At 68.6% G+C, this 113,126-nt stretch carries 110 protein-coding genes (2 of these 110 running past the window's edge); 43 read left to right on the top strand and 67 right to left on the bottom strand.

The genetic code is table 11. The features are described 5' to 3' along the window. Nucleotides 1-76, bottom strand: the 5' end (the start) of a protein-coding gene (locus tag Q9R27_RS14150) for a sigma-70 family RNA polymerase sigma factor (protein ID WP_311253039.1). Its footprint begins 554 nt before the window's first position; only the first 76 of its 630 coding nucleotides appear in the window; it begins with the start codon at nt 74-76; its stop codon lies off the left edge, out of view. A gap of 227 nt (nt 77-303) precedes the next feature. On the opposite strand from Q9R27_RS14150, the gene Q9R27_RS14145 reads away from it, so the two are divergent. The 3 genes from Q9R27_RS14145 (at nt 304) to Q9R27_RS14135 (ending at nt 2,566) form a co-directional block, all read left to right on the top strand. Continuing rightward, nucleotides 304-729: a hypothetical protein gene (locus tag Q9R27_RS14145; protein WP_311253038.1), complete on the top strand. Its 426-nt coding sequence runs from the start codon at nt 304-306 to the stop codon at nt 727-729. 65 nt (nt 730-794) lie between these two features. Further along, on the top strand, nt 795-1,379 hold the full coding sequence (folE, locus tag Q9R27_RS14140; RefSeq protein WP_397219772.1) for a GTP cyclohydrolase I FolE: 585 nt from the start codon (nt 795-797) through the stop codon (nt 1,377-1,379). Further along, nucleotides 1,376-2,566 (top strand): FAD-dependent oxidoreductase, encoded by a 1,191-nt coding sequence (locus tag Q9R27_RS14135; protein WP_311253036.1) that lies wholly within the window; start codon nt 1,376-1,378, stop codon nt 2,564-2,566. Before folE ends, Q9R27_RS14135 begins: the two co-directional genes overlap by 4 nt. Nucleotides 2,567-2,581: 15 nt before the next feature. Here Q9R27_RS14135 and Q9R27_RS14130 read toward each other — a convergent pair whose 3' ends face one another. Together Q9R27_RS14130 and Q9R27_RS14125 are read right to left on the bottom strand one after the other, a co-directional pair. Further along, complete coding sequence (locus Q9R27_RS14130) at nt 2,582-3,016, bottom strand: SRPBCC family protein (protein ID WP_311253035.1); 435 nt, start codon at nt 3,014-3,016, stop codon at nt 2,582-2,584. Continuing rightward, nucleotides 3,013-3,897 carry a phosphoribosylaminoimidazolesuccinocarboxamide synthase gene (locus Q9R27_RS14125; protein ID WP_311253034.1) on the bottom strand — a complete coding sequence of 295 codons (885 nt, stop codon included), beginning with the start codon at nt 3,895-3,897 and terminating at the stop codon, nt 3,013-3,015. Before Q9R27_RS14125 ends, Q9R27_RS14130 begins: the two co-directional genes overlap by 4 nt. Before the next feature lie 61 nt (nt 3,898-3,958). On the opposite strand from Q9R27_RS14125, the gene Q9R27_RS14120 reads away from it, so the two are divergent. The 9 genes from Q9R27_RS14120 (at nt 3,959) to Q9R27_RS14080 (ending at nt 11,280) form a co-directional block, all read left to right on the top strand. Continuing rightward, complete coding sequence (locus tag Q9R27_RS14120) at nt 3,959-4,267, top strand: antibiotic biosynthesis monooxygenase (protein WP_311253033.1); 309 nt, start codon at nt 3,959-3,961, stop codon at nt 4,265-4,267. A 144-nt stretch (nt 4,268-4,411) separates the two neighbouring features. Beyond that, nucleotides 4,412-5,038 carry a hypothetical protein gene (locus Q9R27_RS14115; RefSeq protein ID WP_311253032.1) on the top strand — a complete coding sequence of 209 codons (627 nt, stop codon included), beginning with the start codon at nt 4,412-4,414 and terminating at the stop codon, nt 5,036-5,038. 54 nt (nt 5,039-5,092) lie between these two features. After that, nucleotides 5,093-5,668 carry a class F sortase gene (locus Q9R27_RS14110; protein WP_311253031.1) on the top strand — a complete coding sequence of 192 codons (576 nt, stop codon included), beginning with the start codon at nt 5,093-5,095 and terminating at the stop codon, nt 5,666-5,668. Nucleotides 5,669-5,736: 68 nt separating this feature from the next. After that, nucleotides 5,737-6,288 carry a hypothetical protein gene (locus Q9R27_RS14105; RefSeq protein ID WP_311253030.1) on the top strand — a complete coding sequence of 184 codons (552 nt, stop codon included), beginning with the start codon at nt 5,737-5,739 and terminating at the stop codon, nt 6,286-6,288. 131 nt (nt 6,289-6,419) lie between these two features. Continuing rightward, nucleotides 6,420-6,911, top strand: coding sequence for a hypothetical protein (locus Q9R27_RS14100; RefSeq protein ID WP_311253029.1), 492 nt, complete (start codon nt 6,420-6,422; stop codon nt 6,909-6,911). 10 nt (nt 6,912-6,921) lie between these two features. Further along, the gene (locus Q9R27_RS14095; RefSeq protein WP_311253028.1) at nt 6,922-7,602 is read left to right on the top strand and encodes a hypothetical protein; all 681 of its coding nucleotides are present in this window, start codon (nt 6,922-6,924) and stop codon (nt 7,600-7,602) included. After that, nucleotides 7,602-8,573 (top strand): PrsW family glutamic-type intramembrane protease, encoded by a 972-nt coding sequence (locus tag Q9R27_RS14090; RefSeq protein ID WP_311253027.1) that lies wholly within the window; start codon nt 7,602-7,604, stop codon nt 8,571-8,573. The genes Q9R27_RS14095 and Q9R27_RS14090 overlap by 1 nt, the downstream gene beginning before the upstream one ends. 5 nt (nt 8,574-8,578) lie before the next feature. Beyond that, complete coding sequence (locus tag Q9R27_RS14085) at nt 8,579-10,699, top strand: VWD domain-containing protein (RefSeq protein WP_311253026.1); 2,121 nt, start codon at nt 8,579-8,581, stop codon at nt 10,697-10,699. 38 nt (nt 10,700-10,737) lie between these two features. Next, nucleotides 10,738-11,280: a hypothetical protein gene (locus Q9R27_RS14080; RefSeq protein WP_311253025.1), complete on the top strand. Its 543-nt coding sequence runs from the start codon at nt 10,738-10,740 to the stop codon at nt 11,278-11,280. 45 nt (nt 11,281-11,325) lie between these two features. Here the strand turns inward: Q9R27_RS14080 and Q9R27_RS14075 are convergent, their stop codons facing one another. The 8 genes from Q9R27_RS14075 to Q9R27_RS14040 all read right to left on the bottom strand — a co-directional run bounded on the left by Q9R27_RS14075 (nt 11,326) and on the right by Q9R27_RS14040 (nt 21,350). Then, nucleotides 11,326-13,905 carry a LuxR C-terminal-related transcriptional regulator gene (locus tag Q9R27_RS14075; protein ID WP_311253024.1) on the bottom strand — a complete coding sequence of 860 codons (2,580 nt, stop codon included), beginning with the start codon at nt 13,903-13,905 and terminating at the stop codon, nt 11,326-11,328. 139 nt (nt 13,906-14,044) lie between these two features. Next, nucleotides 14,045-15,805: a BCCT family transporter gene (locus Q9R27_RS14070; protein ID WP_311253023.1), complete on the bottom strand. Its 1,761-nt coding sequence runs from the start codon at nt 15,803-15,805 to the stop codon at nt 14,045-14,047. An 84-nt stretch (nt 15,806-15,889) separates the two neighbouring features. Then, nucleotides 15,890-16,312 (bottom strand): hypothetical protein, encoded by a 423-nt coding sequence (locus Q9R27_RS14065; RefSeq protein WP_311253022.1) that lies wholly within the window; start codon nt 16,310-16,312, stop codon nt 15,890-15,892. A gap of 5 nt (nt 16,313-16,317) precedes the next feature. Continuing rightward, nucleotides 16,318-17,736 carry an adenylosuccinate lyase gene (gene purB / locus Q9R27_RS14060; protein ID WP_311253021.1) on the bottom strand — a complete coding sequence of 473 codons (1,419 nt, stop codon included), beginning with the start codon at nt 17,734-17,736 and terminating at the stop codon, nt 16,318-16,320. Nucleotides 17,737-17,790: 54 nt separating this feature from the next. Continuing rightward, entirely contained in the window at nt 17,791-18,360 is a 570-nt protein-coding gene (locus tag Q9R27_RS14055) for a Uma2 family endonuclease (RefSeq protein ID WP_311253020.1), read from the bottom strand. Nucleotides 18,361-18,493: 133 nt separating this feature from the next. After that, nucleotides 18,494-19,042, bottom strand: coding sequence for a Uma2 family endonuclease (locus tag Q9R27_RS14050; RefSeq protein WP_311253019.1), 549 nt, complete (start codon nt 19,040-19,042; stop codon nt 18,494-18,496). Nucleotides 19,043-19,161: 119 nt separating this feature from the next. After that, nucleotides 19,162-20,430, bottom strand: coding sequence for a phosphoribosylamine--glycine ligase (purD, locus tag Q9R27_RS14045; protein WP_311253018.1), 1,269 nt, complete (start codon nt 20,428-20,430; stop codon nt 19,162-19,164). A 62-nt stretch (nt 20,431-20,492) separates the two neighbouring features. Then, complete coding sequence (locus Q9R27_RS14040) at nt 20,493-21,350, bottom strand: iron chelate uptake ABC transporter family permease subunit (protein ID WP_311253017.1); 858 nt, start codon at nt 21,348-21,350, stop codon at nt 20,493-20,495. Nucleotides 21,351-21,442: 92 nt separating this feature from the next. On the opposite strand from Q9R27_RS14040, the gene Q9R27_RS14035 reads away from it, so the two are divergent. Next, nucleotides 21,443-23,518, top strand: a complete 2,076-nt coding sequence (locus Q9R27_RS14035) for a serine/threonine-protein kinase (RefSeq protein ID WP_311253016.1) — start codon at nt 21,443-21,445, stop codon at nt 23,516-23,518. A 9-nt stretch (nt 23,519-23,527) separates the two neighbouring features. Here the strand turns inward: Q9R27_RS14035 and Q9R27_RS14030 are convergent, their stop codons facing one another. Next, nucleotides 23,528-24,820 (bottom strand): adenylosuccinate synthase, encoded by a 1,293-nt coding sequence (locus Q9R27_RS14030; protein WP_311253015.1) that lies wholly within the window; start codon nt 24,818-24,820, stop codon nt 23,528-23,530. Between the two features lie 145 nt (nt 24,821-24,965). Here Q9R27_RS14030 and Q9R27_RS14025 point away from each other — a divergent pair, with 145 nt between their 5' ends. Further along, entirely contained in the window at nt 24,966-25,874 is a 909-nt protein-coding gene (locus Q9R27_RS14025) for a diacylglycerol kinase family protein (protein WP_311253014.1), read from the top strand. A 21-nt stretch (nt 25,875-25,895) separates the two neighbouring features. Here the strand turns inward: Q9R27_RS14025 and Q9R27_RS14020 are convergent, their stop codons facing one another. After that, nucleotides 25,896-26,786: a diacylglycerol kinase family protein gene (locus tag Q9R27_RS14020; protein WP_311253013.1), complete on the bottom strand. Its 891-nt coding sequence runs from the start codon at nt 26,784-26,786 to the stop codon at nt 25,896-25,898. Continuing rightward, nucleotides 26,783-28,354 carry an FAD-binding oxidoreductase gene (locus Q9R27_RS14015; protein WP_311253012.1) on the bottom strand — a complete coding sequence of 524 codons (1,572 nt, stop codon included), beginning with the start codon at nt 28,352-28,354 and terminating at the stop codon, nt 26,783-26,785. Before Q9R27_RS14015 ends, Q9R27_RS14020 begins: the two co-directional genes overlap by 4 nt. Before the next feature lie 17 nt (nt 28,355-28,371). Here Q9R27_RS14015 and Q9R27_RS14010 point away from each other — a divergent pair, with 17 nt between their 5' ends. The 4 genes from Q9R27_RS14010 (at nt 28,372) to Q9R27_RS13995 (ending at nt 33,703) form a co-directional block, all read left to right on the top strand. Continuing rightward, entirely contained in the window at nt 28,372-28,944 is a 573-nt protein-coding gene (locus Q9R27_RS14010) for a TetR/AcrR family transcriptional regulator (protein ID WP_311253011.1), read from the top strand. Continuing rightward, nucleotides 28,941-30,470: a glycerol-3-phosphate dehydrogenase/oxidase gene (locus Q9R27_RS14005; protein ID WP_311253010.1), complete on the top strand. Its 1,530-nt coding sequence runs from the start codon at nt 28,941-28,943 to the stop codon at nt 30,468-30,470. Before Q9R27_RS14010 ends, Q9R27_RS14005 begins: the two co-directional genes overlap by 4 nt. 143 nt (nt 30,471-30,613) lie before the next feature. Further along, nucleotides 30,614-31,198, top strand: coding sequence for a hypothetical protein (locus Q9R27_RS14000; RefSeq protein WP_311253009.1), 585 nt, complete (start codon nt 30,614-30,616; stop codon nt 31,196-31,198). 357 nt (nt 31,199-31,555) lie between these two features. After that, entirely contained in the window at nt 31,556-33,703 is a 2,148-nt protein-coding gene (locus tag Q9R27_RS13995) for a LuxR C-terminal-related transcriptional regulator (RefSeq protein WP_311253008.1), read from the top strand. On the opposite strand, the gene Q9R27_RS18770 is transcribed toward Q9R27_RS13995, so the two are convergent. The 23 genes from Q9R27_RS18770 to Q9R27_RS13885 all read right to left on the bottom strand — a co-directional run bounded on the left by Q9R27_RS18770 (nt 33,669) and on the right by Q9R27_RS13885 (nt 55,285). Further along, complete coding sequence (locus Q9R27_RS18770; protein WP_397219757.1) at nt 33,669-34,271, bottom strand: NUDIX domain-containing protein; 603 nt, start codon at nt 34,269-34,271, stop codon at nt 33,669-33,671. The two genes, Q9R27_RS13995 and Q9R27_RS18770, sit on opposite strands and share 35 nt — an antisense overlap. A gap of 7 nt (nt 34,272-34,278) precedes the next feature. Then, on the bottom strand, nt 34,279-35,790 hold the full coding sequence (locus tag Q9R27_RS13990) for a GMC family oxidoreductase N-terminal domain-containing protein (protein WP_311253007.1): 1,512 nt from the start codon (nt 35,788-35,790) through the stop codon (nt 34,279-34,281). 8 nt (nt 35,791-35,798) lie between these two features. Further along, a complete protein-coding gene (locus tag Q9R27_RS13985) occupies nt 35,799-37,286 on the bottom strand; it encodes an aldehyde dehydrogenase family protein (protein WP_311253006.1) in 1,488 nt (495 codons plus the stop codon). A gap of 84 nt (nt 37,287-37,370) precedes the next feature. Beyond that, entirely contained in the window at nt 37,371-38,450 is a 1,080-nt protein-coding gene (locus tag Q9R27_RS13980; protein ID WP_311253005.1) for an LLM class flavin-dependent oxidoreductase, read from the bottom strand. 217 nt (nt 38,451-38,667) lie between these two features. Further along, nucleotides 38,668-38,838 carry a hypothetical protein gene (locus Q9R27_RS13975; protein ID WP_311253004.1) on the bottom strand — a complete coding sequence of 57 codons (171 nt, stop codon included), beginning with the start codon at nt 38,836-38,838 and terminating at the stop codon, nt 38,668-38,670. 246 nt (nt 38,839-39,084) lie between these two features. Further along, nucleotides 39,085-39,708 carry a TetR/AcrR family transcriptional regulator gene (locus tag Q9R27_RS13970; protein ID WP_311253003.1) on the bottom strand — a complete coding sequence of 208 codons (624 nt, stop codon included), beginning with the start codon at nt 39,706-39,708 and terminating at the stop codon, nt 39,085-39,087. A 122-nt stretch (nt 39,709-39,830) separates the two neighbouring features. Beyond that, a complete protein-coding gene (locus Q9R27_RS13965; RefSeq protein WP_311253002.1) occupies nt 39,831-40,328 on the bottom strand; it encodes an NAD(P)H-dependent oxidoreductase in 498 nt (165 codons plus the stop codon). A gap of 10 nt (nt 40,329-40,338) precedes the next feature. Next, nucleotides 40,339-40,797 (bottom strand): MaoC/PaaZ C-terminal domain-containing protein, encoded by a 459-nt coding sequence (locus tag Q9R27_RS13960; RefSeq protein WP_311253001.1) that lies wholly within the window; start codon nt 40,795-40,797, stop codon nt 40,339-40,341. Further along, nucleotides 40,797-41,807, bottom strand: coding sequence for an acyl-CoA dehydrogenase family protein (locus tag Q9R27_RS13955; protein ID WP_311253000.1), 1,011 nt, complete (start codon nt 41,805-41,807; stop codon nt 40,797-40,799). Before Q9R27_RS13955 ends, Q9R27_RS13960 begins: the two co-directional genes overlap by 1 nt. Before the next feature lie 35 nt (nt 41,808-41,842). After that, nucleotides 41,843-42,994, bottom strand: coding sequence for an acyl-CoA dehydrogenase family protein (locus Q9R27_RS13950; RefSeq protein ID WP_311252999.1), 1,152 nt, complete (start codon nt 42,992-42,994; stop codon nt 41,843-41,845). A gap of 2 nt (nt 42,995-42,996) precedes the next feature. After that, nucleotides 42,997-44,064, bottom strand: coding sequence for an ABC transporter permease (locus Q9R27_RS13945; RefSeq protein WP_311252998.1), 1,068 nt, complete (start codon nt 44,062-44,064; stop codon nt 42,997-42,999). Next, nucleotides 44,061-45,614, bottom strand: a complete 1,554-nt coding sequence (locus Q9R27_RS13940) for a sugar ABC transporter ATP-binding protein (protein ID WP_311252997.1) — start codon at nt 45,612-45,614, stop codon at nt 44,061-44,063. The genes Q9R27_RS13945 and Q9R27_RS13940 overlap by 4 nt, the downstream gene beginning before the upstream one ends. 32 nt (nt 45,615-45,646) lie before the next feature. Further along, nucleotides 45,647-46,654 carry a hypothetical protein gene (locus tag Q9R27_RS13935; RefSeq protein ID WP_311252996.1) on the bottom strand — a complete coding sequence of 336 codons (1,008 nt, stop codon included), beginning with the start codon at nt 46,652-46,654 and terminating at the stop codon, nt 45,647-45,649. A gap of 230 nt (nt 46,655-46,884) precedes the next feature. Beyond that, complete coding sequence (locus tag Q9R27_RS13930; RefSeq protein WP_311252995.1) at nt 46,885-47,214, bottom strand: carboxymuconolactone decarboxylase family protein; 330 nt, start codon at nt 47,212-47,214, stop codon at nt 46,885-46,887. Further along, nucleotides 47,211-48,362 (bottom strand): thiolase family protein, encoded by a 1,152-nt coding sequence (locus Q9R27_RS13925; RefSeq protein WP_311252994.1) that lies wholly within the window; start codon nt 48,360-48,362, stop codon nt 47,211-47,213. The genes Q9R27_RS13930 and Q9R27_RS13925 overlap by 4 nt, the downstream gene beginning before the upstream one ends. A gap of 43 nt (nt 48,363-48,405) precedes the next feature. Next, nucleotides 48,406-49,107 carry an SDR family oxidoreductase gene (locus tag Q9R27_RS13920; RefSeq protein ID WP_311252993.1) on the bottom strand — a complete coding sequence of 234 codons (702 nt, stop codon included), beginning with the start codon at nt 49,105-49,107 and terminating at the stop codon, nt 48,406-48,408. Further along, on the bottom strand, nt 49,104-49,550 hold the full coding sequence (locus Q9R27_RS13915; RefSeq protein WP_311252992.1) for a hypothetical protein: 447 nt from the start codon (nt 49,548-49,550) through the stop codon (nt 49,104-49,106). The genes Q9R27_RS13920 and Q9R27_RS13915 overlap by 4 nt, the downstream gene beginning before the upstream one ends. Before the next feature lie 47 nt (nt 49,551-49,597). Next, a complete protein-coding gene (locus tag Q9R27_RS13910; protein ID WP_311252991.1) occupies nt 49,598-51,064 on the bottom strand; it encodes an aldehyde dehydrogenase family protein in 1,467 nt (488 codons plus the stop codon). A 47-nt stretch (nt 51,065-51,111) separates the two neighbouring features. Next, nucleotides 51,112-52,221, bottom strand: coding sequence for an LLM class flavin-dependent oxidoreductase (locus Q9R27_RS13905; protein ID WP_311252990.1), 1,110 nt, complete (start codon nt 52,219-52,221; stop codon nt 51,112-51,114). Nucleotides 52,222-52,365: 144 nt separating this feature from the next. After that, nucleotides 52,366-52,761, bottom strand: a complete 396-nt coding sequence (locus Q9R27_RS13900; protein WP_311252989.1) for a RidA family protein — start codon at nt 52,759-52,761, stop codon at nt 52,366-52,368. A 33-nt stretch (nt 52,762-52,794) separates the two neighbouring features. Then, complete coding sequence (locus Q9R27_RS13895) at nt 52,795-53,643, bottom strand: amidohydrolase family protein (protein ID WP_311252988.1); 849 nt, start codon at nt 53,641-53,643, stop codon at nt 52,795-52,797. Between the two features lie 3 nt (nt 53,644-53,646). Beyond that, nucleotides 53,647-54,039 (bottom strand): RidA family protein, encoded by a 393-nt coding sequence (locus Q9R27_RS13890; protein ID WP_311252987.1) that lies wholly within the window; start codon nt 54,037-54,039, stop codon nt 53,647-53,649. Between the two features lie 55 nt (nt 54,040-54,094). After that, nucleotides 54,095-55,285, bottom strand: a complete 1,191-nt coding sequence (locus Q9R27_RS13885) for an LLM class flavin-dependent oxidoreductase (protein ID WP_311252986.1) — start codon at nt 55,283-55,285, stop codon at nt 54,095-54,097. 238 nt (nt 55,286-55,523) lie between these two features. Between Q9R27_RS13885 and Q9R27_RS13880 the strand changes: the two genes are divergently transcribed. After that, entirely contained in the window at nt 55,524-56,672 is a 1,149-nt protein-coding gene (locus tag Q9R27_RS13880) for a flavin reductase (protein ID WP_311252985.1), read from the top strand. A gap of 60 nt (nt 56,673-56,732) precedes the next feature. Here the strand turns inward: Q9R27_RS13880 and Q9R27_RS13875 are convergent, their stop codons facing one another. Together Q9R27_RS13875 and Q9R27_RS13870 are read right to left on the bottom strand one after the other, a co-directional pair. Beyond that, on the bottom strand, nt 56,733-57,512 hold the full coding sequence (locus Q9R27_RS13875; RefSeq protein ID WP_311252984.1) for an enoyl-CoA hydratase-related protein: 780 nt from the start codon (nt 57,510-57,512) through the stop codon (nt 56,733-56,735). A gap of 403 nt (nt 57,513-57,915) precedes the next feature. Then, nucleotides 57,916-58,287 (bottom strand): VOC family protein, encoded by a 372-nt coding sequence (locus Q9R27_RS13870; RefSeq protein ID WP_311252983.1) that lies wholly within the window; start codon nt 58,285-58,287, stop codon nt 57,916-57,918. 296 nt (nt 58,288-58,583) lie between these two features. Between Q9R27_RS13870 and Q9R27_RS13865 the strand changes: the two genes are divergently transcribed. The 3 genes from Q9R27_RS13865 to Q9R27_RS13855 are packed head-to-tail and all read left to right on the top strand — an operon-like array spanning nt 58,584 to nt 60,805. Next, entirely contained in the window at nt 58,584-59,585 is a 1,002-nt protein-coding gene (locus Q9R27_RS13865; protein WP_311252982.1) for a sigma-70 family RNA polymerase sigma factor, read from the top strand. Nucleotides 59,586-59,591: 6 nt separating this feature from the next. Then, a complete protein-coding gene (locus Q9R27_RS13860; RefSeq protein ID WP_311252981.1) occupies nt 59,592-60,164 on the top strand; it encodes a TIGR03086 family metal-binding protein in 573 nt (190 codons plus the stop codon). A 14-nt stretch (nt 60,165-60,178) separates the two neighbouring features. Continuing rightward, complete coding sequence (locus Q9R27_RS13855; RefSeq protein ID WP_311252980.1) at nt 60,179-60,805, top strand: PaaI family thioesterase; 627 nt, start codon at nt 60,179-60,181, stop codon at nt 60,803-60,805. A 7-nt stretch (nt 60,806-60,812) separates the two neighbouring features. Here the strand turns inward: Q9R27_RS13855 and Q9R27_RS13850 are convergent, their stop codons facing one another. Both Q9R27_RS13850 and Q9R27_RS13845 read right to left on the bottom strand, forming a co-directional pair. Next, entirely contained in the window at nt 60,813-62,147 is a 1,335-nt protein-coding gene (locus Q9R27_RS13850; RefSeq protein ID WP_311252979.1) for an MFS transporter, read from the bottom strand. Nucleotides 62,148-62,173: 26 nt separating this feature from the next. Then, complete coding sequence (locus Q9R27_RS13845) at nt 62,174-62,374, bottom strand: hypothetical protein (protein ID WP_311252978.1); 201 nt, start codon at nt 62,372-62,374, stop codon at nt 62,174-62,176. Nucleotides 62,375-62,378: 4 nt separating this feature from the next. Between Q9R27_RS13845 and Q9R27_RS13840 the strand changes: the two genes are divergently transcribed. The 4 genes from Q9R27_RS13840 (at nt 62,379) to Q9R27_RS13825 (ending at nt 64,942) form a co-directional block, all read left to right on the top strand. After that, a complete protein-coding gene (locus Q9R27_RS13840; RefSeq protein ID WP_311252977.1) occupies nt 62,379-62,813 on the top strand; it encodes a hypothetical protein in 435 nt (144 codons plus the stop codon). Between the two features lie 81 nt (nt 62,814-62,894). Next, nucleotides 62,895-63,740 carry an SDR family oxidoreductase gene (locus Q9R27_RS13835; protein ID WP_311252976.1) on the top strand — a complete coding sequence of 282 codons (846 nt, stop codon included), beginning with the start codon at nt 62,895-62,897 and terminating at the stop codon, nt 63,738-63,740. A gap of 32 nt (nt 63,741-63,772) precedes the next feature. Next, the gene (locus Q9R27_RS13830) at nt 63,773-64,249 is read left to right on the top strand and encodes a MarR family transcriptional regulator (RefSeq protein WP_311252975.1); all 477 of its coding nucleotides are present in this window, start codon (nt 63,773-63,775) and stop codon (nt 64,247-64,249) included. 60 nt (nt 64,250-64,309) lie between these two features. Continuing rightward, the gene (locus Q9R27_RS13825) at nt 64,310-64,942 is read left to right on the top strand and encodes an FABP family protein (RefSeq protein WP_311252974.1); all 633 of its coding nucleotides are present in this window, start codon (nt 64,310-64,312) and stop codon (nt 64,940-64,942) included. A gap of 78 nt (nt 64,943-65,020) precedes the next feature. Here Q9R27_RS13825 and Q9R27_RS13820 read toward each other — a convergent pair whose 3' ends face one another. From Q9R27_RS13820 to Q9R27_RS13795, 6 genes are all read right to left on the bottom strand, one after another. After that, nucleotides 65,021-65,995 carry a DUF2332 domain-containing protein gene (locus tag Q9R27_RS13820; protein ID WP_311252973.1) on the bottom strand — a complete coding sequence of 325 codons (975 nt, stop codon included), beginning with the start codon at nt 65,993-65,995 and terminating at the stop codon, nt 65,021-65,023. Next, on the bottom strand, nt 65,996-67,435 hold the full coding sequence (gene zwf / locus Q9R27_RS13815) for a glucose-6-phosphate dehydrogenase (protein ID WP_311252972.1): 1,440 nt from the start codon (nt 67,433-67,435) through the stop codon (nt 65,996-65,998). Then, nucleotides 67,428-68,807, bottom strand: coding sequence for an NAD-dependent succinate-semialdehyde dehydrogenase (locus Q9R27_RS13810; protein ID WP_311252971.1), 1,380 nt, complete (start codon nt 68,805-68,807; stop codon nt 67,428-67,430). The genes zwf and Q9R27_RS13810 overlap by 8 nt, the downstream gene beginning before the upstream one ends. A 23-nt stretch (nt 68,808-68,830) precedes the next feature. After that, nucleotides 68,831-69,148, bottom strand: a complete 318-nt coding sequence (locus Q9R27_RS13805) for an AzlD domain-containing protein (RefSeq protein ID WP_311252970.1) — start codon at nt 69,146-69,148, stop codon at nt 68,831-68,833. Continuing rightward, nucleotides 69,145-69,840: an AzlC family ABC transporter permease gene (locus Q9R27_RS13800; RefSeq protein ID WP_311252969.1), complete on the bottom strand. Its 696-nt coding sequence runs from the start codon at nt 69,838-69,840 to the stop codon at nt 69,145-69,147. The genes Q9R27_RS13805 and Q9R27_RS13800 overlap by 4 nt, the downstream gene beginning before the upstream one ends. A gap of 384 nt (nt 69,841-70,224) precedes the next feature. Further along, on the bottom strand, nt 70,225-71,043 hold the full coding sequence (locus Q9R27_RS13795) for an SGNH/GDSL hydrolase family protein (protein ID WP_311252968.1): 819 nt from the start codon (nt 71,041-71,043) through the stop codon (nt 70,225-70,227). Between the two features lie 109 nt (nt 71,044-71,152). Between Q9R27_RS13795 and Q9R27_RS13790 the strand changes: the two genes are divergently transcribed. Further along, the gene (locus Q9R27_RS13790) at nt 71,153-71,503 is read left to right on the top strand and encodes a DCC1-like thiol-disulfide oxidoreductase family protein (protein WP_311252967.1); all 351 of its coding nucleotides are present in this window, start codon (nt 71,153-71,155) and stop codon (nt 71,501-71,503) included. 13 nt (nt 71,504-71,516) lie between these two features. On the opposite strand, the gene Q9R27_RS13785 is transcribed toward Q9R27_RS13790, so the two are convergent. Both Q9R27_RS13785 and Q9R27_RS13780 read right to left on the bottom strand, forming a co-directional pair. Continuing rightward, complete coding sequence (locus tag Q9R27_RS13785) at nt 71,517-71,759, bottom strand: type II toxin-antitoxin system MqsA family antitoxin (RefSeq protein ID WP_311252966.1); 243 nt, start codon at nt 71,757-71,759, stop codon at nt 71,517-71,519. A gap of 1 nt (nt 71,760) precedes the next feature. Next, nucleotides 71,761-72,048, bottom strand: a complete 288-nt coding sequence (locus Q9R27_RS13780) for a hypothetical protein (protein WP_311252965.1) — start codon at nt 72,046-72,048, stop codon at nt 71,761-71,763. A gap of 168 nt (nt 72,049-72,216) precedes the next feature. Between Q9R27_RS13780 and Q9R27_RS13775 the strand changes: the two genes are divergently transcribed. The 3 genes from Q9R27_RS13775 (at nt 72,217) to Q9R27_RS13765 (ending at nt 75,263) form a co-directional block, all read left to right on the top strand. Further along, nucleotides 72,217-73,893 (top strand): FAD-binding dehydrogenase, encoded by a 1,677-nt coding sequence (locus Q9R27_RS13775; RefSeq protein ID WP_311252964.1) that lies wholly within the window; start codon nt 72,217-72,219, stop codon nt 73,891-73,893. Continuing rightward, nucleotides 73,890-74,699: an SDR family NAD(P)-dependent oxidoreductase gene (locus Q9R27_RS13770; protein WP_311252963.1), complete on the top strand. Its 810-nt coding sequence runs from the start codon at nt 73,890-73,892 to the stop codon at nt 74,697-74,699. Before Q9R27_RS13775 ends, Q9R27_RS13770 begins: the two co-directional genes overlap by 4 nt. Nucleotides 74,700-74,765: 66 nt before the next feature. Continuing rightward, a complete protein-coding gene (locus tag Q9R27_RS13765; RefSeq protein WP_311252962.1) occupies nt 74,766-75,263 on the top strand; it encodes a hypothetical protein in 498 nt (165 codons plus the stop codon). Between the two features lie 100 nt (nt 75,264-75,363). On the opposite strand, the gene Q9R27_RS13760 is transcribed toward Q9R27_RS13765, so the two are convergent. The 3 genes from Q9R27_RS13760 to Q9R27_RS13750 form a co-directional block, all read right to left on the bottom strand. Further along, entirely contained in the window at nt 75,364-75,510 is a 147-nt protein-coding gene (locus Q9R27_RS13760) for a hypothetical protein (protein ID WP_311252961.1), read from the bottom strand. 135 nt (nt 75,511-75,645) lie between these two features. Further along, entirely contained in the window at nt 75,646-77,457 is a 1,812-nt protein-coding gene (locus Q9R27_RS13755) for a DEAD/DEAH box helicase (RefSeq protein ID WP_311252960.1), read from the bottom strand. 10 nt (nt 77,458-77,467) lie between these two features. Continuing rightward, nucleotides 77,468-78,352 carry an alpha/beta fold hydrolase gene (locus Q9R27_RS13750; RefSeq protein WP_311252959.1) on the bottom strand — a complete coding sequence of 295 codons (885 nt, stop codon included), beginning with the start codon at nt 78,350-78,352 and terminating at the stop codon, nt 77,468-77,470. Between the two features lie 123 nt (nt 78,353-78,475). On the opposite strand from Q9R27_RS13750, the gene Q9R27_RS13745 reads away from it, so the two are divergent. Genes Q9R27_RS13745 through Q9R27_RS13725 form a run of 5 tightly spaced genes read left to right on the top strand, consistent with a single transcriptional unit; the run spans nt 78,476 to nt 86,132 of the window. Continuing rightward, nucleotides 78,476-79,939, top strand: a complete 1,464-nt coding sequence (locus Q9R27_RS13745; RefSeq protein ID WP_311252958.1) for an aspartate aminotransferase family protein — start codon at nt 78,476-78,478, stop codon at nt 79,937-79,939. Then, nucleotides 79,939-81,255, top strand: a complete 1,317-nt coding sequence (locus Q9R27_RS13740; protein WP_311252957.1) for a SidA/IucD/PvdA family monooxygenase — start codon at nt 79,939-79,941, stop codon at nt 81,253-81,255. The genes Q9R27_RS13745 and Q9R27_RS13740 overlap by 1 nt, the downstream gene beginning before the upstream one ends. Further along, nucleotides 81,252-83,579 (top strand): GNAT family N-acetyltransferase, encoded by a 2,328-nt coding sequence (locus Q9R27_RS13735; RefSeq protein ID WP_311252956.1) that lies wholly within the window; start codon nt 81,252-81,254, stop codon nt 83,577-83,579. The genes Q9R27_RS13740 and Q9R27_RS13735 overlap by 4 nt, the downstream gene beginning before the upstream one ends. Nucleotides 83,580-83,583: 4 nt before the next feature. After that, entirely contained in the window at nt 83,584-85,614 is a 2,031-nt protein-coding gene (locus Q9R27_RS13730) for a penicillin acylase family protein (RefSeq protein WP_311252955.1), read from the top strand. Next, the gene (locus Q9R27_RS13725; protein WP_311252954.1) at nt 85,611-86,132 is read left to right on the top strand and encodes a GNAT family N-acetyltransferase; all 522 of its coding nucleotides are present in this window, start codon (nt 85,611-85,613) and stop codon (nt 86,130-86,132) included. Before Q9R27_RS13730 ends, Q9R27_RS13725 begins: the two co-directional genes overlap by 4 nt. A gap of 130 nt (nt 86,133-86,262) precedes the next feature. Here Q9R27_RS13725 and Q9R27_RS13720 read toward each other — a convergent pair whose 3' ends face one another. Then, nucleotides 86,263-87,237 carry an alpha/beta hydrolase gene (locus tag Q9R27_RS13720; RefSeq protein WP_311252953.1) on the bottom strand — a complete coding sequence of 325 codons (975 nt, stop codon included), beginning with the start codon at nt 87,235-87,237 and terminating at the stop codon, nt 86,263-86,265. A gap of 180 nt (nt 87,238-87,417) precedes the next feature. On the opposite strand from Q9R27_RS13720, the gene Q9R27_RS13715 reads away from it, so the two are divergent. Next, a complete protein-coding gene (locus Q9R27_RS13715; RefSeq protein WP_311252952.1) occupies nt 87,418-88,011 on the top strand; it encodes a hypothetical protein in 594 nt (197 codons plus the stop codon). Nucleotides 88,012-88,104: 93 nt separating this feature from the next. Further along, nucleotides 88,105-88,704 (top strand): YceI family protein, encoded by a 600-nt coding sequence (locus tag Q9R27_RS13710; protein WP_311252951.1) that lies wholly within the window; start codon nt 88,105-88,107, stop codon nt 88,702-88,704. Between the two features lie 93 nt (nt 88,705-88,797). On the opposite strand, the gene Q9R27_RS13705 is transcribed toward Q9R27_RS13710, so the two are convergent. Both Q9R27_RS13705 and Q9R27_RS13700 read right to left on the bottom strand, forming a co-directional pair. Next, nucleotides 88,798-89,289, bottom strand: a complete 492-nt coding sequence (locus Q9R27_RS13705; RefSeq protein ID WP_311252950.1) for a PPOX class F420-dependent oxidoreductase — start codon at nt 89,287-89,289, stop codon at nt 88,798-88,800. 9 nt (nt 89,290-89,298) lie between these two features. Beyond that, a complete protein-coding gene (locus tag Q9R27_RS13700) occupies nt 89,299-90,546 on the bottom strand; it encodes a cytochrome P450 (RefSeq protein WP_311252949.1) in 1,248 nt (415 codons plus the stop codon). 52 nt (nt 90,547-90,598) lie between these two features. On the opposite strand from Q9R27_RS13700, the gene Q9R27_RS13695 reads away from it, so the two are divergent. Next, complete coding sequence (locus Q9R27_RS13695) at nt 90,599-91,201, top strand: maleylpyruvate isomerase N-terminal domain-containing protein (protein ID WP_311252948.1); 603 nt, start codon at nt 90,599-90,601, stop codon at nt 91,199-91,201. On the opposite strand, the gene Q9R27_RS13690 is transcribed toward Q9R27_RS13695, so the two are convergent. The 5 genes from Q9R27_RS13690 to Q9R27_RS13670 all read right to left on the bottom strand — a co-directional run bounded on the left by Q9R27_RS13690 (nt 91,188) and on the right by Q9R27_RS13670 (nt 93,887). Next, complete coding sequence (locus tag Q9R27_RS13690) at nt 91,188-91,571, bottom strand: hypothetical protein (RefSeq protein ID WP_311252947.1); 384 nt, start codon at nt 91,569-91,571, stop codon at nt 91,188-91,190. The two genes, Q9R27_RS13695 and Q9R27_RS13690, sit on opposite strands and share 14 nt — an antisense overlap. Before the next feature lie 22 nt (nt 91,572-91,593). Next, nucleotides 91,594-91,932, bottom strand: coding sequence for a thioredoxin (trxA, locus tag Q9R27_RS13685; RefSeq protein WP_311252946.1), 339 nt, complete (start codon nt 91,930-91,932; stop codon nt 91,594-91,596). Between the two features lie 24 nt (nt 91,933-91,956). Continuing rightward, entirely contained in the window at nt 91,957-92,454 is a 498-nt protein-coding gene (locus Q9R27_RS13680) for a nuclear transport factor 2 family protein (RefSeq protein WP_311252945.1), read from the bottom strand. 75 nt (nt 92,455-92,529) lie between these two features. Then, nucleotides 92,530-93,123 carry a hypothetical protein gene (locus Q9R27_RS13675; RefSeq protein WP_311252944.1) on the bottom strand — a complete coding sequence of 198 codons (594 nt, stop codon included), beginning with the start codon at nt 93,121-93,123 and terminating at the stop codon, nt 92,530-92,532. 170 nt (nt 93,124-93,293) lie between these two features. Then, nucleotides 93,294-93,887, bottom strand: coding sequence for a hypothetical protein (locus tag Q9R27_RS13670; protein ID WP_311252943.1), 594 nt, complete (start codon nt 93,885-93,887; stop codon nt 93,294-93,296). A 150-nt stretch (nt 93,888-94,037) separates the two neighbouring features. On the opposite strand from Q9R27_RS13670, the gene Q9R27_RS13665 reads away from it, so the two are divergent. After that, on the top strand, nt 94,038-94,610 hold the full coding sequence (locus tag Q9R27_RS13665; protein WP_311252942.1) for an NADPH-dependent FMN reductase: 573 nt from the start codon (nt 94,038-94,040) through the stop codon (nt 94,608-94,610). Here Q9R27_RS13665 and Q9R27_RS13660 read toward each other — a convergent pair. The 3 genes from Q9R27_RS13660 to Q9R27_RS13650 are packed head-to-tail and all read right to left on the bottom strand — an operon-like array spanning nt 94,591 to nt 96,660. Next, nucleotides 94,591-95,031, bottom strand: coding sequence for a pyrimidine dimer DNA glycosylase/endonuclease V (locus Q9R27_RS13660; protein ID WP_311252941.1), 441 nt, complete (start codon nt 95,029-95,031; stop codon nt 94,591-94,593). The genes Q9R27_RS13665 and Q9R27_RS13660 overlap by 20 nt on opposite strands. Beyond that, complete coding sequence (locus Q9R27_RS13655) at nt 95,028-96,314, bottom strand: MFS transporter (protein WP_311252940.1); 1,287 nt, start codon at nt 96,312-96,314, stop codon at nt 95,028-95,030. Before Q9R27_RS13655 ends, Q9R27_RS13660 begins: the two co-directional genes overlap by 4 nt. A gap of 16 nt (nt 96,315-96,330) precedes the next feature. After that, entirely contained in the window at nt 96,331-96,660 is a 330-nt protein-coding gene (locus Q9R27_RS13650) for a hypothetical protein (protein ID WP_311252939.1), read from the bottom strand. A 32-nt stretch (nt 96,661-96,692) separates the two neighbouring features. Between Q9R27_RS13650 and Q9R27_RS13645 the strand changes: the two genes are divergently transcribed. After that, nucleotides 96,693-98,216: an SDR family NAD(P)-dependent oxidoreductase gene (locus tag Q9R27_RS13645; protein WP_311252938.1), complete on the top strand. Its 1,524-nt coding sequence runs from the start codon at nt 96,693-96,695 to the stop codon at nt 98,214-98,216. 125 nt (nt 98,217-98,341) lie between these two features. On the opposite strand, the gene Q9R27_RS13640 is transcribed toward Q9R27_RS13645, so the two are convergent. Beyond that, nucleotides 98,342-99,346 (bottom strand): (p)ppGpp synthetase, encoded by a 1,005-nt coding sequence (locus tag Q9R27_RS13640; RefSeq protein ID WP_311252937.1) that lies wholly within the window; start codon nt 99,344-99,346, stop codon nt 98,342-98,344. A 22-nt stretch (nt 99,347-99,368) separates the two neighbouring features. Next, nucleotides 99,369-100,826, bottom strand: a complete 1,458-nt coding sequence (locus Q9R27_RS13635) for an aldehyde dehydrogenase family protein (protein ID WP_311252936.1) — start codon at nt 100,824-100,826, stop codon at nt 99,369-99,371. Nucleotides 100,827-100,979: 153 nt separating this feature from the next. Here Q9R27_RS13635 and Q9R27_RS13630 point away from each other — a divergent pair, with 153 nt between their 5' ends. Together Q9R27_RS13630 and Q9R27_RS13625 are read left to right on the top strand one after the other, a co-directional pair. Further along, on the top strand, nt 100,980-104,024 hold the full coding sequence (locus tag Q9R27_RS13630; protein WP_311252935.1) for a BTAD domain-containing putative transcriptional regulator: 3,045 nt from the start codon (nt 100,980-100,982) through the stop codon (nt 104,022-104,024). Nucleotides 104,025-104,118: 94 nt separating this feature from the next. Beyond that, nucleotides 104,119-110,907, top strand: coding sequence for a PKD domain-containing protein (locus Q9R27_RS13625; RefSeq protein ID WP_311252934.1), 6,789 nt, complete (start codon nt 104,119-104,121; stop codon nt 110,905-110,907). Nucleotides 110,908-110,919: 12 nt separating this feature from the next. Here Q9R27_RS13625 and Q9R27_RS13620 read toward each other — a convergent pair whose 3' ends face one another. After that, a complete protein-coding gene (locus Q9R27_RS13620) occupies nt 110,920-111,708 on the bottom strand; it encodes a putative protein N(5)-glutamine methyltransferase (RefSeq protein WP_311252933.1) in 789 nt (262 codons plus the stop codon). A gap of 40 nt (nt 111,709-111,748) precedes the next feature. Between Q9R27_RS13620 and Q9R27_RS13615 the strand changes: the two genes are divergently transcribed. After that, on the top strand, nt 111,749-112,645 hold the full coding sequence (locus tag Q9R27_RS13615) for a M15 family metallopeptidase (RefSeq protein ID WP_311252932.1): 897 nt from the start codon (nt 111,749-111,751) through the stop codon (nt 112,643-112,645). Here the strand turns inward: Q9R27_RS13615 and Q9R27_RS13610 are convergent. After that, on the bottom strand, nt 112,626-113,126 hold the 3' end of the coding sequence (locus Q9R27_RS13610; RefSeq protein ID WP_311252931.1) for a hypothetical protein. Its footprint extends 567 nt past the window's final position; the window shows 501 of its 1,068 coding nt (coding positions 568-1,068); its start codon lies beyond the right edge, outside the window; its stop codon occupies nt 112,626-112,628. The two genes, Q9R27_RS13615 and Q9R27_RS13610, sit on opposite strands and share 20 nt — an antisense overlap.

Below are 113,126 nucleotides of genomic sequence, written 5' to 3'. Positions count from 1 at the left end.
CAGCGTGGCCGGCCGGCCCCGGGGCGGTGAGTTCGCCGACCCACGCCTCCTGCGAGGCCGGGTCGACGTCGGGCATGACTCGATCCATGACGCTCATCTTGGCATCCCCCGGCTTCCGAGACCCGGATCGTCAGGTCGGACCGTCCGCTGCTGGACCTTCATGCCTGGTTGGTGTCGTCCTCGGCGAGGTTCTTACCGAAATTCCTCACGATCTCGGTAAGACGCGCTCGCTCGACGACACATACGGAGCAAGAGACCCGGCAGTCCAAGTGCCGTGGCCACCCGCATCCGAAAGGACCACCCATGACACACGAGACCTCCACCCCGCCCACGGCGAGTTCACTGGTCGGCACCTCCGGCGCCGATCGGGCCTTCTTCCTGCTCCGCACCGTCTTCGTCGTGGCCCCGATCGCGTTCGGGCTGGACAAGTTCCTCGAGATCCTCACCGAGTGGGACGGCTACCTCGCGCCGTGGATCAACGACATCGTCCCCGGCGACGCCCACCAGGCGATGCTGGTCGTCGGCGTGATCGAGATCGTGGCCGGCATCGCCGTTGCGATCACCCCACGCCATGGGGCACTCGTGGTGGCTGCCTGGCTGGCCGGCATCATCGTCAACCTCGTGTCGATGGGTGAGTTCTACGACGTCGCGCTGCGCGACTTCGGCCTGCTGGTCGGCGCCCTGGCCCTGGCCGCCCTCGCCTTCGACCGGCCCGGACGGGACGCGTGAACAGCCAGCCGGTCAGGTCCGAGCCAGCATCCGACCCCACGGTGCCCCGAATCGGAAAGGGAAGCCTGCGATCGGTGGCGAGCCGGCCACGGACCGACGTCGACGCCCCCGGTGCCGAACGGGCGGCAGCCGGGCTGTTGACGGCGTTGGGCCTGGACCTGACGGACGAGAACCTCGTCGAGACCCCACGCCGGATGGCCCACGCACTGATCGAGATGACCAGCGGCCCCGACTTCGAACTCACCACCTTCCCCAACGACGAGGAGTACGACGAGCTGGTGCTGGTGCGCGACATCGCGATGCAGTCGGTCTGCGAGCATCACATGCTCCCCTTCGTCGGCGTCGCTCACATCGGCTATCTGCCCGGGGCCCGGATCCTCGGCCTGTCGAAGTTCGCCCGCATGGTCGAACTGCACGCGCGTCGCCCCCAGACCCAGGAGCGGTTGACCAAACAGATTGCCGACCATCTCCAGACCGCGCTCGACCCGCTGGGCGTCGGTGTGGTGATCGAGGCCGAGCACACCTGCATGAGCCTGCGCGGCGCCCGCAGTCCCGGAGCCCGGACCAGCACCTCGGCGATGTTCGGCAAGTTGCGCGACGACTCGCGCAGCCGTGCGGAATTCCTCTCTCTCACCAGGAGCCATCCATGAGCACACCAACAGACCCATCCATCGAGACGATCGCGATCGTCGGTGCTGGCCTGGCCGGCGTCCACGCGGCCGAGGAGTTGCGTGCTCGCGGCTATCAGCGACGCCTCCTGCTGATCGGGGCGGAGCCACATCTCCCCTATGACCGGCCGCCCCTGTCGAAGGAGGTGATGCTGGGCAAGAAGACGCTCGATGACACCGAGCTCCACCCGGAGCAGTGGTACGCCGATCGTGAGATCCAGGTGCTCACCGACCACCGGATCACCGCACTGGACCTGGCCGGGCGACGCCTCCGGGCGGGCGAGGAGAGCTTCGACTACGACCGACTCCTGCTGGCATGCGGATCCCGTGCCCGACGGCTGGCCGGGATTAAGGTCCCCGGCGTGGACGTGCGGCACCTGCGCACCCGGGAAGACGCGCTCGGCCTGAAGGAGCGGCTCGGTGGCCGGCTGCTGATCATCGGCGGTGGGTGGATCGGACTCGAACTGGCCGCCGCCGCGCGGACGGCCGGGGGCGAGGTCGTCCTCGTCGAGACCGCCTCGCGACCCCTGGCCGGTGTCCTCGGTCCCCAGGTTGCCGAGGTCTTCGCCGATCTGCACCGCAGCCATGGCGTCGACCTGCGCACCGGAACCACGGTGGAGACGGTGGAACGCGCCGGGGAGCGAGCCGAGGCGCGGTTCTCCGACGGCAGTGAGGTCCTCGTCGACACGGTCGTCGTCGCCATCGGTGCCGAGCCGGAGACCACCGTGGCCGAGGCGGCCGGGTTGCGCTGCTCCGGTGGCATCGACGTCGACGCCGCGTTGCGCACGAGCGACCCGTTCGTCTTCGCCGCCGGCGACGTGGCCAACCACGACCATCTGTCCCTGGGCCGGCTGCGCGTCGAGCACTGGGACAACGCGATCGCGCAGGGCAAACACGTCGCCGGCAGCCTGTTGGGGGAGGTCGATCCCTACACCGCGCAGCCCTACTTCTTCACCGACCAATACGACCTCGGCATGGAGTACGTCGGACACGTGGGCGCGGCCGGTCATGACGCGGTGCACGTGCGCGGCGACCTCGCATCCCGGGTGTTCACGGCGTACTGGACCCGGGGTGACCGCGTGGTGGCCGGCATGCACGCCGGGGACTGGGACGCGATCACCCAGATCCGGGAACTCGTCGGCGGGCCAGCATCCGCACTGCCGGCGTGAAGCCCGCGCCGTCGGTCACCCGCCTGCGGTCAGGCGGGCGGCCCGGCGCAGGTCATCGCGAGCGACCCGCGGCCCCAGCAGCTCCAACAGCCCTCCGGCCGGCCGCCACAGCCCGGCGGCGTACGTCGTGGTGGTCGCGGTGATCGTGGTCCCGCCCGCTGCGGCGCCGAGTCCCGGGGTGAGGTCGAGGACCAGGTCGACGACCAGACCACGCCAACTGCCGCGTTCACTCCACCGCACTCCGGGATCGAAGCAGGTGATCTCCATCGTCGGTGCCGGCCCGGCCCAGGTGTGGTCGATCCAGCGGGTGCCGAGGCCGAGCGGATCCTCGGTCAGCAGGGTGACCCGACGCAGGCTGGACTGCCATGCCGGACGGCGTACCGGGTCGGCGAGGAGTGCGAATGCGGCGGCGGGGTCGACGGGGAAGTCGACGGTGACCGAGAAGGTCACCAGCGCGAGCCAGTGAGCAGTTCGAAGGCCTCGACATAGCGGGACCGGGTCAACTCGACCACCTCGGGCGGCAGCGGCGGCGGCTCGGCCCCCGAGGACCTCACCCAGCCGGAGTCCGGCGAGACCAGCCAGTTGCGCACGATCTGCTTGTCGTAAGAGGGCTGGGTGCGGCCGGGCTGCCACTGGTCGGCAGGCCAGTACCGGGAGGAGTCAGGGGTGAGCACCTCATCCGCGAGCACGATGGTGCCATCACCGCGGCGACCGAACTCGAACTTGGTGTCGGCCAGGATGATGCCGCGTTCGCGGGCGATCTGCTCGGCCTGCGCATAGATGGCCAGGGTGCGCTGACGCAGGTCCGCGGCGTCCTCGGCGCCGATGCTGGAGGCCACCGCGTCGAAGGAGACGTTCTCGTCATGGTCGCCGACCTCGGCCTTGGTTGCCGGGGTGAAGATCGGCTCCGCCAGGCGGCTGCCGTCCTGGAGTCCCGCGGGCAGCGGTACACCGCACACGGCGCCGTTCGCGCGGTAGTCGCTCAACCCCGAGCCGGTCAGGTAGCCACGCGCCACGCACTCCACGGGAAACATGTCCAGCGGTTCACAGATCACCGCCCTGCCGCGAACCTGCTCGGGCACGTCGGTGGAGAGCACGTGGTGCTCCACGCCCAAGGTCTCGAACCACCACAGTGACATCCGGGTCAGGATCTCGCCCTTGTCCGGGATGGTGGTGGACAGGACGAAGTCATAGGCGCTGATCCGGTCACTGGCCACCATCAGCAGGTTGCCGGCGTACTCCCCCTCGTCGAGACGGTAGAGGTCACGGACCTTCCCGGAGTGCAGATGAGTGGTGCCGGCGATGGCGGGCGCGTCCGGGATGTTCAGCATGGCGACGATGCTAGCGCCGAGCCAGAGTTAGGTGGACCTAAGTCTGGGTTAGGCTCGGGGCATGCCCATCGTGAAGATCAACGCCATCACCGTCCCCCAGCAGGCCCACGAAGAGTTGGAGCGCCGCTTCGCAGCACGCGCCGGCACCATTGACGGCGCTGCCGGCTTCCTCGGCTTCCAGTTGCTCCGTCCGGTCGCCGGCGAGGAGCGCTATTTCGTGGTCACCCAGTGGGCGGACGAGGAGTCCTTCGCCGCCTGGCGGGACGGCGACGCCCGGGCCGCCCATGCCGGCGAGCAGCATAAGCCGGTCGCCCAGGGCGCCGACCTGCTCGAGTTCGAGGTTGTGATGGACGTGAAGCCCTCCGCCTGACCTCCTCGTCGGACGCCTGTTCAGCGCCCGGTTGAGTCGGTGACCGGCAGCAGATGAGCAGGGTCACCCGGCCCACATGGGTCCGAGTTCGGGAAAGGGTTTGCCTCGGGGAGCGCTCGGCTCCCTCGACGAGGAGATGAACCAATGACCGAACCCGCCAACCTGCGACGCCTGCCACTGGTGTGGCTGATCGCCGTCGCCGTCCTGGTGACGCTCGCCCTGCTGCCATTGCAACGAGCCGAGGCAGCCGACGGGCCGCCAGAGCTGCAGGACTGCCTGCTCGTCCTGCCCGAACCCGACACCACCGACGCCCTCTATTTCGTGGACGAAGAGGTGTGGCCCGCTGGCGACCACCCGCTGACGGCCGATGACTACCCCGGGCTGGACATCACCTTGGAGACCGAGAACCAGACGATCGGCTCGTGGTACATCGCGGTCCCCCTGGACTGCACCGTGACCATCGAAGTCTTCTGCGAAGGATTCTCGATCACCAACCACCTCGACTGGGAAACCACCGGTTTCACCTACCAGTTCGAGGGTGACGAGGTCAGCGACCAGATCGGTCTCGACACGGACGAGACGAGGACCATCACCGGACCCCCCGGCGGCGGGAACGTCGTGGTCACCGTCACCGAAGCCGAGATGCGAAACAGCGCCACCTTCGAGTTGCCCCTCGCGTCGTGCGACGACGTCGAGGACAACCCAGAGGAGGAGGCCGAGGAGACCGAGAAGCCGACCATCCCAACCGTCGCCCCCCGAGCAGGTCTCTGACCCGGCTCTGCGATGAGACCCCCACGACGACGCGGTGCGTCGGGGAGGGCGCTGGTGACCCTGGTCGCCAGCGCCCTCCTGGTAGCGGGGTGCGGTCACGAGCCGAGTGCGCCCGAGGCGCCTGCCGGTCCGGCGACGCACGCGACAGTGGTCCCACCGACCTCGCCGTCGCCCACCTCGACCCCGGCCCACCGTGACCTCGGGCCGCCAACCCGACTCTCGATCCCACGCATCGACGTGGACACCACGGTGGAGCACCTCGGCCTCGCCGAGGACGGCTCACAGGAGGTGCCCCACAGCCTGGCGACCGTGGGTTGGTGGCGGGAGGGTGCCACGCCCGGCGGCGAGGGCAACGTCGTCCTGGTCGGCCACACCGCGAGTTCGGCCGACGGCGTCTTCGACGACCTCGGGAGGCTTCGCCCCGGTGACCGCTTCACCGTGACAGCAACCGACGGGTCCGCCACCTACGTGGTCACCGAGTCCTACGAAATCCGCAATGAGGAATTCGCCGACCACGCCTCCGAGATCTACCGCATCACCGGCGCACCCGGCGCCGTGCTGATGACCTGCAGCACGTGGAACGGTCACACCTACGAGACCACCACCGTGGTCCATGCACGACGTACCTGATCTGCCCACAACTCGGCCACGTGAGCCCACACCCGTGTCACCCCACCCGCGGAATCGAAAGAGTGATCATGAAGCACACCGTCCTGGCGTTGGTCGCCACCGTCGCCCTGGCCCTTGCCGCACCCGCGTGCACAGCCGACGACGATCCGTCATCGAACCAGCCGGTCGGGCAGGCGAACCCCCAGCCGGCACCACAACCCACCAATGCCGGTGCCGACCAGGCGCCCGGCAGCGAGGACCTGGCACCGACGGGAGAGCCACGCGGCACCGTGACCATCGGTGGGGAATCCCACCAGGTCGCCCTCAGCGACATCCCCGCCGCGACGTGCCAGCTGACACCCGAATTCGTCGTCGTGGTCGACATGGTCTCGCCCGACGGCATCCAGCTCCACACCGGGTACGTCCCGATCGCGGAGATCTGGCAGGCCACGCTGCATGTCAGCGGGCCCCCGACGTGGCTCGCCGGGACCGAGGCCGCAGCTCCGGGGAACGACGTCACGTTCGAACCGGGCGACGGGCGGCTCGTGATCTCCGGGACCTGGGTCGCGGCCGACGGGTCCGGCGCCACCCAGGACGTGCGCGTGGACCTGGCCTGCCCCGGGACTCTGTCCGCTGGTTGAGTCGCCGTACGGCGGAAATGAGCACTCCTCCTCGCCCCGCGGGAGCCGAGATGCCGGGATTGTCGTCACCAGGGCACCCGTATGCCCTGACCACCGCCCCAGCAAGCCGCCACCGGAACGGAACATCCACCATGTCCATCAATGCCTCGTCGTTCACCACCCTGAGCAAGGTCGAGCAGGGTGCCCTCATAGCTGGGGGCCTCTCCCTGATCCTTTCCTTCATCGGCAGCTACATCCGGGTCTCCATCGACGGGGTCGAGATGTTCGGGAACTTCTCGTCAGGGACCAACGCTTGGACCAGTTATGCCACGCTCGGCATGCTGCTGATCCTCGCCGCGACCGCGCTGGTCGTGGTGCGCCTCTTCGCCGCGGCCATCCTGCCGAGCGGCGTCCCGTGGTATCTGATCACCTTGGCCGCCAGCGCCTTGGGCACCTTCCTCATCATCTTGCGAGCACTGACCGCGAGCGACAGTGCCTTCGGGGCCAGCGTCGGTCCCGGATGGTCAGGTTGGGCCCTCTTCATCACCACGATCGCCCTGACCGCCTGCACGGCACTGATGTTCAAGGCATCTGGCGAGAAGCTTCCCGATCTCCCCAAGCCCGACGCGTCTCCGAACGCCTGAGCGAGGGCTGATGAGCACCCTGCTGCAGGAGTTGGCCGACGCCCTGCTCGCCAGCAGCCCGAACTCGCCGGGAGATCCGGGAGGCACTCCTTGGTCGAGCGGCCCCCCGATCGGCACCGGCGGCGGGGGACCCCCGGGATTCGGGGGCGGCGGCAACGGCGGCGATGACGGCCGCGGCGGCGGTGGCGGCGGTGGCGGCGGGGACAACGGCGGTGAGAACGGTGGCGGTGGTGGCGACAACGGCGACGGTGGTGAGGAGGAGAGGCCGGGCCGCAAGAAGAAGAAGCGGGTCACCCTGAAGGACCTCCTCAAGTCGGCCAAGAAGGCAGCCGAGGACATGTATGACATCGGCAGTGAGGCTTGGGACTTCCACACCAAGGACTACGAGGACATGGACCAGAACGAGCGCGATGTCCACGACGCGCTCCACGGGCGGCCCCGCAGCGAGGAGCAGCAGGCCGGTGACGAACTCCTCGAGGAGATGATGGACAAGGCCCTGGACAATTTGGACGACGCCGCGCCTCCCGGAGCCGGCGAGGGAATCAAGTTCATCGCCGACCAGGCCGAGAAGACCCTGCGCGGCGGAGCGGCGGGGGTCGAGGGGGCCAAGCACATCCAGGACCGCTCGAAGAACATCGACGAACGGATTGCCCGCGACACCCAGCAGGAGTCCAGCAAGGACGACGACTGATGGCGCGCTTGCTCGCGAGGATCCCGTGGCGCTTGATCGCCTGGCTCAGCATGCTGGTCTCGCTGGCCCTCTTTGCCTGGACCCTGCCCGGGCTGGCCGACGGCGACTGGTCCCGGATCCGCACGTCGGCGTGGCACAACACCTCGGGCCTGCTGGTGCTGTGGGCACTCTCGGCCCTGGCCCGCAGCCGCACCTTGTTCAACCTGGTCGGCACCTTCCTCGGCGGCTATTTCACCGCGATCTGGATCGCCGTGCTCGGCGGGCGGGCCACCGGCTCCTGGCTGGGCGAGACCGACCTGCTCCAACTGTCCGTCGCGGTGCCGGTGATCGAGGAGTTGGCCAAGCTCGTGCCGCTGCTCATCGTCGTCCTGGCCTGGCGATGGCGGACCGATCGCTCACCCGGCATAGTCGACTTCACCTTGATGGGGATGGCATCGGGAGCCGGCTTCGCCTTCCACGAGGACGGCCTGTGGCAGCGCCTGTCCGGCTCGGGCCTGGACTCCCCACTCGGCTGGCTGTGGCCCTCCATGTACGCCGAGACCGGCACCGTGGCCGGCCACGTGGTGTGGACCGGTCTGGTCGGCTTGGGCGTGGGCATGTGGATGACCCGCGCCGTACGTCGGCTCTCGTGGCTGGCGCCGGTGGTGCTGCTGGCCGTGGTGGTGGCCGACCACGGGATCTGGAACAACGTTGCCGCGCGTGAGGACTGGTCACTGCTGCGCTTGGACGGCTGGCTGGTGCCGGGGCTGCTGCTCTCGGCCCTGCTGGTGGCACTGGTCCGCGAGACCTGGCGCCTGCACCGCCTCACCGACGGCCTGGCCACGGCGATGCTGCTCCGGCTCCCGAGCCGAGCCGTGCGCGGCGGGGTCCTGGTCGGCCCCCGCAAGGCGTGGCAGGCCAACGAACTGCTCCGGGACCTGGCCCTGGAGATCCACGGTCGCCCCGACGCCACCGTGGGGAAGGACCTGTGATGCCGATGTCCCGCACGCACCGTACCCGAGGCCTGCTGGCGCTGGTCGGCATGCTGTTGCTGGTGCCGCTCTTGGTCGCCTGCGAGTCCAACCCGCCCGGCGACCCGTGTGCCTCCGGTGACGGCGACCCCCCACTCTTCGCGACCAACGGCCCCACGTGCGAACCGCAGCCGCCGTGCCCGGACTGCGGCGGAGGATGGGGCGATCCCCACATCGTCACCCACGACGGTGACCGCTACAACCTGATGGCCGTGGGTGAGTTCACCTTGGCCAGCAACGGCGAGACCGAGGTCCAGATCCGCACCGCCCCGATGGGCAGTTCCCGGGTCGCCTCGATGATCGACGCGGCCGCCGTACGACACGGGGACACCACCGTCTCGGTCGAGCGTGGGGATGGCGCCGAACTGGCGGTCCATCTCAACGGACGGGCCCGGACGGTCACCGACACCCTCGGCGAGGGTGACGCAGTGCTGTTCTGGGAGGCCGACGACCGGACCCTCACCATCGCCCTGCCCGACGAGATCTACGTCTTCGTCGACGTCTACGGCACCCATCTGGACGTGTGGGTGCAGATGAGCGGTGAGACCACCGGGCTCCTCGGCGACAACGACGGCGACGACACCAACGACCGCCGGACCCGCCAGGGTGAAGCTTTTCCGACGGATGCCTCGTTCGAGGACTTCTACGGCGTCTTCGCCGAGAGTTGGCGGATCACCAACGAGGATTCCGCGTTCCACTACGGTCCCGGCGAGGACACCGAGACCTACACCGACCGGACCTTCCCCGACCAGCCGATCAGCATGGACATGTTCAGCGCCGAGACTCGAGCCTGGGCCGAGCAGGTGTGCACCGACGCCGGAGTGCAGGACCCCTTCTTCGACGACTGCGTGCTGGACGTCGCCGTCAGCGAGGACGAGGACCTGGCCACCAGCGCGCAGACCGCGCAGGAGATGTGGCTCGGATCCGGGCGCACCGTCCGCAACCGGCTCAGGCCCGACGCGACCGGCCCGACGTCGTTCGAGCCGAGCCGAGCCCTGTGGACCGCCGAGCTCGGCCCGGGCTTCCCCCGGGACGTGGAGATCATCCCGGTTCACGACACCCTGCTGGCAGTGGGCAACAACCGGGTCGTGGCCCTGGACCCGGACGACGGCACGGAACTGTGGCGCCTCGAGGACATCGCACACTCCTGCCGCGTCGCGGCGCTCGGACCCGATGCCTTGGTCATGATCGCGCACCGCGAGAGCGCATGGAGCGTGGACAAGAAGCCCTCCCTGATCGTGGTGGACCGGGCAACCGGCGAGGTGCGCAGCAGCGTCGTGGGGGGCAACCCGACCTATTGCGCACCGATCAGCGTGCACGAGGACACCGTGATCACGCTGAACTACCACGGCGGCAACGCCGGTTGGCGGATGGGCGAGACCGGGCTGGTCGAGGCCTGGCACGAGGACGGCAACCTCCAGCATGCAGGCGTGCTCGCCGATGGGCGCCTCGTGGCCCACGACTACTCCGACGCGCAGGCACAAGAAGTCATCCTGGTCGACCGCACCGGGAAGGTCGGTTCGTTCCCGCTGTCCGCCGGACAGGAAGTCACTCAGCCGATGGTGGCCGACGCAGACCTGGTTGCCGTCCCACTCCGGGTCACCGGCACGGAAGAGCAGGCCGCGATGCTGGGCCTGCGGGTCGCCGACAACACCTTCGAGCAGGTCTGGCAGCTCGACGTCCCGTTGACCGCTCCCAATGACGTCCCCGTGGCATCCGGGTTGTCCTTGCTGACCGTGCGCGCCGGCCTGCTGGTGGCCCACCACAGCCACGCCCTGGTCGGGATCGACATCGCCACCGGCGAGGTGCTCTGGGCACAGGACGGGGGCGCCTTCCACCAGGCCAACCCGCCCTTGATCACCGAGGACCGGATCTATCAGGGCGACATGGGTGGATTCGCCTACACCTATCCGCTGGACGGCAGTGAGCGCGTGCAACTCGGCCCGCTGGGCTTCCTCGGCGCGGAAGCGACGGTGACCAGGTTCGGTCCGGCACTGGGCGAGAACATCCTGCTCCACGTCCGCGCCAGGATCGCGGACGGCCAGACCGACTACGTGGTGCTGGTGCCGCCCGCAACAACACCATGACCACCTGTTCGATCCTTCACCCACATCACGGAGGAACCATGAAGATCACGACACCCGGCACTCTGCTCGCCACCGCGCTGCTGGGCGCGGCCCTGCTCGGCGGCTGCAGCAGCGACGAAACCCCCGACGAGTCGACCGGCGGCAGCCTGACGGATCCGGGCGGATCCGGCGACGGGCAGGCCGCCCGCAACACCGAATCGTCGATGAGGGTCATCGACGCCAGCGGACTCACCCCCAGCAAGAGGATTGCGGTCGAGGAGTTGCAGTGCAAGCGAGAGCCCCAGCCCCTCACCGATGGGGTCGGCACGATGACGCTGCAGGTCAGCGTCAAGGGAACCGCCGACGACGGCAGCACCGTGGTGTTTGCCTTCATCCGATACGGCGAGGACACCGAGGAGCCACGCGACGAGGTCACCCTCACCATCGGGTCCGGCACGGACGACAAGGTCACCTACAGCCTCGGCATGAACGTCGGCACGGTGAATGTCTTCGAGGACGAGGTGATGTCTCCTGGCGTGCCTCTGGCTCACCCGGCCGATCCGACCCAGGGCGTCGCGCTCAGCTTCGCGCTGAACTGCTGAGCACGGGGCTGTTGACCACGGCTGGCCCTTCCGGTGCGGGCAAGGTCACCCCAGCAACGGTGCCAGGTCCTCCCGCCCGTCCACACCCAACTTGGCGTAGGCATGGTGCAGGTGGTTGCCGACCGTGCGCGGGGAGAGGAAGGTCCGCTCGGCGATCTCCCGGTTGCTGAGCCCGTCCGCGCCCAGCACCGCGATCTCGACCTCGCGGACCGAGAGCGGATCCTGGCAGTCCACCACCGGAGCCGACAGCCACCCCGAGCGCAGCGTGTGGGCGGTCGCCCGGGCCGCCGAGCGGCGCGCGCGCAGGCCATCGTCGTCGGCCCGGGCACTGGCAGCCAGGGTGATCGCGGCCAGATAGCGCGCCCCGGAGTCCTCGAAGGAACGGGCCACGTCGAGCACCCGATTCTGGTCACCCGCCACCAAGCCCGCGGCGACCTCCCGGAACCGACCCATCAAGGGGGCGTCCGGACCGGTGCAGACGTCGGCCAGCACGGGAGCGATGTCTCCCGGCGAGCCGTGGAAGAGGGCCTCGAAGACCGCGATCGAACCGAGACTGACATGGTTGGCCGCCACCGCGGCGACCCCTGAGTCGACAGCCAGCTTCGCTGCCGCCACGGGATCCTGCAGGGCCAGCGCAGCGGCCTCCGCCCTTCCCACGATGGCCCGGCTCCGGGCATCGACTCCGCGCTCCTCGACCTCGGTCAGCAGCAACGCGGCTCGCTCCGCGTCACCACGCAGGGCGACCATCAGCGCCGCATGACCCAGCCCGAAGACCAGCGCGTTGTAGGGATCATGGCGACGCAACTGTTGCACTGCTTCCAGGGCAACGTCCGCGGCCCGCGGGTCGGCGGCCTGGAGGAGAGCGTCGGCCGACAGAGCGGCGCACACACCGCGCGGGGAACCGGTCCGCCGCAACTCGGCCAACTCGGTGACCGCGGTGTGCACCGCGCCCTCGGTGTCGGCGGCGAGCATCCGCTCCCCCACCGCGATGGCGCAGACCAGGTCCGGACCCTCGGGCCGCTCACTGCTCACTTCGCCGAACGACCTCTGCACCCGGCGGACCACCTGCTCGAGCCCGTCCGTGCTGCCCAACATCACCTGGGCATAGCAGAGGTTCACCCCTGCCGTGCTTGCGCTGAGCGGGTCCAGGTCATCCTTGGCCAACAACAGCCGCGCGGTCAGCACGGCGTCATCGAACTCACCCCACAAGGTGGCCAGGAAGGCGGCCTCACAGAGCAGCAGGTCGACCAGCACCGGGTCGTTGACCCCAGCAGCAGCATCCGTCAGAACGGTGATGGCCGCCTTGGGATCCTGGCGTTGCCAGGCCTCCAGCGCGGACCGGGTCAGCGCCACCCGACGTACCGCGTCATCGTCCGGAGCCAGCACTGCGGCCTGGGCGAGCCACACCTCCGCCGCTGCGGCGTCGTTGCGCCACCGGGCCACCTCGGCCAGCACGTAGGCGGCGCGCCAGTGCTGACGAGCCGCTGGCGTAGCCAGGCGCACCGCGGAGTCCACGTCGAGCGCCGTCAACGCCTCCCAAGCAGCGCTCGCTGAGACGTGCACCGGCATCGGGGAGCCGTACTCGGTGAACCAAGCGGCGGCCGACATCGCAGCGTGTGGCGAGAGCTGCTCGCGGTCCGCCACCACCCGGCAGAGCTGCCCCAAGATCTCCAGACGCCGGCTGACCGGCATCGCCGCGCGCACCGCACGACCGATCAGGGCGTGCGCGGTGCGGACCGTCCACACACCGTTCATGTTGTCCACCCGAGCCAGGCCACGCTCCTCGAGCTCCGCCAGCACCGAGACCCTTGCCGCGTCGGGATCGACCCGGATCAGGGAGAAGTCGACCGGCTCGGCAACAGCCAGTCGCTCCATCGCGTCGCTCAACTCCCGGGGCAGTCGCCGGACCCGGGAACTGATCACCTCGGTGACCCTGGCCCCGACCGGCAGCTCACCGTCCACGACATAACACTCACCGACCCGGTGGATGGTGCCACTGTCGGCGGCATCGGTCAGCAGTTCACCCAACAACAGAGGAAGGCCACGCACTGCCTCGACCACGGGAACGCCGGCATCGTCCGCCAACGGTGCACCAAGATGCTCTGCCGCCAGGGCCAGGATCTCGTCCCCCGGCATCGGGCCGAGCTCCACGTGTGTCATCGTGTCGGCATGGAGCAGGCGCTCCAGCGTGGGCGGAATCTCGTCGGGCGTGGTGACCGCCAGGGCGACCGAACATTCTCGGGCTCGGATCATCTCCGCGACCAGCGCCAGGCTGGCGTCGTCGAGCAAGTGCGAGTCGTCGATGCAGGCAAGCACCCGGCGATCATCGCCGGCCTCGGCGACGATGGTGCGCAAGACGTGCGCGATCAACAGCGCCTCGGAGTCCGGTGGCTCGGCCGGCAGAAGGGAAGCCAGCGCACCCATCGGGATGTGGCGAGCCGCGTCGTACCCGGAGAGGCTGACCACCCGCCACCCCTGGGTGTCGAGCTGGGCGGCCACCTCGGCCAGGAGTCGAGACTTGCCCACGCCGGACTGTCCGGTGACGGTGACGTGCCCCGGGGCGTCCACCAGTGCGCGCAGCACTGTGCGCACCTCACCCGTGCGCCCCACGAACGGAACCCCCATGGCGCACAGGTTATCGGAGGTTGACCTTGCTGCCAGTGGGAGCGTGCACCCAATCAGGGCGAAGGGGACACCCGCTGGAAATGACCGCGACACGCCGTGCGTACGACGTGTCGCGGTCGAGCGGTGTTGGTTCGGTGGCTCAGTCGTTCTTGTGCTGCGCAAGCACCTTCTCGACATGTAGCTCCACCGGCTCACCGAAGTGCTCATCGAAGTTCTCGGTGAGATCCTCGGTCACTGAAACGCCCACGTCCTTGGCCAGTTCCTCCCGGACCGCCCGCCGACGTGCTCGTTCCATCAGGCGGTGTTCGCCCCGCAGTTCCTTGGCGATTGCCACGCACATCAACAGCATGATCACCGCGAACGGCAAAGCGATGATGATCGCGCCGTACTGCAACGCAGCCAACCCCCCAGCGAGCAGCAGGGCGATGGCTACCGCACCTTCCAACACAGCCCAGAGCACACGGCTCCATGTCGGAGGTTCGGGGTCGCCGCCGGAGGCCAGCATGTCGACCACCAAGGAGCCGGAGTCGGAGGAGGTGATGAAGAAGATCGTGATCAGAACCACCGCAACAATCGCCATCAGCGTAGACATCGGCAGCGTGTCCAGCAGCCCAAAGAGCGATCCTTCCTGCTCCACAGCGGGGTTCCCATCGGCATCCTCGCCGACCAGACCGCCGTCGGAGAACATCTCCTGGAAGATGCCCGAGCCACCTAGGACGGAGAACCAGAAGAAGGTGACCATGGTGGGCACCAGGAGCACGCCCCCCACGAACTGACGGATGGTCCGGCCGCGGGAGATACGGGCGATGAAGACTCCGACGAAGGGCGCCCACGAGACCCACCAACCCCAATAGAAAATGGTCCAACTCGATTGCCAGCCGCTGCCCGTCCGGGCGCCTTCACCCACCATGGCCTCATCCCAAGTGAAGGTGGCGTTGTCGAAGGTCAGTGGGATGACCTGGGCCAGGTAAACCCCGATGTTCTCCAGCCAACCACGCAGCAGGAAGAGTGTTGGACCGAGGAACAGCACCACCACGACGAAGATCGCTGCCAAGCCGAGGTTGAAGTTCGAGAGCCACTTGATGCCCTTGCCGACGCCGCTGACCACGGACAAGGTGGCCAGAGCCGTGATGACCACGATCAGTCCGATCAGGATCGGGTCGGTCACCTCATCGAAGACACCCAGATGGACCAAACCTGCTCCGATCTGCTGCACACCCAGACCAAGTGAAGTCGCCACGCCGGCCACCGTGCCGACGACAGCAACCGTGTCGATGACGTCACCGATCCAGCCCTTCACGCGGTCGCCGAAGATCGGTTCCAGGGCCCACCGGATGGAGACCGGGTTGCCCTTGCGGTGGATGGAGTAGGCCAGCGCCAGGCCGACCACGACATAGATCGCCCAGGCGTGGAAGCCCCAGTGCAGGAAGACCTGGGCCATCGCCTGGTGGGCCAGGTCCGCACCCTCGGCGTCGACGCCGGGCTTGATGTCGGTGAACGTGTAGGTGAGCGGCTCGGCCACCCCCCAGAAGACCAGGCCGATTCCCATTCCGGCCGCGAAGAGCATGCAGAACCAGGCCAGCGTGCTGAACTCGGGTTCCTCGTCGTCCGGGCCCAGACGGATGTCACCGAACCGACTCAATCCCATCCAGAGCGAGAAGATCAGGAAGATTGCGATGGAGAGGACGTAGAACCAGCCGAACTTGTCCACGATGTGCAGCTGGACGTCCCAGAGCTTCTCCGCGGTCAGGTCCGGCTTGAAGATCGCCAACAGCGTGGCCGCCAGCAGAATCCCGAAAGCGGGATAGAAGACTCCTGGATGGATTCCGCCTGGCCCCTTGTTCATGATCCGTGCCGCGTTCGCCTCCGCCTGAGACGACTCCACCGGTTGTTTGCTCACCTTCACTCCTTCAAGATTCGTGACTCGTTGTCAACCGCACGACCTTTTCAGGAATTGATCAACCCTGCAACCGATACACCGGGCTCAGGAGGCGAGAACCGCGGCCAGGACGACCAGCAGCGTCGGGATCCCGATCAGCACCAGCAACAGCAGGGCCAGGGCCCACTTGCCCGGGGCCTTGACCGGTTCGAAGCCGATCGCGCCCTTCACGAAGGTGGCCACCGGCAACGCATAGAAGACGTCCACGGTCTGCCCGGAGGCGACCTGGACCGGCAGCTCCGCCCGGCCGTACTTCCACAGCCATTGGCCGTGTCCGGCCACCAGGTGCGTGCCGGGGATCACCGGGATGGTGGCCTGCCCCTGCACCATCGGCACCGGGTGTCCGTCAAGGGTGATCTGAGGTGGGGTCCAGCTGGTGGAGATCTTGTGCCGGGCGTTGATCCGGACGAAGCCCGGCGGTGGCAGGGGCGGTTGGCCGGGCTGGAGCGGGCCAGGTGGTGGGGGCATGGTCATTAGAGGATCTCTCCCGGGGAATAGGCTGCGGCCTCCGGATGGCGGGCCACCAGCTCCTCTACCCGGCGTACGACGGCTTGAACCTGCGCCACTGCTGCACCGGTGAACGCGATCGGGTCGGCAACCAGCGCATCGATCTGGTCCCGGGTCAGCCCGAGCCTCTCGTCGGCGGCGAGCCGGGCGAACAGGTCGTTCTCGGCCAGACCCTGGCGCATCTCCAGCGCGACACCGACGGCGTTCTCCTTGATCGCCTCGTGGGCGGACTCGCGGCCGACGCCGTTGCGGACCGCGCTCATCAGCACCTTGGTGGTGGCCAGGAACGGCAGGTAGCGGTCGAGTTCGCGCTGGATCACCGCAGGGAAGGCACCGAACTCGTCGAGCACGGTGAGGAAGGTCTGGAAGAGGCCGTCGGCGGCGAAGAACGCATCCGGCAGCGCGACCCGGCGGACCACGGAGCAGGAGACGTCGCCCTCGTTCCACTGGTCGCCGGCCAGCTCGCTGACCATGGAGAGGTGGCCGCGCAGGATCACCGCCAGCCCGTTGACCCGCTCGCACGAACGCGTGTTCATCTTGTGCGGCATCGCCGAGGAGCCGACCTGGCCCTCCTTGAAGCCCTCGGTGACCAGTTCGATCCCGGCCATCAACCGGATCGTGGTGGCCAGGTTGGACGGACCGGAGACCAACTGCACCAGCGCGGAGACGGCGTCGAAGTCGAGCGAGCGCGGATAGACCTGGCCGACGCTGGTCAGCACGTTGTCGAAGCCGAGGTGGGCGGCGACCCGCTGCTCCAAAGCGGCCAGCTTCGACCCGTCGCCGTCGAGCAGGTCGAGCATGTCCTGGGCGGTGCCGACCGGCCCCTTGATCCCGCGCAGCGGATACCGCGCGATCAGCTCCTCGATCCGGGCCATCCCCGTGAGCATCTCGTCGGCGATCGTGGCGAACCGTTTGCCGAGCGTGGTGGCCTGGGCGGCGACGTTGTGCGAGCGTCCGGCCATCACGGTGGTCTCGTGCTCGCCGGCCAGGCGCGCAAGCCGGGCCAGGGTGGCCACCGCGCGGTCCCGGATGAGCCGCAGCGAGGAGAGCACCTGGAGTTGCTCGACGTTCTCGGTCAGGTCACGCGAGGTCATCCCCTTGTGGATGTGCTGATGACCGGCCAGGGCGCAGAACTCCTCGATCCGGGCCTTCACATCGTGCCTGGTGACCCGCTCCCGTCCAGCGATGGAGTCGAGGTCGACCTGGTCGACGACTGCCTCGTAAGCCTCGATGACACCGTCGGGGACGTCGATGCCGAGCTCCTTCTGGGCGCGGAGGACGGCGATCCAGAGTTGGCGCTCGAGCACGATCTTGTGCTCCGGCGACCAGATCTCGGCCAGATCGGCGGCGGCATAGCGGGTGGCAAGAACATTGGGAACGGTCACGGGGGCAAGTTTCTCATCACGGGCCACGCCGGGGCTCCCCAGGTGCGTTCGTCGTCAAGGCATGCGTCGAGGCGGATCAGGCAGGAAGAGGTCCGCCAGGTCGAGTTCGACAACGCCGTGGCCGGCCACCGGGATCTCGCCACTCGGTCGGTCGTCGTCCAGGGCGAGCAGCAGTTCCCAGGATCCATCGACGGCCGCGTGGACCAGCATCTCGCGGTGGTCGGGGTCGACGATCCAGTACTGCCCTGCCCCACCGGCCAGGTAGTCCACCGACTTGCGCACGGTGTCCTCGACCCGGGTGCTGGGGCTGAGCACCTCGGCCACCAGCACCGGTGCGTCGCGGACCCACGTCTCGGTCGGGGGCTCGGCCACCACCATCACGTCCGGACCGCGCAGCCTGTTCCCGGGGAGCCAGAGACCGACCTCAGTGACGACGTACAGCCCGGGCAGGTGGGTCATCAGCACCTGCATCAGACGAGCTGACGCGTGACCGTGGGCGAACCCGACTTGCGGCGTCACGACGACCTCCCCGTCCACCCACTCCGCGCGCGGGCGCTCGGGCAGGGCGAGGTACTCCTCCCACGACATCCGCAACCGCTGCAACGGTGGCTCAGTGACAGGCACGACAACTCCAGAGGGGATCGACACATCGACGCTCCTTCCATGATGGACCCGAGAACAGGCGCACACCAGCATGGAACGGATCACCGACCGCGGCCACCGGTTCTCCACAGGGCACGCTCGGCGAGCGGCGGAGTCAGTCCTCGAGGATCTTCCGCAGGTCGAGCGGCACCGTGCCGTGACCATCCACGACCACCTCGCCGGTTGGGGTGGAGTCGTCGAGCCGCAGCAGCGGCTCCCAGCGTCCCTCGACCAGGTCGAAGACCTCCAGGCTGGACGCTGCCGGGTCCAGCACCCAGTACTGACTGATCCCGGCCTCGGCATACTCCACCGACTTGCGCAACAAGTCTTCGGACCGCGTGCTCGGGGACAAGACCTCCACCACGACCACCGGCACTGACTCCGACAGATAGCCACGCTCACGACTCGGAAAAACGGCCACATCAGGGATCCTGATCCGGTCCCGCGGTAGCCGAAGATTGACCGCTTCATAGACGTGGAGCCCAGCAAGATCCGTTTCCAGGCGATTGGCGAGGCGGCGAGAAACTGCTTGGTGCTCGAAACTGGCGGCCGGCGTCACGACGACCTCCCCGTCCACCCACTCCGCGCGCGGGCGCTCGGGCAGGGCGAGGTACTCCTCCCACGACATCCGCAACCGCTGCAACGGTGGCTCAGTGACAGGCACGACAACTCCAGAGGGGATCGACACATCGACGCTCCTTCCATGATGGACCCGAGAACAGGCGCACACCAGCATGGAACGGATCACCCACCGCGGCCACCGGTTCTCCACAGGCACGGGTCTCACTCCCGCAGGGAGGCCCCCTCGACCACGCCCAGCGGCTCGGCGGCGATGTCGGAACGGCGCTGCATCCCCGGGAACGAGACCAGGTCGGCCGCGGCGTAGGCACGGGCGCGGGCATCGGCCACGTCGGCCCCGGTCGCCCGCAGCGCGAGCACGCGACCCCCGGCGGTGACCAGCTCCCCCTCCCGGGTCGCGGTGCCGGCGTGGATCACGTCCACCCCGTCCAGTTCGGCGGCGGCGCGCAGCCCGCGGATCACGTCGCCCTTCGACGACGACTCCGGATAGCCGGCCGAGGCCAGCACCACGCTGACCGATGCCCCGGCGCGGAACCGGGGCGGGTCCACCTCGCCGAGTCGCCCCTGCGCCGCGGCGTACAGCAGTTCCCCCAGGGGCGCGTCCAGCAACGCGAGCACCGGCTGCACGTCCGGGTCGCCGAAGCGGCAGTTGAACTCGATCACCTTCGGTCCGTCCGCGGTGAGCGCCAGGCCCACGTAGAGGCAACCGACGTACGTCGCCCCACGGCGCGCCATCTCGTCCAGGGTCGGGTTGACCACGGTCTCGATCACGGTGGCGGCCAGGTCCGCGGGCGCCCACGGCAGCGGTGAGTAGGACCCCATCCCGCCGGTGTTCGGCCCGCGGCCGCCGTCGAAGATCCGCTTGAAGTCCTGCGCCGGCTGCAACGGGTACGCCGTACGGCCGTCGCAGAGCGCGAAGAGGGAGACCTCCGGGCCGTCGAGGAACTCCTCGATGACGACCGTGCCGCAGGCCGCGGCGTGGGCGAGGGCCTCGTCACGGTCGGTGGTGACCACGACGCCCTTGCCGGCAGCCAGCGAGTCGTCCTTGACGACGTACGGCGCCCCGAAGAGTTCCAGGGCCGCTGCCACCTCGGCGGTGGTGGTGCAGGTGGCCGAGCGCGCGGTGGGGACCTCGGCGGCCGCCATCACCTCCTTGCTGAACGCCTTGGAACCTTCCAGCCGCGCCGCATCGGCGGACGGGCCGAAGACGGCGATGCCGCGCTCGATGACCGCGTCGGCGACACCGGCGACCAGGGGGGCCTCGGGGCCGACCACGACCAGGTCGATGCCGAGCGAGGCGGCAAGGTCGGCCACGGCTGCCGGGTCCGCAATGTCGACCGGGTGCAGGGTGGCCACCTCGCCGATGCCCGGGTTGCCGGGCGCGGTGTGCAGTTCGGTGACCCCGGGGTCCTGGGCGAGGGCGAGGGCGAGGGCGTGTTCGCGGCCGCCGGTGCCGATCACGAGGGTTTTCACGGGCGCGAGTCTAGGTGCTCCGACATCCGGGGCCGCACCGTGCGCGGCCCCGGATGGTCGGCTCAGAGCCTTTCGGCTGCCGCGGCCAACTGCGGAGCCAGGTCCTCGAGCACCACCTGGATGCTCAGCGTGCTGGCCGCAGCCCAGGCCCCACCGAGGGCGGAGTCCGGGTCGATGACCACTGCGCGGCCGTCCTTCACCACGTCCAGGGAATTCAGCAGGGTGTCCTGCTCCAGCTCTGCGGTGGTGAACCCGATCGGCACGATCACTGCGATGTCGACATCGAAGAGACCGACCTTCTCGAGCGGCACGTTCGCGAAGGAGCCGGCGCTCTCCAGGGCGTCCAGGGCGTCGGCGTTCTTCATGCCCAGGCCGGCGCTGCCCAGGGTCATCGCCCAGATCGAGACGGCTGCCGCGATGGCAAACAGGAGCACGACAACACTTGCCGCCCGCACGTCGACCATCACATCGACCGCGGATCCGACCTTCACGCGGCGGAACCGGGCCGGCCACGGGCGGGTCGTCGTGCTGGCGCCGGCTGGGTGTCGATGCTCATGCTGCGGCCGCCTTCCGCGCCGGGTCAACCAGATCAACACCGGTGCGCCGATGAAGGAGGTGACCAGCCCGACGGGCAACTCGCTGGGGACGATGACCCGACCGACCATGTCGGCGACCACGAACAGCAGTGGGCCGAGCACCAGGCACGTGACGATGATCCACTTCGGATCCGGACCGACGAAGGCACGGGCCACGTGCGGCACCTTCAGGCCCACGAACAGGATGGGACCCACCACCGCCGTGCTCGCGCCACAGATCAACGTGATCGCGATGAAACTCAGGGTGCGGGTCAGCCGCACCCCGGCGCCGAGGGCCACTGCCAGGTCGTCCGCCCAGGGCGGGGCCCCGAAGCTCGGACTCACCAGGCTTGCCTGACCAAATGAACTCTAACCAGTGAGTCCCGGGATTGTCACGCAGGACATCGAGGCGTGGCGGCATCCGGCAAGATGGATCCATGCGCTTCCCCCAGCCCGGCGAACGCTTCGGCCGCTACCAGGTCCAGGACCGGATCGGGATGGGCGGCATGGGAGTGGTCTTCCGCGCCGTCGACACCCACCTGAACCGGGTGGTGGCGCTCAAGGTCGTCTCCGGGCAGCATGCCGGACTGGAGGAGTTCCTGCACCGCTTCGAGCGCGAGGCCGACGTGATGGCCCGCCTGGACTCCCCCCACGTGGTCGCGATCCACGACCACGGCGTGGAGGACGGCCTGCCGTGGATCTCCACGCAGTACGTCGGCGGCGGCGACCTCGGCCATCTGCTCAAGCGCGGCCCACTCCACCTGCACCATGCCGCGATCGTCTGTGCCCAACTGGCCCACGCCCTCGACGACGCACACCGGGCCGGCGTCGTACACCGCGACGTCAAGCCGAGCAACGTGCTGGTCCGCGAGGGCAACGAACCGTGGGTCTACCTGTGCGACTTCGGGATCGCCCACACCGGCGCCGCTGGCCTCACTGCCACCGGCGGGGTCGCCGGGTCGTGGGCCTGGCTAGCGCCAGAACGTACGTCGGGCCACCCGGGCACGCCTGCCTCCGACATCTATTCGCTGGGATGCGTGCTGCACGCGACGCTGACCGGGCGGGCGCCGTTCGTCGGCTCCGACGTGGAGGTCGCGCTGGCCCAGGTGAATTCCCCGGTGCCCCAGTTCCCCGGCACCGACCCGACCACCGAACAGGTCAACGAGATCCTGCGCCGGTCCATGGCCAAGGACCCCGCCGACCGCTACCGCTCAGCCGCCGAGTTCCGGACCGCGCTGCTCGCCCTGACCGGCAGCCAACCGGTCCACTTCCCCGTGGGACCGCACCAGCCACGCCCGGAGGGGGCCAGCACCACGGAGGGCGGCACCACGATCCGCGGTGCCCGCCAGCAGCGTCGTTCACGGCGGATGGTGGTGGGTGCCGCCGCACTCGGCCTGGTGGTGCTCGGTGGCGCCGCGGCCGGCGGGTGGTGGCTGCTGCGTCCCGACGACCCGCAGGACCCAACGGCAGGTGCGCAGCGGGTGGCCGGCGACGTGGACGGGGACGGGTACGGCGACCTGTTCTTCCGCTGGTTCGGCCACGGCGACGAGTCGCTGCCGAGCGTGGACTATCTGGTCCGCTCCACCGGCAACGGCTTCGCCGCGCCCGAGAAGCGCGAGCGCCCCGACGGCCTCTCCGCGGCCGGTGACGTCGACGGGGACGGACTGGTCGACGTGATCGGCTATGACCACCGCTCGACCACGGACCTGCTCACTGTCCAGATCCGGTTCGGCGACACCCGCACCGCCACGGTCGAGTACCCCGAGGCGGGCCGCCGCGAGGAGGCCTACCCGATCCTCGGCGACGTCGACGGCGACGGCCACGACGACATGATCCTGGTCTGGACCGAGGCCGATCCGCCCGAGGGGAAGAGCCGGACCACCGCCGTGATCGAGGTCGCCCGGGGCCACGAGGACGGCTTCGGGGAACTGGAGCCTGCCGGGCAGATCGAGGACTGGGCCGGCTCCCTGCTGGACGAGGTGATGGCCGGCGACCTCGACGGGGACGGCCGCGCCGACCTGGTCCTCAAGCGCCCAGCCGCCAACCAGGAACTCGGTGGCCGGACCAGCCGGCTGACCGCGATCCGCTCCACCGACAACGGGTTCGAGGTCGCCGGGAGCCGCGACGTCATCGAGGACCAGGACTATTCGGCGCAGTACGTGCTGGCCGACGTCGACGGCAACGGATCCGACGAGGTCGTCGCCCACGTCTCCCCTGCCGACGGCCCTGCCCAGGTCCAGGTCTTCGCGTTCGTCGACAGCAAATTCGCCGATCCGGTCGTCTGGTTCACCGACGACGAGGGGGCCACCACCCGGGGGTTGACCGCCACCGACATGGACGGGGACGGACTGGAGGACGTCGTGCTGCTCCGCGACCCTCCCGGCGACGGCACCCTGCCGCTGACCGTGGCCCGCTCGGATGGGAGCGCCTTCAGCCGGGTCACCGAGTCGGGGATCACCTGCGTGGTCGAGGAGTGCAAGGAATCGTGGCACGTGCTCCGGGCCGGAGCATGAGGGCTGACCTCAGCCGTTGACCACGATGGTCTGCTCGCGACCGGGGCCGACACCGACGCCCCAGAACGGTGCCCCGGAGAGTTCCTCGAGCGCCTTGACGTAGTCCTGCGCATTCCTGGGCAGGTCGGCAAAGTCGCGGCAGCCGGAGATGTCGCTCTTCCAGCCGGGGAAGGTCTCATAGATCGGCTTGGCGTGGTGGAACTCGGTCTGCGTCATCGGCATCTCGTCATGGCGCACCCCGTCGATCTCGTAGGCCACGCATACCGGGATCTCGTCCCAGTCACCGAGGATGTCGAGCTTGGTCAGGAAGAACTCGGTCAGCCCGTTGACCCGGGTCGCATAGCGGGCGATCACCGCGTCGTACCAACCGCAGCGACGGGTGCGGCCGGTGGATACACCGATCTCGCCGCCCAGGGTCTGCAGCCGGATGCCGTTGTCGTCGAAGAGCTCGCTGGGGAACGGCCCCGACCCGACCCGGGTGGTGTAGGCCTTGATCACGCCGATCACCCGGTCGATCCGGGTAGGGCCGACACCGGCGCCGGTGCAGACGCCGCCGGCGATCGGGCTGGAGCTGGTCACGAACGGATAGGTGCCGTGGTCCACGTCGAGCATGGTTGCCTGGGCGCCCTCGAAGAGGACGGTCTTGCCGTCGTCCAGCGCCCGGTTGAGCAGCAGCGACGTGTCGGCGACCATCGGCCGCAGCCGGTCGGCGTACTGGAGCAGCTCCTCGAGCACCGCGTCCACCTCGACCGCGCGCCGGTTGTAGGCCTTGGTGAGCAGCTGGTTGCGGGTGTCCAGGGCGCCCTCAATCTTCTGGGCCAGGATCTTCTCGTCGAAGAGGTCGGCGACCCGGATCCCGAGCCGGTTCACCTTGTCGGCGTACGCCGGACCGATGCCGCGCCCGGTGGTGCCGATGTTGTTCTTGCCCAGGAAACGCTCGGTGACCTTGTCGATGGTGGTGTGATAGCTGGCGATCACGTGCGCGTTGGCGCTGACCACGAGGCGGTCCTCGACACCTTCGACGCCGCGCTCGATGAGGCCGTCGAGCTCCCGGAAGAGCGCCTCGGGCGAGACCACGACGCCGTTGGCGATCACGCTGGTCGCGCCGGGGGTGAGGATGCCGCTGGGCAGCAGGTGGGTGGCGTACTTCTCGCCGTTGACCACGATCGTGTGCCCGGCGTTGTGGCCACCGCTGGTGCGGACGACATAGTCGATCGCGGTGTCGCCGGTGGCGAGCAGGTCGGTCGCCTTGCCCTTGCCTTCGTCACCCCACTGGGCTCCGAGAACAACGATTGCGGACATCGGTCACGCTCCATCCATGGGGGCCAAACATGAAAACAGCCCGTCGGCAGCAAGTGCTGCAGCGGGCTCTTGCGACCTCACGCTACCAAAGTCGACCCGATCGGGCCGCTTCGCGGACTTCGGGCCCGGGGTAGGGTCGCCGTTCGTGGAACCCCTACTGGTCATCACCAACGAAAGTGCCGCGAGCGCCGACGAGACGAATCTCGAGGCCGCGCTCGAGGTGCTGCGGGCGTCCACCAGCGTCGAGGTTGCCTCGACCAGCAACCCCGGCGAACTCGACGGCGTGCTGCACCGGGCCGCCTCGCGACGGATCGTCATTGCCGGCGGCGACGGCAGCCTGCATGCGGTGGTCTCCGCGCTGCACCGACGCAATGAACTCGACGGCCGGGTGCTCGGCCTGATCCCCCTCGGCACCGGCAACGACTTCGCCCGCGGCACCGGCATCCCGCTGGAGCCCGACCAGGCCGCCCGGGCCATCGTCGAGGGCACTCCCACCCCGACCGACCTGCTCATCGACGAGGTCGGCGACGTGGTGGTCAACAACGTCCACGTCGGCGCCAGCGCCCAGGCCGGCCGCCTCGGCGCGGGCGTGAAGTCCGTGCTCGGCAAGATCCGGATCGGTCCGATCGGGCTGGGCCGGCTCGGCTATCCGATCGGTGCGGCACTGGCCGCGCTGCGCCCACAGATCCTCCACCTCAAGGTGGAAGTGGACGGTGAGGTCATCAACGACCTGGACCAGCCGGTGCTGATGGTCGCCATCGGGAACTCCTCCGACGTGGGCGGCGGCACCACGCTCAATCCGGAGGCGGACCCCTCCGACGGGAAGATCGACGTGATGGTTTCCCGCGCCACCGGACGGCTCGCCCGGCTCGGGTTCGCCGCCCTGCTCTCCCGGGGGGAGCACGATGCGCACGAGGACGTGGTCACCGCGCGCGGGTCCGTGGTGACCGTCGCCGGGGAGCCGTTCTGGACCAGCGCCGACGGGGAGATCGCCGGCCCGGAGTCACGGCGTACGTGGACGGTCCACCCGGGCGCCTTCCAGTTGCTCCGCTGACCCCTGGCACCCCCGCGGCGTTCAGCGCAGGACCGAGACCGCTCCCGGAAGTACGGCGATCCGCACCGCCCCCGTGCCCAACGGCGCCAGCGGCTCGCCGTCGCTGCCCATCGGCACGTCGGGAGATGCGGCAACCTCGATCTCGCGGCCGCGGAAGACGTGCACCTCGTCGAGTTCGACGTGCTTGCCGTCGTACACCTTGGGGAACGCCTTGATCATGCCCAGCTTGCCGGCGGCCTCGATCACGATCACGTCCAGCTCGCCGTCGTCGACGGCGGCGTCCGGCGCGATCCGCATCCCCTTGCCGTAGTACGCCGAGTTGGCCACCACCACGGTCGCCCCGAGGAAGGTGCGGGTCAGGCCGTCGACGCGCACGGTGTAGCTGGTGGGCCGGAAGGTGGCCAGGGACTTCACCGCGGCGGCCGGATATTGCAGCGTGCGCGGCAGCCAGTGGATCCGGTTGACCAGCTCCGCGGTCTGGGCGTCGACACCGGCATAGACCGAGCCGGCGACCACGTGGACGCTCCCGTCGGTCAGGGTCGCTTCGATCAGGTCTGTCGGCGCCGGCTCGGCGGTGAGCAGCACCCGGGCGATCGCCTCGGGCTCCTCCGGCAGGCCCAGCATCCGGGCGAAGTCGTTGCCGCGACCGGCCGGGACGATGCCGAGGGTGCCGCCGAGGCCGGAGACCTCGCCGGCGATGGAGGAGAGCATCCCGTCGCCGCCAACGGAGACGACCACGTCACCACGCTCCACCGCGGCGCGGACCAGGTCCAGGGTGGCCCGTGGACCGGGTGAATAGGTCACGTCGACGACGGCACCGGCGTCGCGCAGGATCCGTGCCACCGGCACCACGGCGGCCGGGGCCGCCCCGCCGCCGGAGGCCGGGTTGACCAGGAAGGAGAACGACCTCACGGGATCATCACCCCCGGGTTGAGGATGCCGCTCGGGTCGAGGTCGGCCTTGACCGCGCGCAGGATCGAGGCGCCGATCGGGCCGATCTCCTGGCCGAACCACGGCTTGTGGTCGGTGCCGACGGCGTGGTGGTGGGTGATCGTGGCACCCGCGTCGACCATCGCCTGGCTGGCCGCGGCCTTGGCTTCCAGCCACTGTGCCAGCGGGTCCTCGGCCTGCGGGGCGGCGACGGTGAAGTAGAGCGAACACCCGGTCTCGTAGACGTGCGAGATGTGGCAGAGCACCAGGGCCTTCTCGCCCAGCGTGGTGGTCAGCGCCTCGCTGACCCGGGCGTACAGCTCCTCCCGGTCGGCCCAGAAGGTGGCGGTCTCCAGGGTCTCCACCAGCACCCCGACGTCGAGCAGCGAGTCGCGCAGGTACGGCGCATGGAAGCGGCCCTCGGCCCAGGCAGCGCCCCGCTCCTCACCCAGGGCGGTGCCACCGAGGCCGGTGAGCGCCTCGGTGACCAGGCGACGGCGTACGTCGACCTGGGCCGGGGTGCCCTCGTGGCCGACGATCATCAGGCAACCGCCGGAGGATTCGCCGCCGACGTCGGACTGGGAGGCCAGGTTGAGCGCGGTCTCGTTCTCGTCGGAGAGACGGATCACGGTGGGCAGCAGCCCGTCCTGGGCGAGGCGGCGCATCGCCTCGGAGCCGGCCGCGAAGGAGTCCCACTGCCAGGCCTCGTAGACCTTCACCTCCGGCAGTCGCTTGACCCGCACCCGGACCGCGGTGATCACACCGAAGGCGCCCTCGGAGCCGAGGAAGAGCTGGCGCAGGTCAGGCCCGGCGGCGTTGGCCGGCGACGTACCGAGTTCGAGGGTGCCGCACGGGGTGGCCACGGTGAGGCCGACCACCATCGCGTCGAAGCGGCCATAGCCGGCGCTGGACTGGCCCGAGGAGCGGGTCGCCGCGAAGCCGCCGATGGTGGCGTATTCGAAGGACTGCGGGTAATGGCCGAGCATCAGGCCGTGCTCGGCGAGCAGGGCCTCGGCCTCGGGGCCGCGCAGGCCGGGCTCGAGGACGGCAGTCATCGAGACGGTGTCGACCTCGCGCAGCGCCTGCATGCGGCACAGGTCCAGCGAGAGCACGGCGGCGAACCCGTCGCGGGCCGCGGCCAGGCCGCCGGTGACCGCGGTGCCGCCACCGAAGGGGACCACGGCCAGGTGGTGCTCGGCGGCGTAGTCGAGGACGGCCGCGACCTGGTCGTGGTCGGCCGGGCGGAGGACGGCGTCGGGGGCATCGGAGAGGTCGCCCTCGCGCGCACGGAGCAGGTCCGGCGTGGACTTGCCGCGGGTGCGGATGCGGCGTACGTCGTCGGCGACGATGACGTGTTCCTCGCCGAGGAGTGCCGCCAGGGCGGCCAGGTGCTCGGCGGCGAGCCGGGAAGCAGGGAGCTCCACGTCGTCGCGGGCAGGGGTGTCGCGGGCCCCGAAGGCGAAGTCCACCAGCCCCCGGGTCGAGGCGGGCAGGTCGGTGGCCCCGGCCGGGTTGCCCCAGCGCGAGGGATGCATCTCGATACGGCTCATGTGTTACAGTGTGACACATGACGTCAGAACGTCACAAGACCTATCTTGACGCGGCCCGCGAGGCAATCCTCGACGTCGGCTGGAAGCGGACCACGCTCACCGACGTGGCCCGCCGCGCCGGCGTCTCGCGGATGACGATCTATCGCGCCTGGCCCGACATGCAGACCCTGCTCGCCGACCTGATGACCCGCGAATGGTCCGCCATTTTCGCCGCCGTACCGGCCCCTGCCGACGACGAGGTCACCCCCGAGCGGGTCGGCACCGCGATCACTGCCGCGATCACCGCCCTGCGCGCCAACCCGCTCTTCCGGCGGATCCTCGACCTGGACCCGGAACTGCTGCTGCCCTACCTGCTGGACCGTCGCGGCCGCTCCCAGCAGGCCGTCCTCGACCTGCTCACCCCGCGGATCGCGGCCGGCCAGGCGGCCGGGCGGATCCGGGCCGGCTCCCCCGAACTGCTGGCCCGCACCGTGCTCCTGGCCGCCCACGGGATCACCCTGTCGGCGCACACGATGGCCGACGACGACATCGCCGAGCAGGAGCTGGTCGACGAACTCAACCGCCTGATCAGCAAGGGACTCGCACCATGACCGCAACCCGCCGCTCCGGCGACGACGCCCGGATCCGCCACGGCCTTGCCGGCCTGCCCGACGAGGTCGACCTGGTGGTGATCGGCCTCGGCGTGACCGGCGCCGGGGTCGCCCTCGACGCGGCCTCGCGCGGCCTGCGTGTGCTGGCCGTCGACGCCTTCGACCTCGCCTTCGGTACGTCGCGATGGTCGAGCAAGCTGGTCCACGGCGGGCTGCGCTACCTGGCCAAGTTGCAGGTCGGCGTCGCGCACGAGAGCGCCGTGGAGCGGGGCATCCTGATGGAGCGGACCGCGCCCCACCTGACCCGTCCGATGCCAATGCTGCTGCCGCTGATGTCGAGTGTCTCGCGCTCCCAGTCCGCGTTGGCCCGGGCTGGCTTCCTGGCCGGGGACGTGCTGCGGATCGGCGCCGGGACCGACTCCGAGACCCTTCCGCGCCCGCGCCACATCTCCCGCACCGAGGTGCTCGCGATGGCACCCGGGCTGCGTGCGAACGGCCTGCGCGGCGGCCTGCTCTCCTGGGACGGCCAACTGGAGGACGACGCCCGCCTGGTCATCGGCATCGCCCGGACCGCCGTGGCGCACGGGGCCGACGTACGGACCCACCTGCGTGCCACCTCCGCGACCGGATCCGCGGTCGAACTGTGCGACCACCTCACCGGCGAGACCGCCCTGGTCCGCGCCCGCAAGGTGGTCAACGCGACCGGCGTCTGGGCCGGCGGCCTGGTCGACGTGAAGCTGAAGCCCAGCCGCGGCACCCACCTGGTGCTCCGCGCCGAGACGCTCCACGGTCTCCGCACAGCGGTGACCGCCCCGATCCCGAACACGTCGAACCGCTTCGTCCTGGTGTTGCCGCAACCGGACGGCACCATCTATGTCGGCCTCACCGACGAGGAGGTCGAGGGCGAGATCCCCGACGTACCCGAGCCATCCGAGACCGAGATCGGCTTCCTGCTCGACGTGGTCGGCGCCGCCTTCGACCGGCCCCTGCGACGCACGGACGTGGTCGGCGCGTACGCCGGTCTGCGGCCGCTCCTCGACAGCGGCGGCGCCACTGCGGACCTGTCCCGCAAGCATGCCGTGCTCACCTCACCCGACGGCGTGATCACCATCGTCGGCGGCAAGTTGACCACCTATCGCCAGATGGCCGAGGACGCGGTGGACGCCACCGGGCTTGCCGATGGCCTCTGCGTGACCAGGGACCTGCCCCTGCTCGGGGCCGCTCCCCGTGAGGAACTGGCTCGCCTCGAGGAGGACAAACGCCTGGTCCGCCGCTTCGGCACCGAGGCGGCGCTGGTGCTCGAGAACGCCCGCGCGGTCACCGGCCTCTCCGACGACGAGTTGCTGGCGCCGATCGCGGCACACCTGCCGACCACCCTGGCCGAACTCGTCTTCGGCGCGACCCACGAAGGTGCCGTCGACGTCGCCGACCTGCTCGAGCGGCGTACCCGGATCGCCCTGGTCCCGGCCGACGCCGACCTGGCTCGGCCCCTCGCCGACCGGGCGCTGGATTTCGCCGGCCGCTGAGTCCTCGGGCCGTGGTGCTGAACGCTTGATGTCCGGCTGGAGTGTTTTGCTCCGTCGGTGCGTGGGTAGGCAGCCTCAAAACCTTTTCCGTCCCCAGGAGACGCGTCATAAAGAAGAGCGTGATCGCACCACTGCTATTGGTCGTGGCCCTTGTCACCGCGTGCGGCGACGGGGACAGCGACGACTCCGGCCCCAAGACGCCCACCACTCCCGGTGTCTCGATCAGCGGCGGTCCCGAGACCACCGAGCTGGATCCCACGGACCCCGGAGGCGAGGAACTGCCACCGTCCACGGTCGAGGACTGGGTCGGCTTCATCACCGACGCCGGTGGCACCAACGGTGTCGCCTGGGCACTCGACCAGACCACCACGGCCGTCGCCTGCCTCCCGGAGAACGATGCTCCGACCTGTGCGCTGGCCGCCATGTCCGGCCAGTTCTTCGCGCAGCAGGTCTCGAGGTCGTTCTCGGGCGCACTCGGCGAGGGCGACGTCCTCTCCAACACCGACCCGATCGGCGCGCCTCCAGCCGAGATCGCGGACCTGGTCGTCCGGACCCGGGACGCCGGTGCAGCCTACGACCAAGCCGTCAAGGGCGTGACCGGATCGGCCGGCGGCGAGGACTGCACGGACAACGTCGAGGAGCCTTGTGCAGCCGCCCGCGAGGCTGCCGCCACGGCCGGGCAGGAATTCCTCGACATGATGGCCGAATGGGAACCCCGTCTGGGCTGAGGCGAGGGGTGCGGCAGCTGCTCCATCAGGCGTGGATTGCCCGGACCGACCCTGCCGACTCGCGGATTGATCCATGGCGATTGCGCCGAGGAACCCGGGTCCGAGGAACACAATCCGCCAAGTGGCCGCGCCCGACATCGGGGATCATCCCGGACACCTGACACCGACCGCTGGGTGCGAGAGACTGGCCTCGTGGCCACGAAACCATCATCGGGACGCGAGCCCGGCGCGCTTCCGGTCGACTCGACTCCCTTCATCGGGCGTCACCGCGAACTCAAGCACATCCACGCGACCTTGGAGCAGTCGCGCTTGGTCACGCTCATTGGCCCTGGGGGGGTCGGCAAGACAAGACTCGCGGTGCAGGCCGCACGGGAAGCCGATCCGATGCGTTCGGACGGCGTACGACTCGTCCTCCTGGCCGAGATCCGCAACGGAGCCCTGATCGGCCACGCCGTGAACGCGGCCTTGGGCATCATGGAGGGGACTGCCCACTGGCAACTCAGCACCCTGGCCAAGCACATCGGTGAAGCCGACATGCTCCTGGTCCTGGACAACTGTGAGCACGTTGCCGATGAGGCCGGTCAATTGGCGTCCGCCCTGCTGCACCAATGCTCTCGCCTGAGGATCCTGACCACCAGCCGCCAGCCGTTGAACGTCGGGGGCGAGACAGTGCTCAGCGTTCCACCCTTGGCCGGGTCGGATCCTGCAGCACCCAGCGCGCACAACGAAGCGCTGCAGTTCTTTCTCGACAGAGCACGCGCTGCGGTGCCCGGACTCGTCCTGAGCCGTCAGGACGAAGCACTGGCGGCTGAATTGTGTCGGCTCCTCGACGGAATCCCGTTGGCCTTGGAACTGGCAGCCGTGCGACTGCGCTCCCTTCCACTGGATGACCTGGTCCGACGCATGGAGAACCGCTATGCCCTACTGACCCAGGGCAGCCGAACGGCGCCGGCCAGGCACCAGACGCTCCATGCCGCGATCGAGGGAACCGAGGAGTTGTGTACGCCAGCAGAACGGTTGCTGTGGCAACGTCTCTCGGTCTTCTCCGGGGGATTCACCATTGACGCGGCAGAAGCCGTCGCCCACGGGGACGGCGTCGATCTCGACGCGGTGCTCGACCTCGTGGCGGGTCTGGTTGACAAATCCGTCCTGACCATCACGGTGGATCCGGCGGGGGGACGCCACCGTTACCGGATGCTCCAGACCCTGTGCGAGTACGGCGCAGCAGCGCTCTCGGAGAAGGAGGACGCCCAACTCCGTAGGCGACACCTGGAATGGTTCGTGGCCCTGGCGCGGCGGGCCGAAGCTGAATGGTCCCGATCCGACCAGGTGGCATGGCTGCGCCAGTTGAGGGCCGAGCATCCGAACCTTCAGATGGCCCTGGAGACGGCCATGACAATCGATCCGACAGCCGGAATCGAACTGGTCGTCGGCATCGAGAACTACTGGTTGGCGCGGGGTTTCCTGAGCGAAGCCAGAGAATGGCTCGCGCGCTTCATCGCTGCGGCACCGCCACGCACGCCGACGACCGGTCGAGGTTTGCGGCTGGACGCCTGGCTGGCAGTCCTTCAGGGCGATCAGGAGGCGGCCGAGGAACGTCTGGCGCAAGCAGCCGAGTTGGTCGGCCACGTCGCAGACCCGGTCCTCGAAGCCCTACTGATCCAGGCCAAGGGCCTGCTGGCTCTCTTCGGAGGGAACCTGGACGAGGCGCGTGTCCACCTGGCGACTGCCCTGACTCGATTCGAACAACTCGACCACCTCACCGGCCGGGTGCACACCCTGTTCGAGCTCGGCCTCGCCAACGGGTTGGCCGGTGATCACGACGAAGCGTTTGAGTGGCATCGCCGGTGCCGCTCCCTGGCCATTCCGCACGGGGAGTCCTGGTGGCACTCGTTCTCCTTGTGGGCGCTGGGGGTCGAGCACTGGCGTCGCGGCGACCTGGTCGCTGCGACTGCCCTGCAGCAGGACAGCCTCCGACTCAAGCGTGCGCTCGGGGACCACTTGGGCATCGGTGTCTGCCTTGAGGCAATGGCCTGGATCGCCGTCGCCGAGAGCGATGGGCAGCGCGCAGCCCGCCTCCTGGGAGCCGCGGACACCGTGCTGGAACGTGCTGGCATGCCCTTCGCCGGCATTCAACCCATGTGGCAGTACCACGTCGAGGGGGAGAACTCCACACGCCGCCTGCTGACTGCCTCGGCCTTCCGCGACTGCTATGCCGCGGGCGCTCGGCTGAGCATCGAGGAGGCCGTGGACGGCGTCATCGACGAGCGAGGCAGGCAGTCGGCGGTGAGCCACGAGGCTTCACGGCTGACCAGGCGTGAGATGGAGGTGGCCGAACTGATCGCGCGCGGGTGCACGAACCGCGACATCGCCAGCCATCTCGTGCTCTCGGTACGAACCGTCGAAAAGCATGTGGACCACATCCTGCGCAAGCTTGGGGCCGACAACCGGGCACAGGTGGTGCGTTGGGTCACCGAGCAGGAGCAACGGCGGGCCCCGAAGTGAGCAGCGACGCGCACGCCGGTGACGAGCACTCTCCCCGCCCGTCGAGAAGGGTGTGGGCAAGCACCTCGGTGAGCCACGGAACCTTCCCGTCAAACCGATCAAGACGCTTGGGCGACACCCATCGATAGGAGTCGTGTTCCCAGTTCAACGACAATCGGCGCTGCAGGGTGAGGGCGTGGAAAGTGTGCACCAGCCAATGGCCACCGCGCGGATCAGGAAGGGTCAAGGCGGGCCGAGCACACAGATGCTCCAAAGACGCAGCACCCAGGCCAGTCTCCTCGTGGAGCTCTTGGACCGCTTGCTGGAAAGGGCTTCGCCCACGGTCCAGGTGCCCGGTCACACAGTGCCAGCGGCCACGGTCCGAGTCGACCAACTGACTCCGCTTGAACAGGCCCACCTTGTCCCGCCAACTGAGGACGACGGCGACGCATTCCCCACGCCATTCGGCGGTTGGCACAGAATCCTTCCCTCGTCCGGACTCTTGGAGCAGGTGGGTGCGGACGTTTCGCTCTACGCCCGCACCCACCTGGATCGGGGGGTCTTGCCCGGCACACCTCTCCTGGCCCATGATCGACCTAGGCACCCTGCAGGAGGTCGGCTGCCTTCTCGGCGATCATCACGGTGGCAGCGTTGGTGTTGCAGGAGACGATGCGTGGCATCACGGAAGCGTCCACCACCCGCAGGCCCGCCACGCCGTGGACCTTGAGATCAGGGTCGACAACTGCGTCGTCGCCCGTGCCCATCCGGCAGGTCCCCGACAGGTGGAAGAAGCTGCTCACTGCGTCGCCGATGAACTCCTCCAACTCCGCCCGCGGCTTCTGCAAGATGTCAGCGGTCCCCGTTACGACCTCCCAGTCGTCGAATGCACCGCTGCCTGCCATGGCGTGGACTTCTTCAACCCCGGCGATGAGCTGGTCGACGTCCCGCCGTTCGGAGAGATAGCGGGGATCGATGAGTGGCGCGACACCGGGGTCGGCGGACACCAATCGGACACGGCCTCGCGAAGCCGGACGCATGTGGCCCACGCCCACCGCAAACGCGTTCTCGATCGGCGCTTGCCACGGCAGGTGGTAGTCGACCTGGATCTGCACCAGTTGCAGTTCAGGTCCTTCCTGTCCGGGATCGGTGCGCAGGAAGAGGGTTGCCTCCGCGAAGTTGCCCGTCGGTGGTGGAAGAGGCCTCCCGGCCCTGATCCGGATGCCAGCGAGCATGACGTGATCCTGCAGGTTCTGGCCCACGCCGGACAGGTCCACGACCGGTCGGATGCCCAAGGCAGAGAGGTCACCGGCAGGACCCACTCCGGACAACATCAGCAGCCGTGGCGAGTCCACCGCCCCCGCGCACAGGAGCACTTCGGTGCCGGCACGGACGACGTGGCTGACGCCGTTCACCCGGTACTCCACGGCTGTGCAACGTCCATCGACGATTTGCAGCCGTCCGACGTGGGCGCCGGTGAGCACGGTGAGATTCTTCCGCCCCATCGACGGGTGAAGATACGCCGACGCGGTGCTCTGCCGTTTCCCGTCCACGATCAGGAGGTCATGGGTGGCCGCTCCGGTCAACTCGCCGTCGTTCAGGTCGTCGGCGATCGCGTGACCGAGCCGACGGGCTGCTTCCACGTGGGCCACACTCAGCGGATGCGGATCTGCGATGGGTCGTGGCCGCAGTGGTCCGCCGCGACCCCGGAATCGCGGATCACCCTCCGGGACGTCCTCGGAGCGCTTGAAGTAGGGCAACACCCCTTCATAACCCCAGCCGGCCGCGCCCGCAGACTCCCAGGCATCGAAATCGCTGCGGTGCCCACGCAGGTGCGCCATTACATTGATGGATCCCGAGCCGCCCAGCACCTTGCCGCGGTGGGCGGGGAGGGCACGACCGGTCCGTGCCTGGACCGTGCTGGCATATCCCCAGTCGACGTCACTGCCCAACAGCGTCGGCCACGCCGCTGGAGTCTGGATGTCCTCACGGCGATCATCGCCGCCGGCCTCGAGAAGGAGGACGGTGACGTCGGGGTTCTCCGTCAGGCGAGCCGCAAGGACACAACCTGCGGAGCCACCCCCGACAATCACGTAGTCATGGGTGTCCATGGTCGGGCTCAGAGTTGGACCACGACAGTCTTGAGCTCGAGGTATTCGTCCAAATTCTCCTTGCAGGTCTCTCGACCCCAGCCGGACTGCTTGTAGCCGCCGAACGGAAGTGCTGCATCCACCGGCTGGTAGCAATTGACCCACACCTGGCCCGACTCGATCGCAGCCGCCATCCGGTGGACCCGACCCACGTCCTTGGTCCACACACCCGCACCAAGGCCGAAGTCGGTGTCGTTCGCCAATGCGGTGACCTCTTCCTCCGTGTCGAACGGGACGACGGAAAGGACGGGACCGAATATCTCCTCCCGCAGGACACGAGAAGTCGGATCCAGGTCCGTCAGCACCGTCGGCTCGACGAAATAGCCACCCTCGCCCGCGGTGCCACCGCCGGCCACGACGCGACCGTCCTGCCGACCGAGGTCCATGTAGCTGAGCACCTTCTCGCGGTGCTCGGCAGAGATCAGCGGTCCCATCTCACTGGAGTCATCCAGGCCCGGCCCCACCTTGATGCTGTTGGCCCGCGCGGCGATGCCCTCGAGCACCGTCTCGTAGGCGCCGCGCTGGACATAGAGCCGCGAGCCGGCGATGCAGCTCTCCCCGGCGCCACCGAAGATCGCCATCCCGGCCGCGAATACGGCCGATTCGAGGTCCGCGTCGTCGAAGATGATGTGCGGCGACTTGCCGCCGAGCTCGAGGGACACCCGCTTCAGGTTGCCCGTGGCGGCGCGGGCGATCGCCTTCCCCGTGTCGACAGAACCGGTGAAGGTCACCTTGTTCACGTCCGGGTGTTCGACCAGAGCCACCCCGGCTGTCTCGCCCAGACCCGTCACGTAGTTGACGACCCCTTCCGGGATCCCGGCCTCAAGGACGAGTTCCGCGAGCCGGGCGATCGCCAGGGGCGTCTGCTCGGCAGGCTTGATCACCATGGTGTTCCCCGTGGCCAAGGCGGGGGCCAACTTCTTGACAGCCATCATCACGGGCAGGTTCCACGGGATGATGGCGGCCACGACGCCCACGGGTTCACGTCGGGTGTAGGCATGGTACGGGCCACCGAAGTTGTGCGGGAACGACACCGGAATGGTGTCCCCCGTGATCTTGGTCGGCCACCCCGCGTAGTAGTGCAGGATGTCGATCGAGAACGGGAGGTCGATGTACCGGGCCTCCATCATCGGCATGCCCACATCGAGTGACTCCAGCTGTGCCAACTGCTCGGAGTTCTGCTCGACCAGTTCTGCCAGCTTGGTCAGCATCCGGCCACGCTGCATGGGCGTCACCTGGGACCACGGTCCGGTCAGCGCTGCGCGAGCTGCCGCCACGGCTCGATCGACCTCGGCAGGCCCTCCTGCGGACTGGGTGGACAAGACCTGCCCTGTCGAAGGATTGAAGACGTCGAGCGTCTCACCCGAGACAGCGTCTACCCACTCGCCTCCGATCAGCATCTTCTGGGCCAAGGTCACCGGGGCACGCAGGTCCTCCGGCACGTCGATAATGGTCATGGTCACGGTCCTTGTCTGGTGTGGGCTGGGGTGTTGTCGAGGATCGCCAGAGCGGGGCCCGGGTCGGAGCCCGGGCCCCGTCGGTCAGGCGACGGAGGCCTTGGTCTGGTCGAAGTTCTTCATCTTCGGGAAGACTTCTGCGCCCATCCGCTTGATGTCGGGGACGTAGTCGTCCAGGACCAGCATGTAACCGGCGACGTCGAGATCGGCCCACTCGTCGAGTTGCTCGGCGATGCTGGACGGCGAGCCGACGAGGAAGTCGGTCGACATCTGCATGGCACCCTTCTGGTCCATGCTCGCGAGGATCTCCGAGGTGCCGCCCTTCGCGGTGTCCGTCACCGCCCCGGTGTACATGTACTCGATCGCCTCGAGGTCAGCGGTGTCCACGTAGCGCTGAAGCTTCTCCTCCGCCTCGCGGTCGCTGTCGGCGAGGATGACGCCCAAGGCGACGTAGGGCTTTACCACCCGCTTGGCATCTTCCATCGCAGCGTTGAACTTGGTCATGATGTCGTTCAGCGCGTCGATGCCGCCCCAAGCAAGCCGGAAGTTGTAGTCGGCGTACTGAGCACAGAACTTGATCGCGTCATCGGACGCCCCGGCGGCCACGATCGGAACCCGCCCACCTTCGGGGAGGGGGCCCAGCTGCAGGTCGTCGTACTGGAAGTGCTTACCCTGGAAATTCGTCACCCCATCTCGCCAGAGCTCAGTGAGCACCTGTGCGTACTCCGTGGCGTATTCCCAGCGGTACTCGTTGTAGTCGTACCCGGGCCAGACCCCGAGGGACTCCAACTCACCCGGGTGCCATCCGCCAGGGACCAGGTTGAGGCCGAAGCGGCCTTCCGAGATGTCCTGCAGAGTCATCGCCCCCCGGGCTGCGAGGGCCGGGTGGACCAGGAGCAGTTGGACGGAGCCGATGAGCTTCATGAAGGTGGTGTCCTTCGCCAGCGCAGCCATCGTCGTCATGGATTCAAGTGAGCCCTCCCAGAACTGCGTCGAGCCACCGTGGCCACGGAATGAAGACATCGTGAGGGCGAAGGAGAAGCCGTTGTCTTCGCCGGCCTTGACGATGTCACTGAGATGTTTGTGCGTGGGGTCGTACTGCGGCGCGGCCTCGGCCATGATGTAGCCGTTGCGCGAGTTGGGCATGAAGATTCCGAACTCCATTGGGGGTCCTCTCTAAATTTCATACTGACCAGTCGGCACGCTAGGCCGGGTCGACCAGTGTGGTCAAGGTCACGTCATACGTAGAAATGCGTATCTTTGTGGGCTTCCGGGCCCGAGACGCCCGAAAGCCCCCGAAACGAGAGGCCCAAGTCGGCTCGGGACGGTTTGAGAGTCCCGTTCGTGGCAGCCCGGCATTTCCAGGACGGCCCGGTCCAGGTCAGGTGTCCTCACCGGCATCGATGCGCCCCTCACATGGGCCGAACACGTTTTGCCCCGCCAGCACCACGACCAAGGCGCCGACCAGGGCGACGACGATGCCGATCACCTGCTGGCCGACACCGACGGGGGCGGCCAGGGGCGTAGTCGCCCTCCAGGCCGGGATATCCACCTTGGCGCACTCCGCTGGTGAGGATCCCGGTGACCCGAACACCACCACCGGCAGGCCGTGCGGCGCCGGATGCAGGGACGGATCCTCCTCGCAGGCGCCGGGACGTGGCCCCCGCTCGCCGGACGGGGACCAGCGCCCAAGCGCCCAGCAAGAGGTGGAAGAACGCTCCTCCGAAGTCGCGGGTCCCGGCGTTGGGCAGCGGACCGACCGGCCGTGGACAGGGGGTTCCCCGACGGGGATGACGAGTCAGTCTCGGGTGATGAGCCCGCCCACGAGCATCTCGGCGAACATGTCGCCGATCTCGGTCGGGGACATGCTCCCATCCAGGTGCAGCCAGGTGTGCGTCCACGCACCGGTGCCGATGATCCCGAAGGCAACGACCCTCGCCGGACCGATCTTCCGGAACACGCCCTCGGCCATCCCGTGTTCGATCAAGTCGACGAAGTAGCGCTCAAATTCTTCACGCTTGCGCTGGATGTCCCCGAACATGTCGCTGGAGAGAAAGCGCCTCTCCTGCAGGAAGACCGTGATCTCCGCCTTGTAACGACCCATCGGTTCGAGCAAGGCGTCCTTGATCATGTGCCGGAGCCGTTCGTCCGTGGGCACACCGGGCTCGGACATCACCGCGCGGGCTTTGCTGAGTTGATAGTCGATGAACTCATCATGGACCCGTCGTAGCAGGTCGTCCTTGCAGGAGAAGTGGTGATAGAACGCACCCTTGGTCAGGCCAGCACTGTCCACGATGCTCTGCACCGACGTTCCGGCATAGCCCTGCTTCTCGAAGAGTTCAACCCCGGCCTGCAAGAGTGCCTTACGGGCCGCTTGTGGGTCGCGCACTCGCTTCCGTTGCTTGCCCGATACCTCAGCCATGCAGTCCTCCTCCGTCACCGCGGAACACCCGCGGCTCCCGGCGAGCCGACCTTACCAACCGACCAGCCCGGATGTAATTCCGTGTCCCAGCACAACCGCACTGCGCCGCTGCACCCGTCGCGTCACGTCGCCCAAGGTCCCTCCCGCAGCCACGAAGCAACCTGGTCCGACAACTGGTCGAGCTGTGAATCGAGGACATAGAGCCCCCGTGAGGGCACGGACGCACCCAACTCCACCAAGAGCGGACGGAGGTGCACCTCGACTGCCAACGCGTGGTGGGGCGCACCACCCACCATCACCGGGACCGCAACGACCTCCGCAAGGCCGTCGGTCCCGTAGCGGTCGAGGAAGCACTTGAGCATTCCCGTGTAGGAGGCCTTGTACGTGGGGGAGGCCACCACGAGCACGTCCAGCTCCGCCAAGGCATCACGATCGGCATCCACTGCCGCTGCCTCGGGGTCCAACAGGGCCGGACCGTGGTTCGCCAGTTCCACCGGTTCCACGGCGACAGCCCCCAGGGTGTCGGCCAACTGGCGGACCACCTCTCGCGCGACCTGGGTCGTTCGACTGCCGGAGCGGGGGTTCCCGATGACTGCCCCGACCTCACGCGCGTCCTTCATGATCAACACCTCATCCTGTTCGGGTCTCCGGGCGGCTGCGCAGCAAGTTGACCATTTTGCCCTCCTGGACCACCTCGCCACGCTGGTTGCGGACCGACACGTCTTGGACGACGACCCCACGGCCGGGCCGGGAAGTCGGTTGCAGTCCACTCACCACGGTCGTCGTCCGGACCGTGTCGCCGATGAACACCGGTTCGACGAACCGCCACGACCTGATCTCGAGGAAAGCGACCAGGCTCTCACCCAAGAACTCAAGCAAGCTACGCTGCCCCGTCGCCACGGAGAGCACCAAGGCACCGTGAACGAGCCGCTCACCGAACGGGCTCTCCGCAGCGTGGACGGCGTCGACGTGCAAGGGATGGAAGTCGCCCGAGACGCCACAGAATGAGACCACGTCACTCTCGGTCAAGGTTCTTCCCCGGCTCGTGAACTCCATCCCCTCGGCCAAGTCGTCGAACCAGACGGTCATCACACCTTCCGTCCGTCGAGCTGAGCCCGCCAGGCGGCGAGCAGCCCGTCCTTGCGCACCGCAGCGGCAAGGACCGCATTCCATTCTGCTGCGCCGCCGTACTCCGTGCGCCAAGCCAGTGCCGGCAAGGTGAACTTGTGCAGATCGTGTTCTTTGGTGGTGCCGATCGCCCCCAACACTTGGTGAACCTTTCGGGTGACCGGACCCACTGCATGAGCGGTGCACGACTTGGCGACCGCCACATGTCCACGGACGCGACTCAGGTCGCCGTCGGCCTTCGTCGCCTCGTGGACTGCCGCCATCGTCGCGGCCCGGGCGAGCTCGGCCTCCTCTGCTGCCCCGGCGAGCAGCGATTGGACTGCCTGGAAGTCGATCAGGCGGCGGCCGAACTGTTCGCGAAGCCTGGCGTGCGCAACCGCCTCCTGAACAGATCGTTCCAAGGCGCCACAGATCTGGGCGGAGCGAAGCAACGCCCCCCTGAGGCGGAGAGCGTCGGTGACGCTTCCCGGCAGGGCCGTGGAGGTATTGGTCAGGGTAATGTCCTTTGCCCGGTCCCGCGGATGCCCCGCCAGGTTGGCACCGTGCTCCCAAGAGAGTTCCTGGGCAACGTGGACCGAAACCGACGCCATGCCGTCCCGCCCGGGGGCAACCACCAGCACTCGATCGGCATACCTGCCCCACGGCGCTTCCACCACGACGTCCCCACCGTGCATCCGCGTCCAGCCGACGACGACGACCTCGTGCCGGCAGTCGATACCGAGGCGCGCTGCCAACCAACGGCCAAGCACGTCGTGGTCGCCCAGTGGCAACTGGACCCCGTGGCGTGCCGCGGCGCGGTGGAGGGCGAAACAGTCCAGCCACGAGGCACCGCTGCCACCCTCCTCCTCTGGAGTGGTGAAGTGGACGAGGCCCAGATGGTCGAGTTCCCGCCATGCCGAGCGGAACCAGCCGTCGTCCGGGGCCGACTCGCCCTGAGCCGCGACCAAGTCGGTGAAGACCTTGTCGAGCATGTCGGACAGGTCACGGTCCACTGTTGCAAGACCACTCATGTGGCGCCTCCTGCCTGCTGCTTGTCCATCCCCTTGGCCACCAGGCCGCGCAGGATCTCGTTGGTCCCCCCGCGCAAAGTGAACCCTGCACGCCGGGTCAGTCCATCGGCCAGGAGTCTGGCCAACTCCGTGTCCTGGTGCGGCGAGCGCGATGCCCAGTCCGCCAAATCGTCGGCAAGGTCGCCCTCGGTGCGCGTGCCCATCTCCTTGACCATGGTGGCGAGCACCTCTGCCGGCGCTCCGTCCTGGAGCCTGCACGCCACATCGAACGAGAGGTGGTGCAGGGCGACCAGGCGAGAGAAGTGGTGGCCCAGCCCGTCATCCGGCGCGTGGACCACTACCTCCTCCACCTCTGTCAGCCGCTGCAGTGCCGGGAAGACGGACAGGAACCGTTCGGGTCCGCTGCGCTCGAACTTCAACTCCGATGTGACCTGGTGCCAGCCATTGCCGATCTCTCCCAGCACGTCCCCATCGGGGACGAACACGGCATCAAGGGATACCTCGTTGAAGTGGTGCGAGCCGTCCAAGGAGTGGATCGGGCTGACGGTGACCCCGGGGGCGTCCAGTCGGACGAGGAACTGGCTCAGCCCGTCGTGGCGCCCGCCGTCGGATCGCGGTGCGGACCTGGCAAGGACGAAGAAGGCATGGGCCCGGTGGGCCCCGGACGTCCACACCTTGGTCCCGGTGATCTGCCAACCGCCCTCGACACGGGTTGCCCTGGTCCGGACTGATGCCAAGTCCGAGCCGGCATCTGGTTCGGACATTCCGATGGCCCAATAGGACTCGCCTCGGGCGATGGCCGGGAGGAACTCCTCGCGCTGTTCACGCGTCCCGAAACGGACCAGTGCCGGCGCAATCTGCCGATCTGCGATCCAGTGTGCTGCAACCGGTGCGCCCGCGCACAGGAGTTCCTCGGTGACGACGTATCGCTCCAGATAGCTGCGACCATGCCCGCCGTGTTCGCGTGGAATGCTCATCCCCAACCAACCCTTGGCTCCCAAGGCGCGACTGAATTCCTCGTCCCATCCGGCGAGCCAACTGTCGACCTCGGGGCGGAACCGTCCATTCACCCGCTGCTGCTCGATGAACTCACGGACCTCCTCGCGTAGGGCCGTCAGCGCCTCGGGACCCCCCGTTCCTGCCTCCACCGTCACTGGTTCGACTCCCTCGAATTCTTCTTCGGCTTGCGCTCGGCAACCGTGATCGCCACAGCGATGATCAGGATCAGCCCGGTGAAGACCTCCGGTGCCCACGACGGCCCACCGGCCAAGGACAGGCCGAGGGAACCCGTGCCTATCACGAGCACCGCAAGGACGGCCCCCCAAGAGTTGAAGCGGCCATGGCGGAACTGGGTCGCGCCAAGGAAGACTGCGGAGAAGGCCGGGATCAAGTAGTGGGCACCTGCGTCGGGAGCCGCCGCTTGGAGCCGAGCAGCCAGGATCACGCCGGCGAAAGCCGCGATGGCCCCGGTGACCATGAAGGCGATCACCTTCACTCGATTGACCCGTACTCCCATCAGTCGGGCGGCATCACTGTTGTATCCGGTGGCATAGAGATGGCGCCCCGCTGGCGTGTGCTCGAGCACCAGTCCCATCACGACCATGATGCCGATGACGTAGAGGAAGGCCACATTGATCCCGGCAATCTCACCGACCGCGATCAGGCTGAAGTCTCCTGTCATGCGCTCGGTGAGGAATCGATCCCCCGAGATCGCGACCGCCATCGCCGCGACGATGGCACCCGTGCCCAACGTCGCGATGAGCGACTCGAGACGAAGCCAGACCACGGCGATCGCGTTGGCCAGACCGACAACCAGGCCCGACAGCACGGCAACCAGGGCACACAGCGCAGGTGGCAGGCTCGTGTTCGCGAGCATGTATCCCGCCACCACTCCCCCGAGGCTCATCGTCGATCCGATCGAAAGGTCGAACTGGCGAGCTGCGAGCACGACGACCAGGCTGAGCGTGGCCAACGCCGTCACCGAGTACTCATTGATGATCGACGTGACCGTCGCGCTGGACAGCCACAGGTCGGGGATCCAGATGGCGAACAACACCACCATGGCGATCCAGACATAGACGGCCCCGATCGTGCCGAAGCCCAGGAACCGCAACGGATTCTTCCGACCGACGCCGGAGTCCGGAACCGATGCGTCCGCACCGGGCACGGTCGGCATCAGTTCGTCCTGCTCGGAGGGGGGCGAGGCGATGTCACTCATTGCATTGCACCAATCTTGTCCGAAGATGTCGTGGCGGGGCGTGGCTTGCGCGCCATGGCCGCCAACAGTCCCGCCTCGGTGAGGTCCGTTCCGGCCAGCTCCCCGACGGCACTCCCGTCGACCAGCACGACGACGCGGTCGGCGATGGCGACGAGGTCGTCCAGGTCGGATGAACACACGATGGAGGGCGTGCCGAGCGCAGCGAGGTCCCGAATGACCTCGTACAACGCCTGGCGCGCCCCGATGTCCACCCCACTGGTCGGGTCGTCCAGGACGAGGACACGCGGCGAGCGCATCAGGCCGCGCGCCATCGCGACCTTCTGCTTGTTCCCACCACTCAGCAGGCCGTAGGGACGGTCCGGGTCGCGTGGCGCCACGTCCAGACGAGCGACCCATTCTCCTGCCACCCGCCGCTCGGCCGCAGCCGAGATCCAGCCGAACCGGGACACCCGGTCGAGGCAGGCCATGCTCAGGTTCTCACCAACCGTCAGCTCGCGGATCGCTGCTGCCGGATTGTTGTTCGGCAAGACCAGCGCGAGGCCCAACGCCCGGGTGCGCGACAACGATACGCGGCCACTGCTCGTGCAGGCGTTGACCTCCAACGATGCGGTCGCTTCGACGGTGCCGGCCAGTGCGGCAGCCAACTCCTCACGACCAGAACCTGCAATGCCCGCGATGCCGAGAACCTCACCTTCGTGAAGAGTGAGGTCGATGCCGTCCAAGAGCCCACTGGAGAGCCCCGATACGCGGAGCACGACGTCTGCCCCACCCGATGGGCCACGCTGCTGGGCGCGGGTCCTGGCTGCGGCGACCTTGCGTCCCACGATCAGTTCGGCGAGTGCGTCCTCGTCCATGTCGCTCGCGTCGCGGGTGCCCAGGCACTTCCCGTCACGCAGTGCCGTGACCCGGTCAGCGATGCCGAGGACCTCTCCCAGGCGATGGGACACGTACACGATCGCGACTCCTTCACGACGAAGATCGTCGAGGATGTCCATCAGACGCTGCACCTCTGCCGGTGGCAGCGCTGCCGTGGGCTCATCGAGGACCAACACCTTGGGGATCCCGTGAGCCTCATCGAGCGCCCGTGCGATCGCGATCGCACTCCTCTCCACCGCCGAGAGCACGCCGACGGGGACGTCGACGTCGAGGTTCACTCCGACCTTGGCCAGCTGGTCTCGGGCGCGGCAGCGCTGCGCGGACCAGGAGATCCGACCGGCTTTCATCGAATAGCCAGCGGTGAGCCCGATGTTCTCCGCAGCGCTGAGCTCGTCGACCAAGCCCAGGTCCTGATGGACGAAGCGCAGCCCGGCTGCGAGCGAAGCCGCTGGGTTCCCGGTATCCAGGTCGATCCCCTCGACCTGGACACCGGCTCCCGGATCCGGCTCGTGGAAGCCAGCGAGGACCTTGATCAGAGTCGACTTGCCCGACCCGTTCTCACCGACCAGGGCATGGACCTCACCCTCGTGCACGTCGAATGAGACCTGGTCCAGCGCTCGTTGGCCCGGGAACGTCTTGCTGACGTTCCGCAGCCCCAACCGAACCGGTTGCATCCCGCAACTCCTCCTCTGGCGGTTCTCGCGCCTTAGTTGGCCAGGCCCCAGAGAGCCCGGTACTGCTCCTTGAAGTCAGCCACGGTTGGGAAGGTCTCCGTCGACGACGGCAGCGTCTCGCTGGTCACTATCCACGTGGGCCAGGTCGACAGGTCCGTGGAGACCGACGAGTCCTGACCGTTGAACTCACGGATGAAGAAGTCGACCGCGCGCCACATCTGCTCATCACTCGCCGCGGTGAGGACAGCAGTGAGGAAGTCATCCTCAGCCAGGTATCCGTTGGCAGCGGTGTTGTAGGCGCCCAACCCCATGAACTGCACTTGGTCTGGCGTGATACCGGCCGACCGCAGCGCCGCAGGCAACCCCACCATGAAGTCCGAGAGTCCGATCTCGACCCAGTTGACATCGGGATTGCGCCGCAGGTGCGAGGCAATACGGCTCGGGAAGTCCTTGCCGATGGACGTCGAGGGGAGTTCTACGACCTCCACCGTGCAACTGTCACAGTTGGCCTCAACGGTCTTCTTGTAGCTCTCCGCCATCACCTGGAGGCTGGGAATCACTTCGCCGACGGTGAACGCAACTGCGTTCAGGTCTTCCCCCGCACGGGAGAGGGCGTACTTGGCGATGGTCATCCCCGCCGCCTCGTAGGCGTCTCGACCAAGGATGTTGCCGGTGACGCCGTTGCCGGCCGGGTCGGTGACATTGAGGCGCAGGACCGGGATGTCCTTCGCCTTCAACTGCTGCAGCTCCGACTCGAAGTACAGTCGATCGTGCGTGATGCCGATGACCCCGTCCGGGGCGAGGCGCACTGCTTGGGCCCAGGCCGACTTGATCTCTTCCGGGGTGCCTCCGGTGCTGATGATCCTCAGGTTCCAGCCCACTTCGTCGATCGCGGCCTTCAGTGCTTGCGCGAGTGCTTCGCAGGAAGGAAGCGGACACTGCAGGAAGATCAATTCCATGTCCGCGGGAACCGATTCGGCCGGCTCCACCAGCCCGATGCTCGTGGGCCGTTCGAGCAGGGGGGAGATCTCCTCGTACATCGCCCGCCCCAACTCGGTGTCAGACCCCCCGGTTGCTGCCGAGGAATCATCGCCCGGCGCAGAGCAAGCCGTCAGGACCAGTCCGGTCGCCGCGAGCAGCCCCACCACTTTTCGCCATAGTCGCCTCTGCATTGGTTTTCCCTTCACGTGGTATTAAACACCGACCAGTCGGTTTGTAACTGTATGACCTGGACCACATCCCGTCAAGGGATTGGCGTCATTGATCCCGACTATTCGGACGTAATCGCCTCGGAGAGCACCGAAATCGCCGTCATCGCCCGCGGCCACCCCGCATAGAAGGCGAGGTGCACGACCAGTTCGCGAAGCTCTGCCTCAGTGACCCCGAGTCGCAGCGCTCGGGACCCATGGAAGCGCAACTGCTCGGCGTGCCCTCCGCAGACCAACGCTGCGACGGTGACGAGCGCACGGTCCCTGGCCGAGAGTTGCTCCCGCTCCCAGACGTCTCCGAAGAGCACGTCGGAAGTGAGCTCCGCCAGTTTCGGGGCGAAGTCACGCACGGGAGCCAGTGCGTCTTCCGTGGAGTCCTCGGCGTCAGTCATGGCAAGAGTTCCAGGACCATGGCATTCGCCATCCCGCCAGCCTCACAGATTGTCTGCAGCCCAAATCGCTCTCCGCGCTCCCTCATCCGGTGCAGCAACGTGGTGGTGAGCCGAGCGCCGGAGCAACCCAACGGATGCCCCAAGGCGATGGCACCGCCATCCGGATTCAGCAGGGCCGGGTCGACGTCCGTCTCGGCCAGCCAGGCCAACGCAACACTTGCGAAGGCCTCGTTGACCTCGAACGTCCCGATGTCGGCGAGGGTGAGTCCTGCCTTCGCCAGCACCTTCTCGGTGGCCGGGATGGGGCCAGTCAGCATCAACACCGGATCGACCCCCACCACTGCGCTGCTGTGGACACGCGCAACGGGCTTGACGCCCAGGGCGACGGCTCGCTCAGGCGTGGTGATCATGACCGCTGAAGCTCCGTCGGAGATCTGTGAGGCATTCGCCGCCGTGACCACACCGTCCTCGTCGAAGACCGCGCGCAGACCAGCGAGAGACTCCAGGGTCCCTCCCTCGCGGATCCCTTCGTCAACGTCAACCATCCCCTGTGGGGTGTTCGTCGGGACGATCTGGGACTCGAACCGTCCCTGGTCACGCGCCGCGGCAGCCCGAGCATGCGATTCGAGGGCAAAGGCGTCCACGTCGGACCGGGAGAATCCCCACTGGCTCGCGATCATCTCGGCTGCAAGGCCCTGCGAGAACTCGATCCCCGGATAGCGATGCGCGAGCAATGGCCCCCTCGCCATACCGTGTCCACTGTTGCGTGTGGATCCCATGGGCACCCGCGACATGGACTCGACCCCGCCGGCCACCACCAGATCGTAGTGCCCGGCCACCACCCCGGCCGCGGCGAAGGCGATCGCCTGTTGCGAGGATCCACAGGCCCGGTCCACGGTCGTCCCGGGCACCGTCTCCGGCCATCCAGCTGCCAAGGCGCTCCAGCGACCGACGTTCGAGGACTGTTCGCCAATCGTGGTCACGCAGCCCCAGACCACGTCGTCCACCACGGCCGGATCGACTCCGGTCCGTGCCACGAGACCGGCGAGCACTTGGGCCCCCAGGTCGACGGGATGCACCTCGGCAAGTGCACCGGCACGCTTGCCGATCGGCGTACGGACGGCATCGATGATCACTGCTTGGGGCACGGACGACCTCCTGGGACAGTCTTGGCTGGAAAACGATCTGGATTCAGGCGAAGCTGCGTCCGCCACAGGAATAGAGGACCTGCCCGGTGACGTAGCGCGCCTCGTGGGAGGCCAACCAGGCCACCGCATTGGCGATGTCCATCGGCTGGCCGGGCTCAGCGAGGGGAATCTGCCGGACGACTCGCTGCGCGACCTCCGACGGCATGGCACGGGTCATCTCGGTCTCCACGAACCCCGGGGCGACAGCGTTCACCCGCAACCGAGGCGCGAGAGCCAAGGCCATGGCACGTGTGACTCCGATGACGCCGCCCTTGGACACGCCGTAGTTGAACTGGCCAACGTTGCCCAGCTGTGCCCGCGAACTGATGTTCACAACAGCTCCGCCGTCCTGGAGCAGTGGAGCCAATTCTCGGGTCAACGCAAGCGGTCCACCAAGGTTGACCCGCAAGACGGCACGAAAATCCGCCTCGGTCATCCTCCGGAGGATCGCGTCACGGGTGATGCCCGCGTTGTTGACCAACACAGCAGGCCCGTGCCCGGACTCGCGCACTGCCGAGACGATGGCAGCCATGCCGTCCGCAGCGGTGATGTCTGCCCTGACCGCAGTGCCCTCCAACTCCCGCGCAGTCTCCTCCACTGCCTCGCTGACATCCACGAGAAGGAGCTGGTGCCCGTCCGTTGCAAGGCGTTCCGCGATCGCACGCCCGATCCCCCGGCCTGCCCCGGTGACAACTGCGATGCTCATGGCAGCAACGCCCCTAGGTGGGTGGCACCCGTCATGATCGTCTGTCCCAGCCCCACGCCAGAACCGGAGGCGAACTCGATCACCTCGGCGATCCGTTGCAACGGTTGGTCGGCATCATGCGCAATCACGGTGGCGAACTGGCCCTTGCGCTGCCCTTCGAAGGCCAGGCATCGACCGCCCGCGACGAGACCAACGGCAACAGCAGAATCGAGCGGGGTGGCCCGCCCCAGGGCTGCAGCGGCGTCGACGACGAAGAACACCGAAGCCCCGGTCAGCGACGCCTCGCGCGCCAAGCGGTACGCCGTGGCAAGCTCGTCCTCCGCCTCACTCCACGTCGCCGCAGGCGCGGGGGCGAAGACCACCCCGTCTGCCACGTCGCCTTCTCCGCCGCCCAGTCCCGCCAAGGCCGCGGCCATGCCGGGGTCCGCCACGGTGATCCTCATCTGCCCAATTCCTCTCCTGACACAGCGGTCGACGAACGTATGCGCGTTCACCAGCGGGAGACCACCAGCTTCTCCTCGGTGTAGAACCGCATCGGCGCATCACCGGTGACGTGGGTCTCGCCATAGAACGACGTGCCGAGGCCGCCCATGACGAAGTTGGCGGGCGGTGCAGGGAAGGTGTTGACCCCGATGTTTCCCGCCCGCGACTGCCGCTCGAACCAGCGTCCGGTGCTGCCGGAGCGCGTGTAGATCGTGGAAGCGTTGCCGAACTCCGTGTCATTGGCCAAGGCGAGCGCCTCGTCGTTCGAGTCGGTGCGGTGGACGGCAATCACCGGTCCGAAGGTTTCCTGACACTCGGCAGGATGCGTGTGACTCAACCCGGTGATCACCGTCGGACCGACGAAATAGCCCCCGGCGGTGGCCGACGGGGTCTGTGGCGCAGCCTGGCGACCGTCCCGGACGATCGTTGCACCGGACTCCTCGGCGGCGTCGATGAAGCCGATGAGCCGGTCACGACTCACTGCACTGATCACCGGCCCCATCGTCGTACCAGCGTCACGCCCAGCCCCCAGGATCACCTTGTCTGAGAGACTCGCGACACGGTCGACCAGTTGCTCGTGGATGTCACCCACGGTGATCACACGGGTGCCTGCTAGGCAACGCTGGCCCGCCATCCCGTACGCCGAGGAAACGATGCCCTCGGCGGCCAGATCGAGATCCGCATCCGCGGCCACCACGATCGGGTTCTTGGCGCCACCGTTCGCCTGGACGCGCTTTCCGAGCTGGGTGGCGCGCTCATGGATGGCCTTGGCCGTCGGGGAAGACGTGATGCACGAGACGGCGGCCACCTGCTCATGACCCACGAGTCGCTTGCTGACCTCCGCATTGCCGTGCACCAGGTTCAGGACCCCAGCAGGCAGCCCGGCGTCGGCAAAGAGTTCGAAGAGGGCCGTGGTCGCCATCGGGTCCTGCTCCGACGGCTTGAGGACGAGCGTGTTGCCCGTGACCAAGGCCCAACTGGCGAACATGCACGGGTTCATCACCGGGAAGTTCAGCGGCGTGATGGCTACGCAGACTCCCAAGGGCTCACGCACGTTGCGCGCCTCGATGGGCCCCGCAACGTGCGCCGACTGGGAATGCACCAACATCGGGGCGGCCAGCGCGGTCTCGATGTACTCACCGGCCCGCATCACCTCGCCTCGGGCCTCGTCCAAGGTCTTGCCCTGATCAAGGCTGATGGTCCGTGCGAGCTGCTCGCCACCCGCAACCAGGTTGTCACGCATGCGGTGCACGATCTGCACCCGACGCGCCATGGAGAGCTCGCTCCACTCCTCGAATGCCCCCGCTGCGGCATCGACGGCAGCATCCACCTCTGTGTCGGTCGCGGAGACGACCTCCGCAACGCGCTGTCCGGTGGCAGGGTCGAACACGTCGATCGCGTCGGTGCCGGACCCGGCCACGAATTCACCGTTGATCCAGTGCCGCGGTTCCTTGATGTCTTGGGCGTCAGTCATCGCCCATCACTTCCTTTCGGGTGAAACTTGGTTGGGTCGAGTCACTGTCAGATGCTGGGGCTGGTCACCACTCTTGCGTCATAAGTGACGCCGAGGTCGCCCCCGACGTCGTGCGCCTTCAACGCCGGCAACACTTCCCGGGCCAACAGGTCGAAGTTCTTGTCCGCCACCGGCTCGGGCATGCCCCCGTACGCCGGCACCAGCAGGATTCCACCCGCGTCGAGGCGGTTGACATAGGAGAGGAGCTGTTCGGTCACCTGGTCCGGAGTCCCCCAGACCTGCAGGTCCGCGAGGAAGCTCGCGAAGCCGTCGACCCCGTGCTTCGCGATGTTGCTGGCCAGTTTGGCGTAGTACTCATATCCGTTGATCTTTGCGAACCCCACGTTGTCGAACTCGTAGTGCTCGACGGTCGACAGTGCATACCGCTGCAGGTACTTCTCACGCATCTCCCGCGCGCCCCCCTCGGTCTCGGACACCGCAGTAAAGACACAGATGATCGGCTTGGGCGGCTCCTGGCCGTTGATCTGCTTGTAGTGCTGACGATATGTCGCGATCTCGGCCTCCACCGTTTCCCACGGTTTCTGCGCGATGACCATCAGGCCGACACCCAGGCGCGCCATGATGTCCATCGACTCCGGTGAGACTGCAGAGGCAAATGTGCGACCACGGAAGGTGGCATACGGATCGGGACGGACCGCCACCCTAGGCTGCTTGAGCAGTTGTCCGTCGTACTCCATGTACCCGTTCTCGAGCGCCCCGAGAATCGCCTCCGAGTACTCGATGAAGCGCTGTCGGGACTCTCCCATCTCGACGCGGAAGCCCTCGAATTCCACGCGGCCGAGACCGCGACCGATCCCCAGGATCGCCCGCCCTCCCGACAGGTGGTCGAGGAGCGAGAACGACTCTGCCGTTCGGATCGGGTCCTGCCACGGCAGCACCGTCACCATCGTGCCCAGTCGGAGCCGTTCCGTCTGGGCCGCGACCCACGACAGGAGCTGGGGGACGTTGGGGGTCAACTCATAGTCGGTGAAGTGGTGTTCCGGGACCCAGAGCGAGTCGAACCCGACTTCTTCAGCACGTCGCGCGTAGCGGAGCTCGCTGCTGATCACCTCACGATCGCTGCGTGTGCGATCGAGATTCTGGAACGTAAGCGTCATACCTGTGTGCATGGAATCCCAACCAGTCGTTCTCGATGGTGACCGGTTCATTCCGACCGGTCGGTTTGTAAAGGACATATTAGTGCGCCTCGAACGCGAAGATCAAGGCAAATCGGCCGCCGATCTCAATCGGCGCCCGATGAGTCAGCCGCGCTCGGGTCGCACTGCGATCACGTCGATCTGCACATTGAGGTCAGCGGCCAGGCCGACGACGAAGGTGCACCGAGCCGGGTACGGGCCATCGCCGAAGGCCTCTTTGTAGGCGGGTATGAAGTCGAACCGGTGCTCGTCGTGGGCCAAGTAGCAGGTGGTCTTGACGATGTCGCGCCGGGTCAGGCCAGCCTCGCCGAGCACGTGATCGATGTTCTCGAATGCAATGCGCACCTCGTCCGCGACGGTCACGGCATCGGCACGCTTCCGCAACGTCTCAGGGTCCATCGCAAGTCCGGCGGTGAAGACCAAGGAGTCGGTGGCGGTTCCGGACGAGAGCCCAGCGCCACTGTAGTCACCAACTGCTGCGGGGTTCAGGTATTGCGTCATCTGTCTGCCTCGATTCTCTGTCGTGATTCAGGTTCAGGGGGTGGTGATCAGATCGAATGGGCGGTTGTAGAGGATGTCTTCCACCACGCTCCGGGGGATTGGCAACGGCATCTCCAAGTCCGCGATCGCCAAGAAGTCGTCCGCCGCATCGCGCGGATTGAACGACGGGAAGTCCGATCCGAAGACCAAGCGGTCTGTCACGTGGCCTTCGATCGCCAGGCGCAGCCCGTTGTACATCTGCCAGGTCTTGATCGGCAGGGTGGAGACATCGGCGTACACGTTGCCGTTCTTCATCATCAGCTCGACCGTCTCGTTCATCCACGGCTTGCCGAAATGCGCCAGGAGCATCTTCGTGTCCCGGAACTCACGAGCAACCTTGTCCAGCAAGGCGGGGTAGGCGTATTCCAGGTAGCCGTCGGGCGAGAACACGCTGGCCTGGTGGAACATCATGAAGATGCCGCTGTCCGCGGCTGCGCGGTAGACCTCATAGGCCTCATCGCAGTGGGGATGGAATCCTTGGTAGGGCGGTGACAGCTTGACCCCGTGCAGGCCCCATTCCCGTACGGCCTGACGCAAGGCATCCGCGGCGCCCGGCTGGGTGGGGTCGACACTCCCCACCGCGATCGCCCGGCCCTTGTTCTCCGCCAGGTAGCCGCCGAGGTAGTCATTCGGTACGAACATGCCCATGTTGGCGATTTGGAGACCGATGAGGGCGAACTGCTCCACCCCGGCGGCCTCCATGACACGCGCATGCTCAGTCAGATCAGCTTCCCCGAAGGCGGCGCGCCCGACCAATTCTGTGCCGCGGTCGGTCCATACCGGACCGCAGTGCTCCGGCCGGAACACGTGCGTGTGCCAGTCGACAAATCGTCGGTGCGCCATGGGTCACTCCGCCTTGGGACGGACGGCGATGGCATCCAACTCCACGCGACAGCCTCCCGCGATCCCGACGGCATACGTGACTCGGGCGGGATAAGGGCCGTCACCCATGAAATCCTTGTACGCCGTCCAGAACTCTTGGCGGTGGGCATTGTCACTGAGATAGCAGGTCATTTTGACGATGTCCTTGATCGTGCATCCTGCCGCCTCAAGGATTGCCTGGACCTCCTCTAGACACATCCGGGTCTCGGTCGCCACGCTGTCGGCGTCCGCTCGGCGCGTGATCGTGTCGAAGTCCAGCGCCATCCCACCGGCGAAGACGAAGTCCTTGGTCGCGACGCCGGGGTTCATCCCGAACTCTGGATAGGGGAGGTTCCACGGGTTGAGGTACTCAGTCATGCTTGCGCTCCATCCTGCCGATGGGGCCGGGAGGCCCGGCCCCATCGGTCATTCATCAGTGGATCTTGCTCTTGGGAAGCTTCTCGCCGGCGGCCCGGACCTCCGGCATCACGTGCTCGGCAAAGAGCCGGATGGCGTTCGAGACCGCCTCGTTGCTCTCGATGCCTGGGAAACCGAACTGAAGCAGCCAGTTCTGGATCTGGTGGGTGTCGGTCATCTCGAGCATCTTGTTCTTCACGGTCTCCGGGGAGCCGATCAACAGGTGATTGCGCTCGTAGAGGAACTCGAAGGCCTCCTCGTCGCTGAAGCCCTCCCATTCGATCCCCTCGGGGGACTCTCCCTCGTCGAGCCAGACCGAGATATGGCGAACAGCGCAGATGAAGCGGAAGAAGTCCGCGATCGCGGACGTCGACACTCGACGCGCCTCCTCATCGGTGTCCGCCAGGAAGGCCAGCCGCAGAACCGAGGTGTTCACCCCGAGTGGCAACTTCACGCCGTGCGCCGCCTCGTAGTCTTCCTGGTAGGCCAGGTTCAACCCGTCCAGGACCTTGCCGGTCGGGTACCACGTGATTGCCCCGATGCCCTTGCGCGCCGCGTCGCGGAAGCCGCGCTCCGACTCGGTCACGGCGAACAAGGGCGGGTAGGGGTCTTGGAAGCACTTCGGGTACATGCTGAAGGCAACGAGGTTCCCCTCCTCGTCGAGCCACCCCTCCGGCTCGGGGGCACCGGGGGCATGGATGTACTTCGTGCCCGGCGTCGGAAGGGTGTACCGCTTTCCGTCGTAGCTGAAGGCATCCTCGGTCCACAGCTTCTGCACGATGTCGTACTTCTCGTCGAAGATCTCGATGCTGCTGTCGGCGCCACTCCACCGATCGGCCTCGGGGTTGAGGTTCATCACCTCGATCGGGAGGATGCCCCGGCCGAAGGCGATGTCGAGACGTCCGTCGGAGAAGTGGTCCAGCATGGCCAGGTCCTCGGCGACGCGGATCGGGTGCCACAGGGTGATCGACACCGCAGCCATCCCGAAACGGATGTTCTTCGTCCGGGCCGCGAGGTCGGCCGCCAACATGATCGGGTTCGGGCTCGCGTCGGTGCCGTCGGTGTCGAAGTGGTGCTCGCCCAACCAGATTCGGTCGAAACCGAGGTCGTCAGCGAGTTGGGCGTGATGTCTGGTGGCTTGCAACACCTCATTCCACGACATCTCTCCCGTCCGATTCGTCAATGCGTACAGCAGATCGATCTTCATCGCGCTAACTCTCCAAAGTCAGTGTGAGTAACCAGTTCTTCCAAACGAACCAGTCGGTATCTTGACGTGTTATGGATCACTCGTCAACCACGTCTTTTCGACATTCCAACTCTTACATTGAACATTTGGGCCCGTGATCGCCGTCACCGCCCAAGGGTCATGATGGCACGTTGCCATGTGAGTCCCACCACAGTAACATACCGACTCGTCGGTTTGTATACCTAAGGAGATGATTGTTGTGCCGGATACGGGCGATGGACGCTGGTTCCGCGAGGTGCTCGGGCAGTATCCAACGGGTGTCTGCGTGGTCACAGCAACCCAGCAGGAAGGACCGCCGGCCGGATTCGTGGTGGGCTCGTTCACGAGCGTCTCGCTGGCCCCCCCTTTGGTGGCCTTCTTCCCGGACAAGTCCTCGACGAGTTGGCCGAAGATCCAGGCTGCCGAGCATTTCTGCGTGAACATCCTCAGTGCCGACCAAGAGCACCTGTGTAGGCAATTCGCGTCGAAGGCCGAGGACAAGTTCGTCGGAGTGGGGACGCGCCCGGCCTCGAGTGGTGCCCCGATCATCAGCGACGTCGTCGCGTGGATCGACTGCGACCTGGAGTCGGTTACCGAGGCCGGCGACCACTACATCGTCCTCGGCCGGGTGCGTGAACTCGGGATCGAGACGGCCTCCCTACCGCTGCTATTCTTCCAAGGGGGCTACGGGCGCTTCGCGCCCCTCTCGCTCGCCGCCCCGAGCGATCGGGGAAGCCTCACCGAGGAACTACGTGAGCTCGACATCGTCCGCGGCGAAATGGAGTCCCTCGCCTGCGACCTCTCATCGAGGTGTGTGGCCACCGTGGTGGACGACGACGAACTCGTTGTGCTGGCCAATGCGGTCAGCCCCGCCGCTGGGGACCGCGCCACCCTGGTGGGCGTCCGCCTTCCATTCGCTCCACAGAATGGTTCCGCTTTCGCGGCCTGGTTCGACGACGAACGCCAGCAACGACTCTTGGAGCAGTTGCCGGCAGGCGAGGCCCGTGAGCGGGAGCGGCAACAGATCGCGACCGTCCGTGAACGCGGATATTCGGTCGGTCTGATCAACGATGCACAGCGGGAGTTCGCCACTGCGCTCCACCAACTGGAACAGGACCCGACTTCCCATGGACCGAAGAGCCTGCGCAGTTTGGTAGAGCAACTCGAATATGACCCGATCGAACTCTCCGGGGAAGCGAAGAAGGACGTCCGCGTCATCGCCGCTCCGGTCTTCCGCAAGGGCGGCGAGGTGGCCCTGGCCTTCACGATCTACGGGTTCCCCAAACCGGACGGAGCCGTGGACCAATACGTCGACAGACTTCTGGAAGCAACCACTCGGGCTTCCCGACTGCTCGGTCACGAGACCTGAGCCAACCCGACGAGCGACGGGCCCGTGAACGAAGGTCACGGGCCCGTCGCTCTTCGAGTCCTATGAACGAGCCACCGTTGATCGGCCCGCCCTACGGATCCCCTCGAGGACTTCCGGCCGTTGGGCGCTCGCGGCCTGTGCCCAGGATTCAAGGACGACGGTGGTCTCGTAATCCCCCTTGCCGGCCGTGACGACGGTGCGCTTGATGTCGGCCGCGAGCCTCGCGTCGAGGGAGGCGACATGCTCCCCGAGGGCAGTGGCAGATGCGAGGGCATCATCGGCGTACTCATCCGCCAGCCCGGCACGCAAGGCATCCTCGCCACACAACGTCGCACCGAGAAGCAGTGTGCGCAGCGCCCGGCCGGGACCCATGCGCTCGGTCATGAAGTGAGTGCAACCCCCACCGGGGTGGAGGCCGATCCTGCTGAAGGTAGCGCCGAAACGCGCATCCTTGCCCGCCACCACGATGTCGCAGGCCAGGGCCAGGTTGAGGCCGGCGCCGATCGCGTGGCCGTTGACCGCGGCGATCGTGGGGCAGGCGAGTTCCCTCAACCACAGAAAACTCTCGTAGTAACTGAGTTGCCGCTCCCTCAACTCGGCCACCGAGGCATCCTCGCCGTCGAAAAGTGCTAGCAGGTCAGCGCCCGCACAGAAGGCCGCCCCGGCGCCCGTCACCACCAGACAGCGCACATCGGCAGAGGAGCGCAGGAACCCCGCGGCCTCCAGCAACTCCTCCCGCATCCGCGGACCGATCGCGTTCCGCTTCTCGGGGTCGTCCAATGTCAGCCGCCACAGACCACCGGGATCGCGGTCAAGGTGCACCTTGCGCTTCTCGCTCATCAAACTTCCTCTCGCTCGCGTCTGCACCCATCCCCGCCGCCGACCAGCGGTCGACGCGCAAGGAACACCCTCGCGCGTGCGAGGTGGTGCTGGTGCGGAGCGTAGGGAGGGAGCACTCGCCTGTCAATCCAACTGGTCGGTAGGTTCAGGAGTTCGGCCACCGACCCGCGCCGTCGGCCCGTGGCTGAAGTAGCCCGCGAATCATGGCTGTGGAGCAGGTCGAAGAACGACGCGGCGTTGACCCGCGTCGCCCGCTACCAAGGAGTCACGCCAGATAGACCATGCCCGGAATCACCCGTCCGGCACAGGCGCAGCAGCGTTGCCGTCATCGAAGACGGCGTCCGCGCTCGGAGCCTCGCACCAGACAGCCATCAGACGTTGTCGCTGAGGTCGCGCATCCGGCTCAAGCCGCCATCCACAGCGGCTCCCAGATGTGACCGTCCGGGTCGAGGAACCACCCGCCGTACATCGGTCCGTCCTCGGTGCGCGTCTGGTCGGCGGTGCCGCCGGCCGCGACCGCCGCCTCGCAGAGCCGGTCCACCTCCTCCCGGCTGCCGACACCCAGGGCCAGCATCACCTCAGTGCCGGTGTGCGGCGTCGTGTCGTGGAAACTGTGGAAGAACTTCTCGGCCAGGAGCATCACGCTGGCGGAGTCGTTGATCACCAGGCAGGCGGCATCCGGACTGCTGAACTCCTCGTTGAAGCCGAACCCGAGCTGGGTCCAGAACTCCTTGGCTCGCTCGACGTCCTTGACCGGCAAGTTCGGGAAGATCATGGTCTGCACTGTGCTGCTCCTTCGTCAGGGGTTGTGTATCTGGACCGACCTGACCCGACCGGCGAATTCATCGCCTCCCACCTCGGACGGTGCCGAGGGGTCATCGGGCACTGTGCTATTTGTCCGATCGGGCCAACTCGTCGGTTACTCGGTCCGATCGGACCGAGCCCCCCAGTGCTGGTCGAACACCGCCGCGCCCACCGCCCACCGCCCATCGCCGGTCACCGATGAGTTTCGCGGTGGCGTCGGGTCCACCTGACAAGGCAGACTCGACCCCGGATCCCTTGGAGGCAGACGTGAGCACGAGCCAGGCGATGACAGATGAGACCGTCGGGGGCGACTTCCAGGAGGTCGCCAATGGCTTCCGGCGCGAACTGATCGCGCACTGCTATCGGATGACCGGATCGATGCACGACGCCGAGGACCTGGTCCAGGAGACCTATCTGCGAGCGTGGCGGGCCTACCACAACTTCGAGGGACGCTCCTCGGTGCGCACCTGGCTCTATCGGATCGCCACCAACGTCTGCCTGACCAACCTCGAGGGCAAGGACCGCCGCCCGTTGCCGACCGGGCTGGGGACCACCGACGCCGATCCAGGCGCCGAGTTGATCGCCGATCACGAGATCCCGTGGCTGGAGCCGATCCCGGACGCTGCCCTGGTGGTCGAGGAGCGCGACACGATCCGACTCGCGTTCATCGCCGCGCTCCAGCACCTGCCTGCCCGACAACGCGCCGTCCTCATCCTGCGCGACGTACTCCGCTGGTCGGCCAAGGAGGTCGCGGCCGCTCTGGAGACCACGCCGGCCGCGGTCAACTCCGCACTCCAACGGGCCCATGCGCAGATGGCAGAAGCCGGCCTGACCAGGGAGTCCACGCCCGACCGGCTCACCGTGGAGCAGCAGGCGATGCTGGACTCCTACGTGGACGCGTTCTGGCGCAAGGACATCGACGCCATCGTGGGCATGCTGAAGCGCGATGCGGTCTGGGAGATGCCGCCGTTCACCGGTTGGTACGTCGGCAACACCACCATCGGCCGGCTGATCGACACCCAGTGCCCCGGCGGCACCCACGACATGCCCATGCTCTCCACCGTCGCGAACGGCCAGCCCGCCTATGGCCTCTACATGGCCCAGCCGGATGGGACCTTCACCCCGTTCCAGTTGCAGGTGCTCACCTTGGCCGGCACCGAGGTGGCCAAGGTTGCGGCGTTCTTCGGCGAGGGCATGTTCGAGCGGTTCGGGCTGCCCACGGTGCTCACTGCGGACGACCTCCCCGAGCGGTTCACCACGGGAGGCTGATCCGCGATGTTCTCCACCGCACCGGTGGAGCTCCTCGAGCGCGCCATCGGCTACACCCGCGGCACCCTGGCCGCGGTCCACGACGACCTGTTGTCCCGGCGTACGCCGTGTGCCGAATGGGACCTGGCCGCATTGCTGGCGCACATGGGTGACGGACTGGCTGCCTTCACCGAGGCGAGCAGCGGTGTCGTCGCACTGGCACCGGATCCGCGGCCGGCGACCACCGTCGAGCAGCTCCGCACCCGGGCCTGCGCACTGCTCGCCGCGTGGAGCGCACCCGCCGCGCCCTCGGCGTACGTCGGCGGGGCCCGGCTCGATGTCGACGTCCTGCTCCCGGTCGCCGCGCTGGAAGTGGCGGTGCACGGCTGGGACGTCGGGCAGGCCACCGGCGCCGCTACGCCGATCCCGGCAGCACTGGCGGCCGACCTGCTGCCGGTGGCGCACCGGGCGGTCACCGCGCAGGACCGCGGCACCCGGTTCGCCGACCCGGTGCCGGTGGCCGGAGCGGGCGCGACGAACGAACTGCTGGCCCTGGTCGGGCGACGCGCGGCGTCTGGGAGGATGCCTGCGAACCCCTGACCAGGAGTGGATGCATGAGGGAGACCGACGCCCCCGACCGGCCGGAGCAACTGCCTGCCTGGGCCAACCCGAACACCCACGCCGGCGGCCCTCATTTCGGGGAGATGATCGACCAGGTACGCCGGGTGATGGATGCGGCGCGCGTCATCGATCCCGATGACGCGCTGGCCAGCGGTCTGATTGCCGACCTGGCGGCGATCGCGACCCGGATGGAGGCCGCGGCCGCCACGCCGAGCATGGCGCCGGGTGACTCGCGGATCGACCTGCCGGGACGCGGGAACGTGGCCCTGCCGCCGTTCACGATGGTGTCCGACGGCCCGGACGGTGTGGTTGCCGAGACCGTCTTCCGCACCTTCCACCTCGGCGAGGGCGCCGCGCACGGCGGCTACGTATCGCTCTTCTTCGACGAACTGGCCGGGTACGCCGCCATGCATGCCATCAGCGACGGCATGCCACGCACTGCCTTCCTCAAGGTCGACTACCGGTCGCTGACCCCGGTCGGGCGCACTCTGACCGGCAAGGTCTGGGTCGAGGGCACCGAGGGTCGCAAGCTCTTCCTGCGCGGCTCCCTGCACGACGGCGAGAGGCTCTGCGCCGAGATGGAGGCGCTCTTCCTCACGGTGCCGATGCCCCGGCTCTGAGCACCGCTCAGTCGAGCGGGTGCGCCACCTCGTCGGCGGGCAGCCTGGCCCAGACGATCGCGATCACGGCGATCACCATCGGCAGCGTCCCGGCGAGGAGGAACGTCTCCTGCATCCCGATCAGTTCCGAGACCGGGCCGGCCAGCGCCATCGAGACCGGCATCAGCGAGATCGAGACGAAGAAGTCCAGCGACGAGACCCGGCCCAGCATGTGCGACGGGACCCGCCGTTGCAGCAGCGTCCCCCAGATGACCATCGGACCGGAGAACATCGCCCCCAGCACGAGCGCGAGCGGGACGATGATCCAGACCGAGTCGGCGATGCCGATGAAGGCCAGCGGCAGGCAGCCCAGCCCCCAACTCAGGTTCATCACGGTCAGGTAGCGCCGTGGCATCGGGAACGAGGCGATCGCCATCGAGGCCACCGCTCCACCGATTCCGAACGCGGCCAGCACCAGGGCGTGGTCGCCGGCGTCACCACCGAGGTGGTCCTTGATGTGGAAGGGGACCAGCACCTCGATCGGTCCCATGATGAACAGCGTCATCAGGCTCGCGAAGAGCAGGGTGGCCAGCAGCCACGGCGTACGGACCATGTAGCCGAAGCCCTCACGGATGTCGACCAGGGCGGAGCGGACCGGGTGCGACGACACCTGGGCGGCCAGGTCACGGCGTACCGGCGTCAACGGCACCGGGAAGAGCGCCGCCAGGGCCCCGAAGGCGGCCGCTGCGGCGACCAGCATGCCCCACCCCGACGATGCCGCGCCGACCAGGAAGCCGGCGAAGGCGGGGCCGAGCGCCTGGCCGATGGTGGGGCGGACCATCCCTTCGAAGCCGTTGACGGCGAGCAGGTCCTGCTCGGGCACCAGCGCAGGCAGCCAGGCGGAGTACGCCGGGTAGTAGAACGAGGTCGCGCACCCGTAGACCAGGGCGAGACCGACCAGGAACGGGATCGAGGCGAGGTCCGTCAGCGAGAGGATCGCGGCGATCACCATGCAACTGGCCTGGACGGTCGCGACCGCGATCAGGATCAGCTTCTGCGGGATCCGGTCGGCCACCGCCCCGGCGAAGAGGACCGGGATCACCATGCCGATGGCGTTGGCGGCCGAGACCAGGGAGAGGTCGCCGGTGCTGCCGTCGAGGCGGATCACCTCCCAGACCAGGGCGACCACCCAGATCCCCCAGGCGAAGACGGTCAGCACCAGGGCCACCGCGAGCTTGCGATAGGCAGGGGTGTGGAACGGGGTCAGCGCGCGAGGGAGCTTGCGGCGTACGTCGGCAACTTCTGCCTCGGCGACCTGCTCCGGTTCGAGCGGTTCCTCGAACTCGGGATGGTGATGGGTCATGGCCTGCCCATCCTGCCAGCCGCGGCTCACCCAGCCAGATCGACGACCACGATCGCGTAGTTGTCCGGCGCCCCGGCATCGAGCACGGCCGCCTCCACTGCTGCGACCACCGCATCGGGATCACGGTCCTCGGCCACCACGAGGTCCGTGAATCGGGCCGCCTCGAGAACGCCGTGGACGCCCTTGCTGGTCAGCACGAACCGGTCACCGGGCTGGGTGCTGATCACCTGGATGTCCGGCTCCGCATCCCACGAGTGGGTCCTGGGCGAGAAGATCGGCTACTGCGACGAGTGGTCCCTCTCCGACGTTGAAGCCTTCATCCCCGAACCGACGCTGCTGGAATACGAGACCGGCCGCGCGCAGTGCGTCTTCGACTCCAAGGCACACGTGAGCAGCGGCTCGGGATCTGCCACCGTGGAACTCAGGGTCTGGGTGCACGCGGGGCCGGACAACTACGAGCGCCTGGCCGCCAGCGGCAAGGTCACCGACCGGTTCGCCGGCCCGGAGGGCGACGCGATCCAGGCGGACGGCGTCTACATGCTGATGGCCGCAGGCAACACCTTCTATGTCTCCTCGACCCGGGGCGATGACTGGGACGATGCCCGCGAGGCCACGGCGCGCGAGATCGTGCTCAAGCACGCCAAGCGTTATCTGGAGCTCGTCTGAGCACGGAGTTCTTCCGGGCGGGAACAGGCCGGACCTGCAGGTGGTTGAAGAATCAACTGTCCTCTTCCGAAAGGCTCCCCCATGACCATCGCCATTACCGGTGCCACTGGCGCACTCGGCTCCCTCGTCGTCGACGCCCTGCTCCGCACCGAAGCACCCGAGACCCTCGTCGCTGTCGTCCGTGACGAAGCGAAGGCCGCTCCGCTTGCTGAGCGCGGCGTCCAGGTCCGCGTCGCCGACTACACCGACCCGGCTGCGCTGCGTACGGCGTTCACCGGCGTCGACAAGGTGCTCCTGGTCTCCAGCCCCGAGGTCGGCCAGCGCTTCCCCCAGCACAAGAACGTGATCGAGGCCGCCCAGGCTGCCGGTGTCGCCCACCTCGTCTACACCTCGCTGACCAAGGCGACCACCAGCGCGCACGCACTCGCTCCCGAGCACAAGGCCACCGAGGAACTGCTCGCGACCTCTGACCTGGCCACGACCGTGCTGCGCAACAACTGGTACCACGAGAACTACGCAGCGAACGTCGACCAGGCCCGCGAGACCGGCGCCCTGGTGGCCGCCGCAGGCACCGGCAAGGTGGCCGGCGCTGCCCGTCGCGACTACGCCGACGCCGCCGCCGTGGTGCTGACCACTGCCGGGCACGAGGGCAAGGTCTATGAACTGACCGGCGACACCGCCTATGACTACGACGCACTGGCCGCTGCGCTCGGCGAGGTCGCCGGGCGCGAGGTCCGCTACCAGCCGGCCACCGTCGACGAGGTTCGTGCCGGCCTGGTCGGCGCTGGACTCGACGAGGGAACGGCCGGCTTCGTCGCCACCCTCGACGCCAACATCGCCGAGGGCATGCTGGCCGAGGTCGACCCGACCCTGGTCCAGTTGATCGGCCGCCCAACCACGCCGCTGGTCGAGGCACTGAAGGGCTGAGGCCCGGTCTCCGGGCGTGCCATACTCGCGGCGTGCCCGGAGACCGCCCCGCCAGGACCAGCGCAGACGAACTGCTCGCCTTCGAGGACGCCACCCGTGACCTGGTCGGGATCGCCCTGCGCAGTGTCGCGGACCTGGAACTCTCCCTGCCGCAGTTCCGATTGCTCCTGGTGCTCCACGAACAGGGACCTTCCCCCTCCACGCAGGTCGCCCGGGCCCTGGGCGTGGTCGGCTCGACGGTCACCCGCCTCGCCGACAGGCTGGACGCATCGGGCCACCTGAGCCGGGGCACGGACCCGGGCAACCGGAGCGTGGTGACCCTGGCCCTGACCGAGGAGGGCCGGTCCCTGGTCCGCCAGGTGACCAATCAGCGGCGTCGCGACCTGCGTCGCGCACTGGACCAGCTCTCCCCCGCCGAGCGAGCCGCCTGCGCCGCGGCCCTGGTGAGCCTGCACGGGGTGCTCGACACCACGGCGTACGACGATCCGGGGAACCCACTCCCCCTGTGACCCACGCTGTTGCACAGGGCATGTCTTGCATCATGCAAGGCTTCGTCGGAAGATGGGGCCATGACCTCCAGCAACACTGCCGCCGTTGACCCGACCACCATCGAAGGACCCCAGAAGCTCGGCCCGCTGACCCCACTGGTCGGCGAGTGGGAGGGCGACGTGGGCGTCGACCTCTCGTATCACAACCAGGACGACGTCACCCGCCACACGTCGTACTTCGAAAAGGCTGTCTTCAAGCCGATCCCGATCCAGGAGAACGGGCAGCAGACCCTGTGGGGGCTCAACTACTCGATGACCGCCTGGCGCCACGGCGAGGAGGCGATGGACCCGTTCCATGACGAGATCGGCTTCCTGCTGTGGGACAAGGAGAACGGCCAGGTGATCCGCAACGTGGTCTTCGGCCGCGGCATCGCGATCCTGGCCGGCAGCGACGCCGGACCCCGCGACAAGGTGCTCCACTTCAACGCCAAGCCCGGCGACCCCTGCTACGGCATCCTGCAGAACCGTTATCTGCTGCAGCGCGCGGAGATCAAGGACTTCGTCAGCCACTTCACCTTCAACGAGGACGGCACGCTGACCTACTTCTCCGACCTGGTCCTCAAGCTGGCCGCCACCGGTGGCGAGATGCACCACACCGACGAGAACACGCTGCACCGGGTGCGCCGCTTCCACCCCGGCTCCGAATTCGCCTGAGACCGACAACGGGTGGATTCTCAGTCACCTGGTGACTGGGAATCCACCCGTTGATGCGCGGTACTCGCGCTCAGGCGGTCAGCCAAGCGCGGTGAGCGTCGCCCCATGACCGTGCGTCCACCCCACCGGTCGCCCGTCGATGGCCAGCAGGAACGACGGATCGGCAGGGACCGGGAGACCATCTGCGACCTCCGGCACCACATGGGGCGCTTCGTTGCTCACCCAGTGGCATCGACCCGCGGCAACGAGTTCGGTCATCAGGCGATGGAACTCGACGCGCCTCGGTGGCTGCAGATAGGCGATCACAGCGGAGTGGAAGACGATGGGGGTCAACCCATTCGGGAGTTCCTCCAGCATGCCCGGGAGTTCCTCGATCAGGTCACCGGCGCGCAGATGGGGCGGCTCTGCGGCCGCGATCCGGATCGCGGTGCGGAGTCCTTCCCTGCGTTCCTCCTGCTCAGGCCAGACCAGGTTCTCCAGCCAGGCCATCGCGTCCGCGTCAGTGACGTCGAGCGGGTTCAGGTCGATGCCACCGCGCCAGCCGATCTCAGGCACTGCGGATGGCACCGGCATCCGTCCACGGACGTCGCATGACAGCTCGGGCCCCTTTCCTGCCCGGCGCGCGGATCCGTCGGCGGCGCGCCACAGATAGGAGTAGCGGTCAGGAAAGAGATTCAGTCCAGCCGAGGCACCGACCTCGAGCAGGGCCACCGGGCCAGGCGTGATCGCGGCGAACGCCGGGACCAACGTCGCGAGCCGTCGTACCTCGTTGGTCTGTGTGGACCGGCGCAGGATGGTGGACCGCACCAACGCCCAGTCCGAGACGAGCAGCGAGCGGAGCCCGGCGTAGGGCCCCGGAGCTTGCGCACCGTGCCACCGCGCGGCGGCGAAGACCAGGTTCGGCTGCTGCTTGACCGCGGGGAGCGTCGCGATCAACGAGCGGACCTCCGGGTCCTCCGCGACTGCCTTCGCCCACGCCTCGAAGCACCGAGAATCGCGAGCCTCGGACGCGAAGCCGAGGTAGGAGTCGACGACGTCCCGGAAAGGCTCCATCTATCCCTCGCGCCACTTCCGCTCGAACGGCAGCCGCCAGGCGTGCGGTGCGATCAACTGGTGGATCTGGTTGGGCCCCCAGGAGCCCGGCTCATAGGGCCGCACCGGCGGCATGTCCTGGAGCAGCGGCTCGGAGATCTCCCACAGCCGCTCGACGCCCTCGGCGCGAGTGAAGAGCGTGTGGTTGCCCTTCACCGCCTCGAGGATCAGCCGCTCGTAGGCCTCGAGGATGGACCCGGCCCACCCGGTGTCCTCCATGTTGAACTGCATGGAGACCTTGTTCAGCGCGAAGCCCGGCCCGGGCCGCTTGCCATAGAAGGAGAGCGACATCCGCGACTGGTCGGCCAGGTCGAAGGTCAGGTGGTCGGGGCCGTGGTCGCCGATCCCCGATGCGTCGGGGAACATCGACTTCGGTGGCTCCTTGAAGGCGATCGAGATGATCCGGGTGCCCTCGGCCAGCTTCTTTCCGGTGCGCAGGTAGAACGGCACGTCGGCCCAGCGCCAGTTGTCGATGTAGCACTTGAGCGCGATGAACGTCTCGGTGTCGGAGTCGGGGTCGACGCCCTCCTCGTCGCGGTAGCCCTCGTATTGTCCGCGGACCACGTCGGCCGGGTCCAGTGGAAGCATCGAGCGGAAGACCTTGTGCTTCTCCTCCGAGATCGAGATCGGGTCCAGTGCGACCGGCGGCTCCATGGCGAGGAACGCGAGCACCTGGAAGAGGTGGGTGACCACCATGTCCCGATAGGCGCCGGTGTGCTCGTAGAACCCGGAGCGTCCCTCCAGGCCGAGCGTCTCGGGGACGTCGATCTGGACGTGGTCGATGTTGTTGCGGTGCCAGATCGGCTCGAAGAGCCCGTTCGCGAAGCGCAGCGCGAGGATGTTCAGCGCTGCCTCCTTGCCGAGGAAGTGGTCGATGCGGAAGATCTGCTCCTCGGTGAACACCTCGTGGATCGCCGCGTTGAGTTCGCGGGCGGAGGCCAGGTCGGTGCCGAACGGCTTCTCCATCACGATCCGGCTCTGGGCAGCCAGGCCGGTCGCAGCCAGGGTCTGGACCACCTCGAGTGCGGCCTTCGGCGGCACCGAGAGGTAGTGCAGCCGGGCCTGCGGTTCGGTGCAGTCGGCCTCGGCCTCGGCGATCGCGGCGAGCAGGTTGTCGTCGCCGTCGTTGGCCCAGAAGAGCCGCTTGGCGAACTCGTGGAACTGCTCCTTGTCCTCCTCGTCGTCCCCGAACTCCTCGATCGCGGCCTGGGCCAGGTCGATGAAGGAGTCTCGGGTGTGCTGGTCCAGGGAGGTGCCCACCACACGCATCTCCGGCAGCAGGCCCGAGCGCCACAGGTGGATCATCCCGGGCAGCAACTTGCGGCGGGCCAGGTCGCCGGTGGCCCCGAAGAGCACGATCGTGGTCGGTGGCCCGGGCGTGCCCTGCGGGTGCTCACCCATGGGCCGCGATCCCGACGTACGTCGTGTCCAGGTATTCCTCGATCCCCTCGAAGCCGCCCTCGCGCCCGAATCCGCTGGCCTTCACGCCGCCGAACGGCGCGGCCGGGTTCGAGACCAGGCCGGTGTTGACCCCGACCATCCCGAACGCGAGCGACTCGACCAGGCGCAGCGTGCGGTCCAGGTCGGCGGTGTAGAGGTAGGAGGCGAGGCCGTATTCGGTGTCGTTGGCCATCGCCACCGCCTCCTCCTCGGTCTCGAAGGTGGTCACCGCGGCGACCGGCCCGAAGATCTCCTCGCGGGTAATCCGGGCATCCGCCGGTACGCCGGCCAGCACCGTTGGCTGGTAGAAGTTGCCGTCCGGCTCCTCACCGCCGGTGACGACGGTGGCGCCCCTGGCGACCGCATCGGTGACCAGTTCGTGGACGCCGGCGACCGCGTCGGCGTCGATCAGCGGACCCACGTCCACTCCCTCGTCGAGGCCGCGGCCCAGGGTCAGGTCGGCCATCCGGCCGGCCAGCGCCTCGGTGAACTCGCGGGCCACGCCGGCCTGGACCAGGAACCGGTTGGCCGAGGTGCAGGCCTCGCCCATGTTGCGCATCTTGGCCACCATCGCGCCGTCCACGGCGGCATCGATGTCGGCGTCGTCGAAGACCAGGAACGGCGCGTTGCCGCCGAGTTCCATCGAGACGCGTTGCAGGTTCTGTGCGGACTGGGCGACCAGGCCCTTGCCGACGCCGGTGGATCCGGTGAAGGAGATCTTCCGCAGTCGCGGGTCGCCCATCAGGGCTGCGGTGACCTCGCGCGAGCTGCGGGAGGTGAGCACCTGGAGCACGCCATCGGGCAGTCCCGCCTCGGCGAGGACCTCGGCCAGCAGGATCGTGGTCAACGGGGTGGCGGAGGCGGGCTTGATGATCATCGTGCAGCCAGCAGCGATCGCCGGGCCGATCTTGCGGGTGCCCATCGCCAGCGGGAAGTTCCACGGGGTGACGAAGAGGCACGGACCGACCGGCTTCTTCACCGTGAGCAACCGGGAGCCACCACCGGGAGCGGCGAGCCAGCTGCCGCGGATCCGGACCGCCTCCTCGCTGAACCAGCGCAAGAACTCGGCGCCGTAGGTCACCTCGCCCCGCGCCTCGGCGAACGGCTTGCCCATCTCGCGAGAGATGGTGCGCGCGAACTCGTCGGCCCGTTCGGTGACCATCTCGAAGGCGCGGCGCAGGATCTCCCCGCGCTCCCGCGGCGGGGTGGCGGCCCATCCGACCTGGGCGGCGACGGCACGGTCGAGGGCCGCGTGGGCATCCTCCACGCTGGCGTCGGGGACGGAGCCGATGACGGAGCCGTCAGCGGGGTCGAGGACGTCGAAAGTGCTCATGGATTCACCGTACGCCGCGGACCTCACCCGCCGAGTGCCCGGATCAGCGCGGCGGTCCCGGCGGCCGCGAGCACCACGACGACAAAGGGCGCCCGCCGCCACGCGAGTACGCCGCCCACGGCGACGCCGGCGGGTCGGGCCGGATCGCTCAGTTCCTGTCCGTCGAAGAGTGCGCTGGTGGCGAGCAGCGCGACCAGCAGCACGGTCGCGGCCAGGGACATCAGTGCCATCAACCGTGCCGGGACCTGGAGGCGACTGTGCAGCAGCGGACCGGTGGCGCGGATGGCGAAGGTGGCGGCGCCGAGCAGCAGGGCACCGACGACCAGGGACGTCGTACTCATGGCGGCTCCGCGCGCCACGGGCGGGCAGCGACCAGGGCAAGCAGCGCACAGAGCACCGCAGTGCCGGCCGGCAGGAACGGAGTGAGCGCCAATGCGATCGCGGCACCGAGCACGGCGATCCCCAACGTGGACGCCTCCCGCAGCGCCGGCATCACCAGGGCGAGCAGCACGGCCGGGAAGGCGGCGTCGAGGCCGAAGACCTCGGTGTCGGTGATCGCTTGTCCGAGGAGTGCGCCGAGCAGCGAGCCGAGGTTCCAGAAGAAGAGCAGCAGGAAGCCGCAGGTGAAGAAGACCTTGCGGCGTACCTCCGCCTCCTTCTGGGCCAGGCTGAACGCGACGACCTCGTCGATCATCAGATAACTGCCGAGCAGGGGGCGTTCGCGCACCGTGTCGGCCAGCGCGAAGCCGAACGGCAGGTGGCGCAGGTTGACCAGGATGCCGGCCAGGACGGCGGCGACGACGCCCCCGCCGGTGGCGATGATGCCGGTGAAGAGGAACTGGCTGGCGCCGGCCAGGACCACTACCGACATCACGTTGGGCAGCCAGACCGGCAGGCCCTCGCCGACGGTGATGGCGCCGTACGAGATGCCGACCAGGCAGATCGCCAGGTTGACCAGGACGATGTCGCGCAACAGTGCCGGGCCGAGGTCGTCGCGCCATTGCCTCAGGAAGGTCAGGGGACGGACGGCCATGCGGTCATTGTGGCGGAATGGGTCCGGCCCGGCATCACGTGGATGCCGGGCCGTGGAATCTGGTTGCCGCGAGGTCGGTGGGCCTCAGGCGGCGTGGGGCTTCGCGGGAGCGGCGCCGGGGACGACCCAGCGTGCCTCCATCCGCGTGCGGCCTCGGCCGTCACGCACCTCGACCCACGTCATGGCGGGACGTTCATTTGCCATGTGGTTGCGCATACGACACCTCCTGTTCACTTTCTGTTCACCTTGAGTATCGCACACAACCCCACCATTGCGCGCCCTTTCCGCGCGGAAATGCCCTGCCTCCCCCACTTCCGCCTCGATTCGGGCGGAAATTGGGGGAGGTTTCCTCCACCTGGGCGGCAAAGGTGAACAGAAGGTGAATCAGTTGCCGGTCAACAGCGGGCTGACCAGCGGAGCCAGTCCGGACGAGTGACCCGCCGTGTTCGGGTGGTAGGACTCGCTGATCGGGCTGGAGAGTCCATTGATCCACTCCGGACTGTCGCACACGGCGTGGCCGGTGAACCGCGAGGTCGGGTTGGCGAAGGTGAAGCCCTTGGCCGCAGCCTGCGCCTGGATCCGGCTGTTGAGCAGGTCCGCGGTCTGGTTGAGGCGAGCCTGCTCGTCGGGTGAGAACCACGTCAGGGCGTTGCAGTCCTCGCCCATGAAGACGCGCGGATAGCCGATCACGACGACCTTGGCATTGGGCGCCTTGGACCTGATCGAGGCATAGAGCGTGGAGAGCCGACCGGGCAGCGTGTTGTTGATGTAGCCCTGGGCGGTGTTGATCGCGCCGTTGCAGTTGCTCATCCATCCCGGCATGGCGCAAGTGGTGAGCACGTCGGCGAAGCCTGCGTCGTTGCCGCCGACCGAGAGGGTCACATAGCGCGTGCTCGCGTTGAGGGCGGCGAGTTGATCGCCGGTGACGGTGGAGGCGGTCGCCCCCGAGCAGGCCTGGAAGTTGAGCGTGTAGCCGCGCTGTGCGGCGATCAGCTTGGGATAGGCGCTGTTCGAGCGCTGGCACGAGGTGCCGTCGTTGATGTAGCTGCGGGTGCCGGTGCCAGAGGCGTAGGAGTCGCCGAGTGCGACGTACGACGGGCCGGCGGCGTGGGCGGGAACGACGGCCAGGACGGCCGTGAGCATGGTGACGATGGCAGCGAGCGAGGCGGCTGCGAGCGCAGCCCCCGAGATCTTCCACTTCATGCTGACTCCTAGAGGGAGGGATGAGTGACCCGAGAAAGGTCCCTGTGTGTCCTGCATCACACTAGGCTCGCCGGTGGGGTTCCGCCAGTGTCACTGGGAAGATGGGGACGTGACCGGCACGCTGCTCTATGACCGCGACTGCGGGTTCTGCCAGCAGAGCCTGCGGCTGCTGTTGCGCCTCGGCGCCCGCTGCGAGCACCAGACCATCCAGTCCGCCGACCTGAGCGCCTGGGGCATCTCCACCACCGAGGCACTGGAAGCCGCGTGGTACGTCGAGGAGCAGCGCCTCTTCCGGGGCCACGAGGCGGTGGCGAAGGGGCTGCGCTCCTCCCGCTGGCTGCCGGTGCGCCTGGTCGGTCGCGTGATCGGCGCTCGCGCGCTGCGGCCGGTGATGGCGCGCGCCTATGCCTGGGTGGCGCGGAACCGACACCGGCTGCCGGGGGCCACCTGCCAGCTGTGAGACTGGGGACCGGTCAGGCCGCTTGGTAGTGGACGATCGTCTCGTCGGCGCGGCCGGTCAGCAGCTTCGCGACCAAGGCATCGAGTTGACGCATCACAGCCGGCGTCATATAGGTCTCGCCGCACCCATCACATTCATGCATCGGAACATCGCGGATGACCACCAACTTTCCGTCCCGATCCACCGTGTGCGGCCGGAAGATCGGAGCCGTTCGACCACCGCAGCTCACGCAGAAACAACTTGATCGCTCAGTCACGTCACTTCCTCCTCTCACGGAACCCCGGCCTCCACTCCTCGAGCGTCGGGACATAGATGGTGCGATACACCACCAGTCTACGGTCGTGATGAACGATGTAAACAAGATGAAGCGGGCGACTCCAGTCGAGCAGCAGCCTGATTTCCTTGACCATCAGGTCGTTGAACACGTGCTCCTCAATCACTTCGCCCGTGGCGAGCATCCCCTCGATCTCGGTCCAGGTGACATCAATGGCTGCGCACTTCTCGTAGACGTGCACACGAGCCAGATGCTCATACCCGTCGTACATGCGCCACCTCTCCGTTGGCACGTAGGTATAGCAACCAACGGCCACTCGCCGCGTGCTTCATCCACAGGCCCCGATACATTCATGGATCGTAAGCACCGTCACCAAGGCCCTCGGCTCAGCCCAGACTGAACCGAACGGGGCTGAATCAGCCACGACCGAGGAGCACCCATGACCCCGTCCGATTTCAAGCCCGATGTGATCGTCGTCGGCGCCGGCCTGGCAGGCCTGGTCGCCACCCATGAGCTGGTCAAGGCCGGCCGCAAGGTGCTCGTCGTCGAGCAGGAGAACCGCAACAACCTCGGCGGGCAGGCATTCTGGTCGCTGGGAGGCCTCTTCTTCGTCGACTCCCCCGAGCAGCGGCGGATGGGGATCAAGGACAACGTCGAACTCGCCCACCAGGACTGGGCCGGCTCGGCTGGCTTCGACCGCCCCGACGACCAGGACCTGTGGGGCCAGAAGTGGGCCCGGGCGTACGTCGAGTGGGCAGCCGGCGGCAAGCGCGACTACGTGCGCTCGCTGGGCCTGAAGTTCCTCCCCTTCGTCGGCTGGGCCGAGCGCGGCTCCGGCTCAGCGACCGGGCACGGCAACTCGGTGCCGCGCTTCCACCTCTCCTGGGGCACCGGTCCGGCGGTGGTGGAGATCTTCGCCAACCCGGTGCTGGCCGGGGAGAAGTCCGGACTGGTGCAGTTCGCCTTCCGCCACCAGGTCGACGAACTCGTCCTGGACGGCGGCCGCGTGGTCGGCGTACGGGGGTCACTGCTGGAGCCCAGCAACGCCGAGCGTGGCGTGAAGTCATCGCGCGAGGTGGTCGGCGACTTCGAGCACCGTGCGGCCGCGGTCGTGGTCACCTCCGGCGGGATCGGCCACAACTTCGACCTGATGCGCGCCAACTGGCCCGTCGACCGGCTCGGCCCGGTGCCCAAGCATCTGATCGCCGGCGTCCCGGCCCACGTGGACGGGCGGATGCTGGCGATCTCCGAGGCCGCCGGCGCCAACCTGGTCAACTCCGACCGGATGTGGGCCTACACCGAAGGCATCCACAACTGGGACCCGGTCTGGCCCGACCACGCGATCCGGATCATCCCCGGGCCCTCGTCGATGTGGTTCGACGCACTGGGCAACCGCCTGCCGGCACCCAACTTCCCCGGGTTCGACTCGATCGGCACGATGAAGGCGATCCTGGCCACCGGGCACGACTATTCGTGGTTCATCCTCACCCAGAAGATCATCGAGAAGGAGTTCGCGCTCTCCGGGTCCGAGCAGAACCCCGACATCACCAACCGCGACCTGAAGTTCATGCTGCAATCGCGGCTGGCGAAGGGGGCGCCAGGGCCGGTGGAGAAGTTCAAGGAGCACGGCGAGGACTTCGTGGTCGCCTCCACCATTGGTGAACTGGTGGACGGGATGAACAAGCTCGGCCGCGATGGCGCGGTGCTCGACGCGGCGCACGTCGAGGCGCAGATCAAGGCCCGCGACAACGAGCTGGTCAACTCGTTCTCCAAGGACCTGCAACTGATGGCGATCAACAACGCCCGCCTCTCGCGCACCGACAAGCTGATCCGGGTCGCCTCGCCGCACCGGTTCCTGGACACTCAGAACGGGCCACTGATCGCGGTCCGGCTCAACATCCTCTCCCGCAAGACGCTGGGCGGGATCCAGACCAACCTGGACTCTGCTGTGATCGGCGCGGACGGTTCCCCGATCCCCGGGCTGTACGCCGCGGGCGAGGTGGCCGGCTTCGGGGGTGGCGGCGTCCACGGCTACAACGCCCTGGAAGGGACCTTCCTGGGAGGGTGCATCTTCTCCGGCCGCGCGGCCGGCCTGGCCCTGGCCAGGGACCTGTGACCACCCGGACAGCGCTGGTCACCGGCGCCACCTCAGGCATCGGGGCCGCGGTCGCCGTCGCGTTGCGGGACGCGGGATTCCGGGTGATCGGCACCTCGCGCAACCCCGCCACCGCACCCGCGGTCGACGGCATCGAGTTGCTGGAGCTGGACCTGGAGTCCCGTGCCTCGATCACCGCCTGCGCCGCTGCCGCACTCGAACTGGCCGGGCACGTCGACGTACTGGTCAACAACGCCGGCGAGTCCCAGTCCGGCCCACTGGAGGAGCTGCCCCTGGACGCGCTGGACCGGCTCTTCCAGCTCAACGTGCTCGGCCCGGTGCAGCTCACCCAGTTGTTGCTGCCGGGGATGCGCGCGGCCGGGTATGGACGGGTGGTGATGGTCGGTTCGATGCTGGCCAGCTTCCCGTTGCCCTACCGCTCGTCGTACGCCGCGTCGAAGGCCGCGATCAAGGCGTTCGCCACCGCAGCGCGCAAGGAGCTCACGCCGTACGGCGTCTGGTTGACCACCGTGGAGCCCGGCTCGATCAACACCGGCATCTCGACCAGGCGCACCAAGTACGTCGCCGATGATTCGCCGTACAAAGGCGAGTGCGACACCGTGATCGCGCGGCTGGATGCGCTGGAGGCCGAGGGAACCTCCGCCGAGGAGGTGGCCGCGACCGTGCTGGCCGCCGTGCAGGCTGAGCGACCGGCCTCGTTGTATGCCCGTGGGTCGAATGCGCCCCTGGTCTTCGCTTTGCGCCGGATCGCGTCGCGTGGCCTGGTGGAGGCGATCACGGCGCGGAAGTTCGGCGTACGTCACTGACGGGTGTGGAACCGGCGCGCCGGGGAAGCCTTGTTGCCAACCACGGCACTGCACCCAGGAGACCCCATGCGCCGCCTCGCGTCCCTCGCCACCGCCCTCACGATTGCCTTGACCCTGGCCGCCTGCGGCTCGGAGGACGACGACGAGCCCGCCGGCCAGTCGACGCCGGTTACCAGTGAGAGCCCGCGGTCGCAGAAGTCGGCGACGCCCGAGCCAAGCGGCGAGCTCCCGTCGTACGACGAGGTCAAGGCAATCTGGCTGGAGCACACCAGCGAGGGGGACCGGACCTCATGCGAGACCAACGAGACCGAGGACCGGAGCATCCGGGGCGCCGCGGACGGTGAGTACCTGCGCTTCCTCTGCGCCAGCCTGCCGCGCTTCGATTACGTGATCGGCGCCGACAACTACGCCGCCAACTTCACCTCGGCCAGCCGCGACCTCGCCGGGCGCGCGGTCTTCCACATCCCCGGCGAGGCCTACGTCGCCCCGGCCGGTGCCAACACCGAGTTGGCCGTGGCGATCCAGACAGCCTGTGGCTGCGGAGAGGTGCTCGGCCCGGCGTAAGGGCGCGACGTCACGGGTGGCGACGGAGCAGTCCTGGAGACAACCCGTGCACCAAGCGCCGGGCGCAGAGGCTCAGAAACAACGTTCGTGTCGAGGATGATCACTCGAACCCGATCGGCTCTCGCGGCGTACGGCCGCGTTCGATGTCGATGTCGACACCGCCCGCCTCTGCCCCGAGGTTGGCCAGCAGCGAACCCAGGCGAATGCGCTCGCTCGGAAGGGACGCCTCGTCCAGGCCATCTCGCACGGGTCACCGCCTCCTCACAGCGTTCCTTCAACGAACAATATCGCTCGGACTTGTGCGGTGCTGTTGACGAATCAGCGCGTCACAGCACTACTCAAGCGACCAGGACCCCGCGTTACAAGGGCAAGGGGGCGGAGGTCAGGGGTGCTTCTTGTGGCGCGGCTTCTTCTCGTACTTCTTGCGCGGGGCGCCCTTGTCGAAGCCACCCTTGCGGTCGTCGTAGCTCCGCTTCGGGCGGCCACCGGCGACCTCGCCGTCAGCCTTGCTCAGGTCGATCAGCTTGCCGGAGATCCGGGTCGAGCGGAGCGCGTCCCACGCGTCGCCGGGCAGGTTGACCGGGAGTTCGACGATGGAGTGATCCCCGCGGATGTCGATCTTGCCGAAGTCACCGCGGCCCAGGCCGCCCTCGTTGGCCAGCGCGCCGACGATCTGGCGCGGCTCGACCTTGTGCCGCTTGCCGACCTCGATCCGGTAGGTCGCCATCGGCACGTCGTTGCGGCCCCGGTGCCCGCGCTCTGGGCGTGGGCCACGGTCGCTGCGGGCGCCACGGTCCGGACGGTCGCTGCGCGGACCGCGCTCCTTGAACTCGCGGGCCGGCCGCTCCGGCTCGGGCTCGAGCAGCATCGGGGTGTCCCCCTGGAGTACGACGGCCAGCGCCGCCGCCACGTCGGCCTCGGGCACGTCGTACTCACGGACGTAGTGGTTGACCACGTCGCGGAAGAACTCGACCCTGTCGGAGTTGAGCGCCGCGGTGATCGCGTCGTCGAAGCGGGAGAGGCGGGTGGTGTTGATGTCCTCCACGCTCGGCATCTGCATCTGGGTCAGCGTCTGCCGCGTCGCCTTCTCGATCGCCTTGAGCAGGTAACGCTCGCGCGGGGTGATGAACGAGATCGCGTCACCGGAGCGCCCGGCCCGGCCGGTGCGCCCGATCCGGTGCACATAGGACTCGGTGTCGGTGGGGATGTCGAAGTTGACCACGTGGCTGATCCGCTCCACGTCCAGACCGCGGGCCGCGACGTCGGTGGCGACCAGGATGTCGAGCTTGCCGTCCTTGAGCTGGTTGATGGTCCGCTCGCGCTGGTTCTGGGCGACGTCGCCGTTGATCGCGGTGGCGGAGAAGCCACGGGCGCGCAGCTTCTCGGCGAGCTCCTCGGTGGCGGACTTGGTCCGGGCGAAGATGATCATCGCCTCGAAGTTCTCCACCTCGAGGATCCGGGTCAGCGCGTCCACCTTCTGCGGCCAGGAGACGATCATGTAGCGCTGGGCGATGTTGGTGGCCGTGGTGGTCTTGTTCTTGACCGTGATCTCGACCGGGTCGGTGAGGTGCTTCTTGGAGATCCGCCGGATCTGCGCCGGCATCGTGGCGGAGAAGAGGGCCACGTGCTTGGACTCGGGGGTGTCGGCCAGGATCGTCTCGACGTCCTCGGCGAAGCCCATCTTGAGCATCTCGTCGGCCTCGTCGAGGACCAGGAAGCGGAGCTCGGAGAGGTCCAGGGTGCCCTTCTCCAGGTGGTCCATGATCCGTCCGGGCGTGCCGACCACGACGTGGACGCCGCGGCGCAGCGCGGACAGCTGTACGCCGTACCCCTGGCCGCCATAGACGGGCAGCACGTGGACGCCCTTCATGAAGGCGGCATAGCTCTCGAACGCCTCGGAGACCTGGAGCGCCAGCTCGCGGGTCGGGGCGAGCACCAGGGCCTGCGGCGTCTTCTGCTTCAGGTCGAGCTGGGAGAGGATCGGCAGCGCGAAGGCGGCCGTCTTGCCGGTGCCGGTCTGGGCCAGGCCCACGACGTGGCGGCCCTCCAGCAGCGGCGGGATGGTCTGGGCCTGGATCGGCGAAGGAGTCTCGTAGCCGATCTTGCGGAGCGCCTTGAGCACCCTGTCGTCCAGCCCGAGATCATCGAAGGTCAACTCGACGGCGGCGGGGGCATCGACTTCGGGGTCACTCATGGGGACCACGTTAGTGCCCGGCGCGTCGCATCCTTCCATTTCCGGCGCTGCCGATCCGCTCACACACGATCTCGGCCAGCACGTCGGGCACCTCGTCGGGGACCCAGTGGCTGACGCCTTCCAGGACCTGCAGTTCGAAGGGGGCGTCGACGTACCGCTCGCTCAGCTCGGGAGCACGCCGCCCGAGGGCGGCGTCGCGATCGCTCCAGACCATGGTGGTCGGCACCTCGACCCGCCCCTTGAGCACCCGCGGGTGGGAGAGCGGCAGGGCGCGATACCAGCCCAGGCCGCCGCGCAGCGCGCCGTACTCGACGATGTCGCCGTGGAAGGTGGCCACCATCTCCGGGGTCATCCCCATCCCGCGCAGCGCCTGCCCGGCGCGGCCGGGATCGCTGAGCACCCGCTCGGGCAACCCGGGCACCTGGAAGGCCCCGATGTACCAGCTCATCAACGCCTGCCGGCCCAGCATCGACTTCAGGAACGCACGCGGGTGGCCGACCGAGACCGCGGTCAGGCTGGCCACCAGGTCGGTGCGCCCAGCCACCACCCAGGCCACGACGGCGCCCCAGTCGTGGCCCACCACGTGCACCTTGTCGCGCTCGGGGTGACCGGGCTCGCGGACCTGCTCGATCAGGGCGGTGATGTCGGAGGCCAGGTTCTCCAGCCGGTACGCCGCACGTCGGCGCGGGCGGGCGGCTGGCGAGTAGCCGCGCTGGTCAGGCGCCAGGGTGCGGATCCCCTGGCCGTGCAGGATCCGGGCCACCTGGTTCCACGACGCGCCGCGCTGCGGAAAGCCGTGCAGCAGGATCGCGATCGGGCCATCGATCGGTCCCTCGTCGATCACGTCGAAGGTGAGTCCGGCGTTGCTGAAGCTGCGCACCCTGGGCGAGGTCATGGGTCGAGTATGCCGCTTCGAGGTCCCGGATCCCGGGGCGACCCAGATCACAGGCGCAGGACTCGACAAGCCCTCCCCAATCACCTCTAAGGTAAGCCTTACCTATCTCGGGAAGGAGTCGCGGTGACCCCTCCATCCGCGCACCATCTGTTCCACCCCGCCCACGGCGAAGCCTGGGCGACCACGCTACGCAGCGGCATCGACCACCTCAGCCAGGCCCTCGAGCGGGTCACCGGTCCCTCGACCGGAACCCCGCCGGAACTGGCCGCCAAGCTGGTCGCCGACGTCGACCTCGACGCCCCGCTCGGTGAGACCGGGGCCGCCCTCGAAGAACTCTCCCGCCTCTACCTCGACGACGCGATCTGGTTCCACGAGCCCGGCTATGCCGCCCACCTCAACTGCCCGGTGGTGATCCCGGCGCTGCTGGCCGAACTCTTCATCTCCTCGGTCAACTCGTCCCTGGACACCTTCGACCAGAGCGTCGGCGGCACCTTCATCGAACGCCACCTGATCGACTGGACCGCCGAGCGGATCGGCTTCACCCCGGGCGGACCGAGCGGCGCCGACGGCATCTTCACCAGCGGCGGCACCCAGTCCAACCTGCAGGCGCTGCACCTGGCCCGGGGCCGGTTCGCCCGGGTGCCCGCGGAGCGGCTCCGGATCCTCGCCTCGGCCGACGGCCACTTCAGCGTCCAGAAGGCAGCCCGGATGCTCGGCCTCGACGACGAGGCGGTGATCTGCGTCCCCGTCGACGACCGGCACCGGATGGACCCCGCCGCCCTCGACGCGGCGCTCACCCGGAGCGTCGCCGACGGCCTGGTGCCGATGGCCGTGGTCGCCACCGCCGGCACCACCGACTTCGGCGCGGTCGACCCACTCCCCCGGATCGCCGAGCTCTGCCGCGACGTCCGCACCGGCGTCACGCCGACCTGGCTCCATGTGGACGCGGCGTACGGCGGGGGATTGCTCGCCTCGACCCGCCGCCGGCACCTGCTGGACGGCATCGAACGGGCCGACTCGGTGACCGTGGACTACCACAAGACCTGGTTCCAGCCGGTCTCCGCCAGCGCCGTCATCGTCCGCGACACCAGCACCCTGCGCCACGTCACCTGGCATGCGGACTACCTCAACCCCAAGGACGCCGAGCACCCCAACCAGGTCGACAAGTCGCTGCAGACCACGCGCCGCTTCGATGCGCTGAAGCTGTGGCTCAGCCTGCGGATCATGGGCCCCGACCTGATCGGCGACTACTTCGACACGGTGATCGACCTGGCCAGCGACGTCCACCGCGCACTGGTGCAGTGCCCCGACATCGAGGTCGCCGCCGAGCCGTCGCTGAGCACGATCGTCTTCCGCTACCGCTCGCCGGGCCTCTGCATCGACGAGACCAGCCGGCTCAACACCCGGATCCGCTCGGCGCTCTATGCCGGTGGCCGGTCGATGGTGGCCGCCACCCGGATCAACGGCGAGGCCTGGCTCAAGTTCACGCTGCTCAACCCGATGGCCACCGCCGCCGACATCCTCGCCATCGTCGACGAGGTCCGCACCACCGGTGGGCGCCTGCTGATGGGCGAAGGGGCCGCCTGATGACTGCCTCCGACACTGCCGTGCACGACTTCGTCGCGATCGGCCTCGGCCCCTTCAACCTCGGCCTGGCCGCCCTCTCCGACCCGGTCGAGGACCTGGACGGGATCTTCCTCGAGGCGCGGCCGTCGTTCGCCTGGCATCCCGGCATGCTGCTGGAGGACGCCACGCTCCAGGTGCCGTTCCTGGCCGACCTGGTCACGATGGCCGACCCGACCTCCCGCTTCTCCTTCCTCAACCACCTCAAGGAGACCGGGCGCCTCTATCCGTTCTACATCCGCGAATCCTTCTATCCGCTGCGCGGCGAATTCAGCAACTACTGCGGATGGGTCGCCGACCGACTCGCCTCGGTCCACTTCGACTCCCCGGTGCAACGGGTCGAGCACGACGGCACGGCGTACGTCGTCTCCACCGGCAACAGGGAGGTGCACCGCGGGCGACGCCTGGTGCTCGGCACCGGCACCCAGCCGTGGGTGCCCGAGGTGGCGCGCGGCGTGCTCGGCGAGCGGGCCTGCCACTCGGGCGACTACCTGGCCCGCAAGGCCACGCTGCAGCAGCAGGAGTCGATCACCATCGTCGGCAGTGGGCAGAGTGCCGCCGAGATCTACCTCGACCTGCTCGGCGGGATCGACGACCACGGCTATGCGCTCAACTGGGTGACCCGCTCGCCGCGGTTCTTCCCGATGGAATACACCAAGCTCACCCTGGAGATGACCTCCCCGGAATACACCGCCCATTTCCAGTCGCTGCCCGCGGACGTCCGGGAGCGGCTGCTGCGCGAGCAACGCGGCCTCTACAAGGGGATCAGCTCGGACTTGATCGACCGGATCCACGACGAGCTCTACCGCCGCGAGACCCTCGGCGGCACCACGACCACCCTGGTCACCAACACCGCCGTGACCGGTGCGAGCACCTCCGGCGACGGCGTACGACTGGACCTGCACCACGTCGAGGCCGACGAGGCGTTCGCACTGGAGACCGGGGCGGTCGTCTTCGCCACCGGCTACGGGCGCGAGGTGCCCGCCTTCCTGGCCCCGATCCGCGACCGGATCAACTGGGACGACCGCGGCCGCTTCCTGGCCTCGCCGACCTATGCGATCGACTCGGCGGTGACCGGCGGCAACGAGATCTTCGTGCAGAACGCCGAGGAGCACACCCACGGCTTCGTCGCCCCCGACCTGGGCATGGGCGCCTACCGCAACTCGGTGATCATCGCCGCGATGACCGGCCGCGAGGTCTACCCGATCGAGAAGCGGATCGCCTTCCAGGAGTTCGGCGTCCCCGACCACCTGCGCACCCGGGGCGAGGTGGGCCGATGAGGATCACCCTGGAGCCGCTCGACGTCGAGCGCGACGCCGGCCTGCTGCACACCTGGGTCACCCACCCCCGCTCGGTCTTCTGGATGATGGGCGGGGCCACCGCGGCCGAGGTCGCCGCGGAGTACGCCGCGATCGCAGCCAACCCGCACCACGACGCGTGGCTGGGCCGCGTGGACGGCGAGGCCGCCTTCCTGGCCGAGACCTACGACCCGCACCACGGCCCGCTGGCCGGGCTGCCGGAACTGCGCGCGGGCGACCTCGGCATGCATGTCCTGGTCGCGCCGACCTCGCAGCCGGTCACCGGGTTCACCACCGCCGTCTTCACCGCGGTGATGGAGCACTGCTTCGCCGACCCCGGCGTGGACCGGGTGGTGGTGGAGCCCGACGTACGGAACGAGAAGATCGCCGCGCTCAACGCCGCCGCCGGATTCGTCGTCGAGCGGGAGATCGACCTGCCCGGCAAGGCCGCCGCGCTCTCCACCTGCACCCGCCAGGCGTTCGCGGCCTCGCGGCTCGGGGCATCCCGGTCCGGCATCGACCCGACCGACCACGCCCACCTCAACCCGGAGAACCTCGAACGCGCCCAGGCCGCGCTGGTCGCCAAGGCGATCGCGGAGTTCAGCCACGAGCGGTTGCTGGTGCCCCGGGCGCACGAAGGCGGCTGGGAGGTGAGGAGCCCGGACGGCCGCGCCCGCTACACGTTCACCGCGCGCCGCTTCGCCCTGGAGCACTGGGTGATCGACCGCGCCAGCCTGCACCGCACCGTCGACGGTGAGCCGCGACCGGTGGACGTGCAGCAGTTCGTGGTCGAGTTCGCCAGCGTCCTGGGCATCCCGGACGCGATGCTGCCGACGTACCTCGAGGAACTGGCCAGCACCCTGGCCTCGGCAACCTGGAAGCTCACCCACGCCACGGCCACCGCCGAGGAACTCGTCCACGCGGACTACCAGGCGATCGAGGCGGCGATGACCGAGGGACACCCCTCCTTCGTGGCCAACAACGGCCGGATCGGGTACGGCGCCGACGACTACGCGGCGTACGCACCGGAGACCGGCAACGACGTCCGCCTGGTCTGGGTCGCGGTACGCCGCACCCTGGCCACCCTGTCGCTCGGGGCCGGCCTGGACGAGGAGACCCTGTGGTCGCGCGAACTCGGCGAGCCGGTGCAGGCCCGCTTCGCCGCCACGCTGGCCGGGCACGGGCTGGACCCGGACGACTACCTGTTCCTGCCGCTGCACCCGTGGCAGTGGCGCAACCGGGTGGCGATCACCTTCGCCCCCGACGTGGCGCGGCGCGACATCGTGCTGCTCGGCGAGGGCGACGACGACCACCGTGCGCAGCAGTCGATCCGCACCTTCTTCAACCGTTCCCGGCCCGGGCGCAGCTATGTGAAGACGGCGCTGGCGATCCAGAACATGGGGTTCCTGCGCGGCCTCTCCCCGGCGTACATGGGCGCCACCCCGGCGATCAACGACTGGGTGCACGGCGTCGTCGACACCGACCCGGAGCTGCGCGCGTGCGGCTTCACGGTGCTGCGCGAGTGGGCCGCGATCGGCTACACCGGCGACGCGTTCCACGGGCTCGGGTTCACCTCGCCGTACCAGAAGATGATCGCCGCGCTGTGGCGGGAGAGCCCGTACGCCGCCGCCCCGGCCGGCGCCAGCCTCGCACCGGGCGAGCGGCCCGCCACGATGGCCGCGCTGCTGCACCGCGACGCCAAGGGCGCCTCCCTGGCCACGGCACTGATCACCGCCTCCTCGTTGACCCCGACGGCGTGGGTGCGGGCCTGGCTGCGCGCCTACCTGCGGCCCCTGGTGCACTGCCTGCTGGCCCACGACCTGGTCTTCATGCCGCACGGGGAGAACCTGGTCATGGTGCTGCGTGACCACGTCCCGGTCCGGATGCTGATGAAGGACATCGGTGAGGAGGTCGCCGTCTTCGGTGACCGGCCGCTGCCCGACGCGGTGGAGCGGATCCGGGCGGACGTGCCGGTCGAGGACCGGTCGCTGGCGATCCATACCGACGTCTTCGACGGGTTCTTCCGCCACCTGGCCGCGATCCTCGACGACGACGGCGTGCTGGGCCAGGACGCGTTCTGGACGCTGGTGCGCGAGACGATCACCGGGCACCTGGCCGACCACCCGGAACTGGCCGACGCGGCCGCGGCGCACGACCTGCTCCGTGCCGAGTTCGAGCACTCCTGCCTGAACCGCCTGCAGTTGCGCAACACCCTGCAGATGGTGGACCTGGCCGACCAGGCGTCGTCCCTGATCCATGTCGGCACCCTGGCCAACCCCGCCGCTCCCCCGGTTGGGCCACACTGACCCGATGGCCTCACGGACCCACCACGACCAGCACGGCATCCCGCGGATCACTGCGGACTCGGTGCCCGAACTTGCCTTCGCCCAGGGCGTCGAACAGGTCACCAGCCGGGCCGCACAACTCGAGACCGAGCGCCTGCGCAGCCAGGGACGGATCTCCGAGCGCCTGGGCCGGGCCGGGCTGGAGTGGGACCGGTTCGCCCGGCGCAGCCGGATCGACGCGATCGCCGAGCGGGCCCATGACCGGCTCGACGCCGAGACCCGGGAGTTCCTGGTCGCGTTCACCGACGGGATCAACACCACCTTCGGCGAGCGGCGCTGGATGCCGTGGACACCGTGCGGGGCCTTCCTGGTGCAGCAACTCCTCTTCGGGTCGTTCCCGCACAAGTTGTGGCGCCAGCGGGTCCATGACGTGCTCGGTCCGGCAGGGATGCGCGCCCTCTCCGTGTCCCCGCCGGCAGTCGGTGGCAGCAACGCCTATGCGGTGACCGGTGACCGCACCGCCTCGGGCCGGCCGATCGTGGCCGGGGACCCGCACCGGGTCTTCGAGGCCCCGAACGTCTACCTGCAGGTGCACCTGGCCTGCCCGGAGTTCGACGTCATCGGGTTCACCTTCCCCGGCGTGCCCGGGGTGCAGCACTTCGCCCACACCGGGACGGTGGCCTGGGGGTTGACCAACGCGATGGGCGACTACCAGGACCTGTACGCCGAAGAGTTGCGGCGGACCGCGGACGGGGTGGAGGCGCTCGGGCCGGACGGATGGGCACCGGCCGAGGTGCACACCGAGGAGATCACCATCCGCGGCGAGGCCGGCACCGACAGCGAGGCCGAGCAGGTCGAGGTGATCGTCACCGAGCGCGGCCCGGTCATCCTGGGCGAGGTGGACGACCACCCGGTCAGCCTGCGCACCCCCTCGCACGACCTGGGCGACCTCGGCTTCTCCGCGCTGCTGCCACTGCTGCGCGCCCGGAGCGTCGCCGACGTCGAGGCCGCGATCGACGGATGGGTGGAGCCGGTCAACACCTGGATCATCGCCGACACCACCGGCGCCGTGGTGCAGCGGGTCGCCGGCCGGGTCCCGGTCCGCAACGAGGCGAACCGGCACGGCATCGTGCCCGCCGCCTCTGCAGATCACCGGTGGACCGGATGGGCACCGCTGCCACGACTGCTGCCCACCGACGGTCGCGTGGTCAGCGCCAACGACCGGGCCAGCGAGGAGTACACCGGGATCGGCAGCCACTTCGCCCAGCCGTGGCGGGCACAGCGGATCACCGCACTGGTCGATGCCGCCGGCCCGCTGACCGCTGGCGGGGCGATCGCGCCGCTGCTCGACGTACGCCAACTGGGCGGGGACGCGCTCCTGGCCGCGGTCGCGGCACTCGACGGCCTGGCCGGTCCCGCCGCGCGGGTGCAGCAGGTGCTGGCCGGCTGGGACCGGGAGATGAGCGTGGACGGGCTCGGCGCGGCAACGTTCACCGCGGTCCGGGCCGAGTTCACTGCCCGGGTCGCCGCACACCCCGCGCTGGCAGGCCTGGCCGACCCCACGACGTACGGCGGACTCCTCGTCCCCTGGCTCGCGCTGCCCAGCCGGGTCGGCCCGTCAGTGCCCAACCTGCTCCGACACGGGCACGGACTCGGCATCGACACACCGGCACTGCTCCGCGCAGCGGTCGAGTCAGTCGCCGACCGGGTCCAGGCTGCCGGGGGCCACACCGCATGGGGCGATCGCCACCGGTTCACCCCGCTCACCCCGCTGGCCCACTTCGGCCTGCCCGATGCCGACCTGGCCGTGACCGGCGAACCACTGCCAGGGGACATGGACTGTGTCGCCGCCTTCGACTGGCTGCCCGGCACCGACCTGTGCCTACGGGGCCCGGTGGCGCGCTATGTGTGGGACCTGGCGGACCGGTCTGCCAGCCGCTGGGCGGTGCCGCTGGGTGCGCACGGGTCGCCCGACAGCCCCCACCACACCGACCAGTTCGAGGCGTGGCGCAGCGGCACCCTGCTGCCCGTCGACGACGCCCAGGAGGATGCATGAACGCCCTGCTCACGATGGCCCCGGTGGTCCCGGAGCGCGATGCGCCGCTGATCCACGCGTGGGTCGACCAGGAGCGCGCCGAATTCTGGGGGATGCGCGGCAAGCCGCTGGAGGAGGTGCGCGACATCTATACCTGGATCGACGAGCACGACCACGTGGCGGCGTACCTGGTCTCCTGGCAGGGCACCCCGCGGGCGCTGTTCCAGACCTATGACCCGTTCGTCGATGAGATCGGCGAGTTCTATGACCGCCAGCCCGGGGATGTCGGCGTCCACCTGCTGATCGGGCCCGGCGAGCGGCCCGACGGGTTCAGCCGGACGCTCTTCGGGTGGCTGCTGGACTGGGTCTTCGCCGACCCGGCCCACCAGCGCGTGGTGGTGGAACCGGACGTGCGCAACGCGAAGTCACTCGCCGCGATGGACCGTCTCGGCGCGGCGCGGGCCCACACCGCTGACCTGCCCGAGAAGACCGCGCAGTTCGGGTTCCTGACCCGCGCGCAATGGGCGGGCCCTGCGTAACTCGGGGCCGTCAGTCCGCACGCCCGGCCGCGCCCAGGGACGCAACGGTGCACATGCACCAGATCGGCCCTGAATCCGCGCGCGGAGGGGCCGCAACGGTGCATGTGCGCCCGATCGTGCGGCGTACGGGTCAGACCGCGAGGTCGGCGACGGCGCGCAACCGGCGGGGGCGCCGGACCTGGCTGCCGACGCGCTCGTTGACGAACCCGGCCACCATGTCCACCGCGGCGATGCTCTCCGGCAGGAGGCCGCTCAGCACCGGGAAGGCGTGCACCTGGCCCTCCCAGATGTGGGTGCGGACCGGGACACCGGCGCGGATCAACCGCTCGGTCATCAGTTCGGCGTCATAGCGGAGCACCTCGTCGGCACCACACATGAGCAGCACCGGGGGCAGCTTGGTCAGGTCGCGGTTGACCGGCGACTGCCCGGGGTCGAGGATCGGGCGGCCGGTGACCAACCGGGCGACGGCGTCGAGGCGGCGCGAGGGGATGTAGTGGTCGCGGCGCGCGTTCGGGTGGTTGCGGCGCTCGGTGTTGTCGAACTCCAGCCACGGGGAGAGTCCGACCACGCCGGCCAGGTCGATGCCCTGGGCGGTGGCCTCCAGGCCGACCGCGAAGGCGAGGTGGCCGCCGGCCGAGTCGCCGGCCAGGACCAGGTCGCCGGGGGCGAAACCGCGGCGGATCATCCAGTTGGTGGCGTCGACGCAGTCGGCGATGGACTGGTCGACCAGGCCCTTGCCGTGCTGGCGATAGGCGACCGAGAGCACCGGGAGGCCGGAGCGCAGGCTGAGTTGCTCGACGATGCGGCGGTGGGTGCCCAGTCCGCAGAAGAGGAAGGCGCCGCCGTGGAAGTAGACCAGCGCGCCGGGGCCTGAGCGGACGCCGCGCGGGGTGATCAGTTCACCGAACCACCCGTCGCCGGTCACCTGCTCGCAGCGGGTGGCCTTGTTGCGCGGGGCGAGGCTCGCTCCGAAGTCGACCGCGTGGACCAGTGGGGCAACGGGGCCGGTGACCGGGAAGTAGTTGAAGACCGGGCGGGCGATGAGCTTGGCCGCAGTCCCGAGCAGGGCGGAACGCAGGCTGGTCCGTTGGTGGAACTCGATCATCGCTGACTCCCTCCCGATTGCTCGGCCTTGAGTGCTTGCTGTGACTGTGCGGTTTGGTGACAGTACGTCAAGAAGATGACCCAGGTCACGCTTTTCGGAAAAGATTCTTCTTTCAACCTTTGTCGAGTTTCCCCAACGAGTGCAGGCGAAACTCCCCTCACGGGTCTACTGTCGACAGGTATGAACAGTGCCCAGGAGGCCCCTGCCGTCAGCTACGCGTCGTACGAGGAGTTCGGGCGCGACTTCTTCGCAGTGGCGGTGACGCCAGAGCGAATCCTGGCCGCGGTCGGGCAACTGGCCGGGGAACCGATCGACTTCGGCCCGATCGGCGTCGGGCCGGGCCGGATCGCCAAGGTCGCCGCGACCGGAGCCATCGGCATTCCCACCGCAACCCGCGCCGACGGCGAGGCGGTCCGGATCAGCGTGGAGATCCCGGTTGACCTGCGGCTCCGCCTGGACCTGCAGATGGACAAGCAGCGGTTCGAGGCGCGCCTGACGGTGCCGATCGAACTCACTGCGCGGCCGGCCCATACCTGCGTGGTCTTCATCGAGGCGACTCCCCCGCGTCCCGACCAGGTGGGCCTGGCCCTCACCGCGGGTGGCCTGCGGGCCAGCCTGGTCCAGCGGGTCGGCGGGATGGAGGCGGAGATCAAGCGCTTCGTGGCCAAGTACGTCGCCCGCGAACTGGAGAAGCCGACCATCCGGGCCGCCCGCACGATCGACGTCGGCGCCCAGATCGCCCGCTCCTGGGGCGGCGTCGACGATGCCGGGTGACGCAGATCACAGCGCCCTCCGGAATCAACCGGCGTACGATGTAGTTGAAGGTTCAATGAAAGCCCGAGAACCCGACCCCCAGGAGACATCATCATGAGCATCTTCAGCCGCAAGAACAACGCCCCCGAGCAGGTCTTCGACGCCGCCACCCGCGCGGTCTCCGACATCACCGGCGACTACACCATTGACGCCTCGCACACCGGCATCGGTTTCCAGGCCCGCCACGCCATGGTCACCACCGTCCGCGGCGCCTTCAAGGAGTTCCAGGGCACCGCCCACGTGGACGCCGCGAACCCGGGCAACTCGAGCGTCGAACTGACCATCGCGGTCAACTCCGTCGACACCGGTTCGGCGGACCGCGACGGCCACCTCGCCTCTGCCGACTTCTTCGACATCGAGAACCACCCGAACATCACCTTCAAGTCCACCAACGTCACCGCCGATGGTGACGACTGGGACATCACCGGCGACCTGACCATCAAGGGCATCACCAAGTCGGTCACCATCCCGTTCGAGTTCATCGGCTCCGCCCAGGACCCGTTCGGCAACACCCGGATCGGCTTCGAGGGCGAGGTCGCCGTCAACCGCAAGGACTGGGGCCTGACCTGGAACGCCGCCCTGGAGACCGGTGGCGTGCTGGTCTCGGAGAAGGTCAAGCTCAAGTTCGACGTCTCGGCGATCAAGAACGCCTGACCCCTTCGTCGAGTCGGCACGAGTCGACGCACCACGACGCCGAGGCGGCACGTGTTGACGGAAAACCCGTCAACACGTGCCGCCTCGGCGCTATCAGGGAGCGGTGGTCCCGCCGAGCGGCATCGGGTCCAGGCCCAGCTTGCGGTGGTCCCACGACCGGGTCCGGGTCGGGGTGAACTCCACGACGACGCGCTTGTTGAGCATGAACTCCACCAGCGGCTTGACCTCGTCGCTGTACGGGCCGTGATAGCGCTCCCACACGCTCACCCCCACCGCCCACAACTCGTCGGGGTCGTCCGAGATCCGCGCCGTGCCCTCCATCGAGACGCCGCGCAGCGTGTCATAGGTGAGGCCGTCCTCCAGCAGCACCGTGCACCGCGGATCGCGGCCCAGGTTGACCGCCTTCTGCGCCTTGGCCTTCGTCTCGAACCAGATCCGCCCATCGACCACGGCGAACCACATCGCCACGGCATGGGGATGCCCGTCCGCGCCGAGGGTGACCAGGTTGGCGGTCCGCTTGCCGGCAATGAACGACTCGATCTCCGCAGGGGTCATCGCGACCTGGGAGCGCTGGTTGGTGCCCATGGATCGAACCTAGCGGCCAGGGCGGCCCGTGGACACCGAAGGACCAGCCACTGGCACCACCGGATGGTCAGCGGGCTGCTGCGGCCGGAACCTGATCGGGAACCGCAAGGCACCCGTGTTGCCGGAGACCGGCAGCCACTCGCCCGGACCGTCCGGCACCGCCTCAGGCATCCGCTGGGCCAGCAGCGGCAGCGCCACCGCCATGTCGGTGCGGGCCACGAAGTGGCCCAGGCAGTGGTGTACGCCGGCCCCGAAGCCCAGGTGGGGCGGGCGCTGGTTGGCAGCGGCGATATCGAACGAGGGGTCCGGCATCGCTGCCGGGTCGGTCCCGGCCGCGTGGGAGAGGACCTGGACCACCCCACCGGCGGGGATGTGCAGCCCGTTGAGGTCGACGTCCTCGATCGCCTCGCGGGTCACCCAGGTGACGGTCGGGTTGACCCGCATCACTTCCTCGACCGCGTCGGCGCCCAGGTCGGGCCGCGCGGCGAGCAGGGCCCACTGGTCAGGGTGCTTGAGCAGGGTCTGCACGGCCAGGCCCAACTGGTTGCGGGTGGTCTCCATCCCGGCGAAGACCAGGAAGACCAGCGCCACGCTGAGCTCGTGCCGGTCGAGGCGGTCGCCGTCCTCGCTGGCCTGGACCAGGGCGGTGACCAGGTCGTCGCGGGGCTGCCCCTGCCTCTCGGCCACCACCTCCTCCAGATGTGCCGCCAGCCCGGTGATCGCGGCCTCGATCCGCGGCACCTGGTTGCCGACGTCGATGGAGAAGGAGAAGCCGAGTTCGTCGGCCCAGTGCGCGATCTTGCGCCAGTCCTCGTCGGGCAGCCCCATCAACTGGCAGATGATCCGGGCGGCGTACGGCTCGGCGAACTCCGAGATGAACTCGACCTCGCCGCGCGGGGCGAACGCGTCGATCAGTTCGTTGGCCAGGTCCTGGAACTGCGGGCGCATCGCGGCGATCACCCGGTTGCGGAAGGCCGGCATCAGCAGGCGCCGGATCCGCATGTGGTCGTCGCCCTCGAGGCTGAGCAGCGTCTCCTTCCACCAGTCGGAGAAGAGCCCGGAGTGGATGCCGTTCTGCGCCGGCCACTTGGCGTTGCCCTGCTGAAAGCGCCGGTCGCGGAGCAGGGCGCTCGCCTCGGCGTGGCGCAGCACCGCCCAGCCGTACGACGTCTCGACGTACCACTGCTCCTCGCGGGTGGCGTGGACCAGCGGCGAGGTGACGTCGAAGGAGGGGTCAGCCAGGTCGAAGAACACCATGGACGCATCGTAGGCGGTTGGCTGGAGGCCGTGGCCGGTCTAGTTTCGAACCATGACGGTCTCGGCACAGGTGTACGACGCATGCCTCGACTCACTGGGTCGGCTGGTGGACGGGCTCTCCCCCGAGCAGCTCGAGACCACCGTGCCGGCCACCCCGCGATGGACCGTCCGGTCGGTGGTGGCGCACCTGGCCGGGGTCAGCTGCGACAACGTCCACGGCCGGATGGACGGCGCCCCCTCGCGGACGTGGACCGCGCGGCACGTCGCCGAGCGCTCCGCCGTTCCTGTGGCGCACCTGATCGACGAACTGCATGCCCACCGCGACCAACTGGTCCAGCTGGCCGAGGCGGCGGAGGTGCCGGCGATGGTCTGGGACATCTCGGTGCACCTGGCCGACCTGCACGAGTCACTCGGGCTCGGCGTACCCGATCCGGCGTGCTGGGAGCCGGTGCTCGACGCTGCCCGCGAGCGCCTGCTGCCGGGCGACCTGCCACCGCTCGACGTGGCGCCGTACGAACTCTTCCGGGGGATGTTCTCCCGGCGCAGCCAGGCGCAACTGCAGGCGTGGGGCAACCTGAACGGGCATGCCGCGGCGATCGGGGCGTTCGGGCCGCGCGAGGACGACCAGCCGGTGCCTGGCCTCAGCGCTGGGTGAGATCCTTGCCGCGCTTGACCGCTGCGGAGGCGACCTGGCTGGCCACCTGTCCGGCCATCTGGCTGGCGGCCTTCAACTGGCCGCCCACCTGCTGGGTCGCGGCCAGCGGCGTGAGCAGGAACTCGGCCCGCCCCAGCAGGCCATCGGCGCGGTCGACCACGTCCTGGAAGTCGTCGACGGTGCCGTTGAAGCCGGCGACGGAGGCGTTGAACTCGCGCAGCGCTGCGGTGAAGTCGACGAGCAACTCACCGAACGTGTCCAGGGTGTCGTTGAGGCGGTCGGCGGTGGCGTCGAGCTTGTTGATCGTCCGGTCCACGTCGAGGACGGTGCGCACCCGGGAGCGGCGCTGGGGGTCGTTCTCGTTGCTCATGGCGCCATGATGCGGCCCGGGGTCATTCGTCCTCGGGGAGGTCCAGTTCCCGGACAGCGGTGATCAGCTGCTCGAGTGCGTCCGCGGGCAGGGCTCCGGCCTGGTTGAAGACCAGCTTGCCGCCCTTGAACGCCATCAGCGTCGGGATGGAGCGGACCTGTGCGGCCGCAGCGAGTTGCTGCTCGGTCTCGGTGTTGATCGACCCGAAGACGATGTCGTCGTGCTTCTGGGCGGCGGCCTCGTAGACCGGCGCGAACTGCTGGCACGGACCGCACCAGGAGGCCCAGAAGTCCACCAGGACCATCTCGTTGTCGGTGATGGTGGACTCGAAGTTAGCGGCACCCAGTTCGATCGCAGACATGCGTCGAGACTACGGGGGCGCTGTTCAGAGGTCGATGTGGAACTTCGCCGCCCACGCCCGCGCCTCGTCGGTGAGGCGGTCATGGGCGGCAGCGATGCGCAGCCAGCGGGTCACGTCGGCCATGAAGTTCATCGGGTTGTAGACGTCCTCCTCCTCGCGCCACAGGCCCTCGCCGCCGTAGCGGAGGATGGTGACGTTGGCCGGCGCGATGACGATGCCGTCGCCCGGATCGCGCATCGGGTTGGCGATCTCGCAGATCACCCATCCGCGCTCGGTGTCGATGGTCGACCAGGTCGGCGGGAACGCCGTCATCTCGGTCGCCGGGAAGCTGGTCATCGTCTTCTGGGCCCACGCGGCGATCTGCTCGCGGCCCGCGAAGTTGCCGTAGGCGTGCTCGACGTACGTCGCGTCCTCGGTGAACGACGCGGCGAAATGGCTCCAGTCGCCGGTCTCGGTCGCGGTCACCACCCGGGCCTGGTAGTCGGAGAAGGCCTGCTCGAGTTCCGCGCGTGTCCAGGTCATGGGTGACATTGTGGCCGGGCTGGATGCCTTGGTCGAGGGAAGGTTTCGCCCTCCGGCCCGCCTCACGCAACCGGGTCAGCCGTCACCGCCGACCAGGACCGGGACGGCCTCCTTGACCTCCAGTTCAGCCGCCGGACCGGTCGTCGTCACCGTGCCCTGCACCGGCAACCAGTCTCCTCCGGCGATCCGGAACTCCGCTGTCCAGGTGACGTTGACGCTCGGGCCCAGGGCCTGCGCCGGCTGCAGGTACTTCCACGACACGTAGTCGGTCATCGGACGCCCCTGCTCGTATGCCATCCCCGGAGTGGTGGTGGTGAAGGAGCCACCGTCACCGGTGATCCACTCGAACTCCACGGGCGTGATGCGCAGCGTCACCTCACGACCCAGCAAGGTGAAGCCCTCCTCGAAGGCAACCGCGTCGGTCGCGAAGAGCGTGTCCAGGTTGACCAGGGTCACCCCCTCGGGCGGCTGGATCGCGATCGACGATGCCGGGATCGCGGTCCGCTGGAACTCCATCGCCACCAGTTCATTCAGCGACGGACCGGACGCACCGGCTGGTCGTTCACAGATCTCACGCCGCTCATCGGCCGACAACGGCTGCCCGGCAATGACCAGGTAACAGTTGCCCGCGGCGACACCGGCCGCGGGCTCGGCCTTCTCTGCTTCCACCACGGCTTCATTGGTCTGAGCACTCTCCGCGCAGGTCACGGTGGTGTGAACCTCGCCATTGCGGACCTGGCTGACGACAGTCCACGTGCAGGTTGAAGGTTCAGCCGAAGCGGTCTCAAACCCTGGGAGCAGAGTGAAGATGAGCGCTGCCAAGGCTGCGCTGACCAGCCTCACTGAATCTCACCTATCTGTTCAAGCAGGAGCCTGCCGCTACGTTCGCGAATGGCGATGGCCCATCGTTCCTGTTCAGCATCGAAGGTCACGACCTCGGCATCCGAGCTTGACGCAGACTCACCAGCGGCGATTGCGAGATCGAAACTCAACGTCGTGGACTCGGCATCCGCATTCATCACCTCGAAGTTCGATGGCGTGTAGGGAGTCTCGGCGAACCGCATGCCGCCGCCCGCACCGTAGAAGCGCTCGACCTGGTCCGCCAATGCCTCGCACGTGCCGCATCCTTCGATGAACATCGCACGCATCCGGGTGGTGTCGCCGCTCAACAGCGCGTCGTTGTAGGCATCGAACCAGGCCCGCGCCACCTCCTCGGGCGTCACCTCGGCGGACGATTGCTCCTCCGGCCACCCCTCCGCGGGCCGCTCGGGGGCAGGCGACGGTTCGAATCGCGCCTCCGAGGGCTGCTCCACCGAGGGGGACAACGACGGCAACTCCACGGGCGTCCCCGGCTCGTCCTCACCACTGCAGCCGCCGACCACCAGCAGGCCGAACACCACAGATCCCGCCACAGCGCGTCGTACGTCGATCATCACAAGCCATCCGTTCCCGAGAAGAGCGCCGCCACACGGCACCGGCAACAGCGTAGGAGTTTCACGGACCGACGACCAGAGCACCTCATCAGCCTGTGGACAACGGGTGTGAGACGGTGGCCGGACGTCACCAACGGAACGGAGGACTCGATGACCGAGCACACCGTGGGCTACCTGATCGGCAGCCTCTCGAAGGAGTCGATCAACCGCCGCCTGGCCAATGCCCTGATCAACCTGGCCCCCGACAACCTCGTCTTCACCGAGATCGAGATCGGCGACCTGCCGCTCTACAACCGCGATCTCGACGCGAACTATCCGGCTCCGGCCCAGCGCCTCAAGGAGCACCTGGCGTCGGTGGATGCGTTCCTCTTCGTCACCCCCGAATACAACCGCTCCATCCCGGGGTCGCTGAAGACCGCGATCGACTGGGGCAGCCGCCCGTGGGGCACCAACTCGTTCTCCCGCAAGCCGTCTGCTGTCATCGGCGCCTCGCCCGGGAAGCTCGGCACCGCGGTGGCCCAGCAGACCCTCCGCTCGATCCTGGGCTTCTGCGACTCACCGCAGATGAACGCACCCGAGGCCTACATCGAGTTCACCAAGGGCCTGGTCGACGACGACGGCAACGTCACCGTGCCGGAGACCGAGGAGTTCCTGGCCAACTGGATGGCGCGCTTCGGCGAGTTCATCACCCGGGTGCGGGCGGTCATCCCACCCGGGGAGTGACCTCCCAGGCCTCCACCGGCCCGGGCACCAGGTCGAAGAGCGGATGCAGGCGCGGCGCGGCTCCCACGAGTACGCCGTGCCGCTCCGGGTCACGCGAGGCGAGCTTGCCGAGCAGGTGCGCCCACTCGTACGCGACCTGCCCCTCGGTGACCGGGATCCGGATCGACGCGTCGGGCGGGACCACCACCCGGGTCCGGTCGAAGTTGTAGCCGCGGGCATCCGCCTCGTCGGCCACGCCGTGCAGGTACGTCGCCACCCCCGCCACCGGGTCCTCCAGCGCCGCAAACCGGACCAGTTGGGGATGGTTGCGATAGCCCTCGGTGAGCCCGCGGAGCACCTTCTGGGCCAGCAGGGTCTCCCGCCAGCAGGCGACCAAGCCCTTCACGTCGAGCTGCTCCGGGTGCAGCGACCAGATCCTCATCCGTCCACCCTGCCCGAGCCGGGTTCGACCCGCACCCGGTAGCGGACCAGTGCCGGCACCAGCACCGCCGCCACGACGGTGAGCACCACGACCAGGATCCCGCCACCGGCGGCCGCAGTCGCCGTACCGGCCATCGCCGCAGCACCGCCGTGGGCGACGTCGGCAATCCGCGGCCCGCCGGCCACCACCACGATGAAGACGCCCTGCAGCCGACCGCGTACGGCGTCGGAGGCAGCGCTCATAAGCATGCTCTGCCGGAACGCCGCCGAGACCATGTCGGCTGCCCCGCCGACCATCAGCATCGCCACCGCGCATCCGAGCATCACGCCGCCGGAGCCGTTCGCGAAGCCGACGAAGATCCCGAAGAAGGCCATCGCCGCGCCCCAGACCAGGATCGCGATCACCACCGCCAGCCCCTGCCGCGAGATCCGGGAGACCCAGCCGGAGAAGACGCCACCGATCACTGCACCGGCCGGGATCGCGGCGAAGAGCAGGGCGAACGCCAGGCCACCCTCGTCGGGGCCACCGAAGTCCGCGTGCGCCATCTCCGGGAAGAGCGCCCGCGGCATCCCGAAGACCATCGCGATGATGTCGACCACGAAGGACATCAACAGCACCGGATGACCGCGCAGGTAGCGCAGCCCGTCGATCACCGAGCGCAGGCCCGGGGCACTGGTGACCCCCTCGATCGGCAACGGCGGCAGTGCGAGGACGGCGTACAACGTGGCGAAGAGGAAGACGGTGTCGACCAGGTAGAGCCACGCATAGCCGAGCACCGGGATCAGCACCCCGCCGACCAGCGGCCCGGCGATCGCGCCGGCCATCATCACCGTCATGTTCAACGAGTTCGCCGCCGGCAGCAGGTGCAGCGGCAGGATCTTCGGCAGCACCGCCGAGCGCGCCGGCTGGTTGACCGCGAAGAAGGCCTGCTGCAGCGAGAAGAGCCCGAGCAGGAGCCACACGTCCTGGTTGCCCAGGGCCGCCTGCACCGCGAAGAGGCCACTGGTCACGATCAGGCCGATGGTGGTCACCACCAGCAACTTCCGCCGGTCCATCGCGTCGGCCAGTGCTCCGCCCCAGAGCCCGAAGACCACCAGCGGCACCAGGCCGAAGAGCCCGGTCAGGCCGACGTACGCCGAGGAGCCGGTCATCGCATAGATCTGCGCCGGCACCACCACGACGGTGAGCTGGGCACCGATCACGGTGATCACGTTGGCCACCCACAGCCGCCGGAAGTGGTCGTTGCGCAGCGGGCGGGTGTCCGCGAGCAGTCCCCTGATCACTCCTGTCGCCCAGGCCTCAGAACGGGATCGAGAACACGATCCGCACCGGCAGCCCGAGCCAGGCCACGCCACCCCACAGGCCGTGCGCGACCACGCAACCGGTTCGCCGGTGTCCGGCCCGGAACGCGACGACCGCGGCGATGAGCCCCAGCAGCACGGTGACCGCCACCAGGCCAAGTCCGACCACGGTTGCGGCTTCCTGTCGCGGGACGGTGAGGAGCGCTGCCGCCAGAGCCAGCACCAGGACGCCGCAGAGGAACGACGCCGGGCTGGCCGGCGTGTCGCGCTGACGCCACGGCGGTACGCCGCGCGTTCCAGCGGCGCAGCGGCAGGTGGTCTCGGACATGAGGGCATCCTCGCACCACCTAGAATCTGCCGGTGACCTCGCATGCCCCACGCCCCGACGCCGACCAGCCGCTGGAGCGGATCGACCCCGACGAGCTGGCGATCGCGATCAAGGTGCTGCGGCAGATCCCGCAGCTGCACCCGGACCACGACGACGTACGGACCATGAAGCGGGCCGCGTCCTACATGTACAAGCTGATCAAGAAGTCCCGCCGGGCCGAGATCCGCCTGGCCCGCCAGGCCCACGACCAGGAGATCATCGAGAAGACCGCGACCGGGTCGGCGATGCGGATCGACGACGAGACCGCCGGCATCCCGCTGGTCTCGACCGCCCAGGGCGCCTTCGCCGGGGAGCTGATCACCGCCCGGGGCTGCTACATCTGCAAGCAGGACTTCACCCTGGTCGACGCGTTCTATCACTGGCTCTGCCCGACCTGTGCCGCGTTCAGCCACACCAAGCGCAACCAGCGCACCGACCTGAGCGGCAAGCGGGCACTGCTCACCGGCGGCCGGGCCAAGATCGGGATGTACATCGCGCTGCGCCTGCTCCGCGACGGCGCCCACACCACCATCACCACCCGGTTCCCCAAGGACGCCGTACGCCGCTTCTCCTCGCTCGAGGACTCCGGCGAGTGGCTGCACCGGCTCAAGGTGGTCGGCATCGACCTGCGCGACCCCACCCAGGTGATCGCACTGGCCGATGACGTGGCAGCCGCCGGGCCGCTCGACATCCTGATCAACAACGCCTGCCAGACGGTACGCCGCTCACCCGGCGCCTACTCCCAGCTGGTGGAGATGGAGTCGGCCCCGTTGCCCACCGATCGCGAACTGCCGGAGATGGTCGCCTTCGACCGGATCTCCCAGGCGCATCCGGCCGCGATCGCCGGGGCCCTGGACCAGGTCTCGGTGGCGCAGCACGAGGGCGAGTCGCTCGAGCACGCGCGGGCCGCGCACAACGCGGCGTCGCTGACCTCGCTGGCCCTCAAGGCCGGACACGCCTCACTGGAAGCGCACCTGGCCGGCACCGCCGTCGATGCGGGCGGACTGCTGCCCGACACCCAGACCAACAACTCGTGGACCCAGGTGGTCGACGAGGTCGACCCGCTGGAGTTGCTCGAGGTGCAGTTCTGCAACTCGATCGCACCATTCCTGCTGGTCTCGCGGCTCCGACCCGCGATGCGTGCCGCCGTACAGGCGGGTGCGCGTCGTGCCTATGTGGTGAACGTGAGCGCGATGGAGGGGCAGTTCTCCCGGCGTTACAAGGGGCCTGGCCACCCGCACACCAACATGGCCAAGGCGGCGCTGAACATGATGACCCGGACCAGTGCCGGGGAGATGTTCGAGACCGACCGGATCCTGATGACTGCGGTCGACACCGGCTGGATCACCGACGAGCGCCCGCACCAGGAGAAGCTGCGGATCGCGGCCGAGGGGTGGCACGCGCCGCTGGACCTGGTCGACGGTGCTGCCCGGGTCTATGACCCGATCGTGCAGGGCGAGGCCGGCGAGGACATCTACGGCTGCTTCGTGAAGGACTACCAGCCCAGCCCCTGGTGAGACGGAACCTTGTCACGCGCCGCCCCCGGGGCGCTGCGGTGCATATGCACCGGAACGGCCCTGGATCCACGCGTTTCGGGGCCGAAACGGTGCATCTGCACCCGACGCAACCGGGCAACGGCCGGTCAGGGGCGGATCTTCTCCAACCGGTCGGCCAGCAGGCCGGTGCGGTGCGCATTGCCGTGCAGCCCGACGTACCGGGCACCGAAGACCGCCAGCAGTACGTCGTCCAGGCGGCGTACCACGCCGGGTGGGTACTTGTAGCCCATCCGTTCGTTGATCGCTGCCCGGTCGATGGTCGAGAGCAGCCCCTGCAGCTCGTCGAGGGAGACGATGCCCAACTCGAGCAGCAGCCCGGAGATCCAGCCGTAGTGGTCCGCGCGTGACCACTCGGCGTCCGGGAAGATGCCGGCCAGGAAGGTGGCCAGTTCCTTGGCGTCGATGCGCGGGTCCTCGTCGTCGGCCGGGGAGCGCTCGTCGACCACGCTGGTGCGGATCCGGTCGCGGATCTTGGAAAACTCGCGGTCGGCCAGTTCCAGCAGTCCCGCGGCCAGGGTGAAGCGGCGGTCCAGGTCGGTGGCGTGCTCGTCGGGGATCGTCCCCTTGTAGCGGATGTCGTGCTCGAACTCGGCCCATGCGTGCTGCAGCACGGTGCGGATCTGGACGCTGGCCCGCAACCCGCGCAGCCCGGAGTACGCCGCGGAATCGTCGGGGTCCTCGGGGTCGTCCGCGTCGGGGGTCAGCAACACGTGGCGACTCGAATATCCCCACCGTCCCTGGCGGGCGTTCTCGGCGCCGAGGTCGCGGTCGTCGAGGATGGTGAACTCACCGGCGAGCAGGTCGGCGACAGCGGCCACGTCACTGTGCACGTAGGTGATCACCCGCACCCCGATCTGGTCGGTGATCTCCTCGAGCGGATCGTCGTACGCCGCCGAGCCGTCCGGGGTCCGGGTCGCCTTGTCCGCGAACGAGGCGACCGACTTGGTCCGTCCGGTGACCGAGAGGTAGTTGATGCCCGCGTCGTCGAGGAGGCCGGTGACCAGGTCGACGTACTCCCCGGTGGCCCGCCGCAGCGCCGGCTGCATCGCGGCGTAGGCCTGGACCGCCGCGGCGATGGGCGAGGGCTGCACGCGCCTGGGCTTGCGAGGCACCTCAGCGCCCGTAGATGAACTTGACCAGCTTGCCGAGCCGCTCGTCCGTCTTCGCGTCGCGGGCCAGCGTGGTCAGCGCCAGCGCCGGCTTCATCCGCTGCCGGGTGACGGACTTGGCATAAGTGAACTCACGCAGACCATCGGCGCCGTGGATCCGGCCGAACCCGGACTCGCCGATGCCGCCGAACGGCAGTGAGGGCACCCCGGCGAAGGCGATCACCGCGTTGATCGCGGTCATCCCCGACCGCAGCCGCCAGGCCAGTTCCTCGGCACGCTTGCGGCCGAAGACGGTGCCGCCCAGCCCGTACGTCGTGGCGTTGGCCAACTCGACGGCCTCGTCCATGTCGCGCACCTTGCGCACCGTGACGGTGGGACCGAAGGTCTCCTCGGTGACAGCGGTCGAGTCCTCGGGCACGTCGACCAGGACGGTGGGCTGCACGAAGCGCTCCCCGACCGCGTCCGGTCCGCCGACCACGGCCCGGCCACCCCGGGCCAGCGCGTCGTCGATGTGGCGGCGGACCACGTCGAGCTGCTTCGGCATCGTCATCGGGCCATAGTTCCCGTCGGCGGCACCGCGGGCACCGGAGGCGATCCGGGTCAGTTCGCCGAGGAACTCGTCGTACACCCGCTCGTGGACATAGACCCGCTCCACGCCGGTGCAGGTCTGGCCGGCGTTGGAGAAGGCACCCCAGGCGGCAGCGTCGGCCGCGGCGGCGATGTCGGCGTCCTCGTCGACCAGGAGCGGGTCCTTGCCGCCGGCCTCGATGATCACCGGGATCAGCTTCTCCGCGCAGGCGGCCATGATCCGCTTGCCGGTCGGACCGGAGCCGGTGAAGGCAAGCTTGTCGATGTCGGCGCGGCAGAGGGCGGCGCCGGTCTCGCCGAAGCCGGTGACCACCGAGAAGATCGACTGATCGTGGAGCACGTCGCCCAGGGAGTCGGCGAGCCACACACCCACGCCCGGGGTGTGCTCACTGGGCTTGAAGACCACCGGATTGCCGGCCGCCAGGGCATAGGAGATCGAGCCCATCGGGGTGAAGACCGGGTAGTTCCAGGGTCCGATCACGCCGACCACGCCGAGCGGGCGGTATTCGAGTTGCGCGGCCTGGTTGGCCATCAGCAGGCCCGGCGACATCCGGCGCCGGCCGAGCACCTTCTTCGCGTTGGCGGCGGCCCACTGCAGGTGGTCCAGGGCGAGGGTGGCCTCGAGCAGGGCGTCGGGCCGCGGCTTGCCGGTCTCGAGGTGGACCACTTCGACCAGTTCGTCGAGCCGGTGGGTGATCACCCGGCGCCAGCGGTCCAGCACGTCCTTGCGGCCATCGAAGCCGATCGAGGTCCACCACTCGACCATCGCCCGGGCGCGCGCGACCGTGGCGTCGACGGCGGCGGCGTCGTCGACGGGGTGGGTGCCGACCACCTCTCCGGTGGCCGGGTTGAGGGAATCGAACTTCTCGGTCATGGCTGCTCCTCGGGCCGGGTGTGCTCCGAGGCTATTGCCCGCCCCCGGGCACCACAACTGACCACTCCACGAGCAGTCCGTTTCCGCTGACACGGAGGCAGTCGGCTGGCTACCCTCCCGGCAGGGGAGTCGTGCCCAGCAGAGGAGGACGAGATGCGTTGGCGCCTCGATGTCTTCGGCGAGACCCGACTGCTCGACAACGATGGGACCCAGGTCGCACTCACCCGCACCCAGCAGCGCCTGTTGGCCCGACTCGCCCTGGCCGACGGGGCGCCGAGCAGCCTGACCAGCCTGATCGACGCCCTGTGGGAACAGGAGCCCCCGGCCAGTGCCCGGGCCGCCGTGCAGAACCAGGTCAGTCGCCTCCGGGCCGTGGCCGACACCTCCCTGATCGACACGCAGCCTGAGGGATACGTGCTCGGTGCCCGGTCCAACGTGGCCGACTTCCTGGCCGATGTTGCCCAGGCCGAGGAAGCACTACTCGCCGGGGACATCGCCGCCGCCTTCGACGCCGCGGAACGTGCCGTGGACACCCGGGGCCGCGTGCCCTACGCAAGCCTGGGCGAGCAGCGCGCGGCTCTCTCGGCCCGGGCATTGGTGAGCCAGGCGGTCCGGGTCGCCGAGGATGTCCGCTTCGATGCCGCACTCGGGCTGGGCCGGCTCGGGTGGGCACTGGTCGAGGCCCAGCGTCTTGCGGGGGCTACTCCACACGACTCCGGCCGGGCCGTCCGCCTGGCCCGCGCACTGGACGCCCACGGCCGCCGCGGCGACGCCCTGGCCGCGCTCTCCGACTTCCGCCGCCGGGTCCGCTCCGATCTGGGCATCGAGGCCGGCGCCGAGATCGAGACCGAGCAGACGCGCCTGTTGCGCTCCTCCGGTCCGCACGACGCCAACTCACGGCGCCCCTTCGTCGGCCGCGAGGACACCGTGGAGCACCTCGTCGCATCAGCTCGACGCGGTGGCCTGGCCTGGTTGCACGGCGAGCCCGGGGTCGGCATCTCCCGATGCATGGACCGAGTCCGGGCCAGGCTGATCGCCGAGGGCTTCTCGGTGGGCTCTACCCGCTGTCCGGCCCATGCCGGTCCCCCCGGCTCCCCACTGCTGGACCTGATCGACGACCTGGGCGTCGAGGCCGACCACGACCGCGGTGTGTTGGGGGCCTTCCTGGAGGCGGTGCGGCATCGCGCGATGCACCGACCGGTCGCCCTGCTGGTCGACGACTGGCAGCACACCGGACCCTCCACGCGGTCGGCGCTGCGCAGCGCAGCGGACCTGCCCCGAGTGACGGTGGTGCTCGGTGCCCACGGCGCGCCGGACCCGGCAGAGGGCGGCACCGTGGTCGAGTTGACCGGACTTGACCCGGAATCCGTTGCCCGGATGGTCGCGGCCGACCCTGCCGTCGACCCGGGTGTCGACCCGCTCGAGCTGCACCGGCTCAGCGGCGGCAACCCACTGCTGGTCGAGGTGTTGCTGCACGCTGACCGGGACGCGGCCGGCGCCGGTCCCGGCCTGACCCCCGTGCTCGACCAGGTCTTCGCCGCACGCATCAGCGACCTCTCCCGTCCCGAGCGTCAACTCCTCGAGATCGCAGCCATCGCCGGGGACGGCGCCCCGGTTGCCCTGGTCGATGCGGTGTGGCGCGGGGAAGGGCCCACGCAATGGCCCGCCGGCCTGGTCGAGGAGCACGAGGGCCTGGTCCGCTTCCGGCACCCGGCGTTGCGCACCGCGGCCTATCGCCAGGTCGACGCAGGACGCCGCTCGGAGATCCACCACGCGCTGGGGTCGGCGGCCGAGCGGCACCGTGCGCCAACAGCCACCGTCGCGGCACACCTGGTCGAGGCCGCGGACCTGGACCCGGTCGCGGCGTACGACGCGGTGATGCGGGCCGGCGAGGACGCCACCGTGGCCGGCCTGCACCAGGACGCCGCGGCCTGGTTCCACCGGGCACAGGACCTGGTCAGGCACGGCACGCATCCTGAACGGGACCGGTGGCTGGCCCGGATCGCCGAAGGGGACGCGCTGCGCTTGTCCGGCGACCCGCGCCACGTCGACCTGCTCCTGGAGGCGGCCCAGGCGGCGATCGCACTGGGCGAGACCGACCTGCTGGCCCGGGCGGCGTACGCACTGCTGCAGTTGGGTGCGACCAGTGACGTGGCCGATCCCCCGGCCCGGGTCCGGACCGTGATCGACGCCGCGCTGGAGATCGCCGACGACGAGGTTTCCGCTCCGTTGCGCGCTGCCGCCAGCCTGACCTGGTCACTGAGCGGGAACGCGGCCACCAGCCGGGAGCTTTTCGTCGCCGCCGAGCGGGCCGCGGTGACCGATGAGGCAAGGCGCCGCACCCTGCCCTTCGCCTACATGGCGCTGGGCCTGCCCGGCGATCTGGCCGAACGTGAGCAGATCGGTCGCGAACTGCTGGGCCTGGGTCGCGACGCGGCGGACCCGGTGGCCAGTTTCGAGGCGCACCACCTGCTCTTCTCCGCCGGCCTGCAACGTGGCGACGGACGCGGCGTACGTCGCTCCCTGGCCGCGATGAACGACCTGGTGGATCGGGTCGGGGACGTGGGTCGCCGGTGGCAACTGCTCTATCAACGGGCGACGATCGCGCACCTGCAGGGCGACGATGCGGCCGCCGAGAAGCTCAGCGAGGACGCCCTGACCATGTTCCAGGTCGTCTCGCCGAACCGGGCCCTGGCCGCCTATTTCGGCCAGGTGTTCGCGATCCGGATGACCCAGGGCCGCACCGGCGAACTCAGCGAGGTGCTCCGTGGCCTGGTGGACGAGCAGCCGGGGATCCCGGCCTGGCACGCGGCGTTGGCGCTCAGCCTGGCCAGCACCGGCAGCGCCGAGGACCGTCCTGCCGCCGTCGAGCACGTGCACCAGGCCAGGGAGTTGGCCGAGGCGGACCTGACCTGGCTGGCCTGTCACCTGGTCGCCGGACGGGCGGCGGCCGGCGTCGGCGACCGAGCCTTGTCGCGCCTCCTGGTGGCGGACCTCACCGAGTGGTCCGGGCGCGGTTGCTGGCAGGGCACTTGCAGCTATGGTCCCGTGGACACGGTCCTGGCCATGCTCCATGCCACGCTGGGCGACACGGCAGCCGCCCGACAGCATCGCGCGGCGGCCAAGGCGTTCGCCCAGTCCTTGGGCGCTCCCGTGTTCCTGATGGATCTGGAGAATTCACTGCCCGAGGATTGTTAGCAACCTGTTAGCACACCGCTGCTAACTTGCCGCCGGGGATGGTTCAGGCCGGACGGCCGGAGGCAAGGCATCGCAGCGCAGATGGGGATGCAAGGTGCGAATTCACAGGATCATTGCCGGGTCGACCGAGGTGGACCGCGGACGCAGAGGTCGTCGCTGGCTGGCCACGCTGGTCGTCGCCCTGATGGCTGCCACCGGGCTGGTCTCGGCCATGCCGACACCTGCCCAGGCGGCGCTGCACAACCTCTTCCCCGCCGACGCTGACGGGTTCCCCAAGGGACACTTCCGGGCCGACGAGGCCCTCTTCGTCACGCTGACCAGTGACATCCAGGGCGGCAAGGTCTGTGCGGTGCCCGCCTCGGTGACCAACCCCGCCAGCGCGGACTGCACCAAGCCACGCTGGGGCTCGGCCAACCAGTACGTCGGCTTCGGCACCCTGCTCGGGATGCCCCTGGAGGCACCACTGCTGCCGGTGGGCACCTGGAAGTTGCTGGCCACCGACAAGGACGGCAAGAACGGCAACGAACTCTCCGAGCCCTTCACCGTGGTCTCCTGCTCCCCCACGTGCGACACCTCCGCGGCCATGTCGCAGTTGCAGCCGTGGAAGGACCTGGCCCGCAGCCGGATCCCATCGGTGGATGCCCAGAAAAAGGCGGTGGCCGTCGACATCGCCACCCGGACCCACAAGATCGTCCAGGGCTACTACTCCGGCCTGGGCTTCGGACTGGCTGCGGGATTGATCGGCGCCGCCTGGGCCGCAGCGGACTTCGACTTCGTGGTGCCGAGCACCACCGACCTGGCCAAGGCCCTCTACAAGGAACTCACCGCCAGCACCGAGCAGATGTATCGCGACATCGCCGACGATCCGCCCCGCGACGACTTCGACGTGGCCACGGTGCCCGAATTCACCCCGGTGCAGACCTTGGTCCCGGACGTCTCACTGAACCCCGCCCAGACCGACCTGGTCAACGCGTGGCTGGATGCCTGGATGCGGGTGGAGGCCTACGGCAAGGCCTCCCGGATCGCCAACGAGCGCTATCAGGGCGCCGTCATCGCCGGCGACCACGAGGCGGCGTACGAGCAGGCCCGGGCCGCGGCAAACCTGACCTTCGACCTGAACACCTGGCTGCGCACGCTGCAGGAACTGCAACCGGCGGTGGCTGCGATGGGCTGGGCCAACGAGCCCCTGGTCACCGCCCCCGACGGTGCATCACCGGCCGACTTCTGGACCGACACCCTGGCCGAGATCGACCAGGTCCACGCCGACGGACTCACCGCCGAACAACGGACCGCACTGCTCACCTGCAGCTTCGCCACCCAGCACGCCGACGACTGCCAGGTCACCACTGCCATGGTCGACCAGTTGGAAACGGCACTGGCCGACCCCGACCTGGTCGCCGACCTGCACGCCCTCGGCCCGACCAGCACCCTGGCCGAGGGGATGGACGAGATCACCGCCGGCCTGACCGACACGATCGCAGGTTTCGATGCCTTCGCCCGTTGGATGCTGCTGGTCGCCGCTGACGAACAGGCCCTGTTGCCCGACCAGGAGCCGAACCGGCCTCCGGTCTCCGCGTTCACCGCCTCGGCCACCGCCGGGAGCAGCCCGCTCACCGTCACCTTCACCGCGCAGGCCACCGACCCCGACGGGGACGACCTGGGGTTGCGTTGGGACATCGCCGGTGCCCGGTTCGTCGACGACGAGACCACGGTGACCCACACCTTCACCACCCCGGGCGAATACTGGATCTCGTTGGTCGCCACCGACCCCGAGGGAGCCTGGCACCAAGCCGTGCAGAAGGTCTCGGTCTTCCCACCCGCCGACGGCACCAACCAGGCACCGGTGGCCAGCTTCACCCCGACGACCGTGGACCAGGTCGGTCCCTTCGAGCAGACCTTCACCTCCACCTCCACCGACCCGGACGGTGATCCGCTGACCGAGACCTGGTATTTCGGCGACGGCACCAGTTACACCGGTCCCACCGTGACCAAGACCTTCCCGGCGGGCTTCCAGATGAGCGTGGTGCTCCAGGTCAGCGACGGACGGCTGACCGCGCAGGCCTCCGGCGAGGTGACCTCACGCGGTGGCACCCCGAACCAGGCGCCGGTGGCCGGCTTCACCGCCGACCCGGCAGCCGGTACGTCGCCGCTGGAGGTGCTCTTCACCTCCACCTCGAGCGATCCCGACGGCGACCCGTTGACCCACACCTGGTTCTTCGGCGACGGGCAGCAGGGCTCCGGCGCCAGCGGAGTGATCGCCCACACCTACACCAACCCTGGCACCTACACCGCGACGCTGGTGGTCAGTGACGGCCGGGCCAGCACGAGCACCACCACAACGATCACGGTGAGCCTGGCGCCGGTCCCACTGGCGGCGGCGTACGGGGTGGACAAGGGGTACGACGCAGCCTCGGCGTTGAGCGGGGCGGGCATCCTGGACACCGGGATCAACCAGCGTCCCAACAATCCGGTCAGCAACCTGCTGCTCCCGGGCGGCAGTTGGCTGAGCGTCGAGGGGACGACCACCGAGCAGAGCGTGATCGTGCGGCTGGCCGGCAACGGCACCGACGTGGTCGACCGGGTGCAGTTGCGCACCAGCAGCTCCACGGGCACGGTGAAGACCTTCTCGATCGCACTCAGCGACGGCGCGAACCCGTTCGGTGACTACACCACCGTGCTGGACCACGAGGAACTGGCGCGGGCCACGGAGAGCCAGGAGTTCTCCTTCGCCGCCACCCAGGCCCGGTTCCTCAAGCTGACCGCACACGACAACCACGGTGCGGGCCACCTGCGGCTGGAGCAGTTGTCCGTCCCGACCCGACAACGACACGGAGGGATCGTCTCGCTGGATGCGGGGATCCCGGCAACGATCACCTCGGCCAGCAGTGAGTTCAGCGACAGCTACCTGGCCGCCAACACGCTGCGCCCCGACAACTCCTACTGGTCCAGCGTGCAGGGCGACACCAGTGACCAAGCGTTCCGCATCGCGCTCGGCGGTGAGGCCCCCCACGACGTGGACCGGGTCGTGCTGCGCGGCAGCAACAGCGCACGCTCGGTGCAGGCCTTCGAGGTGTGGACCTCGGCCACCGGGGCCGAGGGAAGCTTCGCCAAGGTCGGCGAGGGCAGTCTGGCGCGCAGCACCGCCGGCCAGGAGTTCGCCCTCACCCCGTCCTCGGCCAGCCATGTCGAGTTGCGCCTGCTCACCAACCACGGTGATCCCAACTACCTGTACCTGACCGAGGCCCGGGTGCTCACCGGCCACGGCCTCAACGTTGCTGACGGCACCGGAGTCGGAGCCACCCTGCTCGACTTCTCCAGTGAAGCCACCGCCGCCGCCAACGCCATCGCGCCGGACACCGCTCGCAGCCATTGGCAGACCCCCCGGGGACAGGCCACCGACCAGCACCTCACCGTGCTGTTGCGCAATGGTGCCCGGGCGATGGTCGACCGGGTCTCGGTCGCGTCCGACGCCTATCGACCACGGGACGTGGAGATCGAGGTCTCCGAGGACGGCACCACCTGGACCAGCGTGGCGCGGCGCATCCTGCTCGACACCAACGGTGAGCAGTGGCTCACCTTCGCTCCGGTGGCCGCTCGCCAGGTTCGTCTGGTGGTCCACGACAGTTGGCACGCCGAATATCTCCGGGTCAACCGATTCCGGGTCTTCAGCATCGACCGGGGCAGTCACCAGGCCGTGCCCTTCACCGACCGCTCCAGTGGTACGCCGGTGACCTGGGCGTGGGACTTCGGTGACGGCACCACCTCGACCGAGCAGCACCCGACGCACACGTTCCCCGGACCCGGCAGCTATCCGGTGAGCCTGGTGGTGACCGACGCCGACGGTGGCAGCGACACCGTCTCCGGCCACTACACCGTGCCGGCCACGCCGACCATCGCCATCGACACGGCCACGCTCGAGGTGAACGAGCGCGCCGGCGTCGCCTTGGCCGCACGCGGGTCGGGCGTGGTCGAATGGACCTGGGATCTCGACTACGCCCAGCCCAACACCACATCCGGGACCATCAACGCGAGTTTCCCCGACCAGGGCAGCTACACCGTCCGACTCGGCGGCCTCTCCGCGGACTGGTTGCCGCTCGACCAGGTGAGCGCGGAGTTCACGGTGGCCAACGTGGCGCCCACCGTGACGTTGGGGGCGCCCGCCTCCGGGCTGGCCCAGGACCCGATCACCCCCAACGTCAGCGCGGTCTCCGACCCCGCCGACCCGATGACCTGCACCTGGGACTGGGGGGACGGCTCCGCACCGGCGGTGGTGCCGAACTGCAATACCTCCAGCGCCCGGGTCCCCCATGCCTATGCCACCCCGGGCAGTTACACCACCACCCTCACCGTCGATGATGGTGACGGTGGGGTCACCTCGGCGAGCGTCGAACTCACCGCACTGATCCGCCCGACCTTCCTGCAGGTGATCAGCACCGAGGCTGTCGGCCAGGACCGGAAGGTCACCGTCCGCCTGCTCGATTCCACCAGCGGCGCCGGCGTGTCCGGCGCACCGGTGCAGCTGGGAGCCGACGTCGGCACCAGCCGCAACGGAACCACGGACGACGACGGTTACGTGACACTCACGTTGCCGGACGCGGCCGCCGCGGAGGAACTCACCGCCACCTTCGCCGGCACCGTGGTCCATGACGCGTCGACCCTGAGCCGGGCCGTGCGCGCACCCCGGGCAGACATCGTCTTCGCCGTCGATGAGTCCGGCAGCATGGGCGGCGTACAGGCAACGGTCCGGGCTCACCTGCAGACCATCGCCCAAGGGTTGGCTCCCAGCCTGGACTACCGGCTGGCCGTCGTGGGCTACGCGAGTGGCTACAACCCCCTGCCCAACATGGGCAACGTGCACTCTCCGCTGAGCGACGACGTGTCCGCCTTCTACCGGGCTGCGAACAATCTGCATGCAATCGGCGGCAACGCCCAGGGATTCGAAGCGGCAACCGTCGCCTCGGGCTATCGGGTGGTGCCGAACACCGCAGAAGGTGAGTTGGTCGAGCACGGCGAACTCGTCTTCCGGCCCAACGCGGCAGCCTGCGTGGTGATGATCACCGACGGCTCGGCGACCGAGATCAACGACTCCTCCGCCGCCAAGACGACCAGGGCCCACGCCGGGCAGGCACTGGCGGACCGCGGCGCCGTGCTCTTCGCGATCACCAACCAGGACCAGGCCAGCCTCGACGCGTATGGGGTCAACGGCGGCCTCGCCGGCTCCTCCGGCGGCGACTGGTGGTACGTGGCCGATTTCGTCCGCGACCCGCAGCCGGTGTTGGAGTCGCTGATCGCCAAGTGCGTGACCAAGGCATCGACCCCCGACCTCTCGGTCGCCGTGGACGGTCCGGCCACGGTCGCCGGTGCCGACGACTTCACGGTGACCGTCACCGCGACCAACGAGGCCGCGATCGATACTCCGATGGTGGCACTCACCGCGACCGTGCCCATGGGTCTCCACTTCGTCTCCGCGTCCGCGGGCGGCACCTATGACCAAACGAGCCGGCACGTGTCCTGGCCCGCCTTCGACCTGGCCTCCGGCGACGACGCGGCGCGCACCATGGTGCTGAAGGCGGAGACCGCTGCGCTCGCACCCGGAAACCATCCGTTCTCGATCAGCGCTTCCGTTGACTACAACGGATCGTTGGGCGTGGAGAGCGACCTGACCAACAACAACGCCAGCGGGATCGCCACCGTCCACGTGCCCGAGCCGGACCCGACGTACGACGCCGGGATCACCGTCAGCACCCCGGCCGCCGTCGAGGCGGGTGAGGAGTTCGACTGGACGCTCACCGTGACCAACCACGACAGTCCGAGCAGTGGCGTGACGGTTCTCCAGGAGGTGCCCGAACGGTTGGTCGTCGTCGACCTCGAGCTGCCCGGCGGCTGGACCAATGCGCACGGGACGGAGCTGATCGGCGCCCACCCGGACGGGACCACGCCCGGCACCTGGCTGGTGCTGCTTGGCCCGGCAACCTTCGACCAGGCCGTCGTGGTGACCGTGACCGCGGAGCTGACCGCGTTGCCCCCACCGACCGTCGTCGATGACGAGGGACCGCTGGACGAGAACCTCCCCGCCTTGGCGCGGGTGCCCGCGAATGAGCTGACGGGCACGGCCTGCGTGAGCGTCGACGCCGATGGCGTGAGCAGCAATGACTGCGCCGACCTCGTGGTGCCGCTGGAGGACATCGTGGCCGCGGTGACGGTGCGCCTCTTCGCGGGGATCACTCACCTGATCATCAGCGTGGACACCACCGAGGCGCTGGCCGGCAAGCCGGTGACCCTCACCTGGACGCCGGGCCGGGAAGCGAGTCCGGAGCAGCTCGTGCTCACCGACCTGGCCCTCGGGCGACACCACGTGGTGCGCTGGCCCGGCGCCTCCTTCGAGGACGGCGAGGTCAGCGCCTGGCCGGGATGGCGGGCGCCCTTGGAGACCGATCGCGACAACGAGGGGAACCTGCTGGACCCGGTGACCGGGCTGGTCCTGGGGCCCACGGAGTTGCGCGACGTCTTCCGTGGCACCCTGCTCCTCGACCCGACACTGCCCGGCGCAGGATGGCGCGAGGAGTCGACGCTGACCTTCAGTGCCAACCCGAGCGTTTCGGCCACCGTGGCCTACCGCGAGGTGGTGCCGGCGGTGACGCCCCCGGAGCCGCCATCCCGCCCGGAGCCGCCATCCCGCCCGGAGCCCCCATCACCCAACGAGTCCCCTTCGGCTCAGCCCAGCAGTCCCCCTTCGGGCCCCGGAGACGCAGCCGACCGCGACGGCATTCCGGACGTGGGCTCCGACGTGCCCCTGTCCTGGCTCATCTCGGCCCTGGTGCTGCTCGGCAGTGGCCTGCTGCTGCTGGGAAGGAACCGGATCCCGAGGCAGCGGCGTCGCTGACCGGGCACCGGGTCAGCGACGACTGGATCGGGGGCGGGTCGCGGTGAGCACCGAGTCTGCCACCGCGACCTCCAGGCCCCGCGTCTCGGCGTACGACGCGAGGGCTTCGACCTGCCCCCCGGCCACCTCGATGTGGACCGAGCCATCCCGTGCCAACCAGTCCGGGGCGTCCTCGAGCACGCGGCGGGCCAGCGTGAGGCCGTCGCTGCCCCCGTCCAGGGCAATCCGTGGCTCGTGCTCACGCGCTTCGGGCGGCAACAGTGCCACCTCGCCGGTCGGCACGTACGGCGTGTTGGCCAGCAGCACGTCGATCCGGCCGCGCAGGCGGGTCGGCAGCGCGGCATAGAGATCTCCGACGTGGACCTGTCCGCGTCCGGCCAGGTTGAGCCGCGCCCAGCGCGCTGCCTCCGCGGTCAGGTCGGCGGCATGCAACTCGATCACCGGCGGCCGTCGGAGCCGTCCCAGCTCGGTGACCAACCCCAGCCCCAGCGCTCCACTGCCACAGCACAGGTCGACCACGACCAGCTTGTCGGAGCCCCGGCAGCGGGCGACGGCGACGTCGACCATCGCCTCGGTGCGCCGCCGTGGCACGAAGACCCCTGGACCGACGGCGACCCTCAGTCCGCGGAACCCGGCCCACCCGACGACGTACTCCAGGGGGAGCCCGGCGACCCGTTGCCCGGTCAGCCGGCGCAAGTGCGGCTCATCGACGGCCGCCTCGCGCAACAGTGCCGCCTCCTGTTCCGCGAAGACGCAGCCCGCGGCGCGCAGCGCGTCGACGATCGGGTCGGGAGCGGTCACCGGGACAGTCTCCCGTACGCCGCCGGCGTACGCTCGCAGAGTGAGGATCCAGGGAGCCGTTGCCTCCGCTGCCGTCCTGGTGGCTGCGCTGGCTGCCGGCTGTGGCGGTTCGGTGGACGAGGCGGCTCCGCCGGTGACCCCGGCGAGCACACCGACCACACAGGCGAGCGCCCCTTCCAGCCCCGCCGACCCGTCGAGGGTGCCCGCGACGTCCCCCTCGCCCGAGCCGGGCACCGTGCCTCCGGAGTGGCTCGGGACCCGGATCCTGCCCCGCACAGAGAGCGGATACGGCGAGGTCCGCGCGACCCCGCCCGAGTTGGTGAACCGACGCTTCACCCTGCCCGACCAGGTGCCGATGTTGCCCGGCGACGGGTTCGCTTCGCGGATCACCAGCCCACCGCCGGACGAGGTGATCGCGCGATCGACCTGGCAGCCGGGGTGCCCGGTCGGGGTCGATGACCTGGCCTGGATCCGGCTCACCTTCCATGGCTTCGACGGGGAGCGGCACACCGGCGAACTGCTCGTGAATGCGCGGGTGGCCGACGACATCGTCGCCGTCTTCGCCGACTTGTGGGACGCGGAGTTCCCGATCGAGCAGATGGTGATCGCCCGGCAGACCGAACTCGACGCGCCGCCCACCGGGGACGGCAACGGCACCGGCGCCTTCAACTGTCGACCGACGACCGGCAGCAGCTCGTTCAGCCAGCACGCCTATGGCCTGGCCATCGACGTCAACGCGTTCCAGAACCCGTACCAGAAGGGCGACGTGGTCCTGCCCGAACTGGCCGCCTCCTACCTGGACCGGGCCAACGTGCGACCGGGGATGATCCTTGCCGGAGATCCCGTGGTGCGAGCGTTCGCCCGGATCGGCTGGGAGTGGGGTGGTGCCTGGCGGACCCTAGAGGACTACCAGCACTTCAGTGAGAACGGCCGCTGACCGGCACGGGTGCTGCCGTGGACTCCGACAGGATCCGCTTCTCCTTCTCCGAGGCCCGCAGCGGCGTCACCTGCGCCGGAGCCGGCGTCGGAGGTGGCGCGATGCGCTGGCCGGAGCATCCTTTACCGTAGAAGCTGTCGACTGCCTTGTTCATCCAGGAGCTCACCACCGCACCGGACCCGCCACCGATCACCGGCCCGGCAAACGGGGTGACCACCGCTGCAGTGAGCATTCCCGCCCCGGCTGCGGCTCCACGAGAGAGCAATGCCTGCTGGGTCGACTCGCCGGCCTGCAGGTCGTCATGGACGCCGAGCAGGAAGAGGACCGGTCCGGTCGGTACGCCCTTCGTGCCGGACTTGGGAGCGTGGATGCCCGGCATCCTCGGCTCCATGACCGCCGGCGAGCAACCCGCCAGCACCTCCGCGGAGCTGATCGCGCGCTGGGTCCACATCTCGGTGTGGGCGATCATCTTCGGGGCGTG

The sequence above is a fragment of the Nocardioides sp. AE5 genome (genome assembly GCF_031844485.1).
Taxonomy (GTDB): Bacteria; Actinomycetota; Actinomycetes; order Propionibacteriales; family Nocardioidaceae; genus Nocardioides.
The sequence above is the reverse complement of the archived record's forward strand: the minus strand, read 5'-3'. Positions and strand labels throughout refer to the sequence as shown.

What these genes read in the sequence shown, in the direction of transcription:
- Q9R27_RS14145 (WP_311253038.1), top strand. Translation starts at nt 304, where the DNA reads ATGACACACGAGACCTCCACCCCGCCCACGGCGAGTTCACTGGTCGGC.
- Q9R27_RS14135 (WP_311253036.1), top strand. Translation starts at nt 1,376, where the DNA reads ATGAGCACACCAACAGACCCATCCATCGAGACGATCGCGATCGTCGGT.
- Q9R27_RS14125 (WP_311253034.1), bottom strand. Translation starts at nt 3,897, where the DNA reads ATGCTGAACATCCCGGACGCGCCCGCCATCGCCGGCACCACTCATCTG.
- Q9R27_RS14120 (WP_311253033.1), top strand. Translation starts at nt 3,959, where the DNA reads ATGCCCATCGTGAAGATCAACGCCATCACCGTCCCCCAGCAGGCCCAC.
- Q9R27_RS14115 (WP_311253032.1), top strand. Translation starts at nt 4,412, where the DNA reads ATGACCGAACCCGCCAACCTGCGACGCCTGCCACTGGTGTGGCTGATC.
- Q9R27_RS14105 (WP_311253030.1), top strand. Translation starts at nt 5,737, where the DNA reads ATGAAGCACACCGTCCTGGCGTTGGTCGCCACCGTCGCCCTGGCCCTT.
- Q9R27_RS14100 (WP_311253029.1), top strand. Translation starts at nt 6,420, where the DNA reads ATGTCCATCAATGCCTCGTCGTTCACCACCCTGAGCAAGGTCGAGCAG.
- Q9R27_RS14095 (WP_311253028.1), top strand. Translation starts at nt 6,922, where the DNA reads ATGAGCACCCTGCTGCAGGAGTTGGCCGACGCCCTGCTCGCCAGCAGC.
- Q9R27_RS14090 (WP_311253027.1), top strand. Translation starts at nt 7,602, where the DNA reads ATGGCGCGCTTGCTCGCGAGGATCCCGTGGCGCTTGATCGCCTGGCTC.
- Q9R27_RS14085 (WP_311253026.1), top strand. Translation starts at nt 8,579, where the DNA reads ATGTCCCGCACGCACCGTACCCGAGGCCTGCTGGCGCTGGTCGGCATG.
- Q9R27_RS14080 (WP_311253025.1), top strand. Translation starts at nt 10,738, where the DNA reads ATGAAGATCACGACACCCGGCACTCTGCTCGCCACCGCGCTGCTGGGC.
- Q9R27_RS14075 (WP_311253024.1), bottom strand. Translation starts at nt 13,905, where the DNA reads ATGGGGGTTCCGTTCGTGGGGCGCACGGGTGAGGTGCGCACAGTGCTG.
- Q9R27_RS14065 (WP_311253022.1), bottom strand. Translation starts at nt 16,312, where the DNA reads ATGCCCCCACCACCTGGCCCGCTCCAGCCCGGCCAACCGCCCCTGCCA.
- Q9R27_RS14035 (WP_311253016.1), top strand. Translation starts at nt 21,443, where the DNA reads ATGCGCTTCCCCCAGCCCGGCGAACGCTTCGGCCGCTACCAGGTCCAG.
- Q9R27_RS14030 (WP_311253015.1), bottom strand. Translation starts at nt 24,820, where the DNA reads ATGTCCGCAATCGTTGTTCTCGGAGCCCAGTGGGGTGACGAAGGCAAG.
- Q9R27_RS14015 (WP_311253012.1), bottom strand. Translation starts at nt 28,354, where the DNA reads ATGAGCCGTATCGAGATGCATCCCTCGCGCTGGGGCAACCCGGCCGGG.
- Q9R27_RS14010 (WP_311253011.1), top strand. Translation starts at nt 28,372, where the DNA reads ATGACGTCAGAACGTCACAAGACCTATCTTGACGCGGCCCGCGAGGCA.
- Q9R27_RS14005 (WP_311253010.1), top strand. Translation starts at nt 28,941, where the DNA reads ATGACCGCAACCCGCCGCTCCGGCGACGACGCCCGGATCCGCCACGGC.
- Q9R27_RS18770 (WP_397219757.1), bottom strand. Translation starts at nt 34,271, where the DNA reads ATGGGCCAGGAGAGGTGTGCCGGGCAAGACCCCCCGATCCAGGTGGGT.
- Q9R27_RS13990 (WP_311253007.1), bottom strand. Translation starts at nt 35,790, where the DNA reads ATGGACACCCATGACTACGTGATTGTCGGGGGTGGCTCCGCAGGTTGT.
- Q9R27_RS13985 (WP_311253006.1), bottom strand. Translation starts at nt 37,286, where the DNA reads ATGACCATTATCGACGTGCCGGAGGACCTGCGTGCCCCGGTGACCTTG.
- Q9R27_RS13980 (WP_311253005.1), bottom strand. Translation starts at nt 38,450, where the DNA reads ATGGAGTTCGGAATCTTCATGCCCAACTCGCGCAACGGCTACATCATG.
- Q9R27_RS13970 (WP_311253003.1), bottom strand. Translation starts at nt 39,708, where the DNA reads ATGGCTGAGGTATCGGGCAAGCAACGGAAGCGAGTGCGCGACCCACAA.
- Q9R27_RS13965 (WP_311253002.1), bottom strand. Translation starts at nt 40,328, where the DNA reads ATGAAGGACGCGCGTGAGGTCGGGGCAGTCATCGGGAACCCCCGCTCC.
- Q9R27_RS13960 (WP_311253001.1), bottom strand. Translation starts at nt 40,797, where the DNA reads ATGACCGTCTGGTTCGACGACTTGGCCGAGGGGATGGAGTTCACGAGC.
- Q9R27_RS13955 (WP_311253000.1), bottom strand. Translation starts at nt 41,807, where the DNA reads ATGCTCGACAAGGTCTTCACCGACTTGGTCGCGGCTCAGGGCGAGTCG.
- Q9R27_RS13945 (WP_311252998.1), bottom strand. Translation starts at nt 44,064, where the DNA reads ATGAGTGACATCGCCTCGCCCCCCTCCGAGCAGGACGAACTGATGCCG.
- Q9R27_RS13940 (WP_311252997.1), bottom strand. Translation starts at nt 45,614, where the DNA reads ATGCAACCGGTTCGGTTGGGGCTGCGGAACGTCAGCAAGACGTTCCCG.
- Q9R27_RS13935 (WP_311252996.1), bottom strand. Translation starts at nt 46,654, where the DNA reads ATGTACGAGGAGATCTCCCCCCTGCTCGAACGGCCCACGAGCATCGGG.
- Q9R27_RS13930 (WP_311252995.1), bottom strand. Translation starts at nt 47,214, where the DNA reads ATGACTGACGCCGAGGACTCCACGGAAGACGCACTGGCTCCCGTGCGT.
- Q9R27_RS13920 (WP_311252993.1), bottom strand. Translation starts at nt 49,107, where the DNA reads ATGAGCATCGCAGTTGTCACCGGGGCAGGCCGGGGGATCGGGCGTGCG.
- Q9R27_RS13915 (WP_311252992.1), bottom strand. Translation starts at nt 49,550, where the DNA reads ATGAGGATCACCGTGGCGGACCCCGGCATGGCCGCGGCCTTGGCGGGA.
- Q9R27_RS13910 (WP_311252991.1), bottom strand. Translation starts at nt 51,064, where the DNA reads ATGACTGACGCCCAAGACATCAAGGAACCGCGGCACTGGATCAACGGT.
- Q9R27_RS13905 (WP_311252990.1), bottom strand. Translation starts at nt 52,221, where the DNA reads ATGACGCTTACGTTCCAGAATCTCGATCGCACACGCAGCGATCGTGAG.
- Q9R27_RS13900 (WP_311252989.1), bottom strand. Translation starts at nt 52,761, where the DNA reads ATGACGCAATACCTGAACCCCGCAGCAGTTGGTGACTACAGTGGCGCT.
- Q9R27_RS13895 (WP_311252988.1), bottom strand. Translation starts at nt 53,643, where the DNA reads ATGGCGCACCGACGATTTGTCGACTGGCACACGCACGTGTTCCGGCCG.
- Q9R27_RS13890 (WP_311252987.1), bottom strand. Translation starts at nt 54,039, where the DNA reads ATGACTGAGTACCTCAACCCGTGGAACCTCCCCTATCCAGAGTTCGGG.
- Q9R27_RS13885 (WP_311252986.1), bottom strand. Translation starts at nt 55,285, where the DNA reads ATGAAGATCGATCTGCTGTACGCATTGACGAATCGGACGGGAGAGATG.
- Q9R27_RS13875 (WP_311252984.1), bottom strand. Translation starts at nt 57,512, where the DNA reads ATGAGCGAGAAGCGCAAGGTGCACCTTGACCGCGATCCCGGTGGTCTG.
- Q9R27_RS13870 (WP_311252983.1), bottom strand. Translation starts at nt 58,287, where the DNA reads ATGATCTTCCCGAACTTGCCGGTCAAGGACGTCGAGCGAGCCAAGGAG.
- Q9R27_RS13860 (WP_311252981.1), top strand. Translation starts at nt 59,592, where the DNA reads ATGTTCTCCACCGCACCGGTGGAGCTCCTCGAGCGCGCCATCGGCTAC.
- Q9R27_RS13855 (WP_311252980.1), top strand. Translation starts at nt 60,179, where the DNA reads ATGAGGGAGACCGACGCCCCCGACCGGCCGGAGCAACTGCCTGCCTGG.
- Q9R27_RS13850 (WP_311252979.1), bottom strand. Translation starts at nt 62,147, where the DNA reads ATGACCCATCACCATCCCGAGTTCGAGGAACCGCTCGAACCGGAGCAG.
- Q9R27_RS13840 (WP_311252977.1), top strand. Translation starts at nt 62,379, where the DNA reads ATGTCCGGCTCCGCATCCCACGAGTGGGTCCTGGGCGAGAAGATCGGC.
- Q9R27_RS13835 (WP_311252976.1), top strand. Translation starts at nt 62,895, where the DNA reads ATGACCATCGCCATTACCGGTGCCACTGGCGCACTCGGCTCCCTCGTC.
- Q9R27_RS13825 (WP_311252974.1), top strand. Translation starts at nt 64,310, where the DNA reads ATGACCTCCAGCAACACTGCCGCCGTTGACCCGACCACCATCGAAGGA.
- Q9R27_RS13820 (WP_311252973.1), bottom strand. Translation starts at nt 65,995, where the DNA reads ATGGAGCCTTTCCGGGACGTCGTCGACTCCTACCTCGGCTTCGCGTCC.
- zwf (WP_311252972.1), bottom strand. Translation starts at nt 67,435, where the DNA reads ATGGGTGAGCACCCGCAGGGCACGCCCGGGCCACCGACCACGATCGTG.
- Q9R27_RS13810 (WP_311252971.1), bottom strand. Translation starts at nt 68,807, where the DNA reads ATGAGCACTTTCGACGTCCTCGACCCCGCTGACGGCTCCGTCATCGGC.
- Q9R27_RS13805 (WP_311252970.1), bottom strand. Translation starts at nt 69,148, where the DNA reads ATGAGTACGACGTCCCTGGTCGTCGGTGCCCTGCTGCTCGGCGCCGCC.
- Q9R27_RS13800 (WP_311252969.1), bottom strand. Translation starts at nt 69,840, where the DNA reads ATGGCCGTCCGTCCCCTGACCTTCCTGAGGCAATGGCGCGACGACCTC.
- Q9R27_RS13795 (WP_311252968.1), bottom strand. Translation starts at nt 71,043, where the DNA reads ATGAAGTGGAAGATCTCGGGGGCTGCGCTCGCAGCCGCCTCGCTCGCT.
- Q9R27_RS13780 (WP_311252965.1), bottom strand. Translation starts at nt 72,048, where the DNA reads ATGTACGACGGGTATGAGCATCTGGCTCGTGTGCACGTCTACGAGAAG.
- Q9R27_RS13775 (WP_311252964.1), top strand. Translation starts at nt 72,217, where the DNA reads ATGACCCCGTCCGATTTCAAGCCCGATGTGATCGTCGTCGGCGCCGGC.
- Q9R27_RS13765 (WP_311252962.1), top strand. Translation starts at nt 74,766, where the DNA reads ATGCGCCGCCTCGCGTCCCTCGCCACCGCCCTCACGATTGCCTTGACC.
- Q9R27_RS13755 (WP_311252960.1), bottom strand. Translation starts at nt 77,457, where the DNA reads ATGAGTGACCCCGAAGTCGATGCCCCCGCCGCCGTCGAGTTGACCTTC.
- Q9R27_RS13750 (WP_311252959.1), bottom strand. Translation starts at nt 78,352, where the DNA reads ATGACCTCGCCCAGGGTGCGCAGCTTCAGCAACGCCGGACTCACCTTC.
- Q9R27_RS13740 (WP_311252957.1), top strand. Translation starts at nt 79,939, where the DNA reads ATGACTGCCTCCGACACTGCCGTGCACGACTTCGTCGCGATCGGCCTC.
- Q9R27_RS13735 (WP_311252956.1), top strand. Translation starts at nt 81,252, where the DNA reads ATGAGGATCACCCTGGAGCCGCTCGACGTCGAGCGCGACGCCGGCCTG.
- Q9R27_RS13730 (WP_311252955.1), top strand. Translation starts at nt 83,584, where the DNA reads ATGGCCTCACGGACCCACCACGACCAGCACGGCATCCCGCGGATCACT.
- Q9R27_RS13725 (WP_311252954.1), top strand. Translation starts at nt 85,611, where the DNA reads ATGAACGCCCTGCTCACGATGGCCCCGGTGGTCCCGGAGCGCGATGCG.
- Q9R27_RS13720 (WP_311252953.1), bottom strand. Translation starts at nt 87,237, where the DNA reads ATGATCGAGTTCCACCAACGGACCAGCCTGCGTTCCGCCCTGCTCGGG.
- Q9R27_RS13715 (WP_311252952.1), top strand. Translation starts at nt 87,418, where the DNA reads ATGAACAGTGCCCAGGAGGCCCCTGCCGTCAGCTACGCGTCGTACGAG.
- Q9R27_RS13710 (WP_311252951.1), top strand. Translation starts at nt 88,105, where the DNA reads ATGAGCATCTTCAGCCGCAAGAACAACGCCCCCGAGCAGGTCTTCGAC.
- Q9R27_RS13705 (WP_311252950.1), bottom strand. Translation starts at nt 89,289, where the DNA reads ATGGGCACCAACCAGCGCTCCCAGGTCGCGATGACCCCTGCGGAGATC.
- Q9R27_RS13700 (WP_311252949.1), bottom strand. Translation starts at nt 90,546, where the DNA reads ATGGTGTTCTTCGACCTGGCTGACCCCTCCTTCGACGTCACCTCGCCG.
- Q9R27_RS13695 (WP_311252948.1), top strand. Translation starts at nt 90,599, where the DNA reads ATGACGGTCTCGGCACAGGTGTACGACGCATGCCTCGACTCACTGGGT.
- Q9R27_RS13690 (WP_311252947.1), bottom strand. Translation starts at nt 91,571, where the DNA reads ATGAGCAACGAGAACGACCCCCAGCGCCGCTCCCGGGTGCGCACCGTC.
- trxA (WP_311252946.1), bottom strand. Translation starts at nt 91,932, where the DNA reads ATGTCTGCGATCGAACTGGGTGCCGCTAACTTCGAGTCCACCATCACC.
- Q9R27_RS13680 (WP_311252945.1), bottom strand. Translation starts at nt 92,454, where the DNA reads ATGACCTGGACACGCGCGGAACTCGAGCAGGCCTTCTCCGACTACCAG.
- Q9R27_RS13670 (WP_311252943.1), bottom strand. Translation starts at nt 93,887, where the DNA reads ATGATCGACGTACGACGCGCTGTGGCGGGATCTGTGGTGTTCGGCCTG.
- Q9R27_RS13665 (WP_311252942.1), top strand. Translation starts at nt 94,038, where the DNA reads ATGACCGAGCACACCGTGGGCTACCTGATCGGCAGCCTCTCGAAGGAG.
- Q9R27_RS13660 (WP_311252941.1), bottom strand. Translation starts at nt 95,031, where the DNA reads ATGAGGATCTGGTCGCTGCACCCGGAGCAGCTCGACGTGAAGGGCTTG.
- Q9R27_RS13650 (WP_311252939.1), bottom strand. Translation starts at nt 96,660, where the DNA reads ATGTCCGAGACCACCTGCCGCTGCGCCGCTGGAACGCGCGGCGTACCG.
- Q9R27_RS13635 (WP_311252936.1), bottom strand. Translation starts at nt 100,826, where the DNA reads ATGACCGAGAAGTTCGATTCCCTCAACCCGGCCACCGGAGAGGTGGTC.
- Q9R27_RS13630 (WP_311252935.1), top strand. Translation starts at nt 100,980, where the DNA reads ATGCGTTGGCGCCTCGATGTCTTCGGCGAGACCCGACTGCTCGACAAC.